Source organism: Nocardia sp. NRRL WC-3656 (assembly GCF_000720265.1).
In the GTDB taxonomy this organism is placed as follows: Bacteria; Actinomycetota; Actinomycetes; order Mycobacteriales; family Mycobacteriaceae; genus Nocardia; species Nocardia nova.
In genome coordinates this window covers 114,471-229,813 of record NZ_JOJF01000005.1, presented here as the reverse complement: position 1 = coordinate 229,813, position 115,343 = coordinate 114,471, and the positions used below count along the sequence as shown (strand labels likewise).

Genomic DNA, 115,343 nt, shown 5'->3' with positions numbered 1-115,343 from the left:
CCGTCCATGATGCCCCCGTCGCGTACTGTGCTCGAAGGCCCCGTCGGAGTCGTCGCCTCCGGTGTGCCGGCCAGGTGTGTGTTGATCTCGTGAATGTGTTGGACGTCCGTCGCTGGAGTCGGCGGCTCGACAAGACCGGATGGAAGATGACCGTCTCGTATGCCTCGGTTTTCACCCCTATGGCCGCGGAGCTACCGCCGGATACCGACGTCGACGCCATCGTGCTGGATCTGGCCGACAATCACGTAGCCGCGCCGCCCTCCAAGGATCAGGACAAGCTCGCCGAGATCGCGGATCAGGCCCGCGCGCACGGCATCGAGCTGAACATCGTGGTCGTGAAGGGAAATCCGGGCCGCGATTCGGATCTGCGCGACCTGGCGACCACCCTCGGCAAGAGTGAGCACGGCACGGTCGTGGTGTTCAGCGACGACTGGATCGGCACCTACAGCGATTCCATCAACCGCGCGCGGCTGGAGTGGGCCGAGGACAAGGCCAAATATCAGGGCGGGCACACCGCGACCGCCGCGCAGATCTTCGTCGACCGGCTGGAGACGCCGGAAAAGGTGTCGTGGACGGCGATCACGGGCGTTCTGCTGGCGGGCACCGTGCTGACCATCGGCGGCCTGCACTACCTGAAGTCCCGCCGCGCGGCGCGCGAGCGGGCCGCGGTGGCGGCCGACGCCGCGCCGAATCCGCCACTGTCGTCCCGGTAGGCGTTCCGGCGGCCATCGGCGTGTCGCGAACCGATGCCGGATGATCGCCGGAAACTAGCCACCACCTCGGCGTCATGCCCGATTCGAGGGATACGTCTCGATCCGCGGGACGAAACTGAACGACCGGTTTGATTCGTCCCCGGAACCCCTATTCACGGTTAGCAAATTTTTAGCAAACCGGAAATTACTCCCCTGTGATTTGTCGTCCGATGTTTCCTCTGTGAAAGAAGTGTCGTACGGTTTCGAGGTGACACTCTTGGGGAAGAAGTGTCACATGGGCCTCCAGCGTCCCTCGAGGGCAGATGGACCGTTGGTGCTCGTGCGGCGACGCCTCGATCGGTCGCCCAGCGCAGTCCTGGCGAATCTGGTGCTCGCCGGGAGCCGCAGCGGGATCAGGGAGGTGTTATGCGAATATCGGCGAGGCGGTCCGGGGGTGCCGCAAAGGTCGCTGTGGGGTTGCTCTTATGTGGGATCGCTCTGACGGTGACCGCTCCGCTGGTGGCCGCGGTGCCCTCGCCACCTCCGAATCCGAGTGACGGCGATATCGCCGCGGCGGGCGCGCAGGTCGATGCGGGAGTGAATCAGGTCAGCGGCCTGATCAATCAGGTCGCCACCGCCGACCAGCAGCTCGCCCAGCTCGACACCGAGGTCGCCGGCAAGCGGGAAGCGGTGAACAAGGCGCTGGTCGATCTCCAGAACGCCCGCGACGCCGCCGACGCGGCCGCGGCCACGGTCGCCGCCACCCAGCGCGACCTGCAGTCCGCCGGAGCTCAGCTCGATCAGGCCCAGGGCAAGTTCGACGAATTCGCCGTCGACGCCTACACCCACCCGGGTTCGACGTCGATGGTGAACTATCTCGCCGGCTCCGATCCGGCCTCCGCGCTCGACCGCGCCGATCTGCTCGGCATGGCGTCGAAGAATCAGCAGGCCGCCATCGACGGCCTGCGCCGGGCGCAGGTCGAACAGGCCAACAAGGATTCCGCGGCCCGTCAGGCCAAGAAGGCCGCCGACACGGCCGCGGCGGCGGCCGATCACAAGCGCGAGCAGGCCCAAGCCGCGGTCGCCGCCGCCAAGGCCGCTCTCGACGAGCAGGCGCAGAAGCGCGATGCCCTGATGGCCCAGCGCGATTCGGCCCAGCAGCAGCTCGACCAGGCCCGGGCCACCGTGACCGGACTGCAGGGCCAGCGCGACGCCTACCTGGCCTGGGATCGTCAGCGCCGGGCCGAGGTCGCCGCCGCCCAGGCCGCGGCGACCGCTGCCGCCGCACGCGCCGCCGCCGATCGGGCCGCCCGGGACCGCGCGGCCGAACTCGGCGCGGGCAAGCGGCCGCACACCCAGCTGGACAACGCACCGCCGCCGCGCCGATCGATGTCGACCCCCAGCCGGCCCAGCGGCAGCCGCTCCGAACTGATCGAGACGGTCGTCGACCGTGCGATGTCGCAGCTCGGCGTGACCTATGCCTGGGGCGGCGGCGACGAGGACGGCCCCACCAAGGGCATCCACGACGGCGGTGTGGCCGATTCCTACGGCGACTACAACAAGGTGGGCTTCGACTGCTCCGGCCTGATGATCTACGCCTTCGCCGGTGTCGGCATCTCCCTGCCGCACTACAGCGGCTACCAGTACACGATGGGCACCCGGGTCAAGGTCGCCCAGCGCGAGCGCGGGGACATGCTGTTCTGGGGCGCCAACGGCAGTGAGCACGTCGCGCTGTACCTGGGCGACGGCAAAATGATCGAGGCGCCCGAATCCGGTGACGTCGTGAAGATTTCGCCGGTCCGCGAGGGCGGCATCATGCCGTACGCCGTTCGCCTGATCACCTGACGCACCTCCGAATGATCTTGGCTACCATGCGAATCGGCACACATCGTGCCGGTCCGTTCGGCACGAGCCGAGAGTTCGGCAGTAGTTGGGGTATTGATGAGGCAGATCCTGTTCTCGGCGGCGATCGCACTCGCGGTCTCGATCACCGTGACGCCGTTGCTGATCAGGTTGTTCGCACGCCGGAATCTCGGCCAGCAGATCCGCGTCGAGGGACCGCAGAGTCATCAGGCCAAACGTGGCACTCCCACCATGGGTGGCATCGCCATCGTGGCCGGGCTGTGGGCCGGATATCTGGGCTCGCACCTGATCGGCCTGCGCTACGACGCCGACGGGCCCTCGGCCTCCGGGCTGCTGGTGCTCGGCCTGGCCAGCGCGCTGGGGTTCGTCGGGTTCCTCGACGATTTCATCAAGATCCGCAAGCACCGCAATCTGGGCCTGACCGCGACGGGCAAGTACATCGGCCAGATCGGCGCTGCCGTGGTGTTCGGGTTCCTCGCACTGCGCTTTCCCGGCAGCACCGGGCTCACCCCGGCCGGCCGGCAGGTGTCCTACGTGCGGGACTGGCCCACGGTGGCCTTTCCGCTGGTGGTCTTCCTGCTGGCGGTGTGCTTCGTGGTCGTCGCCTGGTCCAACGCGGTGAACATCACCGACGGGCTGGACGGGCTGGCCGCGGGATCGATGGGTTTCGCGCTCGGGGCCTACGTCATCGTGACGTTCTGGCAGTACACCAATTCCTGTGCCGCCCACGCGCTTCCGGGCTGCTACAGCGTGCGTGACCCGCTGGATCTGGCTGTGGTCTGCGCGGCCGGTGGCGCGGCCTGCATCGGATTCCTGTGGTGGAATGCCAATCCGGCCAAGATCTTCATGGGCGATACCGGGTCGCTGGCCCTGGGCGGGCTGCTGGCCGGAATCTCGATCACCACCCGCACCGAATTGCTGATGGTGGTCGTGGGCGCGTTGTTCTTCGCCGAAATTCTGTCCGTGGCGTTGCAGATCGCGGTTTTCCGCACCACTCGCAACCGGTTGTTCAAGATGGCGCCGTTCCACCACCATTTCGAACTCGGCGGCTGGCCCGAAACCACGGTGATCATCAGATTCTGGCTGCTCGCGGGCATCGCGGCGGCGGTCGGGCTGGCCCTGTTCTACGCCGAATATCTGGCCGCGGTGGGCTGATACCGCCGCGGCGACCGGCTGCGACACGGCAATTCGGAATCGGCGCATTCCGGACACCGTCGAGTGCCTTCCGATCCGCCCGGGAGGCCTGGCCCGCGACATTGTGCGAGCCCAGTTGCGGCAATCTTGCTCGATACCTGGAATAGTTGGGGCGGCACGCATGGAGACCGAAGCGAAAGCGGGGAGTTTGGTGACTTCGACGGACGATGTGAGCGCTGGGAGTGCGGTGAAGCAGGCGGAGGCCGCCTCGGGCACTTTGGAGCGTGACGTCGCGACCCTGGAGAAGGCGATCTACGAAGTCAAACGGGTCATCGTCGGTCAGGACCGGTTGGTCGAGCGGCTGCTCGTCGGCGTTCTGGCTCGCGGGCACGTGCTGCTCGAGGGTGTGCCCGGTATCGCCAAGACGCTGGCGGTGGAGACCTTCGCGAAGGTGGTCGGCGGCAGCTTCTCGCGCGTGCAGTTCACCCCCGACCTGGTGCCCACCGATCTCATCGGTACCCGCATCTACCGGCAGGGACGCGAGGAGTTCGACACCGAACTGGGTCCGGTCGTCGCCAACTTCGTCCTCGCCGACGAGATCAACCGCGCGCCCGCGAAGGTGCAGTCGGCACTGCTCGAGGTCATGGCCGAACGGCACGTGTCGATCGGCGGCAAGACCTACCCGATGCCCGATCCGTTCCTGGTCATGGCGACCCAGAACCCGATCGAGAGCGAGGGTGTGTACCCGCTGCCCGAGGCGCAGCGCGACCGCTTCCTGTTCAAGGTCGTCGTCGACTATCCGACGGTCGAGGAGGAGCGCGAGATCATCTACCGGATGGGTGTGACCCCGCCGGAGCCCAAGCAGATCCTGGAGCCGGCCGAACTGATCCGGCTGCAGAAGCTGGCCGCGAACACCTTCGTCCACCACGCCCTGGTCGACTACGTCGTGCGCGTCATCGCCGCGACCCGCAAACCGGCCGAATTCGGGCTCGAGGACGTCGCGGGCTGGATCGCCTACGGTGCCTCGCCGCGTGCCAGCCTCGGCATCATCGCCGCCGCCCGCGCGGTCGCGCTGATCCGCGGCCGCGATTACGTGGTGCCGCAGGATGTGGTCGAGGTCGTTCCGGATGTGCTGCGCCACCGCCTCGTGCTGTCCTACGACGCGCTCGCCGACGAGGTCAGCCCCGACGACGTGATCCGCCGGGTGCTGCAGACCGTCGGCCTGCCGCAGGTCGCCACCCAGGCCAACGCACCCGCCCCCGGCGGCCCGGCGCCGATGCCGGCCCCGGGCCCGCAGGCTGCCGCGCCGCAGCCCATGGCCCCGCATCCGGCCGGTCAGCCGCAGAACGGTCAGGGCGCCGGGCAGCCGCAGCGCCAGTGAGCGGGGCATCGGATTCGGTTGCGCCAGTGACGAACTCAGCTCACGTCCCCGCTCACCACGACAGCGCGCCGCCGTCGTTCCGGTCCGGAGATCTGCGTGATCCGCGATTGTCGGCGGCGTTGAAAACCCTCGAGTTGACGGTGCGCCGCCGCCTCGACGGCGTCCTGCACGGCGATCATCTCGGCCTGATCCCCGGCCCCGGGTCCGAACCCGGGGACGCGCGGATGTATCAGCCGGGTGACGATGTGCGCCAGATGGATTGGTCGGTCACCGCGCGCACCACCCATCCGCACGTGCGGCAGATGATCGCCGACCGGGAGCTCGAGACCTGGCTGGTGGTCGACCTGTCGGCCAGTCTGGACTTCGGCACCGCGCTGTGCCAGAAGCGCGATCTGGTGGTCGCGGCGGCCGCCGCGGTGACGCATCTGACCAGTGGCGGCGGTAACCGGATCGGCGCGGTCGTCGCCAACGGCGAACGGCTGTACCGGATTCCGGCCCGCACCGGCCGGGTGCACGCCCAGTCGCTGCTGCGCAGCATCGCCACCACCCCCCATGCGAGCGACGGCGTGCGCGGCGATCTGCGCGGCGCCATCGAGTCGCTGCGCCGGCCGCAGCGCAAACGCGGTCTGGCCGTTGTCATTTCGGACTTCCTCGGCGAGATCGACTGGCAGCGTTCGCTGCGCGCGATCTCCGGCCGTCACGATCTGCTCGGTGTGGAGATCCTGGATCCGCTGGATCTGGATCTGCCCGACGTCGGTGACGTGGTGCTCCACGATCCCGAAACCGGCCGCACCCGCGAATTCACCGTCACTCCCACCCTGCGCGCCGATTTCGGACGTGCTGCCCAGCAGCATCGCGAAGAGGTCGAGGCGGCGCTGCGCAGCTGCGGCGCGCCGGTGATGACGCTGCGCACCGATCGTGACTGGATCGCCGACGTGGTCCGTTTCGTGTCCACTCGGCGCCACACCTTCGGCGCCCCGACCGGGCGGGTGCCCCGACAGTGAGTATTTCGCATTTCACGTCCGCTATCTGGCTGGCGTTCCTCATCGTCGTCGTCGCTATCGCGCTGCTCTACGTGCTCGTCCAGCGGCGTCGCAAACGGCACATGCTGCGGTTCTCCAATATGGAGACCCTCGAACGCGTGGCGCCCAAGCGTCCCAGCAACTGGCGGCACGCGCCGGTGGCGCTGATGCTGGTGGGCCTGGCCCTGCTGACGGTCGCCGCGGCGGGTCCGCAGGCGGCCAAGAAGGTGCCGCGCAACCGGGCCACGGTCATGCTGGTGATCGACGTGTCGCTGTCGATGGAGGCCACCGATGTGCCGCCGTCGCGGATCCAGGTCGCGAAGAAGGCCGCGACCGATTTCGTGGACGGTCTCACGCCGGGCATCAACCTGGGTTTGGTGACCTTCGCCGGTACCGCGTCGGTTCAGGTCTCCCCGACGACCAACCGGGAGGCGATGAAGGCGGCGATCAACAATATGAAGCTCGCCGAACGGACCGCCACCGGTGAGGGCATCTTCAGCGCCCTGCAGGCCATCGATACGCTCGCCTCGGTCCTGGGCGGGGCGCAGACGCCGCCCCCGGCGCGGATCGTGCTGATGTCCGACGGCAAGCAGACCGTGCCCGACGACAAGGACGTCGACAACCCTCGCCACGGCTTCGTCGCGGCGCGGGTCGCCAAGCAGAAGGGCGTCCCGGTCTCGACCATCTCCTTCGGCACCACGTGGGGTTCGGTCGAGATCCCGGATCAGGACGGCAAGGGCTCCCAGCGCGTCCGGGTGCCGGTCGACGACGACTCCTTGCGCGAGATCGCCAAGATCTCCGGTGGAGACTTCTACACCGCCTCCACGCTGGAAGAACTCAGCGCCGTCTACGACACCCTGGACAAGCAGATCGGCTACGAGATGCAGATGGGTGATGCCAGCCGGCCATGGTTGCTGCTGGGTCTGCTGCTGACCGCTGCGGGTGTGGTGAGCGGTTTGGTCTATCGTCAACGCCTGCCATAAACGGGTACCGCGCAACCCGGCCACGACAGTCGAACTCGAACAGATAGGTTGACATTCATGTCGAACTTCACTTCCCGATCGGTCCTGGTGACCGGTGGCAACCGCGGTATCGGTCTCGCGGTGGCCCAGCGGCTGGCCGCCGACGGGCACAAGGTTGCCGTCACCCATCGTGGATCGGGCGCGCCGGAAGGTCTTCTGGGCGTGAAATGCGATGTGACGGACTCGGATTCGATCGATTCGGCCTTCAGTGAGATCGAGGCCAAGCAGGGCCCGGTCGAGGTGCTGGTGGCCAACGCCGGCATCGTGGACAACACCCTGCTCATGCGGATGAGCGAGGAGCAGTTCACCCGGGTCATCGACGCCAACCTGACCGGCGCGTGGCGCTGCGCCAAGCGCGCCAACCGGGCGATGCTGCGGGCCCGCTTCGGCCGCATCATCTTCCTGGGTTCGGTCGTGGGCCAGATGGGCGGTCCCGGCCAGGTGAACTACGCGGCGGCCAAGGCCGGTCTGGTCGGCATGGCGCGCGCGATCACCCGCGAGATCGGCTCACGCAACATCACCGCCAATGTGGTGGCGCCCGGTTTCATCGACACCGATATGACTCGGGAAGAGATGACCGAGGACATGCGCGAGATGGCGTTGAAGGTCATTCCCGCGGGCCGCATCGGCCAGCCCGAGGAAGTCGCGGCGGCGATCAGCTTCCTGGCCTCCGACGACGCGTCCTACATCAGCGGTGCGATCCTGCCGGTCGACGGCGGCATGGGCATGGGCCACTGAGCCAGCGGCCCCGAGCCTGTCGACTTCCCATCCGAGTTTCCCCGAGGAGAATTCACCACCCATGAGCGGAATCCTGGACGGTAAAACCGTCCTGATCACCGGCATCATCACCGATTCGTCGATCGCCTTCCACGCCGCCAAGGTGGCCCAGGAGCAGGGCGCGAAGGTGATCATCACCGGTATCCCCGAGCGGCTGCGCCTGATCGACCGCATCGCCAAGCGCCTGCCCCAGGAAATCGCGCCCGCGATCGGCCTCGACGTCACCAACGAGGAGGACCTGGCCGGTCTCGCCGACAAGGTGCGCGAACTGGCGCCCGAAGGCATCGACGGCGTGCTGCACTCCATCGCGTTCGCCCCGCGCACCCTGATGGGTCCCGACGCGCTGCCGTTCCTCGACGGCCCGGGCGCCGACGCCGCCAAGGCGTTCGAGATCTCCGCGTGGAGCTACGCCTCGCTGGCGCGCGCGGTGCTGCCCGCGATGAACGAGGGCGGCTCGATCGTGGGCATGGACTTCGACCCGCGCACCGCGATGCCGTTCTACAACTGGATGGGTGTGGCGAAGGCCGCGCTGGAGTCGGTGAACCGCTACGTGGCGCGAGAGGTGGGCGAGGCCAAGCGAGTTCGCTCCAACCTGGTCGCAGCGGGCCCGATCAAAACCCTCGCCGCCAAGGCGATCGCCGGCACCGCCACCGACGATGCCAAGCAGCTGAACATGCTCAACACCTACTGGGACGGCGCCTCGCCGATCGGCTGGGACGTCGACGACCCGACCGTGGTCGCCAAGTCGATCGTCACCCTGCTCTCGGACTGGCTGCCCGGCACCACCGGTTCGATCATCTACGTCGACGGCGGCGCCAGCCACAACACCTGGTTCCCGGAGAACTGGTCGGCCAACTGAGAGCCTGGAGGTAATCAGCCGTGACCGGGACCGTCGACGCACTGCTCCTGCTGTCCTTCGGCGGTCCCGAACGCCCCGAAGACGTGATGCCGTTCCTGGAGAACGTCACCCGGGGCAGGGGCGTACCGCGCGAACGCCTCGAAGAGGTCGCCCAGCACTATCTGCACTTCGGCGGCGTCTCGCCGATCAATGCGCTCAACCGCGAGCTGATCACCGCGATCGAGGCCGAATTCGCCGCGCGGGCAGTGGATCTGCCGGTGTACTTCGGAAACCGCAACTGGTATCCGATGGTCGAGGAGACCGTCGCGACCATGCGCGCCGACGGCATCGGCCACGCCCTGGTGTTCCCGACCTCGGCGTGGGGCGGCTACTCCGGTTGCCGCCAGTACGACGAGGACATCGAGCGCGCCCGCGCGGCCGTCGACGGGGCGCCGGAACTGACCAAGCTGCGGCAGTACTTCGATCATCCGCTGCTGATCGACTCCTTCGCCGACGCCGTGCGCGCGGCGGTAACGGACCTGCCGGCCGAAGTGCGCGATCGGGCCCGGCTGGTGTTCACCGCCCATTCGATCCCGGTCGCCGCCGATGTCGCGGCCGGACCGCCCGCCGACGGTGGTCACCTCTACAGCCGCCAGGTCGCCGAGGCGGCCCGATTGTGCGCCGCGGCAACGGGTTACGACGACTTCGACGTGGTGTGGCAGTCACGGTCCGGACCGCCGCAGGTGCCGTGGCTGGAGCCCGATATCGTCGACCATCTGGAAGCGCTGTCCGGCAAGGGTGTCGAGGCCGTCGTGGTGTGCCCGGTCGGATTCGTCTCCGATCACCTCGAGGTCGTCTGGGACCTGGACAACGAGGCCGCCGAGAAGGCCGCCGAACTCGGTATGGCTTTCGCCCGCGCCGCCACCCCCGGCCCGGATCCGCGCTTCGCCCGGATGGTCGCCGAACTGGTCGGCGAACATCTCGACGGGAACGAACCACGGCGCCTGGGGGCGGTGCCCGGGTACGGTTGCACCCGTAACGGGGCGATCTGCGCACCCGGATGCTGTGAACCCGTGCGTCGCCGAAAGTAACCGCCGCCGAGCGGGTATGCCCTCGGTATGAACGTGCGAAAGGTGGCGGTGGGGCGATGACGCGATTCTTCCTCTTCGGTCTGCTCACGGTGGCGGTGGTCGTCCTGGGCGTGATCGCGGCGATCGGTTCGTGGGCCTGGTGGATACTCGCCGTCGCAGCGGGATCGCTCGTTCTGGTCGGCGCCTACGATCTGGCGCAGCGCCGGCATTCGATCCTGCGCAACTATCCCTTGCTGGGGCATATGCGCTACCTGCTCGAAAGTATCCGGCCCGAACTGCAGCAGTACTTCATCGAGCGGAATTTCGACGGCCGCCCCTTCGACCGTGACGTGCGGACGATGATCTACGAGCGCGCCAAGGGCATTCACGGCGAACTGTCCTACGGCACCGAGCGCGATATCGAAGCGGTCGGATACGAATTCCTCGTCCATTCGGTGGCCGCGCTTCCCGAGCCGGAGCAGCCGCCGCGCGTGGTGATCGGCGGCCCGGACTGCCGGCAACCCTATGCCATGTCGCTGCTGAACGTCTCGGCGATGAGCTTCGGCGCGCTGTCGGGAAATGCGCTGCGCGCGTTGAACATCGGCGCCGCCCGCGGCGGTTTCGCCCACGATACCGGCGAGGGCGGGCTGACTCCGTTCCATCTGGAGGGCGGTGCGGATCTGGTGTGGGAGATCGGATCGGCGTACTTCGGCACCCGCACCCGCGACGGTCGCTTCGATCCGGACCAGTTCGCCGAGAAGGCCGGCTACGAACAGGTGAAGGCGATCTCGGTGAAATTGAGTCAGGGCGCGAAACCCGGACTCGGCGGGGTCCTGCCGGCCGCGAAGGTGAGTGAGGAGATCGCCCGCTATCGCGGGGTGCCGGCACACGAGAAATGCGTCAGCCCGCCGTCGCATTCGGAATTCCATACCCCGCGCGAATTGATTCGCTTCCTCGTCCGCCTGCGTGAACTGTCCGGCGGCAAGCCCATCGGGTTCAAGCTGTGCGTCGGTTCGCGCACGGATGTCCTCGCGATCTGCAAGGCGATGATCGCCGAGGGCACCGCACCCGATTTCATTGTCGTCGACGGCGCCGAAGGCGGTACGGCGGCCGCGCCGCTGGAATACGAGGACCATGTCGGCCTGCCGCTGACCGACGGTCTGATGACCGTGCACAACGCACTCGTCGGAACCGGCCTGCGGGACCGGATCCGGCTGGGCGCCAGCGGAAAGGTGGCCACCGGCACCGATATCGTCAAGCGATTGGTGCAGGGCGCGGACTTCACCAATGCCGCGCGGGCGATGATGATGGCGGTGGGATGCATCCAGTCCCAGCGCTGCCACACCAATCAGTGCCCGGTCGGCGTCGCCACCCAGGATCCGCGGCGAGCGCGTGCCCTCGACGTCGCCGACAAGGCCGAGCGGGTGCAGCGGTATCAGGAGGCCACGGTGCGCCAGGCGATGCAGATGATGGCCTCGATGGGTGTGTACGACCCCGCCGAACTGGATACCCATATGCTGCGGAAGAAGGTGGCGCCCAACGAGATCCGGTCGTACGCCGAACTCTACGAATGGCTGGCGCCCGGGGAGCTGCTCGTCCATCCGCCGGCGAGCTGGCGCGCCGATTGGGAGGCCGCCGACCCGGATTCGTTCCGTCCGGTCGCGCCGGCCCAGCCGGTCCGGACGCGGTGATCAGAAGTCGAGGGCGGGCACCCGCGCGTACACACCGGGAAATCCGGGTTCTGCCGAACCCTTACCCCACGAGGTGACGCCGGCGACCTTGCCGTCGATCAATAGTGGTCCGCCGCTGTCGAATTCAGCGGTGTCGGCGGCGGGGGAGCCCGCGCACAGCGCCTCGCCCGGATCGAATTCGGCGCCGTAGGCGACCGCGCAGGCCGCATCGGACACCAGCGGCACCGTCGCCGCTCGCAGCACGCTGTTGGACTGGTCGTCCTCGGAGGTGGCGCCCCAGCCGACCACCGTCGCCGTAGCTCCCTGTGGCGCCGCCACGGCCACGGTCGGCAGGGTGACCGGTGCGCTGAGTACCAGGACGGCGACATTGTGGTGATAGCTCAGATCCGTACCGAACAGCGAGACCCGGAAAGCGGGGTCGATTCGGACATCGGCGATTCCGACGGTGACCCCGCCGTGCCCGGCGGCATCGGTGCGGCCGAAGGTCACCGTCGCCCCCGGCAGCATGTGGGCCAGGGCGCCGCAGTGCGCGGCGGTGAGTACCCGGTCCGGGGCGATCAGGGCGCCGGCGCAGAACTGACCGCCCGGCCTCGTCGCATAGGCGGGCGTGCCGATGGCCGCGAGCCACGGATAGTCGGCGGCGCTGACCGGGACACCGCCGACCACGGCCTGCGCCGCCGTCGTCGGCACCAGAGCGCAGGCGAGCGCGGCGGCGACGGCGCCCGCCGCCCGGCGCGGGGAAATCTTCATGACCACCTCGATGCTGTATGACCTGCCCGCCGAAAGTTCTACCGTACGACTATGACTAGGTGGAGCGAATTCGCCGGTGCCGCCCCGCGCATCGCGGGAATCTTCCCGCGCCGCCATGCGGCGGCCGGCAATCTGTGCCTGCGGCCGAGAGGGGAGACGGTGGTGCGCAAGCACTGAGCTCGTCTGGCCGGTCGCCGACGTTTTGCGCGGTAACTGGCCTGCGATCAGCTAATTCACCGCTATTGTGCGGAGGTGGACATCGCGCTGGAGTGGGACCAGCATCCGGGAACGGGTTTGCGGCTGGCCGCCGAACTGGCGGGCCGCACCGGGTTGCCCCTGCTCGAAGATATGTCCGTCGCCGACGGCACCGCCGATCTGCTGGGCGTGATCGCGGCCCGCGGTGGCGGTGAACTGCTGGGCTGGGCGGAATTGCGCGATGCCGGGCTGGGCGAGGCGTGGGTGCAGGCGGTGTCCGCGCAGCGCCTCGTGCATTCGCTGCATCTGGGCCGCGCCGACGAGTCCGAACCGCAGGCGGCGGAAACCGAGATGGTCTGCCGCTTGACCGCCGAGGCCGTGCGGCGGGCCACCGCCGCCGGATACCGGGTGTTGCGCTGGCAGGGCACCGATATCGGGCCCTCGGGCCGGGCGGCCGTCGAACTGGGGGCGCGGCGGGTCGACGAGTACGCGCGGCTGTGGGAGCTGGATCTCACCCGGCCGCCGCCCGCACCGGGCACCACCGCGCCCCTGCGGCGGCTGGTGCACACCCTCGCCGAATCGGCCGACCCGCCGGGCCGGGTGCTGCTCACGACCGTGCTCTCGGCCCGCTCGGCGACGGAACCGATCACCACGATCACGACCTTCGCCGGTGGCGCCGAGGCCTACATCAGCGCCGAGGAGGGGTTTGCCCACCGCGAGGCCGACGCCGATCTGCTGACCGCGGCGTTCGGTGCGGTCGTGGCCGAATTGCGCGCCGTCATGTCCGATATCACCGTGCTGCGGGTGTTCGAATTCGACGACGAGGCGCTGCGCGCGGCCCTGGCCCGGATCGGCATGCGAGTCTGCGGGCGCTACAACGACTACGAACTGAACCTGCCCGGGCCGCGCACCGGCGAGGCCGCGACCTAACGCGGGCCGGCCGCCGCGTTCACGGCGGCCAGACGGGCCGCGCGCAGGGCGTTCCACAGCGGTCGCAGCAGTGTCTCCTGGGCCTGTACAGCGCTCGCCGAACTGGGGGAGGACGGGGCCGTCTGCTGGGCCACGGTGAGGATCGCGGCCACATGGTCGGCAGAATCGAGGATGCGGCGGGCCCGCAGCGGCGCCGAGTCGGGGTAGATGTGGCGCGAGCAGGCGGCCAATTCGGCCTCGATCAATTCGCGCGGATCGTCGTCACCGCCGATCGCGGTGGTGTGCAACCGCATCAGGGCTTCCGCGGCCTCGCGCACCGCCTCGCGCATCGCGTATTCGGCCTCGCCGAGCGCCATATCCGGTGCCGGGACCGGAACCGGGGTGTGGAAGACGGTCCACTGCAACGATTCCTCGTCGGTCCACTGCGGCACCAGCGCCACACCCTCGCCGCCGGGTACGCCGGCGATCACGCCCTCCTCTGCATCCATTGCCGCCGTGGCGAATTCGGTGCCCGCCGGCAATCCGCGCGCATCGCCCGGCACGGGCAGCACCAGCCGCATCTGGGCCCCCGGCTCGGCCATTGCCTCGCGAATGACCTTGAGCAGAACCATGATTCCGGTGCCGACCTCCAACGGCTCGGCCGACGGCCACGGCAGTCCCGTCCGTCCGCCGGTCAGCGGGTCACCGGCGGCGACACCGTGCTGCGGAGACCAGGCGCGCAACGCGTCCAGCACGTCGTCGGGCGCGCTGCGGCCCGCCAGCCACGAGCCCGCCCACACCGTCAGCGTGGCACTGGGAGAACACATGGTTCGAGGATAGTGGTGCCGCGGCAATCCCGTGGGCACTGGTGCAGCTATCGTGCGCGTCGGGGTTGCCGCGGCGGGCAGCCTCAATCCCGCGAAAAGGCAGCGGCGGCAGCCATTTCGAGGTCGAGATACGGCTTACCACTCACATCCTCGACGACCTGGTGCATGATTCCGCCGGTGAACGGGAAGGGCGCGTGGTAGCGCGGCGATACCGACTGGCCGCCGTCGCGACCGACCCGGACGCCCTCGCCGACGCCGGAGAACACGGTCGGCTGGGTCCGCATATCGTCGAGCGAACCCACCGGGTTCTCGTCGATGTAGAGGACCGCCTCCCCGGTCGGGGTGAAATTGTCCGGCCGCGTGCCCTTCCGTTCGTAGCGCATGCCCAGGACGTGGTCACCGAGCGGCACCGGGCGGTCGGAGACCATCACCTGTTCCTCCTCGCCGAGGAAGTTGTAGACGTAGTACAGATGTCCGTCCTGCAGGAACAGCGTGTGACCGCCGAGGCGCCCACCGTGGGCGAACAGCACGCCCTCGGCGCCGGGACTGGTGATGGTCGTCTCGGCGAGCAAGGCGAAGGACCGGCCGCGAATCTCCAGCGCGGCCCCCGGCCCCACCTCGGCGATGCCGGGATAGTAGACGGCGGTGTCCCGGGTCTTGGCGTACGTCGGCCGGTCGCGCAGCATCACCGACACGATGTCGAGATCGTAGAGCGGCAGACCGTTGTACTTCTCGGCGTCGGCGAACCACAGCGCCTTCAATTCCTCCAGCTTCTCGGGATGTGTGCCGGCCAGGTCGTGCATCTGGCTGCGGTCCTCTTCGATATGGAACAGCTCCCACCGGTCGCTGTCGAAATGCCCCCAGCCCGACGGGCACGCCGCGTGCACCGCGTCGGCGAACCATCCCCGGTGCCAGATGCCGCGGGTGCCGAGCATCGAATAGAACTGGGTGTGCTTGCCGGAGTCGGCGTTCGGATCGTCGAGCAGGGCCCGGAAGCTGACCCCTTCCAGCGGGCGCTGCGCCACGTTCTTCACCGTGTCCGGGGGCGTGATGCCGAGCAGGTCGTAGACCGTCGGGGTGATATCGCAGACGTTGAGGTAGTGGTGGCGCAGTTCGCCGCGGGCGGCGATTCCGGCCGGCCAGGAGAGCAGACAGGCGTCGGCGATGCCGCCCTCGTGAGATGCGTACCGTTTGTACAGCTTGTACGGGGTGTTGAAGGCCATCGCCCACCCGATGCTGTAGTGGTTGTAGGTGGTCGGCGACCCCAACTCGTCGAGTTTGGCCAGGCTGTCCTCGATCGTGTCGATATAGCCGTTGAAGAACTTCATCTCGTTGGCCGACCCGTTCGGACCGCCCTCACCGCTGGCACCGTTGTCGGAAAAGGCGACGATGATCGTATTGTCCAGCTGCCCGCTCTCCTCCAGATAGTCGAGAACCCGCCCGATCTGGGCATCGGTGTAGGACAGGAAGCCGGCGAACACCTCCGCCTGGCGACGGAACAGTCGTTTCTCGTCCTCCGACAGCGAATCCCATGCGCGCACCGTGTCCTGCAGCGGCCAGGGCTCGCCGTTGCTCCCGGTGGCGTCCGCGTACGGGTTCATCGGAGACAGTTCGGTGTCCTCCGGGATCAATCCCATGCGCTTCTGGTTGTCCAGCACGATCTCGCGGTACTTCTCGTATCCCATGTCGAATCTGCCGCGGTACTTGTCCGCCCATTCCCGCGGCACATGATGGGGCGCGTGACCGCACCCGGGACACAGGTACATGAACCACGGTTTGTCCGGTGCGATGACCTTGGCGTCACGAATGAACTCGATCGACTTGTCGGCCAAATCTTTCGACAGGTGATATCCGTCCTCCGGCGAGTACGGCGGCGTGACCGGGTGATTGTCGTAGACCAGATTGGGATACCACTGGTCGGCCTCGCCGCCGAGGAATCCGTAGAACCGCTCGAATCCGCGCCCCAGCGGCCAGTGACGTTTCGACGCCGCCAGGTTGTTTTCCTCGAGCGGAGTCATATGCCATTTGCCGACGGCGTAGGTATTCCATCCGCGCTCGGTGAGGACCTCCGAACACAGGGCGGTGTCGTCGGGAATCCGGCCGCTCATACTCGGAAAGCCGTCGGTGAACTCCTCGATGGTCGCCATTCCGACGGATGTCGGATTCCTCCCGGTGAGCAGCGAAGCGCGCGTCGGGGAACACAGCGCGGTCGTGTGGAACTGGGTGAATTGGATTCCGTGGTCGGCGATTCGCTGCATATTCGGCATCTCGACCAGCCCGCCGTAGCAGTCCCAGGTGGCGATTCCGATGTCGTCCCACACCAGATACAGCACATTGGGCGCGCCGCGGGGTGCGGTCGGTTCCGCGAACGGCTTCCAGTCGGCGACGGAATCACGAATGTCGAGCGCGATATGTCCTTCGAATTTCTCGGCCACCATCCACCTCCGGACGGAGAGTCATCGGATCACTGTCGATCCGGTCCGGGGCCGCCCCCGCACGTGTCCATCCGTGGGTCGTCGGGGCGCGGCCTCGATGCCTGCTGGATACTCTCGAACTCGTACGAAACGCCCGAGAGTCGATAGGGACTGCCGTGCGACGGCCACTCGTCCGGTTCGCGAAAGGCGTCCGGATATGGCTGGTCACACCCTGTGCGCTCATAAATGGTACCGGGCGGAGGGGTGCCGGAGGTGGGTAAAGGAGAAAGACGCGGCACGGACACCGGCCGCCTCGATCAGGCTTGGTGGACGGTCCGGCCGCGCCCGAACATCCTGCCCAGACCCCGCTTGGGTGCGGCGGGCTGCGTACCACCGACCGGCTGGGAGGCGGTGTGCGGTGCGTCCGCGGTGGGGGCGGGGCCGTAGTAGATGGGAGCGTCGCGGCGGGTGCCGTCGAGTTCCCGGCGGGCGGCGCTCGCACGGCGCGCGTTGCGGCGGGTGCCGGCCAGCAGCAGGCTCAGCCCCGCCATCCCGACCGCGCCGACGATGATGCCGTAGAGGAACAGCGTCCCGGTGGAGCCGGTGAAGTGATAGCCGAAGGCCGTGAAATTGCCGTTCACCGCATGGCTTGCGCCGGTGTTGACGACCACGCCGACGACGCCGGCCACCACTGCGGCGATGAGAATGACGAGCCCGAGAATGACGATCATGGCGATTCCTTTCCTGCGATCGGAATGCCGCGCGGGATTCGCCCCAAACCTCCGCGAGATTCCGGATAACACCGGTGGCCGGATCGTCGGCGGTGCGGCGGACGCGGCTATTGCCGGTAGGTGGAGAGGAACCGGCCGATCCGCTCGATGATGGCCTCCAGTTCGTCGGCGTGCGGCAGGGTGGTGATCCGGAAATGGTCGGGAGTGGGCCAGTTGAAGCCGGTGCCCTGCACGATGTGCAGCTTTTCCTGCAGCAGGAGATCGAGCACGAATTGTTCGTCGTCGTGAATGGCGTAGACGCGCGGATCGATGCGCGGGAACGCGTACAGGGCGCCCTTGGGTTTCACGCAGGTGATGCCCGGGATGGCGGTGAGCGCCTCCCAGGCGCGGTCCCGCTGTTCGCGCAGGCGGCCGCCGGGCAGCGTCAGGTCGTGGATGCTCTGGTGCCCGCCGAGTGCGGCCTGAATCGCTTGTTGCGCAGGGACATTCGCGCACAGCCGCAGCCCCGCGAGCATGGTGAGGCCCTCGAGGTAGTTCTCCGCGTGGCCGGTGGGCCCGGAGACGACGAGCCAGCCGCCGCGCAGGCCCGCGCAGCGATAGGCCTTGGACAGGCCCGAGAAGGTCAGGCACAGCAGGTCGGGCGCCAGCGCGGCGATCGAGGTGTGGGTGAGTCCGTCGTAGTAGATCTTGTCGTAGATCTCGTCGGCGAAGACCACCAGGTTGTGGCGGCGGGCGATGTCGAGGATCTCCCGCAGCACCTCGGGCGGGTAGACGGCGCCGGTGGGATTGTTCGGGTTGATGAGCACGAGGGCGCGGGTGCGGTCGGTGATCTTGGCCGAGATGTCGGACGCATCCGGGTACCAGTCGGCGCCCTCGTCGCAGATGTAGTGCACCGGCCGGCCGCCGTTGAGTGTCGTCGCCGCCGTCCACAGCGGGAAATCCGGTGCGGGAACGAGCACTTCGTCCCCGTTTTCCAGAAGCGCCGTGAGCGCCATCATGATCAGCTCGGAGACACCGTTGCCGAGAAAGACGTCCTCGACGTCGAGGTCGGGGACGCCGAGGGTCTGGTAGTGCTGCACCACCGCGCGCCGCGCGGGCAACAGGCCTTTCGAGGACGAGTAGCCGGTCGAGGCGGGCAAGGTGCGGACGATGTCCTGCAGGATCTCCGCGGGCGCCTCGAAGCCGAACGGCAACGGGTTGCCGGTGTTGAGTTTGACGACGTGATGGCCCTCAGCTTCCAGTCGTGCGGCCTGCTCGGCGACCGGGCCGCGAATCTCGTACGAGACTCCCATCAGTTTGCTGGACTGGCTGACCTGCATGAACATCCCCTTCCGGCGTGTAGGCCGCCTACTGTACTTGGTTATTCCAAGTTTTCGCTTGGAATTTCCAAGTGCTGAGATAGGCTGGGGGTGTGCCACGCCGAACCTATGACCACTACTGCCCGGTCAGCCGCGCGCTCGAAGTCGTCGGGGACCGCTGGAACCTGCTGGTGGTTCGCGAATTGTGCTCGGGACCACGGCGATACAGCGATCTGTTCGCCGACCTTCCGGGCATCAGCACCGATATCCTGGCGGCCCGGCTGAAGGATCTGGAACGCGACGGCATACTCACCCATCGCAAGGTGGGGTCGCGATCGGCGGCCGCCGTCTACGAGCTCACACCCGCCGGCGCGGCGCTGCGGCCTGTGCTGCAGGCGCTGTCGGAATGGGGGGCGCCGCTGCTGGGGGAGCGGCGTGCCACCGACGCGGTGCGCGCACACTGGTTCGCGCTGCCGCTGGGACGCGCGGTCGCCGAGGTCGTGCCCGCCGGCACGGTCACGGTTCATATCGGCGACACGGCTCTGCACTACGTCATCGGCGCCGCCGGCATCAGCCATCACGAGGGCCCCGCACCCGCCGCCGACCACGAATTCCGGCTGGATATGGCGGAGGCGACCGAGATCGCCACCGGCGCACGATGTTTCGCCGACGTCGTGAGTGAGCCGGGGCGCGGGGCGCGCTCGTAAGGCCGGGTCTCTGCCTACCGCTCGAGTTCGGCGGTGACGAGGGCTTGCACGGCCTTCTTGTCGACCTTGCCCAGCCCCGTCAACGGCAGCGCTTCGACCACGATGACGTGTTTCGGAGCTTGTACGGAACCCTTGCGGCGCTTGACATCCTGCTGGATGTCGTCGATCGCCGCGGCCACCGCCTCGGAATCGGCGGCGGTGGCCGGGTCGAAGACGACCGCGGCCGTCACGGCCTCGCCCCAGCGGGGATCGGCGACGCCGACGACGGCTACGCCCTGAACGCGGGCATCGGCGGCGATGACGTCCTCCACCTCTCGGGGAAAGACGTTGAAGCCGCCGGTGACGATCATGTCCTTGCTGCGGCCGACGATATGCCAGAAGCCGTCGGGATCCTCGCGAGCCAGATCCCCGGTGTGCAGCCAGCCGTCGCGGAAGGTTTCCGCGGTGACGTCCGGGAGATTCAGGTATCCGCCGGCCAACAGTGGCCCGGAGACACAGATCTCGCCGACCTCGCCCGGGGCCACACGCTGTCCGTCCGTGCCGATCAGCCCGGTGCGCAGCGCCGCCGACGGGCGCCCGCAGGAGGTGAGCCGAGCCTCGTCGTGCTCGTCCTTGCCCAGATAGCTGATCACCATCGGCGCTTCGGACTGGCCGTAGTACTGGGCGAAGATGGGGCCGAACCGCGCGATGGCCTGCGTCAGGCGTTTCGGATCGATCGAGGAGGCGCCGTAGTAGATCGTTTCCAGCGAGGACAGATCGCGCGAGTCGATATCGGGATGATCGAGCAGTGCGTACAGCATCGACGGCACCAGCATGGTCGCCGAGATGCGGTGTTCCTCGATGGCGCGCAGCACCTCACCGGCGTCGAATCGCGGAAGAACCACGCATTGCCCGCCCTGGAGCACCACCGGCAGGAAGAACGCGGCGCCCGCGTGCGACAGCGGCGTGCAGATCAGGAATCGCGGGCGCTGCGGCCATTCCCATTCCGACAGCTGGATCTGGGTCATGGTCGCCATGGTCCCGGCGGTGCCGATGACGCCCTTGGGCTTGCCGGTGGTGCCGCCGGTGTAGCTGATCGAGACGACGAAATCCGGTGGGATGTCGACCGCTTCGATCGGTTCCGAAGTGTATTGCGCTGCGGCGGAGATCAAGTCGACGCCGACGTCGGCCAGTTCCTCCGGTACCGGGCCGAGGACGAGGATGCGCTTCAGTTCGGGCACTCGGTCGGCCAGTTCGCGGGCGCGCCGGACGAACGCCGGCTGCGGATCGATGACGAGATTCGTGATCCCGGCGTCGGTCAGCACATGCACGTGGTCGTCGAGCCCGCCCATCGGATGCAGTGCGGTGCGCCGATGTCCGGCGATCTGGCCGGCGCCCAGAATGAACAGCACCTCGGGACGGTTGAGGGCGAGCAGCGCGCTCGGGGTGCCGAGCCCGACCTCGTGGGCGGCGAACGCGGCGATGTACCGGCTGATGGCGTCGATGACGTCGGCACCGGTGAGGACGGTGTCGCCGAGTGTCATGACCGGGTCGCGCCGATGACGCCGCAGTCCGGCGAGCAGGGCGTGCCCGTTGTGGGTCGGCAGCCGCAGCAGGGTCGCGGGATCGATTGTGCTGGTGTGTGTTTCGGGCATCTGTGCTCCTGGTGGTGATGTCGTCCGGGGTCAGGAGGTCTTGTGCGGTACCGCGGTCACCAGACCGCCGTCCACGACGAACTCCGAGCCCGTCGCATACGAGGATTCGTCACTCGCGAGGAACAGCACGAAGGTCGCCACCTCCTCGGGCTGTGCCGGGCGGCCCAGCGGAATCGTCACCAGATCGTCGGGGATGGCGGCGGTCATGGGGGTGCGGATCAGCCCGGGGTGCAGCGAATTCACGCGAATGTTGTGCGGCGCCAACTCCAGTGCGGCCGACTTGGCCAGGCCGCGCACACCCCACTTGGAGGCGACATAGCCGTGTGCCCACGGCGCGCCGCGCAGTCCTTCGATCGAGGAGACGTTGACGATGGATCCGCCGCCGGCGGCGATCATCGGATCGACCACGGCCTGCATGCCGAGAAACGTTCCGGTGAGGTTCACATCGAGGATGCGGCGCCACTGTTCCAGTTCGAATTTGCGCAGCGAATTGCCGTTGACGATGCCCGCGTTGTTGACCAGCACGTCGAGCTTGCCGAATTCGCCGACCGCTGTGGACACCGCCGCCGCCCAGTCGTCGGGTTCGGTCACGTCGAGGTGCACGAAACGTGCGGCATCGCCGAGTTCGCCGGCCAGAGCGGCGCCTTCGTCGTCGAGAATGTCCCCGATCACGACCTTCGCGCCTTCGGCGACGAGCAGTCGCGCATGGGCCGCACCCATACCTCGCGAGCCCCCGCTGATGAGTGCAATTTTGCCGTCTACACGTCCCATGCCGGTGACGCTACCATGCAAACTGGAACATGTTCTAGACACTGTTCCAGGGCTCTGACCGTGGTGTGCGCCGGGAATCCGGTGTCCGTCGCCGAAGGATCGTAGTACTGTCCAGACAGATGTCCGACGGTGGCTCGCGTGATCACCCGACGGTGTTGCGGCGACGCCGACCGCGACCGCGCGGCGCTGGGCCGCAGCGACCCGAGGAGAAACGAATGCCCATCCGCGTCGTGCACATCGGCACCGGCAACGTCGGCCGGCTCGCACTGGCCGGCCTGATCGACGACCCGCGCTTCGAACTGGTCGGCGTGTGCGTCTCGACGAAGGAGAAGGTCGGCAAGGATGCCGGCGAACTGGCCGGGCTGGACGTCACCACCGGTGTCCGCGCCACCGGCGACCTGGCGGAGTTGCTCGCCCTGCGGCCGGACTGCGCGGTCTACTGCGCGATGGGCGATACCCGGCTGCTGGAAGCCCTCGAGGACTGCCGCCGCATCCTCGCCGCCGGCGTCGATATCGTCGGATCGGCCCCCGGACTGCTGCAATATCCGTGGAAGGTGTTGCCGGACAAGTTCTTCGCCCCGCTCGAGGAGGCCGCGCGCGAGGGGGATGTGAGCACCTTCATCACCGGTATCGATCCCGGTTTCGCCAACGATCTGGTCCCGCTCGCCTTCGCCGGCACCTGCCGCGACATCGAACAGGTGCGGTGTTCGGAGATCGCGGATTACGCCACCTATGACGGCGCGACGGTCATGTTCGACGTCATGGGATTCGGTAAACCCCTCGACGAGGTGCCGATGCTGCTGCAGCCCGGCGTGCTGGGCATGGCCTGGGGCACGACGATCCGGCAACTCGAGGCGGGGCTGGGCATCACCGTCGACGAGATCACCGAATCCTACGAACGGGAACCGGCGCCGGAGAGCTTCGACATCGCGGCCGGGCACGTGCCCGAAGGGTCGGTCGCGGCAATACATTTCGAGATCCGCGGACTGGTGAAGGGCCGCCCGGTCATCGTCATCGAGCACACCACCAGGCTGCGGGGCGATCTGCGTCCCGATTGGCCGCAGCCGGCGCAGCCGGGCGGGTCCTATCGGGTCGAGATCGTGGGCGAGCCCTCCTATACCGTCGACATCTGTCCCACCAGCCGCCACGGCGACCACAATCACGCGGCGATCGTCGCCGCCGCGTGCCGGATCGTCAATGCCATCCCCGCTGTGGTCGCTGCCCCCGCCGGAATCCGCACCGCGTTGGACCTGCCGCTGATCGCCGGAAGCGTGGTGTCGGAGTGACTTCGGGGCCGATTCTCGTCACCGGCGCTTTCGGACTCGTCGGCACCGCGCTGGTGCGCGCCCTCGCGGCGGAGGGGGCGCGGGTGGTCGCGACCGACCTCGACATCCCGGCCAACCGCCGCGCCGCGCGCAAGTCCGCCGGTGCCGGGGTCGAGGTGCGGTGGGCCGATCTGACTGTGCCACAGCAGGTTCGCGACCTGCTGCGATCGGTGCGCCCCCGCGCGATCGTCCACCTCGCCGCGATCATCCCGCCGGTCTGTTACCAGCGTCGTGGCCTCGCCCGGGCGGTCAACGTCGATGCCACGGCGACGCTGCTCGATGCCGCGGCCGAGCTCACCGCGCCGCCGCGGTTCGTCCTCGCGTCGAGTATCGCGGTCTACGGTTCGCGCAACCCGCATCGGTCCGGCGAATTGCTCACGTCCGACACCCCGGTGCGGCCGGCCGACCTGTACGGCGCGCACAAGGTGGAAGCCGAGCAGCTGGTGCGGTCGTCGCGGCTGGAGTGGGTGATCCTGCGGCTCGGCGGCGTGCTCACCGTCGAACCGATGCTCGGCCTGCACGCCGACATGCTCGCCTTCGAGGCGGCGCTGCCAGCCGACGGACGGATCAACACGGTCGACGTGCGCGATGTGGCCGCCGCGTTCACGGCCGCGACCGTCACGCCGTCCGTGCGCGAGGTCTTCCTCATCGGCGGCGACACCTCACATCGGTTGCGCCAGAGCGATATCGGCGCATCGATCGCCGCCGCCTCCGGATTACCGGGGGCCATTCCGCACGGGCTGGATGGGAACCCGGACAGCGATGCGGACTGGTTCGCCACGGACTGGATGGATACCGGCCGCTCGCAGGAAGTGTTGCGCTTCCAGCATCACTCGTTTCCGGACATGCTCGCCGAAATCCGCAGCAGGACAGGCCGAATGCGGCTTCTCACCCGTCCGTTCGCCCCGGTGATGCGGTGGTACCTCGGCCGCCTGTCGCCGTACCGCGACGGCGCGCACGCATTCGCCGACCCATGGGGCGCGATCCGCGCCCGGCTGGGCGACCCGCAGCCGGATCGCCCCTGACTCACCGATGTCCGGGCGCGATGCGGATCCGCGCGGTTGTCGGCGGCGGGTCCACGGTAGCTCGAACATCTCAACCGGTGGGCGTGATCCGCAGCAGCGCCACGCCGTGTGCGGGGATGTCCGGTGCGACGATACGGCCGTCGGTCGCGGTGGTCGTCGTGGTCCAGATGTCGTGCACCGTGTACGAATGTGCCTGGGCGAGACCGGTTTCGGCGGCGGTGGTCGCGAGCGTGAGTGGCTGGTCGCCGGGGTTGAGCAGCGCCACGGCGACCGAACCGTCGGCCAGTGGTTTGGTGAGGATTCGGTGATCACGGCGCAGCGGTGCCGCGGGCGCCACCCGAGGGTCCTGGTCGATGGCGATCACACCGGCATCGGTGAGCAGCTCGCGCGTGGGCTCGCTCATCGTGCGGACATCGTTTCCCGCGATGAGCGGGGCGGACAGCATCGCCCACAACGACAGATGCGCCTGCTCCTCGGCGGGTGACAGGGTGTGTGGATCGCGCAGCATCGCCAGCGTGTCCGGTGATATCCCCAACCGCCGGGCCAGATAGGCGGTCTCGGCTGCGGTGAGTGCCGAGCGGCGCACGGCGGTTCCGGGCAGACCGTCCAGATGGGCTCCGAGGAATTGCGACATCGACAGTCCGACGACGAGCATATCGGGGTCGGGCCAATATCCCGGACGGCTGGGCCGGGCCTGCAGGGCGGCCTGCGCCTCGTCGGCGACACCGCGGACCGACGTGGTGTCGAATCCGCCGATATCGGGCTCGGGAAAGGTGTTGCGCCACATCGGGATCAGATCGTCGGTGCTGCGGGCCGAATTCGCCACGCCCGACCAGTCGTAGTCGACGCCCGCGCGGGCGTCGGCCGAGCTGTTCGGATTGATCATGTAGACGATGCCGCGTCCGGTCGATCGCAGCGCGTCGCGCATCCAGGCGAAATCGCGAACCTGCTCGTCGTGATTCGCATCGGTCCGGCACCAGTCGTATTTGAGCAGGTCGACACCCCACTGTGCGAATTGCCGCGCATCCTGCAGTTCGTGGCCGCGACTCGCGGTGGCGGGGGACTGCCCGCAGATCTCGTCGAACGGACTGGCATACAGACCCAGATACATACCGTGTTCGTGGGCGTAGCCGGCCACCGCCGCGATGCCGTGCGGGAACCGGATCGGGTCCGCCGTCAGATCGCCCGACGAATCTCGTTGCGGCGCAGCCCAGCCCGCGTCCAGATCGACGTAGCGATAGCCGGCGTCACGCATACCGTTCGACACCATCGCGTCGATCGTCTCCCGCACCGACTGCTCGGTCAGCGCCATTCCGGAATCCCAGGAATTCCACCCCATCGGGGGAGTCGCCCGCACGGCGGCCGGCTCGAACAACGGCGGACGCACCGCGCTCCCGGACACCGCCGCACCCGCCGCGACGAGACCCGCCGCGAGGACCGCGAGCCTGATCGCACCGGCGCGCCTCAACCGAGATACTGCGCGTACCAGTCGGTCACGCGCTGCCAGGCGGCGGCGGCCGCGGTGGGCTGGTAGTTCGCGCCGGTGTCGTTGAAGAACGCGTGATTGGCGTTGTCGGCGACGAAGATCTCGTGCGGCACGCCGGCACGGTTCAACGCCGCCTCGGCCGCTGGCCGTGTGGCGGCGACACGCTTGTCGAGTGCGCCGTACACGGCGAGAACCGCCGTCGCCGTGGTGATGTCGTCGTCACCGGGGTACGGACCGTAGAACGGCGTGGCCGCGGCCAGCTCCCGGGTGCCGTGGGTGAGCAGCAGCCAGGTGAGGCCACCGCCGAAGCAGAAGCCCGTGGCGCCCAGCTTCTTTCCCGGCACCCGGCGGCCCAGCTCCGCCACACCGGCTTGCAGATCGGCGATGAAACGGTCCTGCGGTGCTTTGCCCAGCGCCGCGGTGGCGGCGGCCGGGTCGGTGAAGGTAGCGGTACCGCCCTCTTCGGAGAGCAGATCCACCGCGAGCGCGGAATAGCCGATTCCGGCGAAACGCCCTGCGACGGAACGGATGTGGTCGGTGAGGCCCTTGTTCTCGTGGATCACCAGGACGCCGCCGCGAGGTTGCGCCGCGGCGGCCCAGGCGGCCTGCAGGGTGCGGCCGTCGGGGCCGGGAAAGGTGATCGCGGTGGGCTGAACCGCGGTCGCGGTTCCGGGTGGTGGGGCCGAGCTGGCCGGTGCGGTGGGCTTCGTCGTCCCCGCCGGGGTGCCGGAGCGCTGCGCGCACGCGGCCAGCAGCGCCACCGCGGCCGGGGTGCCGAGCCCGAGCAGGCTCAGCCGCCGCAGCGCCTCCCGGCGGCTGAGCAGGCCCTCGGCGTGGTCGGTACCGATCTCCTCTGCGATGTAGCGCTGCAGCGGCGTCATACCGGCCAGCGTAACCACGCAACCTGTGGATCGGCATGCGTACGGCGAACCGACGTCCTCACTCCGGTTCGGTGACGAAGTCGATGAGCTGTTCCACCGCGCCCAGCAGCGGCGCCTCCAGATCGCGGAAGCTGTCGACGGCGTTGTAGACCCGCCGCCAGCCCTCCGACGGGGTACCCCAGCCGAGGCGGCGGCAGACACCGGTCTTCCAGTCCTCACCGCGCGGCACCTGCGGCCAGGCCTCGATACCGACGGCCTGTGGCCGCACCGCCTGCCAGATATCGATGTAGGGATGACCCGTCACCAGGACGTGGGGGCCGAGGCCGGTGGTCAGATTCGTCTCCTTGGACCCCGTGACCAGGTGATCGACCAGTACCCCGACCCGGCGGCCGGGCTCCGGGCGGAAGTCGGTCAGACGCTCGGCGAGATGATCGAGGCCTTCCAGATGCTCCACGACCACGCCCTCCACGCGCAGATCGTGCCCCCACACGCGTTCCACCAGCGCCGCGTCGTGCACGCCCTCGACCCAGATCCGGCTGGCGCGCGCGACGCGGGCACGCAGCCCCTCCACCCGCGTCGAGCCCGAGGCGGAGCGGGTGGGCGCGGCCGGCGCGGACGCCTTCGGACGAACCAGCGTCACCGGCCGGCCGTCGATGAGGAACGCCGCCTCCCGCAAGGCGAACAGCCGGACCCTTCCACCACGGTCCTCGAGTTTGACGAAGTCGCCGTCGTAGGTGCGCTCGAAACCGACCACGGCGCCGCAGAATCCGCTGGCCGCGTCCTCGGCGACGAGATCGCGTTCGGCGACGACCTGCGGTACCGCGCGCTTGCGGGTTCGAGCATGTCCGGAATAGATGTCACCGTAGTCGCGCGCACTCACCCGGCCGAAACTACCTGTTTCCCTTGCCGTTCGGCGGGAGGCGAGCCCACGAGCGGCGGTGCGATCCGGCCGGACGACGGCTCGCGCCACCGGATCCGGACCGATGACCGGGGTGTTTCCGCTCGACTCGTCCGCTTAAAGGCGCGGAAAAACGGACAGGCACGGTACGGTTGACTCGTGGCCGCAATCGTATGGCTGGTCGCGGGAATTCTGCTCGCCGCAGCCGAGATGCTCACCGGTGACTTCACGCTGCTCATGTTGGGCGGGGCGGCGTTGATCACCGCGGGGGTTGCCGGGATCGCGCAGACGTCGGTGGTGATCGACGCCGTGGTGTTCGCCATCTCCGCCATCGGGCTGCTGTTCGTCGTCCGCCCGATGTTGTTGCGCCGCTTCGCGACTCCACCGCCCACGCCGACGAATGTCGATGCGTTGCCGGGAAAGACGGCGAAGGTGCTGGAGCCGGTGAACGAGAACAGCGGTCAGGTGAAGATCGGTGGCGAGGTGTGGAGTGCACGCCCGTTCGACCCGGCCGATGAATATGCCGAGGGTGAGACCGTCTACGTCATGAAGATCGACGGCGCGCACGCCGTCGTCTGGAAGGGGCCGTAATGGCTGTACTGATCGTCGCGATCGTCATCGTGGTGCTGGTCGCGGTGGTGGTCTTCAAGTCGATCGCGCTGGTACCGCAGGCCGAGGCCGCGGTGATCGAGCGGCTGGGCAGATATTCACGGACCGTATCGGGCCAGCTGACATTCCTGGTCCCGTTCGCCGACCGGATCCGCGCCAAGGTCGACCTGCGCGAACGGGTCGTCTCGTTCCCGCCGCAGCCGGTGATCACCCAGGACAACCTCACCGTGCAGATCGACTCGGTGGTGTATTTCCAGGTCACCAGCCCGCAGGCCGCGGTCTACGAGATCAGCAACTACATCGCCGCGGTGGAGCAGCTGACCATCACCACCCTGCGCAACGTGGTCGGCGGTATGACCCTCGAGGAGACGCTGACCTCGCGTGACCAGATCAACTCGCAGCTGCGCGGCGTCCTCGACGAGGCGACCGGCCGCTGGGGCCTGCGGGTGGCGCGAGTGGAATTGAAGGCCATCGATCCGCCGCCGTCGATCCAGGAATCGATGGAGAAGCAGATGAAGGCCGACCGTGAGAAGCGCGCGATAATCCTCACCGCGGAAGGTAATCGCGAGGCCCAGATCAAAACGGCCGAGGGCGCCAAGCAGTCGCAGATCCTCGCGGCCGAAGGTTCCAAGCAGTCGGCCATCCTGTCCGCCGAAGGTGAGCGGCAGAGCCGGATCCTGCGCGCCCAGGGTGAACGTGCGGCCGCCTACCTGCAGGCGCAGGGCCAGGCGAAGGCGATCGAAAAGGTCTTCGCCGCCATCAAATCCGGCAAACCGACCCCGGAACTGCTCGCCTACCAGTACATGCAGACACTGCCGCTGGTGGCGAAGGGCGATGCCAACAAGGTCTGGATGGTGCCCAGCGACTTCGGCAAGGCACTGGAAGGGTTCGCCCGCAACTTCGGCACCCAGGGCGAGGACGGCATCTTCCGCTACGAGCCCAGTGACGACGGCGCCGCGAACGCACCCGACGACGACGCCGACGAAGTCGCCGACTGGTTCGACATCAAAACCGACCCGGCCGCCGAGCGAGCGGTGCGTGCCGCCGAGGCCGCGGCGGCCACACCGGTCGATTCGCCGCTGGTCGCGCCCAATCAGCCCCGGCATCTGCCGCCGCAGAGCGCGCCCATTCCGCCGTCGCCGCCGGCGCAGCAGCAGCAACCGGCGCCGCGCCCCGGCGATGCCGGCGGGCGCCCGTGGCAGCCGCCGGAATATCCGGGACGTTGACGGGGTAACCGTATTTCAGCGATGATCCGAATGCCGGTCCGCATATCATGCGGACCGGCATTCGAATTTCGGTGCACGGCACGCGGACTCGGGGGTGGGGATGGCGACACGGCGGGCGGTGCTGCGTGCCGCGGCGTTGGCGCCGATGCTGACCGCGTGCGCGCCCGGAGTGCTGTTCGGCCACCCCGCCTCGGTGCGTATCGCGGTGCCCTGGAGCGGATCCGAGCTGGCCGCGTTCCGCCGGGTACTGGAGGACGCGGGGCTGGGTGCCACGGTCGCGGTGCTGCCGCTCGGCGACGACATCGATACGGCCCTGCAGGCGCGCGGCCGCTCCGCACCCGATCTGGTGATGTTGCCCGAGGTCGGCCGGATCGGAGAGCTGGCGGGCGGGGTGCTGCGGGCGCTGCCGCCCACGTTGTGGCACGACGCGGCGGGCCCGCGCTATCCGGAACAGTGGCGCTCGCTGCTGTGGAAAGACGGTGCGCTCTACGGCATTCCGTTCAAGGCTGCCGACAAATCGCTGGTGTGGTACGACCGCTACGCCTTCGGCGGCGACCGCCCGCGCGACGACCCGCGTGATTGGACCGTCTCCCAGTGGCCGCAACGCATCGCCGCGGCGACCACCCGCCGTCCTCTGGCACTGGGCGGTGCCGACGGCTGGGTGCTGGCCGACCTGTTCGGCAACATCCTCTACGGCGAATCCGCCTGGGACTACCAGGATTTGGCCTCCGCCGGCGAACCGGACCGTCCGCGGGAATGGGATCGCGACGCGGTGCGGGCGACCCTGTACCGACTGGGCACGCTGTGGGCGCCGCGCGACACCTTCCCGGGCGGTATCGCCGCGACCCTGACCCGGCAATTTCCGGAATCGGTGCGTGAGGTGTTCGAACGGCGGACCGCGGCGATGGTGGTGGCGCCCGATTTCGCGGAACCCATCGTGCGCAGCTGCCTGCGCCGGGCGAACCGGCCCGCCGATGCCGTGGGCGTGATGCCCTTTCCGGCGGTGGCGCCCGGCGGTCCGCGCCCGGCCATCGGCGGCGGCGACGTGATCGTCGCGACCGCGGCCGGCGCCCACGATGCGGTACCGGTACTCGGCGCCCTGACCGCACCGGCCGCCGTCTCGGCCTGGATCGGCGACTACGGCGGCTTCCTGGCGCCCAGCCCGCGCACGGTCCCGGACCACCCGCCGATGCTGGAACCGGTTGCGGGCGAGCTGCATTCGTGGACCGCCTTCGATTTCGCCGACCTCATCGGCGCCGCCGGACGCCGCGACGGCCTGTGGCGGATACTGACCGATTTGCTCATCACCGTCGGCGACGGCCACGCCGAACGACTGGACGCGGCGGTCGACCACGCCGTGCGCGCACTCGACGAGTCCGAACGGAGAGCGCGATGACGGCCGGGCACATCCACGCTCACGGGCTGGATCTGGAGCCGGCGCTCACGCGGATCGCCGGTCCGGTGATCCCGGGCCGCCACCCCCGGCGGTGGTCGATGTGGCCGGCGCAGCTGCCCGCACTGCTGCTGATCCTGCTGCTGCTGGTGGGACCGGCCGCCACCACGGTCTGGACCGCGGTCCGCGCCCAGTGGGAGATGGTCGGCTGGTGTGCGCTGCTGGTGGTCCTGGTCGCGGTGAGCACGATGCTGTGGCGCGGGGACGACGCGGTGCGCGCGGTGGTGGCGGCGGCCGTGCGGGGCCGCTGGAGTTTGCTGCGAAACCGATTGTGGCCGATGGTTTTCCGCCGCCAAGCACCCGACGGCGCGAGTGTCGTCGCGCGGGTACGCCGGCGGTCTCTGTGGTGGCCCGTCCTGGTGATCGCGCTCGCGGTCACGATCCGCGGAATCGGCGTCGAGCTCGGGCCCGGTGGGCGCGGCGCCTACGCCCGGACCCTGGTCTGGGTCCTGTGCGCGGTGGCAGTTCTGGTCCTCGCCCTGGAACTGGCCTGGCATGGCCGGCGCGGCTGGTGGCCCTGGCAGCCGCTGATCCTGCCCTTCGGCGTGTCCGCGTTCGTCGCCGGACTGGCCCTGCGCCTGCTGGCCGAGAACCCCGACTACCGGATGCCGGTCCCGGGTGTGACCGGGCAGCGCATCTGGTTGATGACCACGCTGATCGTGGCCTTCGTCTGGTGCTGGCTGGGGGCGCTGTTCGCGCTGTTCCGCGCCGCGATCGCCGCCATCGAAGCCGATCCCGTGCGGCGTGGCTATCTCGAGGATGCGCGCGGCGTCGCGCGAACCCGGGCCCGGCTGTTCGAACTGATGCGGCCGGTGCTGCTGATTCTGGGCCTCGTCGTCGCCGTCGCGGCGGCCCGGATTTTCGACATCATCCTGGTCGCGGTGCCGGGATCGCTGCAGTATTCGCTGGACTCGGCGACCGTGCACTGGTGGCGGCTGGTCTCGGACCCCGATGCCGATCCCGGTGTGGCCGCGGCCTATTCGCTGCCGCTGGCGGTGCTGATCGGTTCGGCGGCGTGGATTCTGCAGACCGACGTGCGACGCCACCGCGTCGGCTGGATGCGCCGCCCGGCCGTCGATCCGGTCCGTACCAGGCGCACTGCGCGCGGCGTCCTGCGAGTCGTGGCGGTCTCGCTCCTCTCGCTGGGTCCGCTGCTGGCGTTGGCGGTGTTCGGCTGGGTGGGTGCCGACGGGCCCGCCTTCGCCGGAGCCGGTTCGGTCTGGCAGCACCGAGAGTTGTTGCACGCCATGGCCAATACCGGCTGGGTCGCGGTGTGGGCGACGGTCCTGGTCATCGGTGCGGCCTTCCCGGTCGCCCATCAGCTCGCCGCGCTGCCCGCCGATGCGCTGCGTTCGCGGATCGCGGTGGTGGTACTGGTGGTGTTCACCGTCCTGCCCGCGCAGCTCTACGTCGGGCCGATCCGGCGTGTCATCGAGCGGATGGGGTTGACCGGGACGTCGTTCTCCTCGCTGATCGTGGTGCATGCCGCGATCGGCCTGCCCATCGCGATCCTGATTCTGCGCGGCGCGCTGCTCGCGCCCTCGGACGGCCCGGCCGCCGACGCCCTGCACGGTCTGGCGAAACCGTGGGCGGTCCTGGGCCGCGTGGTGTCCACCGCCTGGCCCGCCGTCGGCGCGGTCGCGGTGCTCGAACTGATTCAGGTGTGGAACGACTTCTTCATCGGACTCATGGTCAGCGGCGCCGACGTCAGTCCGTGGTCGCTGCTGCTGTGGGGCGACGCCCGGCAGTTCCAGGAGAACGCCGCCCATCTCGCGGCCGGTGCTCTGCTGTCGACCATCCCGCCGGTGCTGCTGTTGCTGATGACCTGGCGTCGCTTCCTGGTTCCGGGATTGACGGGCGGGATCGTGCGATGAGTGGCGGCCACTCGCACCGACCCGAGCACGACATCGCGTCGCAGCTCATCGCCACCCCGAAATCCTCGATCTGGCAAGGCTTCCTGGGTGCGGCCTGGGTGATGTCGTCGTCGCTGCTGCTCGAGGTGGTGGCGAAACTGCTGGAGGGTTCGGTCGGGCAGAGCCGGGTGCTGAACTCGCTGGCGGGGGTGTTGCGGTGGGTGGCGGTCGCGGTGGTGGCGGCCGCCGCGCTGTATGTGCTGTGGCGCAAGACGATGGATATGCGCGAGGGTGCGCGCATCCGCCGGGAACTGGATCTCACCGCGGACCTGGTCCAGCCGCCACCGGTGGTCGAGCGGACCGTCGCGGCGCTGCCGGCCTCCGCACCGGCCGGGGCGCGGCCGCTGGATGAGGCCGATACGGCCGTCGCCGACGTCCTGCGGGCATTGCCCTTCACCGACTACGAGGCCGCTGCGCTCTACGACACGGTCACCGCGATGCTCGACAGTGCGACGGTCCTGCCGGGGGAGCACGCGGTCCTGCGGCGTTCCACGGGCGAGGTTCTGATCCGGCTCGCCGCCCACGGCGTGATCGTCCACTACGGACACGACCGATTCGCCGTGGACAAGTCCACGAACTCGCCGGACCTCGCCGTGATCCGCCGCACACCGCAGTGGCGCGCCGCGTGGCCGGCGCTGATCCGGCACTACTCCGATCGGGCGACGCGCTGGGCGGTGGCCCTGGATTCGGACCGGCTCGGTGCCGGCGCCCATCGGTGGTTCACGGGATCGGCGGACCGACTGGCCGAGCTGGTGCGCGAATGCGACAAATGCGACCACGGCATCGAGCTCGACATCCCCGCCCTGGCCCGCATCGCCGACGCACTCGACCTCTGGTACGCCCGGATCGGGAAGCCTTCCGACGGTCCCGCGGCGCGGGCGATGGTGGCGCTGAGCGAAGCGGCGCATCCGCAGATTCACGAACTGGCCTCGATCCGCTGCGGGCTGCAGCCCGACACCGCGACACGCCGACGATGGCCGCGTCCTCTCCGGCGGCGCAGCCGCCCGCGCCGGAGCACGGGCCTGCACGCTCGCCGCGCGCACGCCGAGGCGATGCGGGACTTCGATCGCTTACCGGGCGGGGAGTACCCGCTGCCCGAGATCGTGGCCGGATTCGAGCGCGCCTGGTGGCTGCTGCCACGGCGCGATATCGCCGCGGAGGTCTGTGCCCTGAACGACCTCGCCATCGCACATCTGTACGAAGGACGCCTGGACGCCGCGCGTGACCGGCTCGAGCTGGCCGAAACCCTGACCCGCGGCGGTCGCCATCCGTCCGGGCGGGCACACACCTTCGAAACGTTGGGCCTGCTGTGGTGGATGCGCGGCGAGCCCCGGCGCGCGATGCGCTGGTGGCTGCTGGCGCTGACCCGCTATCGCGATCTCGGTCACGAACTGGGAATCTGCCGGTGTCTGCAGCATCTGGGCAGCGCCGTCGCGGTGACACCCGAATACGGTGGTCTGCTGCTCGCGGGGCCGCTGAGCACCGGAGAGGTCCTGCGTCAGGCCTCCGGCTGGCTGGCCTATGCCGCGCGATGCCGTCCGGGCGGCACCGGCCGCGCGCCCACCCTCGCCGCCCGCTACCGTCGGCGTGTCGCGCACGCGCTGGAGAACGCGCAGGTCGCGCCGCTGGAGACGGTGGACCGGTGGCCCGTCACCGTGTCCGAGCGTTAGCGCTCCGACCGGCCCGGATAGGCGTCCGCCCGCGATTCGAGGCCGCGAAACCGCCGATTTCGGGCATCGTCATGCGACTGGGGTCACTATATCTCAGTGATCTCGACCACATAACGTTTATATAACTACAGTAATGTAATGCGCGTTTATCGCACTATGCGCTGCGTAAACGTGAATATCCTCCATGTCGGGTTGAGACAGTTCGGTTGTTATCGCAACGTGATGTTTCGAGATTTCTCCGTTACCGTCGTTTGCAGCTCGGAATTCCGGGCTGACGCTCGAATCGCTGAACACCGGCAACCCTGTCCCGCGGTTCGAGTTCGACCCCGACATACCTGGGGGCAGGGACCCGTAATCGTCACCATCGGGCCGGCTGGGCGCAGGCAGGGGAAACCACATGTCTCGTAACCGTAAGTTCAGCACTCGCGCACTCGGCTTCGCCGCCGTCGCCGGCGCCATCGTCGCCGTCCCCTTCGGCCTGACCGCTACCGCGTCTGCCGACGGCGGCCACGACTGGGATGCGGTGGCGCAGTGCGAGGCCAGCGGCAACTGGGGCGCCGACACCGGAAACGGTTTCTACGGCGGCCTGCAGTTCACCCAGAGCACCTGGAACGCCAACGGCGGCAGTGGCAACCCGGCCAACGCCAGCCGCGCCGAGCAGATCCGCGTCGCGGAGAATGTGCTCGCCAGCCAGGGCCCCGGCGCCTGGCCGGTGTGCGGCGCCAACCTGTAAGGTTCGCCGCCTGCGGTTCGTCCGCATACACAAGCGTGCAGACAGGCCCCTCCCGGATCTACCCGGAAGGGGCCTGTCGCGTTGTATCCGCCAGTCAGGCGCTGATCGCGGCTCCCGTCGCGAAACGGCTCTCCACCGGCGCGAGGCCGTAGTGCCCGCGCAAGGTATCGGCGGTGTACTCGGTGCGGAACAGGCCGCGTTCCTGCAGGATGGGCACTACCCGGTCGACGAAATCGGTGAGTCCGCCCGGCAGATACGGCGGCATGATGTTGAATCCGTCCGCCGCGCCGGCCTCGAACCAGGTCTGCAGTTCGTCGGCGATCTGCTCCGGCGTCCCGGCGAAGCTGCGATGTCCGCGCCCGCCGCCGAGTTTGCCGATCAGCTGCCGCACGGTCAGCCTCTCCTGCGTGGCCAACTCCTTCACCAGCGTGAACCGGGACTTGTTCCCTTCGATCTCGCTCTCCACCGGCAGCGGCGGCAGCGGTGCGTCGAGGGGATGGCCGGTCAGATCGATGCCCAGCTGCGTGGACAGCTGCCGCAACGCGTAGTCGGGGGAGATCAGATCGGTGAACTCCTGCTCCAGCGCGAGCGCCTCGGCGGGCGTATCGGCGATGTAGGGCACGAGACCGGGGAGCACTTTCAGCTCGTCGGCGCCACGGCCGTACTTCGGCAGCCGTGATTTCAGATCGCGGTAGAAATGTTGCCCGTCCTCGAGACTGCGCTGCGCGGTGAACACCGCCTCGGCGTAGCGGGCGGCGAATTCCTTTCCGCTCTCGGAAGATCCGGCCTGCACGAGCAGTGGCCGGCCCTGCGGACCGCGCGGGGAGTTCAACGGACCGCGCACCCGGAACCGGTCGCTGTCGTAGTCGATGGTGTGGACCTTGTCCGGGTCGGCGAACACTCCGGCCTCGGGGTCGAGCACGATGGCCGAGGATTCCCAGCTGTCCCACAACCGCAATGCGACATCGACGAATTCGGTGGCGCGCTCATATCGGCGGGCATGGTCGGGAATGGCGTCGTAGCCGAAATTATAGGCCTCGTCGACGGTGCCGGAAGTGACGATGTTCCATCCGGCCCGCCCGCCGCTGATGTGGTCGAGCGAGGCGAATTTACGGGCCAGATTGAACGGTTCGTGATAGGTCGTCGAGGCCGTCGCGATCAGACCGATATGTTCGGTGGCGGCGGCGATGGCCGACAGCAGTGTCACCGGTTCGAACACCGCGAGCGTATTGCGCTGAATGCGCGGGCCCACCGCCAAGCCGTCGGCGAAGAAGACGGAATCCAGTTTACCGCGCTCGGCGATGCGGCCCAATTCCTGGAAATGCTTCACGTCCAGCACGCGCCGTTCCTCGGTGCGCGGATGGCGCCAGGCGGCTTCGTGATGACCGACGCCCATCAGAAAGGCGTTGAGATGAAAGGTTTTCGGTGATGGCGACATCGAGCGTCGTCGTCCCTTCGGTATAGTGCTTCAACGATCGGATTGCGGGCGCCAGCGCGTGAGGCGGCGTTCGATCGCGACGAGTACGGCGTTGTAGACCAGGCCGACGATCGCGATGGCGACGATCCCGACATACATGTCGGGAATCTGGAAATTCTGCTGGGCGGCGGTGATGAGATAGCCGAGTCCCGCTCGCGCACCGGACATCTCGGTGGCGATGAGGACCAGGATGGAGGCCGAGGCCGCCATCCGGATGCCGGTGAAAACGGTCGGCACGGCGGCGGGAAGGATCACCTTTTGGAACAGGCGCAGCGGTGAGAAGCCCAGTGACACAGCCGATTTGATCAGCAACGGATCCACCGACCGGACACCGCTGATGGTGTTCAGCAAGATCGGGAAGAAGCCCGCGTAGACGACGATCGCGACCTTGGAGGTCTCGCCGATCCCGAGGATCAGGATGAATACCGGCAGCAGCGCCAGCGCGGCGGTATTGCGGAACAGTTCGAGCAGCGGGTTCACGAAGTCGGCCACCGGCTTGTACCACGCGATCGCGACGCCGGCGGGAACCGCGCATGCCACCGCGATCGCGAACCCGACCAGGGACCGGCCCAGGCTGGCGGAGGTGTTGTCCCAGAGCTGGCCGTTGCGGATCAGCTCGTCTCCGCGCTGTACCACGGTGGAGAAGGGCGGCAGGAAGATCTGATCGACCAGGCCGACGCGGGGCGCGAGCTCCCAGAAGGCCAGGAACAGGGCGATGACCAGGACGGGCTTGAACAGACGCCAGCTCCAGCGACCGGCCAGGGCGGCCAGCTGCCGCCCCGTGCCGGAGGCGGAGCGGACCGGAGCCTCGGCCGCACTCGAGGCCGGGGAGTAGGACTTCTTCGACACCAGCACGGGTTCGGCGGTGGCGGGCAGTGTGGTGGACATGGTGTTACCTCCTGTCGGTGGCCGCGAGGTCGGCCTGGTCGAGACCCTGTGCGCGGGCCACCTCGTCGTGCAGCAGCGACCAGATCCGGTGCCGGACTTCGCTGAAGTGTTCGCTGGAGCGGATGTCGGCCTCCGGGGCGGTTTCGCGGTCGAGATCGATATCGACCACCGCCTTGACCCGTCCCGGCCGTGAGGTGAGCACGGCCACCCGCTGACCCAGATACACGGCTTCGTTGATGTCGTGGGTGATGAACAGGATGGTCTTGCCGGTGGTGCGCCAGATGCGCAGCAGTTCGTCCTGCAGCGATTCACGGGTCTGGGCGTCGAGCGCGGCGAACGGCTCGTCCATCAGCAGCACCTCGGGATCGAAGGCGAGGCTGCGCGCGATGGCCACGCGCTGTTTCATGCCGCCGGACAACTCGTGCGGGTACCGGTCGCCGAAGCCGGTGAGGCCGACCAGCTCCAGATATTCGTCGGCGATCCGGCGTCGCTCACGCCGGCGGATGCGTTTGGCCTCCAGCCCGAATTCGATATTGCCGCGCGCGGTGCGCCACGGCAGCAGCGCGTACTGCTGGAAGACGATGCCCCGATCGAGACCGGGGCCGGTGACCGGCCGCCCGTCGAGCAGGATCTGTCCGTGGGTCGGCCGGGTCAGCCCGCCCAGCAGATCCAGCAGCGTCGACTTACCCGAACCGCTGGGGCCGACCAGGACGAGGAATTCACCATCGCGCACGTCCACGGTGATGTTCTCCAGCGCGGTGAAGGGTGTTCCGGCGCCTCGCGCGGGAAATTCCTTGCACACCCCGTCGAGCGCGAGTTTGATTGCCGTGTCGCTCATTTGGCGGCCACCACCTCTCCGGCCGGCCCGCTGTCGGCCGGGTACTTGCCGTTGGCGTAGGGGTTGAACTTGTTCGTGTACAGATCCTTGGCCGCGAATTTCCCGGCGGGCAGTTCACCGTTGCGGACCAGCCAGTCGATCCAGATCTGCAGCTCTCGCTCCTGAATCACGGCGCCGGGCACCGGGATGCCGGACGATTTGTAGGAGTCGAGCAGTGTGGTGTTCTCGTTGCGGCCGCGCTTATGGATGATGTCGGCCAGTCGCGCCACCGCCTGATCACGCGGCGTGATCTGCAGCCAGCGCGTCGCGCGGGCGGTGCCCTGGACGAAGTCGGCCACCGCGTCCCGATGGCCGGCGATGTAGTCGTTGCGGAAGACGTATGTGCCGTAGTCGAATTCGCCGAACAGGCCCTTGTCGGTGTAGAGCGCGTGGATGCCGCCGTGAGCCAGCGCGATGTCCTGCAGCGGGCCGCCCAGTGCCGCCGCGTCGATCTGGCCCTTGCGCAGCGCGTCCTCGGTATTGACCGGCGGCAGCACCACGAGTTGCACCTGTCTGATCTCGTCGTCGGTGAGCCCTTGGTCGTGCAGCCATTGCCGGGTGATGAATTCGTGGTGGGCGCCGAGGGTGTTGACGCCGGCCTTCTTCCCGATCAGGTCCTTGGCGGTCTTGATGCCCGAATCGTCACGGACGTAGTAGCCGGTGAAACTCTGCCGGTCGGCGCCGTAGGAGCTGAGCACCGAGGTCACCGGTGCGCCGCCGGCGATGAGCTTGACGACCGCGCCGTTGAACGCGCTGCCGAATTCGATCTGCTTGGTGGTGGCGGCTTGGATATTGGCCGGACCGCTGGTGGTGTCGCCCTCCCACTTCAGCTCGATGGTGGAGAAGTAGCCGAGGTCGGCGGCCAGTTCGTAGGGCGTGACCGTGCCGGCCTGACCCTGGTAGCGAAGGATGGTCCTACCGTCGGCGGTGGTTCCGGCGCCGGAACTCGAGCAGCCGGCGGCGAGCGCGGCCAGCACGGGCAGGGCGAGGGCGGCGGCGAACGCGCGCACGACCCGGGGTCGTCTGAACGACAACATGATCGGTTCTTTCACTGAATGCGTCTGCGGTCACGCGCACATCCGGGTGCGGTGACCGGTAGATCGGCGAAACGAATTGCCTGGCAACGGCTTTCGGCGACGACGATGGCGCCCGGGTTCAGGCGCGACAGATCCCGTGCGGGACGCGCATGAGATCGACCGTGCGCCGTCGCGTCAGCACGCCGCGTACCCGTCGGCCGGGTCCCGCGGTCGGCGCCGCGCTCTCCCGATCGACAACGCCTGCGCCCGAACGCGATTCATCGGTGGCGGCCATCCATCCTCCTGCCGGGACCGAAAGTGATATAGGCACTGTGGTCCGGCAAGGGACGTGGGGCAATGATTGTGCGCAGCGCGAGCCGATCATCCCGTTTCGCCCGCCCGCCGCGAATTCCGGCGGGCGTGACGATCAGTCGTCCAGTTCGCGGGACAAACCCGCGGTGATCGCGGCGAGAACCCGCCCCGCGATCGCGAGGTCGGCCGCCGGAACCGCACCGTAGACGCGGCCGAGGACGGCGCTCGTGCGGGAGCGGAGGTCCGCGACGAGGCGGTCGCCCGCCTCGGTGACCACGAGTTCACCGCCCGGCGCCGCGAGCATCAGACCGCGGTCGGTGAGCCGCGTCGCGGCGGTCGCGACGACGGTGGGTGCCCAGGTCGTCTTCGCGGCGAGAGTGGCGATATGCCGCTCCCGATCGACGGTGCCGCCGGCGGCCGCGGCCTGGCTGAGCGTGATCCACTGCGCCTCGTCGATGCCGGTACCGGCGAGGACGCGGTGCAGAAGCGCGTTGTGGTGCTTTTCGGCCTGGCCGATGATCGACGGATCGAGCGTGATGGCGGGGGACATGACGAACTCCTGACTGCCGGACTGTGGCCCCAATTCTGACACTCAGTTCCATACGGGCGCAAGTGTCGTTCGCGTTCCAGTTTCTTACGTGCCTCGGGCTCGGTTCGGATAGCATCTCGGCATGCCCGATCCCGCATCCGACCGCACACTCCCGCTGCGAGAGCGCAAACGACTGCGTACTCGTCGCGTACTGGCCGACACCGCGCTGCGGCTGTTCACCGAGCGCGGATTCGACGCGACGACACTCGACGAACTCGTCGACGAGGCCGAGGTATCTCGCAGCACCTTCTTTCGCACCTATCCGGCCAAAGAAGCGGTCGCGATCGAGGCGGAGGCGCAATTGTGGTCCGCGTATCTCGCGGCGCTGGCGGATCGACCGCTGACCGGAGTCGTGCTGGACGCGATACGGGAGACGCTGACCGCGGCCGTCGCCGATCTGGAGCCGGAGTGGGATCACCGGTATGTCGCCACTCGCCGGCTCATCCGCACCACCCCGGCACTGCTCGCCTACGTCGAGTACCACCGCCATGGGGTGGAGGCGGACGCGGTCACGATCCTCGCCGATCGCCTGGGACTGCCCGCGGACGATTTGCGACTGCAGGTCCTGGCCGAACTGGTGACCTCGGCGTGGAGTGTGGCCGGACGGGAATGGGTCCGGGCCGACGGCCGGGGCGGCCGCGCTGCGCTGACGGAGAGAGTGCGGGAGGCCTTCGCGGCGGTGCCGGCGAGTTTGGAGCTGCGGACCCGCTGAGGCCGCGCGGCCTCAGCGCGGTGCCGGTTCCTCGGCGGCCTCGGTGGCCAGTGCCGCGAATTGCTCTGCGCCCCACCGCGCGTCGACTACCAGGCCGATCACGCCGATGGTGATGCAGACGCCCGACAGCACCAGCAGACCCGGGTTCGTCCGGCCGGTCAACGCGTCTCCGAGGACGACGACGCCGATGGTGCCGGGGATGATGCCCACGAACGTGGCCAGCAGGTACGGCATCATCCGCACCGAGGACAATCCGGCGCAGTAGTTGATCACCGAGAACGGCACCGGTGCGATCAGCCGCAGGGAGCCGACGGCGAGCCAGCCGCGCCGGGCCAGTCGCCGATCCACCGCCTGTACCGCGGGATGGGTCAACCGCGCGGCGACCTGCTCCCGATCCAGGGCTCGCACGAGCAGCAGCGCCAGCACCGCGCTGACCGTCGTCGCGGCGACCGCCAGGGTGATGCCGAGAATCGGCCCGAACAACAGGCCGGCGCTGAGCGTGAAGACGGTGCGTGGAAACGGCGCCACCGTCACGAGCGCGTGGACGAGGAAGAAGAGCAGCGGAAACATCGGGCCGACCGAATCGGCCCACTCCCGGATCTGCTGTGGGGCCGGATGCGGTGCCAGTACGGCGACCGTGACCAGCGCGGCCGCGAGGATCGCCAGCATCACGACCCGTCGATTGCGCAGTAGTCGCAAGGCCACATTCGTCGTCCTCGGCACCGCGACAGGTTACCGGTCGGTATGGCCAGGCTGTGCGAAGAGTATGCGAACACCGGGCTAGCATCGAATGAAGGTTGATGAATGATCGTTAACCGAATTGGTCGTCGACCTGCCGATATCGCACGCCCGTCGCACTGTGAATAGGTCACACAGGCGGTTGCGAAGGCGCTGCGAAGAGTTGGGTCCCAGCGTAGGTATCCGGTACGAGTGAAGTATCGGAGTCGAGTGGAAGAGGTACAGCAGCGATGCCGATTGGTTCAGATCCGGGTGCGGACACCGTGCCCGGATACGCCGCATGGCGCAAGGGTGTGGCCGGAGTGCTGGCCAAGTCCCGCAAGGTCGAGGCATCCGAACTCGGTGACGAGCCGGAGCGCCTGCTCGAGGTCACCAATTACGACGGAGTGACCGTCGCGCCGCTGTACACCCGTCGCGACGAACTGCCCGAACAGCCTCTGCCCGGACGATTCCCGTTCGTGCGCGGCAACGAGGCCACCCGCGACGTGCATCGGGGCTGGCATGTCAGCGCCCGCTTCGCCGGAACGGATCCTGCCGCCGTCAACGAGGAGATCCTCGCCGCTCTGGAGAACGGCGTCAGCTCCGTGTGGCTCGGGGTCGGTGAGAACGGCGTCCCGGTGGCCGGGCTGGCGGACACGCTGCGCGGACTGCTGTTCGAACTGGCTCCCCTGAGCCTGCGGGCGGGCGCGGACACCCCCGCCGCCGTCGCGCAGGTGCTGACCCTGCTGGACGGCTACGAGGTGGACGACCGCTCCGATATCCACGTCTTCCTCGGCGCGGCGCCGCTGACCAGCCGCTTCGCCGGGGTGGCCGACACCGACCTCGACGCCGCGGTCGAGCTGGCGCGCACCGCCGCCGGCCGCACCGAGACCGTCCGTGCGATCACGGTGTCAGGCGCCGTCTTCCACAACGCCGGCGCGTCCGACGCCCAGGAGATCGGCGCGGCCGTCGCCGCGGGCCTCGACTACCTGCGCGCGCTGACCGACGCCGGCCTCGATGTCGCCGATGCGCTGGACCAGGTGAGTTTCCAGCTGGCGGCGACCGACGATCAGTTCGAGACGATCGCGAAATTCCGCGCCGCCCGCCGGCTGTGGGCCCGGGTGGCGCACGAGTGCGGCGCGCCGGACTTCGGCAACGCGCCGCAGCACGCCGTCACCTCGGAAGCGATGCTGAGCCAGCGTGATCCGTGGGTCAACATGCTGCGCACCACCCTGGCCGCTTTCGGCGCCGGCGTGGGCGGCGCGGATCTGGTCACCGTGCTGCCCTTCGACGCGGCCCTGCCGGCCGGGGAACTCGGTGTGTCGCAAGCATTCTCGGAACGCATGGCACGCAACACGCAGCTGCTGCTGCTCGAGGAGTCGCATCTCGGACATGTGCAGGACCCCGGCGCGGGTTCCTGGCACGTGGAAAGCCTCACCGCGGAGGTGGCCGGTGCGGCGTGGACGTTCATGCAGGATCTCGAGCGCGCCGGCGGATACCGCGCCGCGCTGGAGTCCGGCCTGCTGGCCGAGCGCATCGCCGACACCCGGACCCGCCGCGAATCCGATATCGCCCACCGCCGCACCGCCGTCACCGGCGTCAACGAATTCCCGAACCTCGCCGAGGAACCGCTGTCGGAGGCTGCGCGCGACACGAACGGGGTGGCCCGCTACGGCGCGGCGTTCGAGGCGCTGCGCAACCGTTCGGACGCCTACCTGGCCGCCCACGGCCGCCGGCCCCGGGCGCTGCTGGTCCCGCTGGGCCCGGTCGCCGAGCACAACGTGCGCGTGACCTTCACCGCGAACGTACTGGCCTCCGGGGGCATCGAAACGGTGAACCCGGGAGCGCTGGAGACGTCCGGGATCGGCTCTGCCGCAACCGAATCCGGAGCGACGATGGCGGTGCTGTGCGGCAGTGACGCCCGCTACGGCACCGAGGCCGCGCCCGCCGTGCAGCAGCTGCGCGACGCCGGCGTGACGACGGTCCTGCTGGCCGGGCCCGAGAAAGCGGTGGCCGAGGTGAGCGGCACGCAGCGGCCGGACGGATTCCTCACGGCCCGCATGGACGCGGTGGCGACCCTGTCCGGCCTGCTGGAGAAGCTGGGAGCGTAATGACTACTCGAGATGTGAACCACGTGATCGGCAGCTTCGCCGAGGTACCGCTGGGCGAACCGGCGGTCGGGCGGACCGGTGGCGGCGACGTCGAGGCGTTCGTCGCCGAATCGGCGGCCGCCAACTGCTACGCGCCCGAACAACTGGTCTGGGCCACCCCCGAAGGTATCGACGTCGCGCCGGTGTACACCAAGGCCGACCGCGATGCCGTTGTGGCCGAAGGCTATCCGCTCGACAGCGTGCCCGGTGTGGCGCCGTTCGTGCGCGGCCCGTACCCGACCATGTACGTGAATCAGCCGTGGACCATCCGCCAGTACGCGGGTTTCTCCACCGCCGCCGATTCCAACGCCTTCTACCGGCGCAACCTGGCCGCGGGCCAGAAGGGTCTGTCGGTCGCCTTCGACCTGGCCACCCACCGCGGCTACGACTCCGATCACCCGCGCGTCACCGGTGACGTCGGTATGGCCGGCGTCGCCATCGACTCGATCCTGGATATGCGGGAACTGTTCGACCAGATTCCGCTGGATCAGGTGTCGGTGTCGATGACCATGAACGGCGCGGTGCTGCCGATCCTGGCGCTCTACGTCGTCGCCGCCGAGGAACAGGGCGTCAAGCCCGAACAGCTGGCCGGAACCATTCAGAACGACATTCTGAAGGAGTTCATGGTCCGCAACACCTACATCTATCCGCCCAAGCCCTCGATGCGGATCATCTCCGACATCTTCGCCTACACCTCCGCGAAGATGCCGAAGTTCAACTCGATCTCCATCTCCGGCTACCACATCCAGGAAGCCGGAGCCACCGCCGACCTGGAGCTGGCCTACACCCTGGCCGACGGTGTCGAATACATTCGCGCCGGCCTGGACGCGGGCATGGAGATCGATCAGTTCGCGCCGCGGCTCTCGTTCTTCTGGGCCATCGGTATGAATTTCTTCATGGAGGTCGCCAAGCTGCGCGCGGGCCGCCTGCTGTGGAGCGAGCTGGTGTCGAAGTTCGAGCCCAAGAGCCAGAAGTCGCTCTCGCTGCGCACCCACTCGCAGACCTCGGGCTGGTCGCTGACCGCGCAGGACGTGTTCAACAACGTCGCGCGCACGTGTGTCGAGGCGATGGCCGCGACACAGGGCCACACGCAGTCGCTGCACACCAACGCCCTCGACGAGGCGCTGGCGCTGCCCACCGACTTCTCCGCGCGCATCGCCCGCAACACCCAGCTGCTGCTGCAGCAGGAGTCGGGGACCACGCGGCCGATCGACCCGTGGGGCGGCTCCTACTACGTCGAGTGGCTGACCCACCAGCTCGCCGAGCGGGCCCGGGCCCACATCGCCGAGGTCGAGGCCCACGGCGGTATGGCGCAGGCGATTTCGGAGGGCATCCCGAAGCTGCGCATCGAGGAGGCCGCGGCCCGCACCCAGGCCCGCATCGACACCGGCGCGCAGCCGGTGATCGGCGTCAACAAGTACCAGGTGACCGAGGACCAGGAGATCGAGGTCCTCAAGGTCGAGAACTCGCGCGTGCGGGCGGAGCAGAACGAGAAGCTGCGCCGCCTGCGCGCCGAACGCGACAGCGCCGAGGTCGAGCGGGCGCTGGCCGAATTGACCAGGGCCGCAGCGTCTTCCGAGGGCGGGATGGCCAACAACCTGCTCGCGCTGGCCATCGACGCGGCCCGCGCCAAGGCCACGGTCGGCGAGATCTCCGACGCGCTGGAGAAGGTGTACGGTCGCCATCAGGCCGAGATCCGCACACTGTCGGGCGTCTACCGAGAGGAGGCCGGCAAGGTGACCAACATCAGCAGGGCCATCGAGCTGGTCGAGGAATTCGCCGAGGCCGAGGGCCGCCGCCCCCGCATCCTCGTCGCCAAGATGGGCCAGGACGGCCACGACCGCGGCCAGAAGGTGATCGCGACCGCCTTCGCCGACCTCGGCATGGACGTCGATGTGGGCCCGCTGTTCCAGACCCCGGAAGAGGTGGCCCAGCAGGCGGCCGACAACGACGTGCACATCGTCGGTGTCTCCTCGCTGGCGGCCGGTCACCTCACGCTGGTGCCCGCCCTGCGGCAGGCACTGGCCGATGTCGGGCGCCCCGACATCATGGTCATCGTCGGCGGCGTGATTCCGCCCGGTGACTTCGACGAGCTGTATGCCGCCGGCGCCGCGGCGATCTTCCCGCCGGGCACCGTGATCGCCGATGCCGCGATCGGTCTGCTGCAGAAGCTGGCGGCCGAACTCGGCCACGAGATCGGCGGACAAGCCGAGGCGGAATGAGCGACGCCGACCGGACCCCGGCGGGCGATGCGCCCGCCGGGGCAGAGGTGCCCACCAAGGCGGAGTTGCCCGGAAGCCAGGCCCTGTCCACCGCCCGCGGCCTGCCTCCGGCGCTGCGCGTGGACGGACCGCAGTCGCCGGGCGGCGGACAACGCCGGACCATCGATGTGGCGGAGCTGGCGGGTGCGATCCGCGACAATCAGCGCGCCGCGCTCGCCCGCGCGATCACGCTGGTCGAATCCACCCGTGCCGATCACCGCGAGGCGGCACAGCGGCTGCTGCTCGAGCTGACGGCCGAAGCCGGCGCCGCCGCGTCCAATCGCGTCGGTATCACCGGCGTTCCGGGCGTGGGCAAGTCGACGTTCATCGACGCGCTCGGGATGTATCTGATCGGCCAGGGGCATCGGGTCGCGGTGCTGGCGGTGGATCCGTCCTCGACTCGCACCGGCGGATCTATTCTCGGCGACAAGACCCGCATGGCGCGTTTGTCGGTGGAACGCGACGCGTTCATCCGCCCGTCGCCGACCGCGGGCACGCTGGGCGGTGTCGCCAAGGCGACCCGCGAGACCATCGTGCTGCTCGAGGCCGCCGGTTACGACGTGATCCTGGTGGAGACGGTGGGCGTCGGCCAGTCCGAGGTGACCGTCGCGAATATGGTCGACGTGTTCTGCTTCCTCACCCTGGCCCGCACCGGAGATCAGTTGCAGGGCATCAAGAAGGGTGTGCTGGAGCTGGCCGATCTGGTCGCGGTCAACAAGGCCGACGGCCGCCACGAGGTGGAGGCGCGGGCCGCCGCACGCGAACTGCAGGGTGCGATGCGACTCATCCATCCGCGCGAATCCCTCTGGCGCCCACCGGTTCTCACCATGAGCGGGCTGAACGGTACCGGTCTGGACACCTTCTGGGACACGGTCCTCGAACACCGGCGCGTTCTCACCGAGGCGGGCGAGTTCGCCGAGAAGCGCCGCCGCCAGCAGGTCGACTGGACGTGGACGATGGTGCACGACCAGCTGCTGCGCCGGCTGGCCGACAGTCCCGGCGTGAAAGCGATTCGCGCGCAGGTGGAAAAGCAGATCCGCGACGGATCGCTGACCCCGGCCCTCGCAGCCGAGGAACTGCTGCGCGCCTTCGACGAGAAGTAGCAGGGCTGTCCGGGCGACGAGAATTCGCGCCCGGACACCTCATCGCATCCGGAACAGCCGCGCCGCATTGTCGTAGCAGACCGCGCGCACCCAGTCCGTGCCCAAGTCGAGTCGTTCGAGCGCTTCCAGCGCATGGGCGTAGGAGTACGGGATGTTCGGGAAGTCACTGCCGAACAGGATGCGCTCGCCCAGCTCGGACAGGCGCGAGTATTCGTTGCGCGGGAACGGGTTTCGCTCCTCGATGAAATCGGTGAACGACATCGTGGTGTCGAGGTGCACGTTGTCGTAGCGCTCGGCGAGGTCGAGGAACTGCGAGTATTCCGGCACGCCCATATGAGCGATGATCAGCGTCAGCCGCGGAAACCGCTGCAGCAGTGCCGCTATCGGTTCCGGACCGGTGAATTCACCCGGCGCCGGCCCCGAGCCACAGTGGATCAGCACCGGAATCCCGGCCTCGGACAGCAGCCCCCACACTTCGGTCAGCAACGGGTCGCCCGGATGATAGTCACCGACCTGGATATGCGATTTGAAGATGCGCGCTCCGGATTCGACCGCGGCGCTCACATAACTTCCGGCGCCGTGCTCGGGATAGAAGGTCGCGGTGTGCAAGCAGTCCGGGGTACGCGCGGCGAAGTCGGCCGCCCATTCGTTCAGCCACGCCGCCATATCGGGTTTGTGCGGATACACCAGGGAGGTGAACGCCCGCACTCCGAAGCCGCGCAGCGTATCGAGGCGCTGCTGCTCGTCGTCGCGATAGGTGATCGGCCACGGCCGTCCGATCAGCGGGCCCGCGGAATCGAAATACTCCCACACCTTGTGCAGCACCCGATCGGGCATGAAGTGGGTGTGCACATCGATGATTCCGGGCAACTTTATCCGGCTCCGGAATTGCGCGACCGCCGCCTGGTCACTCTCGTCTACCGTCACCGAACCTCCTGCGCCACCGGCGGATACAGCGCCGCCGCGAAATCACCGATCCGCTCGATCATGCGGTCGAAGAAGGCCGCCGGGTCGGTGCCGACCGCGATGTCGGCGTTGGGTGCGCGACCCCACATGCCCGCCCAATCGGCGACCGTGGTGCCGCGGGTGATCGTCCCGGCGAGCTCGACGTCCACCGTTGCCGGGCGCAACACCGCCAGGGTCGGTTCGAGCGCGACCGCCGCGGCGAACGGATCGTGCATATGTGCCAGGTACCCCTGGTCGTAATGCTGGTGGAACTCGAAGTAGAACCGCACCGCGTCGATCAGGAACCGCACGATCGGATTGGCCGCCTCGGACCGGAGGCCGGGCGGATCCCCGGGAGCCGGCATCGCGGCGCCGCCGCAGTGCGCTCGCTCCGCGATCCGCCGCAGATGGTCCGGGAACATCTCGATCGATTCGGTGATGTCGAGCGCGCAGACGATCGGCCGATGATCCTGCGGGGCGGCGGAGAACGCGTCGAAGACCACTTTGGCGGCCTCCGGGTCGACATGCACGTTCCACTCGTTGGTCGGGGTGGTGTTACCCGGATGCCGGAACGCGCCGCCCATGATCACCAGCCGCCGAAGCAGTTGCGGCAGCCGGGGTTCCAGGTCCAGCGCCAGGGCCAGGTTGGTCAAGGGCCCGGTGCACAGGCCCAGTACCGCACCCGGACGTGCCCGCACCGTGTCGACCCACAACTGCGCCGCCGAACGATCCGAGAGCGGGCGCGGCGAGGGCGGCAGTTCGGCATAGCCGATCCCGTGCGGACCGTGGGTGTCCTCGGTGGTCCGCAGCGGGATCGCCAGCGGCTGCGCCGCACCCAGTGCCACCTCGATGGCCGGCGCCCGGCACAGATCCAGCAGGGCCAGATTGTTCGCCGCGACCTGCGCGGTGGGGACATTGCCTCCGGTCGAGGCGATTCCGGCGATCTCCAGCTGCGGATCCGCCAGCAGATACAGCAGTGCCAGCGCATCGTCGATTCCGGTGTCTACGTCCACCATGATCGTCTGCCGCACGGTGCGAGACTAGCGGCCCGCCGCCGGCCCGCCCCGTCCGGCCTGTCGGCGGGCGAAACGATGCGGGCGAGGGTAGTTTCGACATGTCAATTCTCGTGTTGTGGACCGTGCGCGTTCCTCGCAGCGGCCTGGGGGTGTTTCGCCGGTGAGATTCGCGGACCGTTTCAACGAGGTCGTCTCGCAGTGGGAGCAGGCGCACGGTACCCGGATGACCAATCGCGCCTTGGCTTTCCGCGTGACCCAGGCCGGGCACCCGGTCTCGGCGACCTATCTGTCCCAGCTGCGGTCGGGTAACCGCGACAATCCGTCCCGAGCTCTGGTCGAAACCGTGGCCAGGGTGCTGGCGGTGGAATTGACGCGATTCAACGACGGCGGATCCGGTGATCCGGTGCCCGGTGACGACGTGGTGTCGGCGGCGGTGGACGATCCGGCGCTGCGGCGTCTGCTCACCACCGCGGCCGGGCTGTCCGCCTCTTCGATCGAATTGCTGTCGGATCTGGCCGCCAAGCTGCGGCTCGCGGAGGGGTTGGCGCCGGGCACGACGGCCCAGCTGTGACCCGTGCCTACCGTCCGGTCGTGGCGGCGGAAGTTTCGTACGTGGGCAGTTCATAGTCGTCGGTCTTGCCGAAGAACAGCTTCATCATGACCGGCCGCATCGGCTTCGACATCATGATCCGGTTGGCGGTTCGCCGCATGGATGTGCCGAATGCGCTGGGGGACAGCATCATATCGATCCCGCCGCCCGGGAGTTCCTTGGCCTTGTCGAGGAACGGGGTGACCTTCTCCTCGTAGCGGCGCAGCGCCGCGGAGACATCGGCCGGATCGGCCGCCAGCTCACCCGCGAGGATGTATGCGCCGACGAGCGCCATCGCCGTGCCCATCCCGGTCATCGGTGAGCCGCAGTAGCCGGCGTCGCCGACCAACGTCACGCGCCCGGCCGCCAGGGTGGGCATATCGATGCGCGCGAGTTCGTCGAAGTAGAAGTCGTCGGCCTCGGTCATCGCCGCCAGAATGGTCGGCGCGTGCCAATGCGGCTGCGAACCGACCTTCTCGCAGATCAGCCGCTGCTGTGCGGCGGTATCGCGGCGCAGCGCCGGATCGGGGTCGCCGAGCAGAGTGAGAATCGCCTTGGCGGTCGCGGGATCGCGGTCGGGCCGCAAGCCGACAGCGGCGGAAGGAACCAGCTGCATGGCGAACCAGCCGGGCGTGATCCCCGCCGGGGTCGGCATCGTGAAGAACGAGGCGTAGCCGCCGAGGAAGGTGCTGAACTGCTCCTCCGGGCCGAAGGCCAGCCGGCGGGTCGCCGAATGCACGCCGTCGGCGCCGACGACGAGGTCGAAGTGGCCGCTGCGTCCCGAGGCGAACGTCACCGTCACGTCGGTGTCGTCCTGGGTCAGCGATTCGATCCCCTCGCCGTAGCGGTAGTCCAGCTCACCGCCGGCCGCGGCGACGGCGTCGAGCAATACCTGGTTGAGGTCACCGCGGGTGATCTCGATGTCGGCCACCGGGCCCTTGCCCTCGAAATGTTCCATCGCCATGTTCGCGTAGGTGCGGCCCTTGTGGTCGATGTAGGAAATGCCGAGTTCTTCGAGCTGGTACTCGGCGATGCCGGGCATCAGGCCCATGCGCTCGGCCACCTCGCGGCTGGGTCCGCGCAGATCGACCGCCTGGCCGCCGGGGCGGGGAGCGGTGGCGCGCTCCACGACGGTGACCGCGACGCCCGCTCGAAGCAGTTGCAGCGCAACGGCATTGCCGGCGATGCCGCCGCCGGAGACCAGGATGTGCAGGGGGCGGGAGACGGTGTTCATGGGGCGATTCCTATCGTTTGGTCCGAACGTCTTAGACAAATGTGCCATACAGTTGGCACATCTGTCTAGTACAAATGTGTAAGACGTTGTAACCTGGGCTTATGGGTAATCGAGAGGATCTGTTGGCGGGGGCGAGGAAGGCGATTCTGGAGCGAGGTCTCGCCAAGGTGACCGCGCGCGATATCGCCGGCGCGGCCGGGGTCAGCCTGGCGGCCATCGGCTACCACTTCGGTACCAAGGATCGGTTGGTCGCCGAGGCCATCGCCGAGGCGACCGGTGACGAGATCGGCCGCGGTATGGAGGCGGCCATCCGGGACGCAGGGGAGGGGCGGACCCTGGCGCAGTCGCTGGAGGCCACGTGGAACGGCATGCTGGACGTCATCCAGAACCATCCGGACGAGCTGATTCTCAGCTTCGAGAACGGGGTGCGAGTGGCCCGGTCGCCGGAATCCCAGGAGTACTTCTCGGGTGCGACCGAGGAGGTGTATGCCGCACTCGTCGAGCCCCTGCGCGAAGTCCATCCGGAGCTGTCGGCCGGCGATGCCCGCGCCGTCGCCAAGCTCTATTTCGCGCTGTTCCAAGGTATGGCGCTGCAGTGGCTGATCGCGCCCGCGGGTGATCAGCTGACCGGCGACGACGTCGTCCGTGCGGTGCGAGCGATGAGCCGGGAATAGCTCGCGCGGGTGCGCTATTCGGCGACTGCGTGGTGAGAGCGGTACCGCCGCCGCCTACCGAGCCGGACGAAGCCGATCCACGACACCGCCACCAGCGCGACGACCAGTATGCGTACGAGATCCAGAGCGCTGCGGGGGTAGAGCACCCCGGTGATGTAGTAGTCGATGAAGCCGGTCGATGGTAGGCCGGCTTCGCCGCCGCGTTCCCGGGCCCACGTCTCCAGGTAGGTCAGGGGGCAGTCGACCCCGATGAGTACCGTGCTGAAACCCCAGGCCACCGCGGCGATATGGGTCCAGATCGTCCATCGCCACCGCCACGCGACGAATCCGCCGACGACGAGGTAGGCGATGAACAGAAAATGCACACCTGCGGTGGCATCTGCCAGCAGCCGGTACATCACGTAATCCAGATTAGGGCGCTTGTCGCCGGCGTGAGCGGGATTCGGGCATCGGCGCCTGCCGGGTGAACGACTGTGTCTCCCACGGCCTTCCGGTCGCGGCCGGCGATTCGGAGCCGGAAAGATACCGGTACGCACATATGCGCATTAAACGATTAATCACCTGACGTGGCTCTCGGCCAACACATGGGGGAGCGGCCCATATCGGACGAGGCCAACGACATGGGGAAAGGCGCCGTGGCCTTCCGCGGGGGGAGTACGGGCCGGCCGGCTGGGAGAGGGAAGCGCCTGCAGTGCCTTCGCCGCGAGGTGATTCGAGTCGTGTTGGAGCTGCAGGGATGTCCTCAGGCGCCTGGAAACCGCATTCAATATCGATACGTCGATATGCGCATCTAAACATGTATCGCTGCATACCACTCGGATACACCACAAACTCACGCCCACAGAACAGCCACGACAGGGCCGGGGGTCACCAGTTGGACGGTTCGTAGTCCTTGAGGAAGCAGCCGAAAAGGTCGTCGCCGTCTTCCCCGCGCACGATCGGGTCGTAGACGCGGGCGGCGCCGTCGACGAGGTCGAGGGGAGCGTGGAAGCCCTCCTCGGCGAGGCGGACCTTGGTGTAGTGCGGGCGCTCGTCGGTGATCCAGCCGGTGTCGACGGCGGTCATGAGGATGCGGTCGGTTTCGAACATCTCGCGGGCGCTGGTGCGGGTGAGCATGTTGAGCGCGGCCTTGGCCATATTGGTGTGCGGGTGGCCGGGGCCCTTGTAGCTGCGGCTGAACACACCTTCCATGGCCGAGACGTTGACGACGTACTTGCGGCGGGCCGGTGATGCGGCGAGGGCGGGCCGCAGCCGGGAGATCAGGAGGAACGGTGCGGTCGAGTTGCACAGCTGCACTTCGAGCAGTTCGGTGGCGTCGACCTCGGCGACGGTCTGCACCCAGCTGTTGGTGTGGGCCAGATCGGGTACCAGGCCACCGGCGTCGATCGCCAGTCCGCGCGAAATCCGTTCGGGGGTGGCCGATCCCGCGACCAGTGCGAGATCGGTGACCTCGGCGGCGGACAGGGTGGTCGGTGCCGGCACGGAGTTCAGAGACGTGGTGAGTGCGTTCGGATGGGCCTGGGTGGTGTGGCCGAAGGTGATGGTGTCGGGCAGTTCGCCGGCGGGGAGCGGGGCGGATTCGGCCTCGACGAGTGCGGCGTAGGCGCCGGCCGAGCGCCGGACGGTCTGGGCGGCGTTGTTGATGATGATGTCCAGCGGCCCCTGCGCGGCGACATCGTCGGCCAAGGCGACGACCTGGGCCGGATCGCGCAGGTCGATGCCGACGATCCGCAGCCGGTGCAGCCATTCGGCGCTGTCGGGCTGGGCGGTGAAGCGACGGATCGCGTCGTTGGGGAAGCGGGTGGTGACCGTGGTGTGGGCGCCGTCGCGCAGCAGTCGCAGGGCGATGTACATGCCGATCTTGGCGCGGCCGCCGGTGAGCAGCGCGCGGCGGCCGGACAGGTCGGTGCGGGCATCGCGTTTGGCATGGTTGCGGGCGGCGCAGTCCGGGCAGAGCTGGTGGTAGAACCGGTCGACGCGGGTGTAGCGCTGTTTGCAGATGTAGCAGGGCCGCGCGCGCAGCAGGGTGCCGGCGGCGTCGCCGTCGACGGACGTGGAGAGCGGGATGCCGGCGGTCTCGTCGTCGATGCGGTTCGGGGAGCCGGTGGCGGTGGCGGCGACCACCGCCCGGTCGGCGGCGGCGACGGCGTCGCGGGCCTGAGTGCGGCGGCGCCGCTTCAGTCTCTTGAACATGTGCCCGACCGCACGCTGCACCGCGATGGAATCGGGGTTGTCGTCGTCGAGCAGTGCGGCCTGGTCGAGGACGCGCAGGCAGATCGCGAGCTCCTCGGGATCGATGGTGTCCGGCAGGGGAGTGGTGGGCGCGTTCGTCGTGGTGTGCTCAGCCATCGTGCTGCCGGATGATCCTTCGTGTGCGGGGGATGTGCGACGCCTATTGTCGCATCGCGGCTCTCGGAGGCTGCCGGGGCTCCTCAGCGCGGGGTGTAGTGGATGGGCCGGTGGTCGGTGTGCTGATCGTCGATGAAGTTGGCGATGGCTTCGACGACCAGCAGGGGTTCGGTCAGCGGCAGCCAGGGATCGGCGGGCAGTTCGCGCAGCCAGAGGCGGTCGACGTCGCGGCGGATGTGGGCACGCAGGCTGGGCAGGGCGGCGGTGTCGGCCCGGTCGAGGATGAGTTGCACCGGCACGGCGGTGTGTTGCGGGCGCGGATGGCGCAGGTGGTGGGCGAGGTTGGCTGCGACGATGCGGGCGCCGGCCAGCAGGTCGGCGGGCCAGGTGGTGGCCTGCGGGAGGACCCGGGCGCGCAGGCGGGGCCAGTGCAGGAGGCGGCGGCCGAGGACCAGCCAGCTCAGGCGCGGGAGCCGCCACCAGGGGCTGCGGGGGCAGCGGAGATCGCGCAGTGCGAGGGCGAGATGGTCGAGGTGGGGCGCCGACAGCGCGGTCGCGGAGGCGATGCGGGTGTTGGCGCGCGGGTCGCCGAGGGCGTACCAGAGTTGGATCGCACCCCAGCCGTGGCCGGCGAGGTGGACCGGTGTGCGGGGGCTGACGGCGTCGAGGAGGGCGAAGAGGTCGTCGGCGAGGTGGGGCAGCCGGTAGCGGTAGGTGCGGGTGGGTGTGCTGGAGCGGCCGTGGCCGCGGACGTCGTAGGTGACCACGTGGAAGCTGTCGGCGAGTCCGGTGGCGACGCGGTTCCAGATGCGATGGGTGTCGGTGATGCCGGGGATGAGCACGATGGTGTCGGCCTGGGGGTGGCCGTATTCGTAGACGGCGAGGTCGCCGCCGGGGGCGGTGACGGTGCGGTGGCGGGAGGGGGTGCGGGCTGGGTTCATCGGTCTACCTCGTGAGCGCGGGGTCGGAGCCGCTCGTACTGCCGGTACGGTCAACGGTAGCGACAGTACGCGATCGGCTGTCGGTCGGCGGACCTCGGTGGGGTATCTACTTATTCAAGCCCTGTTTCGGCTGGTGTACGGGGCGGTCATCGATTTCGTACCGGCGGTACGTGTAACGTGGGTGCGACTGTTCGCTCGGCTGGGGAGGTGCCCATGGTGTCTCGGGTCGGCCGGCGAGCTGCCGCGCCTCGGGTCACGCGGGAGGAGATCGTCGATGCGGCGATCCGGGTGATCGACCGGGACGGCCCGCAGCCGAGTATGGACGACATCGCGCGTGCGGCGGGGATGACGAAGCCGCGGTTGTATCGGCAGTTCGCGGACAAGGCGGATCTGTACACCGAGATCGCCGATCGGATGTCGCGCGACGCGTTCGCGGCCGCCGGGCAGGATATGACGTTGCTGCTGCAGCCGCCGCGGCCCGCGCTGCGGCGGGTGTTCACCGCGTATGCGGCCGGAATTCTTCAGCACCCCAACGTCTTTCGGTTTCTGATGCAGGCGCCGGTGGTGCAGACGGCACAGGCGAGCAGGTCGGGGGGAGAGGCGGTGGGGGCGGTGCTGCAGTTCGATCTGGGGCGCGATGCGGCGCGGCGGTTCGCGAAGCTCGCGCAATCGATCGCGGAGGCGGTGCCGATCGAGACGGCGGGCCTGGACTATCTGGCACGGGCGGTCGTCGGCGTGGTGGTGGCGACGACGGATCTGTGGCTCGAGGGGGCGGAGGCGCCGCGGCGGAGCAGTGCGGATTTCGTCGCGGAGCTCACCGAGTTGGTGTGGTCGCTGATCGACGGGTTTCTGCGGCGGCAGCGGATCGTGGCGGATCCGGAGGTTCCGATTTTCAGCACGCTGGCGGAGGTGAATATCGCGCGGGAGGCGCACTGAACCCGCGTTGTTGACATGCCGCCAATAGTGCGCCAGGCTGGTGCGCGGGGCCGGTGCGGTCCGGTTCCGGGTACGAGACGAAGGAAGTAACGATGGCGCGCGCCGCGTGGAGCGACGATGAGGTCGAGGCCGTCCGGGATCTGGCGAAGACCTTTTTCGAGAAGGAAGTCCTGCCGAACGAGGAGAAGTTCGTCGCGCAGGGTCATCCGGACCGCGAGCTGTACAACCGGGCGGGTGAGCTGGGCCTGCTGTGTGCCGCGATTCCGTCCGAATACGGCGGTGGCGGTGGCACTTTCGCGCACGAGGCGGCGTTGATCGACGCGCAGTCCTATGCCGGGGACGGTTCACTGGGTATGCCGGTGCATTCGTCGATCATCGCGCCCTACATCCATCATTTCGGGACCGAGGACCTCAAGCGGCGGGTGCTGCCGAAGGCGGCCAGCGGTGAGATGGTGCTGTCGATCGGTATGACCGAGCCGGGGACGGGTTCGGATCTGCAGAACATCAAGACCCGCGCGGTGCGCGAGGGTGACGAGTACGTGATCACCGGGTCGAAGATCTTCATCTCCAACGGCTGGCTGTGCGACGGCATCATCATCGCGGCCAAGACAGATCCGACGAAGGGTGCGGCGGGTGTGTCGCTGATCTTCGCCGAGGTGAGCGATGAGACGCCCGGTTTCCGGCGCGGCCGGATCCTGAACAAGATCGGCGGCAAGGCGCAGGACACCGCGGAGCTGTTCTTCGACGGCCTGCGGGTGCCGGCGTCGAATCTGCTGGGTGAGGCCGAGGGGCAGGGCTTCTATCAGATGATGCAGCTGCTGGCGCAGGAGCGGCTGGTGACCGCGATCATGGCGGTGTCGATGATGGAGCGGGCGGTGGAGTTGACCGTCGAATACACCAAGGGCCGTGAGGCTTTCGGCAAGCCGCTGTTCGCGATGCAGAACACGAAGTTCGAGCTGGCCGAGTGCGCGACGATCGCGCGGGTGAGCCGTACGTTCCTGGATGATGCGATCGGGAAGCATCTGCGGGGTGAGCTGGATATTCCCACCGCTGCGATGTCGAAGTACTGGCTTACCGACCAGTTGGGTATTGTGGTGGACCGCTGTCTGCAACTGTTCGGTGGCTATGGATACATGACGGAGTACCCGATTTCCCAGCTGTACACCGGTGCGCGCGTGCTGCGCATCCTCGCCGGTTCCAACGAGGTGATGAAGGATCTCATTGCCCGCTCACTCTGAGACCACGACCCAGCCGGTGCCGGCCGATGCCGATTCGGCCCGGCGGCGCCGGCTGGAGCCGGACGAACGGCGCGCGCAGATTCTGGCCTGCGCCATCGAGATGTTCGGCGAACGTCCGTATGCGGCGGTGTCGACCGCTGAACTCGCGCAGCGCGCCGGGGTGGCGCGCGGGCTGATCAATCACTATTTCGGCAACAAGCGCGATCTGTATCTGGCGGTCGTGCGACGGATGGTGACGTTGCCGCGCGCCGATTACATGGTGATGCCGACCGGTACGCCGCGGGAGCGGGTGGATGCGAGTGTGTCGTGGCTGCTGGACACGATCAGCGGGTTGGGCAGTACCTGGGTGAAGGTGACCGGGCACGAGGGTATCGGGGACGATCCGGAGGTGCAGCGCATCCTGGACGAGGCCGACGACGCCGCGGCCGACCGGCTGCTGGAGATGGTGGGCCTGTCCGGGTCGGCGCGTGACGACGAGTTGCGAGCCCTGGTCCGCGCCTACAGCGGTATGGTGAAAACCGCTGGGCGCGAATGGATTACGCGCCGCAGCTTGAATCGTGAGCAGGTGCATCATCTGCTCGCGGATGTGTTGATGGCGTTGGTGCAGACCACGTTTCCGCGGATCGAACAGGCCCGCTGACGGCGCACCCGGCGCGGCGTGGTTCTCAGCCGGGGGTGCGGGCGCGGCTGGGTTGGACGCGCGGTGGTTCGTTGGGCATCTTCGGGTAGTTCGGTGGCCAGGGGGCGTCGAGCAGGCCGGAATCGAAGTCGCGGCGCGACATTTCGAGTAGTGGCTGGATCGATTGCGGCGTGCGGTCGGCCCAGGGGTCGCCGGATGCTGCCAGCCGCTCGGGGACCGTGGCGATGGTCAGTTCGTCGGGGACGATCGCATCGAGCGCGTCCCAGGCGATGGGGGTGGAGACCTGGGCGCCGACCTTGGGTCGCACGCACCAGGCGCCGAAGACGGTCTTGTGTGGCGCGTTCTGGTTGTAGTCGATGAAGACGCGTTGTCCGCGTTCCTCTTTCCACCAGTTGGCGGTGATCAGGTCGGGGTGGCGGCGTTCGAGTTCGCGGGCCATGGCGACCGCGGCGGCGCGGACCTGGTAGCCGTCCCAGACGGGTTCGAGGACGGCGTAGATGTGCAGGCCGCGGGATCCGGAGGTTTTGACGCGGGCGTCGATGCCGAGTTCGGCGAGCAGTTCGCGGGTGAGCACGGCGACGTGGCGCAACTCGTCGAAGCCGATGCCGGGGGAGGGATCGAGGTCGATGCGCAGTTCGTCGCTGATGTCGAGGTCGCCGATCTCGCCTTCGGTGCGGGCCGGAACGCCGCCTGCGGGAACGTGATTGGGCCAGACGTGGAAGCCGAGGCAGCCGAGGTTGACCGCCCAGAGGATGTGGGCGAGGTCGGCGGCGACCAGGGCGTCGCTGGCGGTGCCGTTGGGTGTGGAGACCTGCACGGTCTGCAACCAGTCGGGGACCGATTTCGGGACGCGTTTCTGGAACCAGGATTTGCCGCCGGCGCCGTCGGGATAGCGTTCGAGCAGCACGGGCCGGTTGCCGATGGTCCGCAGCAGTGGTTCGGCGACGGCCTGGTAGTAGCGCACGAGGTCGAATTTTGTTTCGCCGCGTTTGCTGAAATAGATCTTGTCCGGGTTGCTGATGCGGACGGTCACGCCGTCGGTGTCGATGTCGATGGCTTCGCTCACGGCTGGGCCTGCGCTTTCGCGGCGGTGAAGACGTCGGCGAGTTCGGCGGGCGCGACCTCTTCGAGTTGGGCGTAGGTGCACGATTGCGGGGTGCGGTCGTCGCGGAAGCGGACCAGGCGCCCGCCGTGGCGTAATCGCCCGGCCATGAGGTGTTCGTAGCGGACCTCGGCGACCAGTTCGGGTCGCAGTGGTTCCCAGGACAGGTCCTTGCCGCCGGTCCAGCGGCTGATGCCGCCGGGCATTTTGCCTTCGGCCTTGGCTTGTGCGGCGGCGTCGGCCCAGTTGCGCCAGGGATGGTTGTCGAGTGCGCCTTCGCGCAGCGGTGCGAGTTCGTCGACGAGTTGTTTGCGGCGTGCGGCGGTGAAGCTGCTGGCGACGCCGACGTGGTGCAGATGGCCGTCCTCGTCGTAGAGGCCCAGCAGCAGTGAGCCGACGCCCTGGCCGTCCTTGTGCCAGCGGAATCCGGCGACGACGCAGTCGGCGGTGCGTTCGTGTTTGACCTTGACCATGACGCGTTTGTCCTGCATATAGGGCAGGTCGCGGGATTTGACCATCACGCCGTCGAAGCCGGCGCCTTCGAATCGGGTGAACCAGTCCTGGGCGGTGTCGGGGTCGGAGGTGACGGGTGTGAGGTGGATGCCCTCGTGCGGGGTGTCGAGGATGGATTCCAGCAGCTGCCGGCGTTCGTGGAAGGGCCTGGTGGTCAGGTCCTCGTCGCCGAGGGCGAGCAGGTCGAAGGCGACGAAGCTCGCGGGTGTTTCGACGCTGAGTTTGTTCACTCGTGAGGCCGCGGGGTGCAGGCGGTTCTGCAGGACATCGAAATCGAGGCCGTGTTCGGTGACGACGACGATTTCGCCGTCGAGGACGCATCGCGGTGGTAGCGCCGCGTCCAGCAGCCGCACCACTTCCGGGAAATAGCGGGTGAGTGGCCGGTCGTTGCGGGAACCGAGTTCGATATCGGTGCCGTCACGAAAGACGATGCACCGGAAGCCGTCCCATTTGGGCTCGTAGAGGAGGGTGTCCTCGCGGGGCAGGGCGCCGGCGGATTTGGCCAGCATCGGTTTCACCGGCGGCATGACGGGCAGGTCCACGCGATCCTCCTCGGGTCGGTCTCACCCATGCCGACGGTGCGGGCGGGAGAAATTCATCGCCCGGCACCGTCGTCATGATCGTAGGCCGAGAGCCGCATCCGCGGTCGCGGGACATTCGCCCGGTCCGGTCAGTTCTCCAGCCAGCCGTGCTGGTCGGCGAATTCGGCGAGCCGGTCGCGGATGGTGATGATCTCGCCGGCGGTGAGGGCGGGACTGGCGTCGAGCAGCAATTCGGTGATCAGCCGTTTGTGTTCGGCGGCGGTGAGCTGGCCGGCGCCGCGGCCGCGATGCCGCGGTGGCGCCGGTGCGCCGCCGACCGCGGTCAGGTTGACCGCCTTGGGTCCTCGATCACCCTCGGTGACCTCGAATTCGAATACTCGCCCCTGCCGCAGTTCGTCCTCGTCCAATCCGATGTCGTTCACGTGAACGAATACGTCCGGCCCGCCGTCTTCGGGACGGATGAATCCGAACCCCCGAGAACTGTCGAAGGACACCAATTTCCCGATCGACACCTACACCTGCTCCTCATTGCCGTCCGTGTGCGGTCACTCTATCGGTGCCCCGGAGTGGTTGTCGGTGGAAAGAGCCTTTTGCAGTGAGTTGAATACCGTCAGTCCCTGCCCGACCATTCCGTTGACCAATTCGCCGACGCCGTCGGGGCCGTTGAGGACGGTCAGATTGGCGTTGGACAGGCCGAGCGCTGCCTGTTTGACGATTTCGGGCAGCTGCTCGATCAGCAACTGGTCCAACGCGATCCGGTTGTTGGAGGCCGCGGCCTCGGCCTGGATGCGGGTGCGGTCGGCCTCGGCCTGGGCGAGTACGCGCACGCGTTCGGCTTCGGCTTGGGCGGGTTTGACGACCTCGGCCTGCAGTTGCTGTTCGCGCAGCTGCGCTTCCTTGCGGGCGCGTTCGGCCTGGGCGGTGAGCACTTCCTGCAGGGCGATGGCTTCGGCGAGGGGGCCGGCCTGACCGGCCTCGGCTTTGGCCTTGTCGATATCGCGCTGGTATTCGGCCTGCAGAATCGCGGTCTGGCGTTGATATTCCGCCTGTTTGCGCAGCGATTCCTGTTCGGCTTGGGCGGCGAGCTGGGCGGCGGCGGCCTGAGCGATCTGGGCGTCGCGCTGGACGGCGGCGTTGTGCGGTGCGGCGAGGGCGGCGATGTAGCCGAGGCCGCCGTCGTCGATGGACTGGATCTGGAACGAGTCGACCCACAGTCCGATATTGCTCATCTCCACCTTGGAGGCGACCAGGACCTCGTCGGCGAGTTTCTGGCGTTCGCGGATGATCTCCTCGACGGTCATGGAACCGACGATGGAGCGCAGATGGCCGGAGAAGATGCGCCCGGTCAGCACCGACATCTCGCGTTCCTGTTCGGACAGGAATCGTTGTGCGGCGTTGACCACGGACTGGGTGTCGTTGGCGACCTTGAAGGCGATGACCGCGCGCACGTCGAGCTGGATGGCCTGACGGGTGACGCAGCGTTCCTGGATCTCGGATTCGAACATCGCCAGCGATAGGTAGCTGACCTTGCGGAAGAACGGCATCACCCAGGCGCCGTGGCCGGTGATGACGCGGAAGGGGGCGTTGTCCTTGGCGCGGCCGCCGCTGATCAGCATGGCCTCGTCGGGATCGGGCACGTGATAGCCCAGCACTGGTGTCTCCCTTGTTATTTCGTTGTATCCCCACCCGGTCCGACATCCAGCGGGATCCACTCGACGACATCGACGATCCGGCCGGGATGCACCTCGACCACGAGTACGGTGGTGCCGGCATCCAAGGGTTCGGTGGATCGCGCGATGTACAGCTCGGTGCCCCCTCTGATCGCGACCAGGACCTCCCCGAGCATGCCTGCGCCCCGGATCGGCGATGTGAGCCTACCGGTCGAACCGAGTACCGGGTCTTCTATCGCGGGGAACTCCTTGCCGGACAACGAATGAACGGTTGGAGACCAATGTAGTGCGCGCGCCGGGAGCGCGCCCGCGGGCGGAAAGATAACGGTGGGAACGGACGAATCGGGCGCGAAAAGTTGGAGGTTTCGATATGGCCTCCCCTGGGAACGGGGGCTGGTCAAGCGATCGGTCACCTGGCAGGCTGAAGCGGTGACCTCTCCTCCGGATATTCCTGCGGCGACGTCGGATCCCGCTTCCGACACACTCGATGCCGCGGTGTTCAAGGTAGCCGGTGTGGTCGTGCTCGGCGCGATCATGTCGATCCTGGACGTGACCGTCGTAACCGTCGCACTGCCGACGTTCCAGCACGAATTCGACACCAGCTACGCCATCGCGGCCTGGACGATGACCGGCTACACCCTGGCCCTCGCCAGCGTGATCCCGCTGACGGGCTGGGCTGCCGACCGATTCGGCACCAAACGTCTCTACATCCTGGCGCTGACGTTCTTCATTCTCGGCTCGGTGCTGTGTTCCACGGCCTGGAACATCGAGTCGCTCATCGCCTTCCGCGTGGTGCAGGGCCTCGGCGGCGGCATGCTGATGCCACTGGGTATGACGATCATGACCCACGCGGCCGGACCGCAGCGGATCGGCCGCGTGATGGCGGTCCTCGGTGTGCCGATGCTGCTGGGGCCGATTCTCGGGCCCATTCTCGGTGGCTGGCTGATCGGCAGTTTCAGCTGGCACTGGATCTTCCTGATCAACCTGCCCGTCGGTGTGGTGGCGGTGATCCTGGCGGTCGTGGTGCTGCCGTCGGACCGGCCCGAACCCTCGGAATCGTTCGACTTCCTCGGGATGCTGCTCGCGTCACCGGGGTTGGCGCTGTTCCTGTTCGGTGTGTCCTCGATTCCCGAACAGCACACGGTCGCCTCGGCGCGGGTGCTGGTACCGGCCGCGATCGGCCTGGTGCTGATGGTCGGTTTCGTCTTCCACGCGCTGCGCACCGAACATCCGCTGATCGATCTGCATCTGTTCCGCAATCGCCAGCTGACCTTCGCCGTACTGACCGCGGTGTTCTTCGCGGTGGCGTTCTTCGGCTCCGCCCTGCTGCTGCCCAGCTATCTGCAGCAGGTGCAGGGTAAGTCGACACTGGTGACCGGATTGCTCATCGCACCACAGGGTCTGGGCGCGATGGTGACGATGCCTATCGGCGGCAAGCTGGTCGACAAGATCGGTCCCGGCAAGGTGGTGATGAGCGGTCTGACCGTCATCGCGGTGAGCATGCTGTTCTTCACCCAGCTCTCGGCCGACACCTCGCTGCCGCTGATGTGTGTGGCGTTGTTCGTGATGGGGCTGGGCATGGGCTGCACGATGATGCCGACCATGACCGCCGCGATCCAGACGCTGACCCACGCGCAGGTGGCCCGGGGTTCGACGCTGATGAACATCGTCAACCAGGCGGCCGGTTCGATCGGCACGGCGACCATGTCGGTGCTGCTGACCAATATGCTGGAGAACAAACCGCTGGCGCAGGCGGCGATCGGATCGCAGTTCGATCCGACCATCGCGCAGAAGGTGCCGCCCGAGCAGCTCGACACCGGCTTCGACCAGGCGGCGACCGCCTACGCGCACACCTACATCGTCGCCCTGGTGCTGGTTCTGGTGACGTTGATCCCGGCGGCGTTCCTGCCGCGCTCCAAACCGAAACTGCCCCAGGAAGATGCCGACGCACCGGTGCTGATGGGGCACTGACCGGCGAGGGCCGCCGAGCCCTCGTTCGCCCACCGCGTTCGTGCACCGGATGCACGAACGCACCGCATGCCGTCCGGGCGTGACCTTCGGGTCCGCCCCGGCGGCATGCGTCGTTTCCGCGCTGTAGCCCGAGACGCCTCGACACTGGTCGCTGCTGAATTGCTGCCAACGTTCCGGTGACAGTTGGATCACTTTGGATGAACCCGTGGCGTTTCGAGTTGTACGTTTGAATTCCCAGTTCAAATGCACTGACGAGCGGGTGAACGAAAGGGGCGGTCATGCCGTTGCGCAAGAGTTTGCTGGGATCGCGAACCGAATCGGTGAGTACGAAAACCGCCACGCCCGTTCGCGCCTCACTGACCCCGGAAGCGTTGACCACGGGCGGCCTGCTGCTCACCGGCGCCGGACTCGCCCTGCTCGGTCCGTTGCTCGCGGCGATGCTGATCCGCACGAGCGGGGCGGGCCGCACCGACGCGGCGGCGACGACACCGTTGGTCCTGGCGATGCTCGCCGTGATCATCGCTGTGGCGGGCGGTTTCGCCCTGTTCGTCTCGGCGTGGCGGCGGGCCCACACTCCGGCGCCGGGGCGGGTGCGCAGCGTCGCCGCGGTGCGGGCGAAATCCCTGCGTTCCGAATTCGACAGTGGCGGTGGGCTATGAGTATCGCCGATATCGAACGGGCGCGGCCCGATCGGCTGCGGTGCCGGCAACTGCGGATGCGGGCCGTGGTCGTGAACGAGTCCGGTTGCCGGGATGCGACCGAGGTGCTGCTGGAACGGGCGTATCGCCGCTGGTCGGGTCGCTCGGACTGCGATCATTTCCCGCCTGTGCAGCGCTGGCGCGCCGTCGAGCCGGGGTATCTGGACGGCGCCGAGTTGCTGCCGGGCTCGCTGATCGGCGCCGCGGCGGCGGGGCATCGTCCGCGTATTCGTGATTTGTCGCTGGGAGTGCAGGCCGCGCTCGTACTGTATTCGGGATGTCCGGCGCTGGTCGAGGAGACGGCGCTGCCGGGTTCGGGCCGCGCGGTGCTCGCGCCGGGACCGCGGCGTGGTCTGCTCGTCTCGGTCTACGGTCTGCCCGAGGACGATATGACGCTGGCCGAAAGCGTGCTGGCCGGATACGTGGGGCTGGGTGCGCTGGAAGTGGTGGAACGGTTCTCCCGGTGGCTGCCCGACAATGCCTTGCGCCCAACGGTATCGGTCCCCGCGCGTGCTGCGGGGACCGATCCGCGTGCCGTGGCGTGACCGCGCTCAGCTCGCCTGCGCCGGTTCGGGTTGCGCAGCCGGTTGCGCCGCGCGGTGGCGCAGCAGGATCAGGCCCAGCAGGGCGGCCGCGAGACTGAAACCGGCGCTGATCCATGCCCCGTAGGACATGGCGGTGGTGAACGCCGACTTGGCCGGTTCGCCGAAGCCGAGGGCGAAGGCGTTGCCGATGTTCTCGCGCGCCGCGTCGGGAGCATCGGCGGGCATGTGCGAGGTGAACACGCCCGCCAGCACACTGCCGAGCACCGCGATGCTGACCGCCATTCCGACCTGCTGGATGGTGTCGTTCATCGCCGAGCCGACACCGGCGTGTTCGAGCGGGATCGCGCTCATGATCGCGGCATAGGCCGCGGGACCGGCCAGGCCGCCGCCGATACCCATCACCAGCATGGAGGCCAGCACCCACGCGTAGCTGTCGGCGTTGGCGAGGATGACGAACGCGCCGGCCATCACTGCCAAGCCCGCGACGATCAGGGTCTTGTTGCTCAGCGTCTTGCCGAGCGTGGCGCCCAGCCCGTTGCACACCGTCGCGGCCACCGCGTACGGCAGCAGTGCCAGCCCGGCTTTCATCGGGCCGTATCCGAGGACGAACTGCAGGTACTGGGTGAGCATCAGCATGACCGCGCCCATGCCGAACACCATCAGCAGCAGCGTCAGGCAGGTGCCGGTGAAGTCGCGATTGCGGAATACCGCCAGCGGCAGCATCGGATGCGGGGAGCGGTATTCCCAGTAGGTGAATCCGGCCGCGGCCACCACCGCGAATGCGATGACGGGGATGTTCCATTCGCGTTCGATGATCACGTAGACGGTCGCGGTGAGCGCCGCGATCGACAGCAGCACCCCGACCAGGTCGACGGGACGCTGCTGCCCGTAGGTTTCGGGCATCAGTATCACCGCGGCGATGATCGCGACGATCGCGACGGGGATGTTGAGCAGGAAGACCGACCCCCACCAGAAGTGCTGCAGCAGAAAGCCGCCCAGGGTGGGGCCGAGCACGATGCCGACCATGGACACCGTGGACCAGCCGGCCATCGCCTTGCGGCGTTCGTCCTCCTCGAAGGTCGTCATCAGGATCGACAGTGTCGAGGGCATGAGCAGCGATCCGCCGACGCCCATGGCGGCGCGGGCGGCGATCACCTGCCACGGTTCGCCGGCCAGGACCGCCAGCAGTGACGCCGCGCCGAATACCGCGAGTCCGGTGATGAGCATGCGGCGGCGGCCGAACCGGTCGGACAGGCTGCCGGCGGTGAGCAGGAGTCCGGCGAAGACGAGGACGTAGGCGTCGAGGATCCACTGGATGTCGGAGGGGCTCGCGCCCAGTTCCCGGATCAGTGACGGAATGGCCAGGTTGAGGACGGTGCCGTCGATCATCAGCACCAGCAGGGACAGGCAGAGCACACCCAGGATCCACCAGCGGCGGGGATCGCGCGGGGAGGTCTCCGCGGGTTCTCGTACAGTGTTCGATTCCACTCGAGCAGCGTACGATAAACTCGAACAGTGTGCGAGGCAATTACAGTGGTGCCGTGACCAAACCGTTCAGCTCGGTGTGGACGCGGCAGGCCCGCCCGCCCAGGAGGTCGGGGCTGACCCGCGAACAGATCGTCGCGGCCACTGTGGAACTGCTCGACGCCGACGGCCTCGAGGCGCTGAGCATGCGCAAACTCGGCGCCCGCCTCAATGCCGGCGCGACCAGTCTCTACTGGTATGTGGCCAACAAGGACGAACTGCTGGAATTGGCGCTCGACGAGGTTTGGGGCCTGGTCAAGATCCCCGATCCCGACCGCACGAGCTGGCGGGAGGTGTTCACCACCTTCGCCTACAGCCTGCGCGCCACGATCCGCTCCCATCCGTGGGCGGCGAGTCTGCTGGGGCAGCTGCCCAGCGTCGGCCCCAACGCCTTCGCGCTCACCGACCGGCTGCGCCGCACCTGCCTGCGGGCCGGATTCGACGGCACCGACGTCTATCTGGCCAGCGCCCTGGTGATGAGTTTCATTCTGGGACAGGTGATTCCGGAGCTGACATACCGCAAGGCCGTCGGCGGTGAGGTCGACCACCAATCGGTGCTCGCCTCGATGGACCAGCTGGCCGCGGACTACCCGCAGCTGCGCGCCGACTACCGCGACGCGCTACCGCAGGATCCGGAAGTGGCGCGAGCGCTCGCATTCGACTTCGGGCTGGTCTGTGTCTTGGACGGGATGGCCGCGCGCCTGGGTGAAGCGCCCACGGCCGATCTGGGCCGCCCCGGCCCGGCGCCGGATACCGAGCAGCCGCACCCCGGAACTCAGCGGCGCACCCGATAACGCAGGTGGGTGACTCGGCTGCCCGCCACCACGACCGGATCCTCCAGCAGCTGCGGTGCGGCGCCGAGATGATCGAACATCGGTGTGCCGCCGCCGAGCAGCACCGGCACCAGATCGATCCAGAGCTCGTCGAGCAGTCCGGCCTCGAGCGCCTGGCGCGCCATCGTGCCGCCGTTGACGCCCACCGCCCGGCCGCCGGCGAGGGCGGCGGCGCGCTCGACGGCGGCCGCGATACCGTCGGTGACGAAGGTGAACGGCGCCCCGGGATGGGAGTCGATCCACTCCTGCGGAATGTGGTGGGTGACAACGACTATCGGCCGGTCGAACGGATGCACGCCGCCCCAGCCGTCGGTGAGATCGAACAGCCGGCGCCCGACCACGAACACACCGACCGCGTCGAGATAGGCGCTGACATGGTCGTAGTCGACGTCGGTCAGCGAGAACCGCACCTCCGGATGGGTACTGGGGTAGGTCTGGTCACCGGCCTCGTACCACGCGAACAGATGCTCGAATCCGGACTCCTCCGGCCCGGCGATATATCCGTCGAGGGACATGCTCGCCCCGCACACCACTGTCGCCATCTGTTCGCTCCTTCGGCTCTCGCGCCGCACTCGGCTCTCACCGAGACAGACGGCAGCCGCGCCCGGAAATCATCGGCGCCGGGGCGGGAGTCAGTCGCGATACATCGACCGGTAGGCCCCGATCACCGCGACGAGATGGTTCACCACCTGCTCGCGGTCGGCGCGCAGGGAGCCGTTGAGCCAGGCCGCGAACAGTCCGGCATTGCCCGAGGCCATGGTGACCGCCGCCATCCGCCGCCGCATCGGATCGCCGATATCGGTGAACAGATGATCCTGGATGAGCCGGGTGAACGTCGGCATCACCGCGATGGTGGTCTGGCCCAATCCGGTGCTCGAATACGGTTCGACCAGAAACAGCCGCGATTTGCGGGGATCGGCCAGCACCTTGTCGACCAGCACCGTCGCCAGTTCGCGGTCGCGGTCGGGGTCGGCGGCCGCGGCGAAGGAGGTCATCGGTTCGCGGAAGTCGTCGGCGACCTGCCGGTAGAGCACGTCGAGCAGATCGTCGCGGCCGGTGAAGCTTTCGTAGAAGTAGCGGTCGGTGAGGCCCGCGCGCCGGCACACCGCGCGCATGGTGACCGCGCCCGCGCCGGCCTCACCGATCAGGTCCAACGCGGCCTCCAGCAACGCGGTCCGGCGCGCCTCGCGGCGTTCGGTGAGCGTGGTACCACCCCAGATGCGGGTGTCGTTGTCGGCGGAGTCCTGACCTGTTCGCACGTTCCCGAGCCTAACGGGTGGGTTCAGCCCAGGATTTCGTCGACATAACACCAGCGCCATTTCTCGCCGGGCTCCACGCTGCGCATCACCGGATGCGTCGTGGCGTGGAAGTGCCTGGTGGCGTGATTGCCGACCGAGGAATCGCAGCAGGCGATATGCCCGCAGGTCAGGCACATGCGCAGATGCACCCACGTCAACCCCTCGGCGACGCATTCGGAACAGTAGTCCGGGTGGTCGGGGGTGTGGGTGTGCGGGGCGGCGACGAGGTGTTCGCAGCCGCCGGAGACCGGGGCCGCGAGCGGACCGGCGGCCTCGTCGTCGTCGGCCTCGCTGATCCGGTCGATCGTGGACTCTTCCAGATCGATCGCGGTCATCACCTGTTCGAGGACTTCGTGGTCGATACCGCCGCCGTCGCGGGCGCGCAGCACCGCCTCGCGTTCGGCGTGCAGCATCACCAGGCGCAGCCGCCGGTATTCGCCGCTGGGAGTGACGCGCACCGATTCCGCGCGCCCGAGCTGTTCCCACGCCGCGTGGGTGCGCCGCGCGACCCGGTCGCGCAGGCTCGCCACCACTTCGGGTGGGGTTTCGGGGGCGACCGCCTCGTCGAGGGCCTCGAGTCCGGCGGCGGTGGCCTGCTGCAGCAGCGCGGCCTCCTGCAGGGCGTCCTCGGCGCGGCTGGGACCGCGCAGTTGCAGCAGCCGCACCAGCGCGGGCAGCGAAATACCTTGCAGCAGTAGCGTTCCGCCGACCACGACGAGGGCGAGCAGTTTCAGTGTCGCCAGCTGCGGGGTGTCGTCGGGCAGCAGGGTGGCCGCGGCGAGGGTGACCACGCCGCGCATCCCGGCCCACGCCACCACCGCGGGACCGGTCCACGTGGGTTTGGGTTTGCCGCGGGGGCGGCTTTCGACGAACCACGAGAAGTAGGTGGCGGGGAAAACCCAGATCGGGCGCACCACGATGACGGTGACCAGCACCGCGAGAGCGGTGAACACGATGGTGGCGTGGTCGAGTCCGCTGTTCCAGGCGTCGTCGACGATATGGCGCACCTGCAGGCCGATCAGCAGGAATACCGCGCTCTCCAACAGGAATTGGATGGTGCGCCAGTTGGTGCGCTCGGCGACGCGCGAGGCCGCCGACTGCCACACCGGGGCACCCTGGCCCAGGATCAGACCGCACACCACCACCGCGATCACTCCGGAGGCGTGCGCGGCCTCGGCGGGCAGATACGCCGCGAACGGCGCCAGCAGCGACACACCCGTGTCCAGCACCGGATCGGTGATGCGGCGTCGCACCAGCACCAGCACCGCGGCCGCGGCGATGCCGATCACCGCGCCGCCGGCGGCCGCGTAGACGAAGTCGCCGCCGGCCTGCCACACACTGAAACTGCCCGCCATCGCCGCGATCGCGGTGCGCAACGCCACCAGCGCGGTGGCGTCGTTGAACAGGGATTCGCCCTCGAGCAGGGTGACGATGCGCCGCGGCATCCCGACCCGGCGGGCCACCGCGATGGCGGCCACCGCGTCCGGCGGCGCGACGATCGCGCCGAGGGCGACCGCGGCCGCGAACGGCACCGGCAGCAGCCGCCACACCACCGCCGCGACCGCGAAGGTGGTGGCCACCACCAGCCCGACCGAGAGCAGGGTGATCGAGACCTTCTTCGGTTTGAATTCCAGTAGCGAGGTGCTGATCGAGGCCGTGTACAGCAGCGGTGGCAGCAGACCCAGCAGCACCCACTCCGGATCGATATCGATCTGCGGGACGAACGGCAGGTAGGAGGCGACGACCCCGGCGACGGTGAGCAGCAGCGGTTCGGCCATGCCGATCCGGCGGGCCAGCGCCGCCAGCGCGACCGCCACGGCGAGCACGGCCACAACCCCGAACGCGATATGCACCCGCCCATCGTGCCAGTTACGCCTGGTCGTACGCGCATCCGGGCACCGGGGACGATCCGGGCGGGTGCGGCCGGTCGGCGCGCGGCGGCGGGGATCCGCATACTGGACACGATGAATGCGCTGCGGACCGGGATGTCGTCGGGACCGATCGTGCGCGGTCGGCCGCGGCGTACGGAATTGACGTTGTGTGCCGCGGCGGTGGTCGTGGTGGGGATCGCGGCGTGGATCATGTCCGCGGCCGCGGGTGGTGACGACGGCCGATCGCTGCAGTGGTCGTTGCTGGTGTTCGCCGCGTTGACGCTGCTGGCGCACCTGGCGGTGCGGCAGTTCGCCGTGAATGCCGACCCGGTGATCCTGCCGTGCGTGGTGTTGCTCAACGGGCTCGGGCTGGTGTTGATCGACCGGCTCGACCGGGCCGAGGCCGCGAGCGCCGCCGCCAAGGGGACGGCCGCGCCCTCTTCGGACGCCGCGCACCAATTGATCTGGACCGCAGCCGGTATCGCGTTGTTCGCGCTCGTGCTGGTGGTGGTGCGCAATCACACGCAGCCGGCGCGCTACGCCTACACGTGCGGGCTGGCGGGTGTGGTGGCATTGCTGATCCCGGCGGTGCTGCCCGCTCGCTTCAGCGAGGTCAACGGCGGTAAGAGCTGGATCCTGTTCTCCGGGTTCTCGATTCAGCCCGGCGAATTCGCCAAGGTGCTGCTGCTGATCTTCGTGGCGGCGTTCCTGGTGGCCAACCGCGATCTGTTCGGTGCGGCCGGGCGGCGGGTGCTGGGTTTCACGGTGCCGCGGCTGCGTGATCTGGGGCCGCTGCTGGTGGTGACGTTCGTGTCGGTGCTGGTGCTGGTGTACGAGAAGAATCTGGGGTTCTCGCTGCTGGTGTTCGGCACGGTGCTGGCGATGGTGTATATCGCGACCGGGCGGGCGTCGTGGCTGCTGATCGGAGTGGCGATGTTCGCGGTCGGCGCGGTGGTCGCCTATCAGCTGTTCGCGCACGTGCGGGTGCGGGTGCGGGTCTGGGAGGATCCGATGGCCACCTATTACACCAACGGCTATCAGATCGCGCAGGGGTTGTTCGGGCTGGGAACCGGCGGGCTGTGGGGGACCGGGCTCGGGGCGGGCCGGCCGCAGGAGGTGCCGTTCGCCAAAACCGACTTCATCATCTCCACCATCGGCGAGGAGTTGGGGTTGTTCGGGCTGACGGCGGTGATTCTGCTGTTCGGGGTGATCACCGTGCGCGGCTTCGCGGCGGCTCTGGCCACGCGGGACGCGTTCGGGAAACTGCTCGGCGGCGGGCTCGCGTTTTCGGTGGGCTGGCAGTTGTTCGTCGTCGTGGGCGGTGTGACGAAGCTGATTCCGCTGACCGGACTGACCACGCCGTTCATGTCCTACGGCGGATCGTCGCTGCTGGCCAATTACGTGATCGTGGCACTGCTGATCCGCATCTCCCACGACGGGCGCACCCAGGCCGCACCGGCCGCGCCCCCACCGGCGCCGATCGCCGAGGCCATGACCGAACACATCCGCCGGCCGCGCTCACGCTGACAACCGTTGCGCGGCAACGACTCGCGGCGCACGCTCACCGTGCTCGGCGGACGAGGTTGTCCGGAAGCCGGCCGGTGAGGAACCGCTCGATCTGGGCGGCGGCCACCGCGTAGGCGCGGATCGTGCTGTGGCTGCCGGTGCCGGCGACATGCGGGGTGAGAAACAGCCCCGGCGCACCCCACAGCGGATGATCCGGCGGCAGCGGTTCGGGATCGGTAACATCGAGCGCGGCGCGCAACCGATGCGAATACAGTTCGGCGAAAAGGGCTTCGGTGTCGACCACCGGCCCGTGCGAGACGTTCACCAGAATCGCGCCGTCGGGCATGCGGGCCAGCATCGAGGCGTCGGCGAGTCTGCGGGTGCGGGCGGAATCCACCGCGAGTACCACGATGTCGTGGCGAGGCAGCAGTGCGGGTAGCTCGTCGACCGGATACCCGCCCGCCCGCGCGGTACTCGCCACCACCGTCACCGGAGTCCGGAAGGGCGCCAGCGCGCGGGCCAGGGCATCGGCGAGGTCGCCGGCGCCGACGATGAGCACCTTCTTCCCGTACAGGGTGTCGGTGGGGCGGGTGGCCCACCGGCGTTCCTGCCGGGCACGGGCGAAGACCGGGAAGTCGCGGCACAGCGTGATCAATGCTCCCAGAACCCATTCGGCCACCCCGGCGTCGTGCGCGCCGCGCGCATGCGACAGCAAAACCCCTTCGGGCAATGCGCCCGCCCAGCCGTCGGCGCCCGCGGTGAGCAGTTGCACCAGACCCAGTTCCGGAAGCCGGTGAGCCAGCGCGACGGTGTCGGCGCCGGCCGGGAAATCGGGAATCAGCACCCGCGCCGCCTCGGCGCCGGGCGGCAACACATCGTGGCGATAGTGCAGGGCGGTCACACCGTCGAGATGCGCCAGGGCCGACACCCCGATCTCGTGTGGCACCAGCACCGTCACCGCCATACCGAATCACGGTAGCCGCGCCCACCGCCGCCTTCACGCGCGTGCGGAAACGGTGGCGGTGGGATGGCGGCAGGTGGGCAGTGCCCGGACCGCGGCGCTCAGATCGCCGGTGGCGCTGCCCTTTCCACCTCGAACCCGGCATCGCGCCAGGCGACGATGCCGCCCGCGAGGCTTGCCGCATCGTAGCCCGCGCGGGCGGCCGTGGCGGCGAAGCGGCGCGACAGATCACCCACCGGGCAGACGAAAACCACCGGGCGCGAACGGGAGAACGGCACCCCGTGGGCGAACATGTCGTCGAGCTGGTCGTCGCGAATATTGATCGCGCCCGGGATGTGCCCGATCCGGTAGGCCATCGCGCCGCGGGTGTCGACGATCGTCGGGCGGCTGGTGGCGTCGAGTTCCCGCAACTGGTCCGCCGACAGTTCGCGGACGGTGTGCAGTTCCGCGTCGGTGGGTGCCGCCACAGCGGAACCCGTGCGGCCGAACAGGTCCGGGCGGCGTTTCTTGATGTAGGACAGATACGGTTCGATGCGGTCGCACACGATCAGCACCGCCACGATCGGCGTCGGGCGCGGCGGCAGCTCGCGTAACACCTCCAGCGCGGCGGCGTATCCGGCGCCGCTGGTGGGGCCGGCGAGAATTCCGTAGCCGGTGGCCAATTCGAGGGTGGCCTCGATCGCCCGGGCCGCATCGATGGTCACGATCCGGTCGTAGAACTCGGGCTGGAACAGCCCCACATCCCACATCTCGGTTTCCGACCGGATGCCGGGAATGAAGTCACCGCGCTGCGACACCACCGCGATCGTGCGCAGGTCCGGATGGTGTTTGCGCAGATAGGTGGCGGTGCCGCGGGTGGAACCGGTGGTGCCGAGTCCGCCGATGAGATAGTCGGCGCCCAGTCCTGCGGCGGCCAGGTCCTCGTGGATCTCGCGGCCGGTGCCGTGATAGTGGGCGTCGATGTTCTTCTCGTTGGTGTACTGCGACGGATGATGGTAGGCGCCGGGATTTTTCGCCATCGTCGTCTCGATCACCGAGTACACGTCGTTGGGTGTGGTCGGATCCGGGCATTCCGACAGTCCAGGCAGCTCCTCGATCCGCGTGCCGAACAGCTGCAGCAGATCGCGCACCTCGTCGACCTTGATCCGGTTGGTCACCGCGTGCAGGCCCACACCGTGGCGGGCACCCAGCAGCCGCAACGCCTTGGCGGTGTTGCCGCTGGAGGCCTCGATGAGTGTCTGCCCGCGCGCGGTGATCTCGTCGAGCTCGTCGCGGATCATGCCCCAGGCGACGCGGTCCTTCACCGAACCGAACGGGTTGCAGAACTCGAGTTTGGCATACAGTTGCACCCCGGGCAGCCGGTGCACGGCCGGGTCCAGGCGCAGCAGGGGCGTGTCACCGATCAGATCGGTGATGTCGTCGTAGCGCATCACGGCCTCCCGGGGCGGTATTCGGCGTCGGGCACCACGTGGAAGCCGTCGTCGCGGTAGTCGACGGCCAATTTAGGCGGCAGGGGATGCATCGATGCGCGCGCTGCCGACAAATCCATGTGATAGGCGCCGGTATTCGGGAAGACCAGCAGATCACCGGGCTGCGGCAGCCGCGGCAACCACACCTTGTGATTGCTGATCAGATCGCGTTCCAGGCACAGATGCCCGCCGATGTACACCCCGACCGGCCTGCCGGGGTCCTCGGCGGGGCGGTCGCCGGATTCGGGTCCGGGCAGCAGCAGCGGATCCACCATCACCTCCTGGTCGGCGGGCGTGATCGTGTCACGCCCGATATCGACGGTCACCACCGTGCTGCCGTCGGCCGTGCGCTTGACGAATTCGACTCCCGCCACCGTGATCCCGGCATGATCGGCCAGCGCCTTTCCCGGTTCGCACCACAGTTCCAGCAGGTTGTCGGCGAGTACCCGGGCCAGCGGTTGCCCGCCGTGGGCGGCCAGTGGCGCGCCGAGCAGGTCGTCGAGCATCCGCGGCCCCGGCATCGTGTTGGCGTATTTGTGGAAGATCGGGATGCCGTGCGCGCCGGTGTCGTCGATCGTGTATCCGAAGGTGTTGCCGGCCCAGCTCATCGGCTCCCCGCGCCCGACGAGCGATTCCCGCAGCGCCAGCGCGTAGCGGTCGAACCGGTCGGCGTCGGCGGTGAACACCTGCCGGAACCCGCCGCCGATATCGAGCACCGTGGGGGCCAGGCCGTGGGCGTAGGCGCGTTCGATCCAGTCCAGGCACGCTTCCACCGCCCGCACCCGTTCACCGATGTCTCCGGAATCGAGGTGAAAGGCGAAGCCGCGCAATATGACCCGGTCTCGGCTCGCGGCCAGTAACACCAGTTGTTCGGCCACCTCGTCGGGGCCGATGCCGAATCGGCTCACCGCCGGCTGCCCGCCGGGGCTTGGGAAGCCGCTCAGCCGCAACAGCACCGGGATCGGCGCGGACGTGGTGGCCAGGCCGGCCAGCTCGCGCAATTCCCACGGATTGTCCACGTTCACCGTCACACCGGAACCGGCGAGTGCGGTCAGCAATCGCCTGCCCTTCGGTCCGGTCACCTCGATATCACCGGGCGCGAAGCCCACCTCGCGGGCCGCGGCGAGTTCCTGCGCCGAGGCGACGTCGACGCCGATACCGGCCCGGTGCGCGGTCGCCAGTAACGCTCTCGAATGATTCACCTTGTGCGCGTAGCAGATCCGATGCCGCAGCCGATGGCGCACCGGTACGGCCCGCAGTCGTCGCAGATTGTCGAGATAGACCTGCGGGAAGAGCAGATGCGCGGGTGTGCCGAACCGGGCGACGGACGCGGTGAGGGCGTGCGGGCAGTCGAGGTAGGCGCGGACCAGGGGATGCAGCAGCGCCGGTAACGCGGGCGGTGCGCTCATCCCGCCGGGTCCGGGGCCGCGAGGGTCGGGTTGTAACCGCTGTCGCGCAACGCTTCGAAGGCTCGGTGCCGGTTGCGGGCGCTGCGGAATTCGGCGCGCACCCGCTTGCTGATCAGATCGATCTCGTGCACCGCGATCTGCATCGATTCCAGCACGCCGCCGATGGTGCGCACACAATGTTTGCAGTTCATATCCGGCACATAGAACAGATGGTCGGCCGTCCCCGCGAGATCGCCTGTGGCATCGGCTGTTTCGACGATGTCGAGTCCGGCCACGGTGTGGGTGAACAGGTCCACGAACCGATCGACCACCTCGGGCAGCAAACTGTAGTGTTCGCCGTCGACGCGATGCGGCATCGCCGCCAGGCACGACGGGCGCACGCCCGCCGGCAGCAGTGCGTATTGGCGTGAGATGAGGTCGAGTTCGTCGTGATACTTGCCGATGGCCGCCTCCACCGACAGGTCCTCCTCGGTCGTGGCGCGCCGCATCACGGTGTGCGCGTCGTGGATGGTGGCGTCCTTCATCGCGCGCAGGGTGGCGATGGTGTCGGCGGTGTAGCGGACGGTGCCGTCGGGCTGGGTGTCGAAGGCGGCCGCGATCATGCCGCGCCGATAGGTGGAGGCCTGCTGCTCCCAGTACCAGCGGGTGGCGACCGCGGCGAAAATGCCGGAATCGCGCAGCCCGCAGGCGAATTCGGTAGCGGTCCGGTACGGAGTCGCGGCGGCCAGCAGCGCGTGCTGTGCCAGCGCCCGGCCGGTGGCTTCGATACCGACGCGGAAGATGTCGATCGGATCCTGATCGGTGGTGGTCGCGCCCAGCACCGCGCGATCGTGCGGGGTGAGCGCCGCGATCCGTTCGGCCAGTGCGGTATCGGCCTCGAGGCTGTGCCACAGGGCCAGCACGGTTTCGCGGACCGCGACCGGCACGATCGGCCCGAGACCACCGGCGCGAACGTGGCCGGTATTGGGTATGCCGTCGCTGTCGGTCCACACCACCCGATGGGTGGCGCTGGTGACCTGATCGGCACGGCACGGGCGCATGAACGATTCCAGATACATCCGCTGCGACAGCGTCAGGTGGCTGCCCGGTTCGGGTCGCACCGGCGTGCGGGTCACCGCGATGGTGCGCGCCGCGGTGGGTGCGGCGGCGGTGAACAGGCCGGGACGGGCCAGTTCGGCGAGAATCCGGGACGCGCTGCGGCGGCCGTAATCCGATGCGCTGCTTTCGGGTGCGCTCCCGGCGGCGGACCCGGACTCGGGTCCGGGGTCGGCGGTGGAGACGGCTGCGGCGGTTTCGCGGCGTGTGGTCATCGGACCTCCGTGGCGATGGTGGTGAGGCAACCGAGGAAACGGTCGATCTCCTCGGCCGTGGTGTAGACGTGGGTACTCACGCGCACCGAATCGTCTTCGGCCGCAACCATTTCGGCGTCCTCGCTCGCGGTGTCGGTGGGGACGCAGTGCGCGCCGGTGCGCACCAGGAAACCCAGTTCCGCGAGCACGAAGCCGAGGTCGGTGGCGGTGATCCCGTCGAGGGTGAACGACACGATGCCGTAGCCGGTATCGCAGGGGGCGTGGCCGGGGCCGGGCAGCAGGCGCAGCCCGGGTAGTGCGCGCATGCCGTCGAGGAGGCGGCGGGTCAGCATCCGGTTGTGCCGTTCGACGGTGTCGATGCCGATCGAGTCGAGCACCCGCAGGGCGGCGCCGAGGGCCAGGATGCCCGGGATGTTGTGGGTTCCACCTTCGAGCCGATGCGGCATCCGAGCCGGCAGCAGCGCCGAATCGCGCACGCTGACGCCGGAGTTGCCGCCCGGCAGGAACGGGCTCAGCTGGTCGTGGATGCGGCGGTGGCAGAACAGCACCCCCGTGCCGGGCGCGGCGAACATCTTGTGCGCCGACAGCACCGCGAAATCCGCGCCCAGCTCACGCACATCGATCGGGATGTGCCCGGCGCTCTGGCTGCAGTCGAAACACACGGCCACCCGGGCGTCGATACGGCCGCGCAACTCCTCGAGAGTGGTGCGCGCGCCGTAGACGTGGTGCAGATGGCTGAGGGTCAGCAGCCGGGTGCGCGGCCCGAGTTTGGCGGCGATGTCGTCGATATCGGCCTCGCCCAGTGCGGTGGTCCGATAGGGGACCAGCCGCACCCGGCGGCCGAAGTGGGCGAGTGTGGCCCGCAGTTGCAGCCACGGATACACGTTGGAGGCGTGATCGCGTGGGCTGTAGAGGATTTCGTCGCCGTCGGCGAGGGTGGTCAGCCCCCAGGCGAGGGCGACCGCGTTGAGGCCGGCCGTGGCGCCCGCGGTGAACACCACCTCGTCCGGCTCGGCGTGCAGGAAGCGAGCGGTATCGGCGCGAACCTGTTCGATCGCGCGGGTCAGCGTCGTCGCCCACGGGTAGGTGCCACGGCCGGAATTGGCGGTGTGGCGGCGGTGATAGCCCTCGATCGCCTCGATCACCGGCAGCGGTTTCTGCGTGGTCGCGGCGCTGTCCAGATAGACCGGTCCGTCGCCGGTGAGCGCGGGGAAGAGATCGCGGACGGCTGCCGGGGCGGTGGCCTCGCCGGACGGGCGGGAACGCGCACCCGCAGGGGGCGAAGGGATCCGGGCGATGGTGTGCGCGGGAGTGGATGCGGAGGCCGGGGCGCTCGCCGGGTGGGCGTGCGCGGGCCGAGGGATCGGCGACCGCAACGTGACGCTCCCTTCGGCTCGTACGCTGGCGACCACATCCACGATACCTATCGTCGCGGTCTCCTTCGAAGCCGGTCGCGGACAACGCTTTTCACCGGTCGATCGTCCAGAGGCGCGAATCGTGGCCGGAGCAGGCCGGTTTCGCGATCAGTTGCCGGCCGGGTCGGGGCCGCCGGGATTGCACATCGCCTGGACGGTGGCCTGGTAGCCGACGGCCGGGCGCCACGGTTCCAGATTCCAGCTCGGCTTGTTCGGTGCGACCATTCGCGCCCACACCCAATGGCATTGGAACTGGTCGTACATGCCCGGCGAATCGGCGTCGGGGGAGTCGGCGAGCACCTCCGACCAGGCGCGGTCCAGGGCGGCGGGGAATTGGTCGGCGCGACCGGCGGCGGTCGGATAGACGTGCAGGCGGCGGCCGTCGGGGTCGTCGGTCCATTCGGTGTGATCGATCAGCGGGCTGCCGGCGAACGGATCGGTGGTGGGCTCGGCGGGCGGCGTGCTGGTCTGTGCCTCGGAGGTGGGCACGGCAATGGTCGTGGTTGCGGGCGCGGGGGATTCGGTGCTCGCCGAGTCGTCACCGCATCCGGCGACCGCGAGCACGGCCGACACCACCACCGCTGCCGCCGTGGCCCCTCGCGGCCCGCGACCGGGTGCTCGTCGTGCCCCCGACCTCATCCGCGTCCCTTTCGACGTCGCGATCCACCGTCGCCGCTCACGCTACCCGCCACGCCCGGGCGCACCGGAACCGGCGGGGCCGCCCGCCCGTGTTGCCCGAATACCGCCGGGAGTCGACGTAGAGTGGGAGGGTGGCCGCTCAGTTGACCAAGGGACAGGTGGATCGTCTGACCCACGACGAGGTCGTCGTATCCGTCCGGCACAGTGAACCCGTCGATGTCTCGGCGCTGCTGCTGAATTCGGCCGGCAGGGTCCGTGACGAAACCGATCTGATCTTCTACAACCAGCCCGCAGCGCACGGGGTGCGCCTGGCCTCCGGCCGCCCGGAGTTGTCGATCGGATTGCGTTCGCTCCCACCGGAAATCGAGCATGTGCGCATCGTGGCCTCGCTCGAGGATCAGCAGGATCGCTTCGGCGATTACGCGCCGCCGCAGCTGATCGTGGCCGATCCGAGCGGAAATGCGGTGTACGAGTACACCGTCGACGGCCTGGCTGAGGAACCGGCGGTGATCGTCGCCGATCTGGATCGTGTCGGCAGCACCTGGCAGGTGCGCCCGCTCGGGCACGGATTCCCGGCCGGGTTCGCGGCGCTGGTGACCGCGCACGGTGTCGCGGTGGGCGGCGGGGCCGACGAGTTGCCCTATCGCGGACCGGCGGTGCTGGCGCCCGGCCAGGAGGTGGCGCTCAACCAGATCCGCAAGGGTGAGCTGTCGATGGTGAAGATGGGTGTCGGATGGGATCCGATGAAGGTGCACGGCCCACGCGGGCTGCGCGCCCTCGAGATCGACCTGGACGCCTCGGCGCTGCTGTTCGTCGGGCAGACACTCGTGGATGTGGCGTTCTACCAGCAGCTTTCCTCCCGTGACGGTGCGGTGCGCCACTCCGGGGACAACCTGACCGGCGACGGTAAGGGCGACGACGAGGTCATCACCGTGGACCTGGCCCGGCTGCCGGCGCAGGTGACGTCGGTGGTCTTCGTGGTCACCTCCTATGCGGGACATACCTTCGAACGCATCCGAAACGGCTACTGGCGCATGATCGACGGTTCCTCGACCGCCGAGCTGGCGCGGGGCAATCTGCGCGGCGGTGGGCCGCACACCGGCATGGTGGTGGCGAAGGTGTATCGCGACGGCGGCGTGTGGCGGGTGGCCTCGATCGGCGCCCCCATCCAGGCCGGGCATCCGGTGGAGGCCGTCCCGCTGGTGACACCGACGCTGTGAGCCGTGCCGCGAGCCAGTGATTTGCCAGGGCTGGTGTGCGCGGCCCCGCATCCCTACTATGACCTCTCGCGGGACCGGCCCAGGAAAGCGGGGGCTTGTCCGGCACAATCGGTACCTGGATGGTGGCGGTACCCATCGGCTGTGCCCGCGGGTGTGGCCGATGTGGGTGTTGAGGAGAGTGGACCGTAGGGGCGAGATGACAGCACCGGCAGTGAAATGTCTTGTCTGGGAACTGGACAACACCATGTGGGACGGTGTGGTCTGCGATTCGACCAGTGGTGCACTGCGCCCGGACGCGGTGCGGGCGCTGCATACGCTGACCGGCCGGGGCGTGATGCACGCCGTGGCCAGCCGCGGCGAATGGTCCTGGACGACCGACAAATTGGAACGTCACGGCCTGCACGGGCTGTTCGCCGCCGTCGAGGTCGGGTGGGGTCGCAAATCGGCGGCGATCACGCGGATCGCGGCACAGTTGCGGATCGAACTCGACGCGATCGGCTACATCGACGCCGAGGCCATGGAACGCAGCGAGGTCGCCCACGCGCTACCGCAGGTGCGCTGCTATGCCGGGCGGCACGTCGATGTGCTCACCGCGCTGCAGGAATTCCGGGCGCCGCTGACCTCGGCGCCGCCGCCGACCTCGCCGATGGGCTTCGCCCACATCTCCGCGAACTGAACCGGCCGCCGCGGCGAGAGATCGCTACGGCGGCCGGATAGCGGTGCGGGTGAATCAGGCGCTGTCGCGCTTGATTTCGACGATCGGCAGCACCAGCGCCGCCGGCGCCGAGGCCGGAACCACCGGCTGCCGCGGCGCGACCGGGGAAATGCGCTGGTAGGGGCTGTCCTGCGGCGGGCGGGTGTCCTGTTCGCCCTTGTTCGGCCACAGTGCGGCCGCCCGTTCGGCCTGCGCTGTGATCGTCAGCGACGGGTTCACACCGAGATTCGCCGACACCGCCGCACCGTCGACCACACTGAGCGTCGGATAGCCGTAGACGCGGTGGTAGGGGTCGATGACACCGTGGTCGGCGTCGGCGCCGATCGCCGCCCCGCCCAGGAAGTGGGCGGTCAGCGGGATGTTGAACACCTCGCCCCAGGTGCCGCCCGCGGTGCCGCCGATCTTCTCCGCCACGCGGCGGGTCACATCGTTGCCGGCCGGGATCCAGGTCGGATTCGGTTCGCCGTGGCCCTGTTTGGAGGTCAGCTTGCGGCCGAACACACCGCGCTTGGTGTAGGTGGTGATGGAGTTGTCCAGATGCTGCATCACCAGTGAGATGACCGTGCGCTCGCTCCAGTTGCGCACGCTGAGCATCCGCAGCAGGGTCAGCGGATGGCGCAGCACTTCCAGCAGGAACCGCAGCCAGCGCGGGATCCGGCCGCCGCCGTCGACCATCAGCGTCTGCAGCAGGCCCATCGAATTGGATCCCTTGCCGTAGCGGACCGGTTCGATGTGGGTGTCGGGGGTGGGGTGGATGGAGGAGGTGATGGCCACACCACGGGTGAAATCGCGATCGGGGTCCACCGTCGGGGTCGCCGCGCCCAGAATGGATTCGGAGTTGGTGCGGGTCAGCTCGCCCAGCCGCGGCGACAGCTGCGGCAGAATTCCCTTGTCGCGCATGTCGAACAGCAGCTTCTGGGTGCCGCGGGTGCCGGCGGCGAGGACGACGTGTCCGGCGGTGTAGGAGGCCGGTGATCTGCGGATCTTCGCGCCGGTGCGGCGGGTGTCGACCTGCCAGCTGCCGTCGGGCAGCGGGCGTACCGCGGTGACCGTGGTCAGCGGCAGCACCTGGGCACCGGCCTGCTCGGCCAGATACAGGTAGTTCTTCACCAGCGTGTTCTTGGCGCCGTGGCGGCAACCGGTCATACACTCGCCGCATTCCAGGCAGCCGGTGCGCTGCGGGCCGACTCCGCCGAAATACGGGTCGTCCACGGTTTTTCCGGGCTCGCCGAAGAACACGCCCACCGGGGTCTGCACGAAGGTGTCACCGACACCCATGTCGTCGGCGACCTGCTTGAACACCTCGTCGGCGGGGGTGATGTGCGGATTGCGCACCACGCCCAGCATTTTGGTGGCCTGCTCGTAGTAGGGGGTCAGTTCGGCGCGCCAATCGGTGATGTCGCGCCACTGGTTGTCCTGGAAGAACGGTTCCGGCGGCACATAGAGGGTGTTGGCGTAGTTGAGCGAGCCGCCACCGACGCCCGCGCCGCCGAGGATCAGCACATCGCGCAGTAGGTGGATGCGCTGGATGCCGTAGCAGCCCAGGGCGGGCGCCCACAGGAATTTGCGGAGGTCCCAGCTGGTTTCGGGCAGTTCGTCGTCGGCGAAGCGGCGACCGGCCTCGAGAATGCCGACCCGGTAACCCTTCTCGACCAGCCGCAGCGCGGTGACGCTGCCGCCGAATCCGGAGCCGACGATCAGGACGTCGAAATCGGTGTCGCGCGCGGTCATGGCCGCTCCTGCCGGGTGCGGGCGACCCGCAACCGGTCGGCCCCGTGAACGGGCTGCGCATGGTGTCTCATCGGGCCTCCGTGAGTGTGTGTCGCCGGTGACGAATATCAACGCTACTACCGAGTATTTTAGGTGTGTCCCTCGGTACCTCTAAACAATGTCGCGCCTGCTCATGGCGCGGATCGAGGGAAAATCGGCGCGTGACCGGAGGCCTGGCGCGGCAGGCCCGGCCGAGTCGCGGTGCGGGTCGGCGGCGACGGCGGGGCGAGCGGCGATCTCGAATCGATCAGGTGTCGATCTCCTCGCTTCTGTTCGCCGGTTGGTGGCCGGGCACGCTCATTACCGGCGGGTAACAGTAATCTGCGTCACGATCTGTGACAAGTACGACTCGCATCGCCAGATCGCCGATCACTCTGGTAAGCACCGCTCTCTGTATGGCAGGGTGGGGGTATGAGCACTCCTCGATCCCGCGCCCGCGCCCGCACGATGGACGAGATCGTGCGCATCGGCCGGGACCATCTGGCGGTGCACGGCGCCGCGGCGCTGTCGCTGCGCGCTGTCGCCCGCGACCTCGGCGTGGTCTCCTCGGCGGTGTACCGCTACGTCCGCAGCCGCGACGAACTGCTGACCATGCTCGTCGTCGACGGCTATACCGAACTGGCCGACGCCGTCGACGCCGCCCTGGCCGGCGCACCCGCCGACCGTGCTGCGCGGCTGCGGGTGCTGGCCCACGCCGTGCGCGACTGGGCGCTGGCCGAACCGGCCCGCTACGGCCTGCTGTTCGGGACCCCCGTCCCCGGCTACGACGCACCCGCCCAGGAGACGACCGCCCCCGGCACCCGGGTGATCGGATCACTGCTCGCCATCGTCGAAAACGCCTGTCGCGCAGGAGAGCTCACGGCGCCGGACCCCGTCCCGGCGACCCCGGCCGAACTGGCCGCCGATATCGAGCGCATCCGGGCCGAATTCGGGCTGGAGCTGCCGGACTGGGCGATGGTGCGCACGCTGACGGTGTGGACCGGCCTGTTCGGCGCGGTGAGCTTCGACGTGTTCGACATGTACGGCGCGCAGACCTTCACCGACCGCACCCAGGTTTTCGACATCCACCTGGACAATCTGTGCGCGATCCTCGGATTCCGCGCTGCCCCAGCGGACTAGCCCGCGCGGCGGGTATGCATTCGAGACCACCATCGTGCAGGATGTCACAACCCGATAAAGCTCATTCTCAGCTTTCCCATATCCGGGAATGAAAGACTGAACGGCGAAATGAACGACGAAACCGAACCGATCCCGGTGGTGGATCCCCGCGGCGGCAGCGGCCGATCGCGGCACGCGCGACCCGACGACGAGTCGCCGCAAGATCGGTCCGGTCGACATAGCCCCCGCACGGTCCGGGCGGCCACCCCGCCCTGGAGTCGCGGCATGGCCGCACCCGCCGACCAGCGCGACAGCGAACGCACCCGCCGAGCAGCCCCGCCGCCGCATCGTCCGGGACGACGGGAACAATCCGACGCCGCCGCCGAACCGAGCCCCCGGCGTCGTCCCGCACCCGCGCAGGCCCCCGCACCCGAACGCGGCGACACCGAACCGCGGCGCCGAGCCACCCGCGTCGCACCGACCGCCGCCGGCGCCGCGACAGAGACCGTGGCCGCCGCCGAAGGCGCCGCGCCGCCGCCGAATCGGCGGGCCCGCCGCGCTCGCACCGCACCGCCGCCACGCCCGAATCGCGGGGGTAAGGCCGTGCGGGTCGGTGGTCGTGTGCTGGCCGCGGTCACGGCCGTGGTCGTGGTCAGCGGCACCGGCCTGGCCTACTACACCGAACGCAGCGTCGATCAGGGTTTCACCCGGTCCAACGCTATCAGCGATGCCGATGCCGCCGCCCTCGACGGCGATCTGAACATCCTGTTGATCGGCCTGGACACCCGCAAGGACCAGAACGGCAACGACCTGCCCAAGAACATCCTCGACCAATTGCACGCCGGTGACGGCAGCGAAGGCGGCTACAACGCGAATTCGCTGATCCTGGTGCACATTCCGAAGAATCTGAAGAAGGTCACCGCCTTCTCCATCCCGCGCGACGACTACGTCTCGGTCTCGGGCATCCCCGGCTACGACCACGCCAAGATCAAGGAGGCCTACGGGCTGAAAAAGGCCTCGGTGGAACAGAAGCTGGAGAATCAGGGCGTCAAGGACAAGGTCGAACTCGAACGCCAGGGCCGCGAGGCCGGGCGCGAATCGATCGTGCAGACGGTCAAACAGCTCACCGGAGTGCCGATCAACCGGTTCGCCGAGATCTCGCTGGTCGGCTTCTACGATCTGGCCAATATCCTCGGCGGCGTCGACGTATGTCTCAACCACGCCGTCGACGACGAGTACTACTCCGGCGCGGTGTTTCCCGCGGGCCGCCAGCATCTCGACGCCGCCAACGCGCTGTCGTTCGTGCGTCAGCGGCACGGCCTCGACAACGGCGACCTCGACCGCACCCACCGCCAGCAGGCATTCCTGACCTCGGTCGCCAAACAGCTCAAGGACTCGGGGACGCTCACCAATATCGGCAAACTGCAGGACCTGATCAGCGCGGCGCAGAACGACATCGTGCTGTCGCAGGGCTGGAACCTGCTCGACTTCGCCCAGACCCTCGGCCGCGCCGGATCCATCCCGATCGAATTCCAGACCCTACCGGTGAAGGCCTACGACACCGTCGACGGCCAGGACGTCAACATCGTCGACCCGGCCGCGATCAAGAAAACCGTGCGCACCGCCTTCGGCGTGGCAGAACCACAATCGAGCGCCCCGACCACCACCCCCACCAGCACCATCGACGTCGTCAACGCCGGCGGTGCGAGCGGCATGGCGGCCAAGGTGTCCACCGCGCTGGTGGACAAGGGCTTCCGCAAGGGCAACGTCGGCAACGCCACCTACAGCGACGGATCCAGTTCGGTCGTGTACTTCGGCTCCGGCGCCGACACCGACGCCACCCAGGCCGCCGACATGCTGGGCGGATTGCCCACGGCCGCATCGAAATCCCTCGATCCGGGGACGGTGAAGATCGTGATCGGCAGCGACTTCAGCATGCCCGACAGCCTCACCTCGTCCTCGGCGTCGTCAGTGACGACCACCGACCCCACCACCGGGCTCACCACGACCACCAGCGGCGGCAGTTCGGCGTCGACCACCGCCACCACCGACGATCGTCCCGACTCCGGTAAACCGGTCACCACCAGCATCGGATCCGACATACCCTGCGTGAACTGAGGCGCCGCCGCGGCGGCCGTCTACGATTCCCCGGTGACCGGATACGACGACGCATACGACCATCTCGACACCTCCCGGCTGCCCGAGCGGCAGCGGCGCATTCTCGGCGTGATCCGGGATGCGGTGCAGCGCAACGGGTATGCGCCGTCGTCGCGGGAGATCGCGGCCGCCGTCGGACTGAAATCGGGCTCGTCGGTGTCGAAACACCTGAAAGATCTCGAGGACAAGGGATTCCTGCGCCGCAGTGCCAGCGTCTCCCGGCCCATCGACGTACGCCTGTTCCTCGCCCCCGCCGAAAGCCGTGGCGGCGAACAGGATTCGGTGATCGTGCCGGTGGTCGGCGATATCGCCGCCGGCGCCCCGATCCTCGCCGAGGAACACGCCGACGACCAGCTCACCCTGTCGCGGCAACTGGTCGGGCGCGGAACCGTATTCGGGCTGCGGGTGCGCGGTGATTCGATGATCGACGCCGCGATCTGCGACGGCGACATCGTGGTCGTGCGCCGCCAGCACGAAGCGCATTCCGGGGACATCGTGGCCGCGATGATCGACGACGAGGCCACCGTGAAGGTCTATCGCCGGCGCAACGGCCATGTCTACCTCGAACCCCGCAACCCCGCAACCCCGCCTACGACGTCATCGACGGCGACCGTGCGGTCGTGCTCGGCAAAGTCGTGTCCGTGATGCGACGAATGTGACGAGCTGCTCGACGCGCCCGCCGAACCGATCGCCAAACGGTTGCCGCTGAATTAGTCTGCCCAAGCGGGGGAACGCGCGAGACCGAACGGGATTCGGAGGTGCACGTGGCGAGCAGTAATCGGGCAGGCAGATCGGCGGTGCGAGATCGGGTACGCGGGAGCACCCGGATCGCTACGGTCGCGGCCGCGGCGGTGCTGGCCGCGGTATCGGCGACCATGGCGGCGGGACCGGCCGCCGCCGGCGATCCGGTCGTCGATTCCGGTGCCCCGCTGGCACATCCGGTATCCGCCGACGGATCCAAGATCGTCGACTTCTCGGTCGTCGACGGCCGCAACGTCACCTTCAAGGTGTACTCCGCGGCCATGGACAAACCGATCACGATCAACGTGCAGCGGCCCGCCGACGCTTCCACACCGCGTCCGGTGCTGTACCTGCTCAACGGCGCCGGCGGTGGTGAGGACAGCGCCACCTGGGACAACAAGGCGCCCGACACGCTGAAGTTCCTCGCCGACAAGGACGTCAACGTCGTCCAGCCCGTCGGCGGCGCCTGGAGCTACTACACCGATTGGCGCGCACCGGATCCGAAGCTGGGCGTCAACAAGTGGCGGACGTTCTTCACCGAGGAACTGCCGCCCATCATCGACGGCGCCCTGGGCACCAACGGCCTCAACGCCATCGCCGGGCTGTCCACCTCCGGGACCTCGGTGCTGCAGTTGCCGATCGCCAAACCCGGCCTGTACAAATCCGTTGCCGCCTACAGCGGTTGCGCCCAGATCAGCGACCCCGTGGGCTACACCGCGGTCAATCTCGCGGTCAACGTATGGGGCGGCGGCAACACCGTGAATATGTACGGGCCGCAGAACGATCCGATGTGGGCCGCCAACGATCCCTACGTGCACGCCGACCAGCTGCGCGGGCTCAACCTGTTCATCTCCAGTGGATCCGGACTGCCGGGGCAGTGGGACACTCTCAACGGGCCCTACACGCTGCCCGGACCGGGCGGCCTGGCCAATCAAGTGATCATCGGCGGCGTGATCGAGGCCGCGGTCAACTACTGCAGCCACAACCTGCAGGCCAAGCTCAACGGTCTCGGCATTCCGGCGACCTACGACTTCACCCCGACCGGAACCCATTCCTGGGGTTACTGGCACGACGCGCTGATCCAGTCGTGGCCGGTCCTCGCGGCCGGGCTGCAACTTCCCGCCTGAGCGGCGAACGTCTGGTTCGGGCCGCCCGACAGCTCATCGATCCACTGCCGCGAGAAGTTCGGCGGTCGCGTTCCACAGCCGTCCGGCCAGCTCCTCGTCGAGACCGGCCTTGCCTTGCCGGCCGACCGCCGGATAGCCACGCAGGCCGCCCGGCCCGTCCGGTCCGACATAAGCATTGCCGGGAACGTCCTGAGTCGCGGCGTACAGCACCGACAGCGCACCGCGCTCAGGCGAATTGGTCAGGAATGTGAACCGGTTGACGAGGTTCGCCCGGGAGTGCGCGGCCAGACCGGTACGAGCGATACCCGGACTGGCGAGCACCGAGCGGACCCGGCTGCCGTCAGCGGTCAGCCGGCGTTGCAGTTCCAGCGAGAACAACACGACACCGAGCTTCGATGCACGGTAGGCCGCCATCGCGTCGTATTTGCGCGTGCGCCAGTCCACATCGGCCAGGTCGATCTTGCCCTGCCGGTGCAGCTGACTCGTCACATGCACCACACGATCGGTGATGTGGTCGAGCAACATGGTGGTCAGCAGGAAGGGACCGATGTAGTTGGTGGCCGTCTGCTGATCGAGGCCGTCCCGGGTACGTGTGGCGGGGATGTCCATCACACCCGCATTGTTGATCAGGATGTCGAGGTCGCCGGACCACGCCTCGGCGAAGGCGCGCACCGAGCCGAGCTCCGCGACATCGAGCGGTCGGACGTCGAAGATGCCGGGGAGGTCCGCGACGGCGCGGCGGGCCCGCTGCGGGTCACGGACACCCAGCACGACGTGTGCTCCGGCACCGGCGAGTTCTCGCGCGGTGATCAGGCCCAGCCCGCGGCCGGCGCCGGTGATCACCACCGTCCGTCCCGTCATGTCGGGAAGTTCGTTTCTGCTCCATGTGGCCATACGTCCGCACTCCGTTGTTCGCTGTTCGAATGCCGTGCTCGTCGGAAGCGACCGGTGATCGCTGTGATCAGTGAATGCGCCGCCGTCCGGCCGAGGAAGGACACACACAACCACTGAACGAGAGGTCGCGGCTGAGCGGCGACGGACGGATCAGAATGCACACCATGGATCGTGGGTTCGACCGTTCATCGCTCGGCGCGTTCTTGCGGGCTCGGCGAGCGTCTCTGCAACCGGAAGACGTCGGGCTGCGCCGGGGGCCGCGGCGGCGCGCACCCGGGCTGCGGCGCGAAGAGGTGGCCGAGCTGTGTGCCATGTCCGCGGACTACTTCGCACGGCTGGAACGCGGCGACGGGCCGCAACCATCACAGAGCATGCTCGCGGCCATCGCGCGCGGTCTGCGGCTCACCCCGGACGAACGCGATCACCTGTTCCTGCTCACGGGGTACCGCACAGTTCGCCGCGACCTGCAGGTTCAGCATGTGAGTCCCGGGTTGATGCGCGTGATGGACGGCCTCTGCGACATGCCGGCGCAGGTGATGGGCCCGTTGGGGGAAACGTTGCTGCAGACCCCGTCCGCGGTGGCCCTGCTGGGCACACAGACGGGTACACCGGCCGCGCGCGTAGCGCGGCGTTCCGCTGGTTCACCGATCCGGCCGCGCGAGCGCGCTACCACCCCGACGATCACGACACGACCAGCCGGGCCAATGTGGCGCAGCTCCGCGCGGCGCTCACCCGGGACGGGCCCGGCTCGCCGGCGGCAGATCTCGTCGAATTTCTGCGTGAGACCAACAACGAGTTCGCCCGGTTGTGGGAGCGTCACGAGGTGGGCCTGCGTTCCAGCGACACCAAGCGATTCGTCCACCCCGAGATCGGGCGGCTGGACCTTTACTGCCAGCTTCTACTCGAGCCGGATCAGGCACAGGCGCTTCTCATTTTCACCGCTACCCCGGGTACCGAGGACCAGCAGAAGCTCGCCTTGCTGAAGGTGCTGGGCGTCGAAAAATTCACGGCCTCCCTCGAGTGAGAGGGCAGGGGTCCGCAGACCGGTAACCCGCCCGCCCTGGCCGCGGTATCTCCGTATGCGGAATCGATCGCGTGGTGCGCGCGCCGAGGCGGGTGGTTACGGGCTCGCTGTGGCGGCCGGATCCGCGCCCGGCAGCATCACCGGCTCGTCGCAACTGGCCGGCGGATCGACCTGGGAACAGGAGACGGGGGCGCGGGTGGGCCGGTAATCGGCGGGCACCCCGCCCGCGCGCACGAGCGAGGCGAACACCTCCACCGCGTCGGTGGGCCGGCGCACCAGATCCGGATCGGAGGTGACATCGACGGTGAAGAGACCGAAACGGGGTGTGTAGCTGCCCCATTCGTAGTTGTCGGTGAGGCTCCAATAGTTGTAGCCGCGCACATCGATACCGTCGGCCTTGGCGCGCTGGATCCAGTACACGGTGTCGCGCAACTGGTCGGCGCGAGTGTAGCCGTCCGGGCGGGGTTTACCGTTCTCGGTCGGCATCCCGTTCTCCACCACGTACAGCGGTTTGCCGGGGAACTGGCGGGCATAGCGGCGCAGCGCGTAGTAGACGCCCTCGGTCTGCAGCGGCAACTCCCACATCGCGGGCGCACCGGCCGAGGTCGCCGACGAGCCGTCCGCGGCCGGGGTGGGGCCGAAGTAGTAGTCGACGCCGACGAAGTCGAGTTTGTCGCGCACCTTGTCGATATACGGCTGATTCACCTCGGTGTCGGCGCCGGGCACATAGCCGATGTTGCTGGTGACCATCGCCTTCGGATAGGCGGCGTGAATGTCGTCGTAGATCTGGTTGTGGGCCTGCGCCAGCCGGTCCATCGCCGCCGGCCACTCCTCGTGCGAGAGGGCGCCGATGCGGATCTCGGTGCCGAGATAGGCGGCCGGTTCGTTGATCGTGACCCAGATCGGATCGCGAGAACCGTAGCGCTGCAACACTCTCCGCGCATTGGCCAGCCAGTCGTCGACCATGCCCTGGTTGCGCCATCCGCCGCGGTCGGCGGCCCAGCCCGGATACACCCAGTGATCCAGGGTCAGCATCGGGGTCATGCCCGCGGCGTAGACGGCGTCGACGATCCGGTCGTAGCCGGCGAATGCCTGCTCGTCCCATTCGTCGGGATGGGGCTGCACCCGGGCCCATTCGATACTCATGCGGAAGCTCGTGGCGCCCAGCTGCGCGGCGCGCTCGATATCGTCGGCGTAGGTGTCGAGGAAGCGCACCGAATCCCGATACGGTTCGGCCGCCCCGGTCGCGATGTAGCGGGTCCAGTTGCTGTCGGGGGCGTGGCCTTCGGTCTGGAATCCGGATGTGGCCACCCCCCACACGAATTCGGGGCCCAGGGGAGCGAGAGCCGACGCCGCCCGGCGGACGGGGTCGGCGCCCGCGCGGACCGGCAGCAGCAGCGCGGCGGCTGCGGCCAGTCCGGTGGCCAGCACCTGGCGGCGGTTCGGCTCTCGCATCCAGCAATCGTAGCTGCGAGATTGCTGAATTCCGGTGTGCGCAAGGGCGTGTCGAGCGGGCGATCGGCCGCTCGATGCCGGGGTCAGTGCGGCGGTGCGGTGAGGTCGAAGACCTCGAGACCGCCGAGGTGTTGCGGCGTGTAGTGCGCCGACACCCAGGCGTAGATGTCGGTGTTGCCGACCGGATGCCACATCTCCGGTTCCGCGTCGGTGGCCGGCGGGTTCGGTGCGGTCGCCGGAGCGTGCGCGCCGCCGGGGGATCGGTGCTGGTCGTGGGTTCGCCACGAGTCCGGCAGCTTCATCTCGGGCGCCAGATAGTAGGTGATCCAGTGGTCGCGGACCAGGTCCTGGAATCCCGCCACGGTGGGGACCGGATCTTCGGAAGTGAATCCGCCGATGGCGATCACCGGTGTCCGGCTGGCCAGTTCGAGTCCGGCCGCCGGTCCCGAGCGGTCGATGGCCGCCGACCACGTCGTCTGGGTCGCCCGCAACATCTCCACCAGCTTCGGATCGGTGTCGGTGCCGCCCATCAGCATGCCGATCTGGCGGCGGAACGGATTCAACGCCTGCGGCAGGTCCGGATGCGCCGGCCCGACGACCGGGCTGCCGCCGGTATGCGACTGCGGCAGCGTCGCCACCGCGTACGCGCTCGACCCGGCCGTCGCGGCCAGCACACCGGCGCCCACGGCGACCGCGACCGCGCGGGCGGGCACCCGTCGCGACAGCACCGGCAGCGCCGTCAGCACGAGAGCGGCGGCGGCCACGACGGTCACCGCGAGGATCGTCCACCGCAGCCACGGCTGCCAGTCCGCATTGCGATCGAGCAGGACGAAGCCCCACACGCCGCCGGCCACAACGAGTCCCGCCGCCCCGGCCCGGCCCCACATCCGATCCCGGCAACGCCACACCTCGGCCAGGCCGAGGACGAAACTGCCGGCCACCGCGGGCGCGATGGCCAGGGTGTAGTAGGCGTGCATGCCGCCCTTCATCGCCGAGAACGCCACCCCGTCGATCAGCAGCCACAGCCCGAAAACCAATGCCGCCCCGCGCACGAGGTCGGTGCGCGGATACTTCCGGCGCGTGATCAGCACGACGACGAAACCCACCACGGCCGCCGGCAGCAGCCACGAGATCTCGAATCCGATCTCGCCGGTGAACAACCGCTGCGGGCCGGACCCGAAACCGTTGAAGCCGCCGCCACCCATATGCGGCAACTCGTATCCCGGCGGCAGTTCGAAGGGTTTGCGCCCGGCGTGGTTGTGTCCGAGGTAGCGGGCGAAACCGTTGTAACCCAGCACCAGATCCATGAACGTGTTGTCCTTGGAACCGGCCAGATAGGGGCGCGAATCGGCGGGCCAGAGAATCGTCAGCAGCACATACCACCCCGACGAGACCACCAGCGCCACCGCCGCGGCCAGCAGATGCGCGATCCGTTTAGCGAAACCCGCCGGCGCCGCCACCAGATACGCCACACCCAGTGCGGGCAGCACCATCAGGCCCTCGAGCATCTTCGCCAGGAACGCGAAACCCAATGCGACACCGGCCAATACGAGCCAGCGCGGGCTCGCGTGGCGCAACGCGCGCACGGTGCAGTAGGCGGCGGCGGTCATCAGCAGCACCATCACCGCATCCGGATTGTTGAACCGGAACATCAATGCCACCACCGGTGTCAGCGCCAGCAGCACACCGGCCAGCAGACCCGCGCCGCGGCTGCCGGTGGCGCGGGTGATCGCGCCGTACATCAGCGCGACCGCCGCCACCGCCATCAACGCCTGCGGAATCAGCATGGAGGCACTGGAGAAACCGAACAGCTGCCCGGACAACCCCATCACCCACTGCGAGACCGGCGGTTTGTCGACGGTGATGAAGTTGGCCGGATCCAGCGACCCGAACAGCAGCGCCTTCCAGTCTCGCGACCCCGACCACGCCGCCGCCGCGTAGAACCCGTTGCCCATCCCGTTGACGGTGATGTTCCACAGATACGCGGCCGCGGTGGCGGCCAGCAGTGCTACCAGCGCGAGCCGGTCCCGGCGCCGCGGCGGTGGCAGATACGGATCCGGCGGACGCGCCGATTCGGGCGATACGGGCACGGCGGTGTCGGCAGTCGTCACTGTCACCGCGGGAGCGTCTCAGCCCATCCGGTGACCACCCTGTCCGAACCCTTGGAGATTGCTGTGAGTCCGACGCGACCGGGCAAATCGGGCGCCGAAACCCGTGGTTGCCCGAAGGCGATTCTCAGTCCGGGAGCATGACGTCGTTCGGACGCTCGATATCGGGCATCTCGGACTTGACGAACTGCTCGGTGGTCACCCACTGGGTGAAGCCCCACGGGTTGTAGATCTGCAGTTCGCCCGGCCGGGTGGCGACCACGACCACCTGGTGATAGTCACCGTCGTCCTTCGGAGCGAGCCCGATCGGGACGGGTTTGCCCGCAGTCACCGCGGCCTCGATCCGCGGCAGGGCAGCTTGTCGCGCCTCCTCGGTGGACAACGCGGCCATGTGATAGGTGCTGCCGGTGACGGGATTGAGCAGGTTGTTCACCATCTTCTGGTCGCCTCGTGGATAGGGAGTGAGGTCGGAATCGAAGTTGTCGTCGAAAACCCGAACGAGCCGGTCCCGGAATGCCTTCGGGCTGTCGTTGCCTGCGGCCGGGCCGCTCACCGCCGCGGGGCCGGTGCCTGTGGTGACCCCCAGCATCAGCACCGGATCGGCATCCAGCCGGGCGATCACCGTGGACGCCGAGGTGCAGTTCCCCCTGTCCTGGGCGTAGGTGGCGGCCTTGGCCACGTCGTCGGGGGCGTAACTGAGCTCTTGCCGTCCGTCGCGCACGGTTCGGCTGTTCGCGACGTCGTTGACGTGCAGATGTTTCCAGAGCCAATAGCGGTCGTTCCCGTGCTCGTGGATCTGTTCATCGAACGCGGTGATATCGGGCAGCGAGTATCCCGCCGCCAATGCCTCCCACAGGTAAGCCGCCTCCTGCGGAGACTTGGCGTTGCTCACCAGCTTCTCGAACGAGGACCGATCATCGGATGACAGCGCCGAGAGCCGCTGCGAGGCACGTGCCAATGCCGTCGGAGTGAGGATGTCGTCGGCGGTGCTGGGCGCTCCGCCGGCTTGACCGGTGTAGGCGAGGGTTTCGGCATCGACCGGGTCCATACCGGGCGCTTTGACGGTCCTGGCCCGTGCCGTCCGGGCTGCTGCGCCGACCGACGACGCACACGTTGTTGCCGCGGTTTCGTATGCCTTCGTCGCGGTGATCCGGGCTCGGCAGCTGTCGATGGCGTGCCTGCGGACCTCTTCGTCAGGTTTGTTGTTCAGCTGGGTGTGTGCCTTCGTGAGTCCGTCGACTCCCGTGGTGTCTTGCCGTTGTGTCTCGACCAGTGCGTCCGACCAGATGCGAAGCGCGTCGTTGGCCCAGGTGAACGCCTCGTGTGCATGCCACGCGGCACCGGCGAAGGTCGACACTGCGTCCGCGGCCGTCTCGCCGGCACGACCACGCCACGAGTCCGGCAGCTTGTCTTTTGCGACGCTCTCGAGATCGCTGTGCATGAGCTTGTACACCGAAGCGGCGTCGGCGAAAGCACGGGCCTGGGCATCGACGGCTGTCGTGGTTCCGGGCAACGCCGGCACCTTGAGCGCGATGTCGATCGGGGCCCGCAGATGACTTCTGTTGAGGCCCAGCTGCATCGACTCCAACGCCAACTCCAGCGCCTTCAGCCGTTCGCTTTTCGCGGGCAGCGTGAGGTCCGATGGGATCTCGGAGATTTTGTCATATGAATAGGCATATGCCGTACTGAGCCCACCGACCGCCCCGACCTGGGCCAGCTTGCTCGCCACCGAGCCGATACTCCCGGGCAGTCGGGCAGCGAGTGGCGAAACAAGTTTGCCGACGCCGGGCAATTTGCCCAGCACACCGGGTAGCGCCCGGCCGCCCACCTTGCCGACTTGCCCCACCAGAGCACCCACGCCGGCATCGACCAAGAGGTCGGTACCAGACTGGCCGTCGATCATCCCGGTGAGAACGCCGCCGACCGCTCCGCCGATGAGTGCTGCGCCCGGAATGGGGGCCAGCGAGATAGCGCCGCCGAGCAACCCGGCGCCGACGCGTTGCCAGGTCTTGCTGATCATAAGGGGCTCCACGGCGTGGGGGCGCCGCGGCCGAGGGTGCGCCGCGATCGCAGCACGGCGGCCACCATCTCCAACCACCGTGCGAACGCCTCGTCGCGAGCGACATCGGGTTCGGCGTCAGGGCATGCCGCCGTCATCCAGGAACGAACCATCGCCGTCGGTTCGGTGCCGACCAGTGGTTCGGGCAGCCGCCGGGCATCGGACAGCCCCACGGCACGCACGCAGCCGGCGAGGAAGGCCACCGGATTAGGCCCCACCCCGACATCCCCCAGTTGCACCGCGGCGGCCACCGCCGCGTCGGCGAGCGCAATGCCTCGATCGTCACTGGTGTTCGACATCGCTCCGGCCACCGCCGACGCGACATCCAGGGTGCGCAGTTCGGTATCGAAGCGCCGGTCGCCGGTCATCCGCTCGGTGGACGGCCCGAAGGTTCGGTGACCGAAGGTACCAGCGACGGCGTCAGATCGGTGCCGCCGACGCTCATGCCGGCATCCTGGTCGGCGTCCTGGTACTTGCGTTTGACCCGAGGTAGCAAGTCCACGATGATGCCGACAGCTTTGGCGGTAATTTCGGTTTCGGTCACCCATGCACTCCGGAAGTCCGCGCACGCCGCCGCCACCGCGCTGTCACCCAGACCGGAGCCGTCGATGACGGTGTTCTCCAAGTTGTTCAGCAGTCTCGTCAGGCTGTCGTAGGTCAAGACCACCCCGAGGACAGCCGAATCGAAAGAGTCGGGGGCGAGATAGAGCGGCAGGCTTCTGCCATTACCCAAATCCAAGTCGCCCACGGGCCGATAGTAGGTGTTTCGGCGCATCTTCCCTGTTGTGGGAATCTCTCCGGGGGACCATCTCAGCCGATCCGGTGACCTCCTGTCCGAACCTCGGGCGTTGCTGTGGATCCCGGTGCGATCGGGCGAACCGGGCAGTCGCTCCCGGATCTGCGCGGTCAGTAGCGGCCGAACAGTACCGCCGCGTTGTGGCCGCCGAATCCGAAGGAGTTGTTCATCGCGAACTCGACGTCGGTGTGCCGCGGTTTGTCATGGACGATGTCGAGGTCGACCTCGGGGTCCTGATTGTCGAGGTTGAGCGTGGGCGGGATGACCTGATCACGCAGTGTCAGCACCGAGATCGCGGCCTCGAGCGCGCCCACCGCCCCCACCGAATGCCCGAGCGCCGACTTCGGCGCGTAGACCGCCGGATGGGTGCCGATGGCGGCGGCGATGCCCTTGGCCTCGGCCAGATCGCCGATCGAGGTGCCGGTGGCGTGGGCGTTGACGTGATCGACATCGGCGGCGCTCACCCCCGCGGTCTCGATGGCCCGGCGCATCGCCCGGGCACAGCCGAGGCCCTCCGGATCGGGGGCGACCATGTGGTACCCGTCCGCGGTCAATCCGGCGCCGAGCAGCCGGGCCAGCGGTGTCGCCCCGCGCGCCAGCGCATGCTCCTCCGATTCGAGCAGCAGCAGCGCGGCGGCCTCACCGAAGACGAAACCGTCCCGGTCGCGATCGAAGGGCCGCGACGCTCGTTCGGGTTCGTCGACGCGGGAGCTGAGCGCGCGGGCCATGGTGAATCCGGCGATCGCCATCGGGTTGATGTAGCCCTCCACCCCGCCCGCGACGACCATGTCGGCATCGCCCAGCACGATCGAGCGCCACGCGTGCACCAGCGCCTCGTTGCCCGAGGCACACGCCGACACCGGCGTCACCAGGCTTGCGCGCGCCCCGATGTCCAGGCCGACCACGCCCGAGACGCCGTTGGGCATGCTCATCGGCACCGCGAATGGGGACACCTTGCGGTAGCCGTGTTCGCGCATGGTGTCGTGGGCGTCGACGATGACGTCGGCACCGCCCAGGCCGGTGCCGATGCAGACGCCGAGGCGGTCCTTGTCGACCTCGGGTGTTCCCGCGGTCTCCCACAGCCGCTGACCCATCGTGTACGACATCTGCTGGACGTAGCACATGCGGCGCTTGCGCACCCGGTCCAGATCGGTGGTGGGGTCGTGGATCAGTTTGCCGCCGATCGCATTGGGCAGATCCTGGCGGATGATGTCCTCGTCGGTGAGGACCTTGATCCCGCTGGCGCCGGAAAGTAGCGCCTGCCAAGTACTTTCGGTATCGGCACCGATGGAGGTGGTGATTTCCATCGCGGTGACGACTACCTCGCGGAAGCCGCCGTTGCGGGTGTTGAAATTGGTATCGAGCGTACGCACGGTCGTCGATTCCTCACTGTCGGTCCCTCATTTCCCCGGACACGAAACTCGGCGGCACCGGCGACCGCGACGACCTCGCCGTCATCAGCCGGCCGACCCCGCCGCGGGGGCGGTGGTGCGCCTCGGTCAGCGTAGCCTCCGACCGCTCGCGAGGGACCCGAAACGGGGATGCCAGAAATTTGCCGCAGGGGTACCGTTGAGGGTCACGGATGGGTGCGTCCGCAGCGGTGCGCCCGACCGGACGGGCGAGGGGAAGGGCGTGCCCGCGATGACTGTCAACGCTGTTCACGACATTTTCACGGCTCAGTTGGACAACGTGGGGCCGCAGGCGCCACCGGGCGCGGGGGTGACGACGGTACTGCTTCGAAATCTCATCTGGTTGCATTTGCTGGCAACGGCGATCGCGGTCGGTTGCTGGGTCCACCTGGCGAGTCGGCGCGGGGTCGCGCGAGCCACGGTGTCGCGGGTGGCCGTCGGCGTCGTCGCGATCGGGCTGACCACCGCGGGAGCGGGCGAGATCCTCGGCGCGGCGATGCACTGACCGCGCCTCCGCCCCTGCCGCGACTAGACGTAACCAGAAATCACACGTAACCTTCGGGTATCCGGACGGCGAGGTCCGGGCTGACATTCGGACGAAACGGATACCTCAATGACGCGGCATGTCGACGTGTTGATCATCGGTGCGGGCCTGTCCGGGATCGGGATGGCCTGCCATCTCAGCCGGGAGAACACCGGACGCAGCTACGCGATCCTCGAACGGCGCAGCGCGATCGGCGGCACCTGGGACCTGTTCCGCTACCCGGGAATCCGCTCGGACTCCGACATGCTCACTTTCGGCTACGGCTTCCGCCCCTGGATCGGCACCAAGGTGCTCGCCGACGGACCGCACATCCGCCAGTACATCGCCGACACCGCCGAGGAATACGGCGTAACCCGCCACATCCGCTTCGGCCGCAAGGTCGTGAAGTCGAGCTGGTCCAGCACCGAACAGCTGTGGACCACCGAGGCTCTCGACGAACAGACCGGCGACACCGAGACCTACACCAGCAACTTCCTGGTCGGCTGCACCGGCTACTACGACTACGACCAGGGCTTCCGCCCGCAGTTCCCCGGTGAGGAGAACTTCGGCGGGCAGATCGTGCACCCCCAGCACTGGCCCGAGGACCTGGACTACCGCGGCAAGCGGGTCGTCGTCATCGGCTCCGGCGCCACCGCGATCACGCTGGTTCCCGCCATGAGCGAGGACGCCGCGCACGTGACCATGCTGCAGCGTTCGCCCACCTACATCGCGCCGCTGCCGGCCGAGGACCCCGTCGCGGTCGGCATGAAGAAGGCCAAACTGCCCGCCGCGCTGGCCTACAAGACCGGCCGCGCCCGCAATATCGCCCTGCAGCGCGCCAGCTTCGCCCTCTCCCGCAGCAACCCCGCCCTGTCGCGGAAACTGCTCCTGCAGGCCGTGCGGGTCGCCGTCGGGCCGAACGTGGACATGCGCCACTTCAGCCCCAGCTACAACCCGTGGGATCAGCGGCTGTGCATCGTCCCCAACGGGGATCTGTTCAAGGTGCTGCGCAACGGACGGGCCTCCATCGTCACCGACCGCATCGCGACCTTCACCGAAACCGGCATCCGCCTGGAATCCGGCGAGGAACTGCCGGCCGACATCGTGATCAGCGCGACCGGCCTCAATATCCAGATGCTCGGCGGCGCGGCGATCGATGTGGACGGCACCCCGATCGCCACCCGCGATCTGGTCGCCTACAAGGGTGCGCTGATGAGCGGGCTGCCCAACGCCATGATGATCATCGGCTACACCAACGCCTCCTGGACGTTGAAGGCCGATCTCGCCGCCGAATACTTCTGCCGCCTGCTCAATCACATGAAGGCCGAGGGGTATTCGACGTTCGTCGCCGAAGCCGAGGAAGCCGACCGGGCGCCGGAATCGATGATGGGCGGCGCGCTGACCTCCGGCTACATCGCCCGCGGCGACGCGGTCATGCCGCGCCAGGGCCGCCGCGGCCCGTGGAAGGTGATCAACAACTACTACCGCGACCGCGCGCTGCTGCGCAAAGCCGACATCGAAGACGGCATCCTGCGCTTCGGCACCCGTTCGGCGGCCGCTCGCCCGGTCGTCGAATCCCGTTCCGCCTGAACATCTTCGCGCGGAACACCGTCCGGTCGCGGCAGCGCACGGCCACGACCGGACGGCCCGGGACCTCAGCCCAGCAGATGCGCGGGCGTCGCCAGCGGTTTGGTGTTGGCGACGAATTCGCGCCGCAACCGGTGATAGGACTCGCCGTCGCCGAAGAAGTTGCGATGCATATGCGCCAGCTCCTCGGCCCGGTACCGCGCCAGGGGCCGCACCGCCTCGTCGGCCGCGCGGCGCTGCTTCTTCGCCAGCAGTAGATTCTGCAGTTCCGGTGCGGCCGCGAGGTTTTCGGCCTCGCGCCGAACCTGGGCCCGGAACTGCTCGGTGGAGCCTTCGAACACCCTGTCCACCAAGCCCACTCGCGCCGCGGCCCGCGCGCCGACCGGCAGGGTCCGGCTGGTCAGCTGCTCCGCCATCTCCGTGCCCACCCGTTGCGGCAAGGTGTAGGTCCAATACTCCGAACCGTGCAGGCCCATCAGCCGGTAGTGCGGATTGAGCACCACCGATTCCCGGCACCACACGTGGTCGGCGGCCAGGGCCAGCATCACCCCACCGGCGGCGGCATTGCCCGACAGCGCCGCGATCACCAGTTTGTCGGTGGTGGTGAGAATCGCCTCCACCACATCGTCGATCGCGTTGATATTGCGCCACGACTCCTCGGCCGGATCGGCGGCCGCCTCGATCACGTTGAGATGGATGCCGTTGGAGAAGAAGTCGCGCCGCGGCCCCAGCACCAGCACATCCACCGGTCGATCGCAGGCCTCGCGATACGCGGTCAGCAGCCGCCGACACTGCCGGGTGTCCATCGCCCCACCGGAATAGGCGAATTCGAGATATCCCACGCCGGCATCCTCGTGGTAGCGCAGCTCCGACCAGGTGTCGCGCACCGCCGCCTCGGCGGGGGAGACCGGCACCTCGGGAACTCCGGCGGGGAGATCGCTGCCCAGCGCGTCGGTGGCCGGCATCTTGAACGTCACCGGTCCGCCCGGCACGCGGCGCGGGCGCAGCTGCGGCAACCACACCGCACCGTCGACGGTGGCCCGGCAGATCGCACCGTCGCGGGTGGCGATCACCGCGCCCGGTTCGCCACGCAGCCGGTCCTCGTAATGGCCACCGTGGACGAAGTATTCGCGGCCGAACAGTTCATCCAGCACACCCGGCTGGGAATCGGCCGCGCGCAGGGTGCGGATCACCGTGGCGGTATCGGCGCTGGCCCAATCGATGCGGCGCACCTGCTGGGTGAGGAACGGCCGCAGCCGGCCGGTGACGTCGGGGCGGTCGTAATCCAGCGGTTCGGGCACGTAGTCGCCGGATGCGAAGCGGCGCACCGCGGTCAGCACCGCCTCGACCGCCGCGTCGGACACCTCGTTGCGGTACAGCTCGCTCTTACCGCACGGCGCCACATCGAAGCCCACCGACGCCCAGATCGGACCGGCGTCCATCTCCGCCACCGCCTGCAGCACCGTCACACCCCAGCGGGTCGCACCCTCGGTGATGGCCCAGTCCAGCGACGACGGCCCCCGATCACCCATCGGTCCCGGATGCACGATGAACACCGGATGTTCGGTCCACACATCCTCGGGAATCGCCGTGGTGAGCATCGGCGCCAGAATCAGATCCGGCCGGAAGCGGGCGACCCGGGCACGGAGTAGATCGTCGCCGAGCGCCAACTCGACGCCGACCTCGTGATCGCGTTCCCGCAATTCGGCATGCACTCGCTGGGTGAGACTGTTGAATGCGCTGGCGACCAACAGGATGCGCACGAGCTGTCCTCCATCAGGGTTTTTCGTCGGTCCGTGACCGGACCGCAACATTTGCCCCTCTGAAACTAGCCCCAGTGCCGCGCGCCCGCATACCGGGTGGGTGCGATCAGCGCGGCACGGTCACCGGATCGGCGCAGCTGCCCGGAATGTCGACCAGCGAACAGGCCACCGGCCCGCGCGTGGGACGGTAGTCCGCGGAAACACCCCCGGCCCGAGTGATCGCGCGGTAGGCGTCCACGGCGTCGGTGGGGCGGCGGGTCAGAGCGGGGTCGGTCAGCACGTCGACGGTGTACAAGCCGAAGCGCGGTGTGTAGCTGCCCCACTCGTAGTTGTCGGTGATCGACCAGTAGTTGTAGCCCATCACGTCGATGCCGTCGGCCTTGGCGCGCTGGAGCCAGTACACGGTGTCACGCAGATCGTCGCCGCGGGCGTAACCGTCGGGGCGGGGCGCGCCGTTCTCGGTGGGCATTCCGTTCTCCACCACGTACAGCGGCTTACCGGGGAATCGACGCGAATAGTATTCCAGCGCATAGTAGATTCCCTCGGGTTGCAGCGGCATCTTCCACAGCTGCTCGAGGTCGCCCGGCGACAGCCGGGCCAGGTCCTGCGGGGTGTGTCCGTAGTAGTAATCGATGCCGACATAGTCGAGTTTCGCGGCGATGGCATCGATCATCGGGCCGTTGACCACCGGTTCCGCGGTGCCGACGACGTAGGCGAGGTTGCTGGTCACCATGGCGCCCGGCTGCATCCGGTGGATGTCGTCGTAGATGGTGTTGTGCGCCTGGATCAGTCGCTGCTGCATCGTAGGGACGTCCGCCGGCGACAATCCGCCGTTGCGGGTTTCGTTGACGATGTACATTGCCGGCTCGTTGAACGTAACCCACAGCGGATTGCGAGAGGCATAGCGCTGCACCACCGTTCGCGCGTTGGCCAGCCAGTCGTCGAGCATCGCCGGATGCGCCCAGCCGCCGCGGTCGGCGGCCCAGCCGGGATACACCCAGTGGTCCAGGGTCAGCATCGGGCGGATGCCGTGCGCGGCCATCGTGTCGAGAACGCTGTCGTAGAAGGCGAATCCGGCCGCGTCCCATTCGCCGGGCCGCGGCTGCACCCGTGCCCATTCGACGCTGATGCGGTAGACCCCGACGCCGAGGCCGGCGGCCAGTCCGATATCGGAGCGATAGCCGGTGAAGAAATCGACCGCATCGTGGTAGCGGTCGAAGTCGGGATGCGAGGCCACGTACCGGAGCCAGTTGCTGTCGGGCGCATGGCCTTCGCACTGGAATCCGGCGCTGGCCACACCCCACAGGAAATCACCACCCAGATTCGGCACGGTGGCCGGCGCGGCGGGACGGGCCCGGGCGAAGGCGGCGGGACCGGCCACGGCGGCGGCGGTCCCCGCGGCGAGCAGACCGAAAGCCTGGCGGCGACTGACGTTGCGCATCGAACTCCTCGGTATCCGGTGGGGCACGCTCCGGCAACGGTAACCCGGTCACCACTCGCATACGGCCGGTTGCGCGCAGTCATTCTCACCCGCAATTGGGCAAGTGTCCAGATGTTGCGAAATTCGGTCGAACACTGTCGGTGCGCGCGGCTAGGGTGGCGGCCATGGCCACGCACATGACGCATTGGGGAGCGTTCGACGCCGTCAGCGACGGCGAACGGCTGACCGACGTACGGCCCTGGCCCGGCGACCCCGAGCCCACCCCGCTGATCGGCAATGTGGCTTCGGCGCAGCATCACCCAACCCGCATCGACCGGCCCTACGTCCGGAAATCATGGCTCGAACACGGACCGGGCGCCTCCGGCCGCGGCGGCGATTCCTATGCCCCGGTGAGCTGGGACCGAGCGCTGGATCTGCTCAGCGGCGAATTGCGCCGGGTCTACAGCGAATTCGGCCCCGAAGCCGTCTACGGCGGTTCCTACGGCTGGGCCAGCGCGGGACGATTCCACCACGCCCAGAGCCAGTTGCACCGGTTCCTGAACTGCCTGGGTGGCTACGTCCGTCATGTCAACAGCTACAGCCTGGGCACCTCCACGGTATTGCTGCCCTATGTGCTGGGACCGCTGTTCGCGCTGCTGGGACGCTTCACCGCCAAATCGGTGATCGCTGAACACACCGAACTGGTGGTCGCGTTCGGTGGTATCTCACCGAAGAACGCCGCGGTCAATCCGGGCGGCGTCTCCCGCCACCACACCCGCGACTGGATCGAGCGAGCCCGGCGGCGCGGCTGCCGGTTCGTCACCGTCGCCCCGCTGCGCGACGACACCGCCGAGGTCGCGGAGGCGGAGTGGATCACCCCGCGCCCGGGCACCGACGCCGCGCTGATGCTCGCGCTGGCCCAGGTTCTCGACGCCGACGGCCTGGCAGACACCGCATTCCTGAACTCCCACACCGTCGGCTACGAACAGTTCGCGCACTATCTACGCGGCACGGCCGACGGGGCGGTGAAGGATCCCGCGTGGGCGGCCGCGATCACCGGGGTGCCGGCCGAACGCATCCGGGCGCTGGCACACGAGATGGCCGCGGCGCGCACGCTCGTCACGGTGAGCTGGTCGCTGCAGCGGGCGCAGTACGGGGAGCAACCGACGTGGCTGGGCGTGGTGCTGGCCGCGATGCTGGGCCAGATCGGATTGCCCGGCGGCGGTTTCGGACACGGCTACGGATCCTCGGCGAGCGTCGGCGAACCCACCCGCACCCTGCCGCTGCCGCGACTTCCCCAGGGCGCCAACCCGATCGACCGATTCATCCCCGTCGCGCGCATCGCCGATATGCTGCTCGCACCCGGCACCCCGTTCCGATACGACGGACGTGAGCTGCGCTATCCCGATATCCGCCTGGTCTATTGGGCCGGTGGCAACCCCTTCCATCACCATCAGGACCTGGCGCGCCTGCGCCGCGCGTTCGACCGGCCCGACACCATCGTCGTCCACGACTCGTTCTGGACCGCCACCGCCCGCCACGCCGATATCGTGCTGCCGGCCACCATGACCATCGAACGCGACGACTACGGCACCGGCGACAACGACGGCGTCCTGTTCCCGATGCCGGCCCTCACCCGCCCGTACGGACAGGCCCGCGACGACTACGACATCCTCGCCGAATTGTCCGAAAGACTGGGCACCGGCAAGGAATTCACCGAGGGACGCACAACAGGCGAATGGCTGCGGCACCTGTACGAGCAATGGTTGTCCGACCTCGGCGAACGAGGACGCGGCTTCCCGGACTTCGACCGGTTCTGGGCCGGTTCCGGTCTCGACCTGCCCCTCGCCGACCCACCGCAGGTGGTGTTCGCGGATTTCCGCGCCGACCCCGGCACGCATCCGCTACCGACACCCTCCGGTCGCATCGAGATCTTCTCCGAAACCATCGCCGGGTACGGCTACCCCGACTGCCCCGGCCACCCGGTATGGCTCGAACCCGATGAATGGCTGGGCAGCGCTGCGGCACAACGCTTTCCGCTTCAACTGGTCGCCAACCAGCCGCGCACCAAACTGCACAGCCAGCTCGACGTCGGCGCCCACAGCCGATCGGTGAAGATCCGCGACCGCGAACCGGTGCGCTTGCATCCATCGGAGGCCCACTCCCGCGGACTGGCCGACGGCGATATCGTGCGCCTGTACAACGACCGCGGCTCCTGCCTGGCCGGACTCGTCGTCGACGACGCGGTCGCGCCGGGTATCGCGCAATTGTCCACCGGCGCCTGGTACGACCCGGATCCCGCGGATCCGTCGTTCTGCCGGCACGGCAACCCGAACGTGCTCACCGCCGACCGCCCCTCTTCCACGCTGAGCCAGGGCAGTACGGGACAACTGGCGCTCGTGCAGATCGAGGCCTATCACGGCGCGGTCCCGGAGCTGACGGTACTCACCCCACCGCGGATCGTTTCGGACTCATCGGACGTTCGCTCGTAATCGTCTGCCGGACAACGACGTCCGGCGAGTGCGGTGCACGCCCATGTGCCGGGCTCCTGCCTCAGTCTTTTCGGCCGGTCAGCGCCAAGCTGGTACCGAGTCCGATCATCATGAGTCCACCGGCACCTCCGACGGCGGCCAGTCGTCGGGGCGAGCGTGCGAACCAGGCGCGCGCTGTCCCGGCGGTCAGTGCCCACGCGGAGTCGAAGATCAACCCGAACATCGGGATACACATGCCGAGTATCAGCATCTGCACCGGAACCCAGCCGTTTTCCGGGGTGACGAATTGCGGCAGCAGCGCGGCGAGGAAGACCAGAGACTTCGGGTTGGCGAATCCGACGATCAGCCCGTCGCGCAGCATGGTGAGCGGGCCACGCCGGAGTGCGGTCACCTCAGCGGTGAAGGTGTCGGCCGGCCGGGCTCGATGGCGAATCGCCTGGAGCCCCAGATAGATCAGGTAGGTCGCGCCCAGGACTTTGACGGCGGTGAACACGGTGGCCGACGCCGCGACCACCGTCCCGAGCCCGAACGCGACCGCGGCGACCTGCAGGTACACACCGACCGCGTTGCCGGCCACGGTGAACAGTGCTTCCCGCCGCCCGACCGTGATCGCACGGGTGATCGCGAACAGGACGCTCGGCCCGGGAATGACGACGAGCAGTGCGGCCAATCCGGCGAATTCGAGCAGATGATCACGCGCCACCACAGGACGACCCTAACGATCGGCCAACCGGCCCGGCCACCGGATTTCCGACTCCTTCTCCGCTCCCGTTCTCCGTTCCCGCGATGACTCGGCGCACCCACTCCAACGGCACCGGCGCCAGCTCATGGGCGTCGAGACCGACGTGAATCATGCGGCCGCGGATCCGCACCGAACTGTGCGTGTGGCCGTGTAGCAGCCAGCGACCGGCATTGTCACCGGTCGCGGGCAGCCGCCACTCCTCGAACCGGTTCTCGGCGGTATGGTCCCCGTCCGCGGCGCCGTGAAAGGGAAAGTGCGACAACAGCACCCGGTGACCGTCGATCTTGCGCACCGCGGACTGCTGCACCGAGGCGAACACCTCCAGATAGATCCGCTGCCAGTGATGCGCCCGGCTGCGCATCGGATGGCAGCCGTCGTGGTTGCCGGCCACCAGATGCTTCACCCCCGGCCGCCGCGACATCCACTCGAGTGCGTTCATCTGTGCCCTCGTGCCACCGACCGAGATGTCGCCGAGCACCCAGACCTCATCCTCGACGCCGACCCTGCCGTCCCACCGCTCGGCGAGCTCGGCATCGTGCCCCTCGGGTGTGTCGAACCCGCGGAGGCCCGACACCAGCCGATGCCCCACGTGCGGGTCGGCGAGGCACCACACCTCGCTCATGATGTCTCCTCGTTCAGATAGGCACGCCGGATCCGTTGCAGCAGCGACTCGATCGGCGCTTCGTCGGGCTCCTCCCGCAGGGCCGAGGTCGCCTCGGCGAATGCCGCCTCGTACTCGGCGAGCACCGCCCGCACCGGAGTCGCCCCCTCGGCCGCGGCCCGCTGCCCGAACTCGAGGTAGCGCTCCGGATCCGGCACCCGGATCGGCAGGAAGCCGTGCGACCCGACGACGCCCTCCAACAGCAGATTCTCCACCTGCCCACCCCCGTCCGTACGCTCTCTCGCCCGCTGCGGCCGCGCCCCGAAGCGCACCGGCACCATCACCGGAGAGGCAACGATAGTGCGGGCGAACGGCCACGCGCACATCAATTTCCGCCCGCGCAGCCACTAACACCTGTGCACGGCACAGTCGCGACCGGTGGCGTAGCGGTATCGAAATCGTGCGGATTCCGGCCCCACTCGATGGAAGAGGCCACCCCGGTGTCGTAACCGGAGTGGCCTCGGGAACTACGAGTGCGCAGCGCCGGCCGGGGCGCCGGCGCCGACGCACTGGTCCGACTCAGCGCCCGCACTACGGTGCCCGGAAGCCGCCGATCTTCTGCTCGAGCAGTTCGGCCAGCCGCAGCGGGGTGCGGTCCTCGAACATCGGGCCGATGAGCTGCACTCCCACCGGCAGGCCCTCGGGGGAGCGGCCCGCCGGTATGGCGGTGGCGGGCAGGCCGGGCATGGTGGCCATGCCGGCCCACACCAGCTGGTCGAAGTACGGGTACTCGACGCCGTCGATGTCGATGTGCCGGTCCTCCAGATCTCCGTTGTGGTCGTGCGGGTAGGCGGGAGTGGGCGTAATGGGGCACACCACCGCATCGAATTCGGAGAACAATCGCCGCCAACCATGGCGGTGGAGTTCGCGACCGTTGTTCGCCGCTACCCAGTCGCGGTGACTGAGCACCATGCCGCGCAATCGCGCCGCGTCGAGACCCCGATCGTCCTCGCTGAGGGCGGCGGCTCGGGTCTGCAGCTGCCGGTACACGTCGAGAGGAAGACCTGCGGCGGCGTTCGACAGCATCAGCTGCATATACAGTGTCGCCGCTTCGGTCGGGTCGGGCAGCAGCGGGCTGTGCCGTTCCACGCGGGCACCCCCGTCCACGAGCGCCTCGGCGACCCGGTTCACGCCCGCCCGCACCGCCGCCCCGGTCGGAATGAGCGGATGGTCCTCGACGACCAGCACACGGAAGTCGGCCAGCCGTTCGTGGCGCGCGGGCGGCAATACGACGTCGTAGGCGACGCCGTGGGTCAGCGGGTCCGGTCCGGCCATCACGTCGAGCAGAAGTGTGAGGTCGCGGGCGGTGCGCGCCATCGGACCGACAACGGCGAGGTCGAGGTCCACCGGCAGTGCCGGCGCGGGCGGCGCGACCATCCCGCGGGTCGGTGCCAGCCCGAGTGTCGGCTTGTGCGCGTAGATGCCGCAGAAATGCGCGGGGGTGCGCAACGAACCGGCAAGGTCGGAGCCGATGGACAGCGCGCCGAATCCGCATGCCAGGGCCGCCGCCGAACCGCCGGACGACCCACCCGACGTGCGGCCGTGATCCCACGGATTGTTGGTGGTGCCGTATATCTCGTTGAAGCTCTGGATATCTCGCAGCATCAGCGGCACATTCGTTTTGCCGAGGATCACCGCGCCGGCGGCCTTCAACCGCGATACCTGTACCGCGTCCTCGGTCGGTACATAATTGGCGTGCTGCGGTATGCCCCAGGTCGTGGGCAGCCCGGCCATATCGTAGGACTCCTTGACCGTCACCGGAATACCGAGCAGGGGGCGGTCCTCGCCGCGGGCGCGCGCCCGGTCGGCAGCGCGCGCGGCGGCCCGCGCATTGTCGAAGTCCGGCACACAGATCGCGTTGATCGCCTTGTCGTCGCGTTCGATACGGGCGATCGCCGCGTCGGTCAGCTCGACCGATGTCACGACGCCGGCACGCAAGGCAGCCGCAATTTCTTCTGCCGACTGAAAGTTCCACTCCATGAATCGGAAGGTATTGGCCCGCGGCAGGGGGCATAAAATACTTCTTCGCGCAAAGCGGAAATTCGAACGAGGCCACTTGCAGGGCAAATCAACGCATTCGTTCTGTCATATCCCCAGGTCATGACGCCGACAGCGCCCCGACCTTACCGGCGCAAGCCATGAAATGCCGTTTCAGACAACGGGATAGATGTCACAATGGCTGCCGTATTCCACTTCTGCTGCAGACCGTTCGACCGGTCGCTAGGCGAGATCGGTGCCGACCCAAATTCCGGCGGACGAGGCAGGTCGACCTCGTGGAGAGCCGGAAAAGCAGTGCAGTTTGCCGGCCTCACAACCCGAGTTTCGTTACCGCGTTGTCCTCCAACGGGTTCGCGGTGCGGATGTAGCCGTGCACGGTGCGCGGATTGGACCAGCGTCCCTGGCGCATGATTTCGCGGTCGCTCGCGCCGCCCAATGCGGCCTGGGTGGCGAATCCGGCGCGCAGCGAATGTCCGGAGAACAGGGCCGGATCGAGTCCCGCCCGTGCGGCATAGCGTTTCACCAGTTCCGCCACCGCCCGCCCGGAAATCGGCTGCGCGCCGATGCCGCCGTGCCGCGACACCGGCGGGAACAGCGGGGCCTGCGGATCGACCCGGGTGGCGCCGGTGAAGCCGTGGCAGCGGTGGATGTCGGTGGCGGCGGTAGTGCGCTCTGTCCAGGACCGCAGATCGTCGGCGCCGCCCTCGGAGTGGATGTCGCGCAGGTCGATCCACTCCGCGAAGGCGCACACCGGACACGTCGAGGGTCGTGCCCCACGCGGCAGGGCCACCGATTGGGCGCCCGCGCCGGTCGGATCGGTTTTGGTCGCCGGCAGCCGCACCACCAGCACGGGCTCGCCGGTGCGGTGATCGAGGGTGACGGCCACATCGCCGACGCGTAGTCCGGCGAGTTCGCTCCGGCGCAGCGCCCCGGCGAAGCCGACGAGCAGCATCAGCCGGTCTCGGCGGCGGGCCGGCTCGGTGGGCCAGCCCGGGGCCGGCAATCCGTCCAGCAGTTGTTCCAGCGTGTGCAGCAGCACGGGACGCTTACGGTTGGGCACGCTGCGACGGGTCCGGCGAATGCCACGCAGGGTCAGCCGCACCACATCCGATCGGGTCGGGGAGGGCAGCCCGTTGGCGGCATGGACCGCGGCGATGGCTGCGCTCTTGCGTTCCAGCGTGGCCGGCCCGAATGCCCACTCGCCGGACGGTTTCCGCGCATCGGCGGCCGCGGCCAGATATACCGCGACGTCCAGGGCGTCCGCGGGAAGTGCGCAGCGCGCCTCGGCCGCACACCACGCCGACCACCCGATCCAGTCGGATCGGTAGGCGCGCACCGTGTTCGGCGACTGTGAAGCCTCCAGATAACGGCCCAGTGCCCCGGCTTGCTCGGTGTCGAAGCGCTCCCGCACCATCCGCAGGGCGACCGTGTCGACGAGCACACTGCGCACACCCCGCCGTAATTCGGTGCGAACCGCCTCCGGCACGGCGATATCGACGACCACGGGATCCGGTGAGACGCTCATCGCGAGACAGGCTACCGGGCAACGACGTTCGCCGCGCCCGCCCGCGCCGGGAAGAATGATCGACCGTGCCGTCCGTGACAGTCGCCGCCGACGATCCTGCCCGAGCCGACGTGCGAGCTCTGGCCGCCCGCCATCTCGCCTTCGCGCGGGCCCATACCCCTGCCGAGGGCGTCTTCGCGCTCGACCAGGGCGGATGGGCCGATCCATTACTCACGCTGGTCACCGCTCGGCGCGACGGTCTGCTGCTGGGTATGGGCGCGGTGCGTGATCTCGGTGCCGGGCACGGGGAACTGAAATCGATGCACACCGTCGACGCGGCGCGCGGGCACGGCGTCGGCACCGCGATCGTCACGCATCTACTCGAGCTGGCACGCGCCCGCGGCTGGGTGCGCGTGAGTCTGGAAACCGGTGCGGGCGAGGCGTTTCGGCCTGCGCGCACGCTGTACGAACGGTGCGGGTTCGTGCGGTGCGGCGCGTTCGGCGACTACCTCGACAACGGGACGAGTGTCTTCATGACGTGCGCGGTGGGAGTTGCGGACGATGCGGAAGCGCGGGAACAGAAGTAGCCCGGAATCGGATTGCGCGGAGTTCCCCGAACTCCCTTCCACTATCAATATATATCGCACAGGGGGTCTTGCGGCAAGGCCGGGGGTGTGCTGCAGAATCGTCGAGCCAACGCCATGACCTGCGGAAATCGGCTGTTCCGCGGGCTCGGCCACCACCGTGTCGAATGGGGTTTCATGATTGACGTAATCGTTGCCGGTGCCGGACCTACCGGTCTGATGCTGGCGTGCGAGTTGCGGTTGCACGGCCTGAACCCGGTCGTGCTGGAGAAGGAGACCGAGCCGACGAAGGTTGTCCGCGCGCTGGGCCTGCACGCGCGCAGTATCGAGGTGATGGATCAGCGGGGGCTGCTGGAGCGTTTCCTCGAGCTGGGCACGAAGTATCCGGTCGGCGGGTTCTTCGCAGGTATCACGGCACCGCAGCCGGAGCTGGACTCGGCGCACGCATATGTGCTCGGCATTCCGCAAACCGTCACCGATCGGCTGCTCGCCGACCATGCGGCCGAGATGGGCGTCGACATCCGGCGCGGCTGCGAAGTGGTCGGCGCCACCCAGGACGCGGAGGGTGTGACCGTCGACCTGGCCGACGGCAGCCGGCTGCGCGCACGGTATCTCGTCGGCTGCGACGGCGGACGCAGCGCCGTGCGCAAACTCGCGGGGATCGATTTCCCCGGTGAGCCGACGCGGGTGGAGACGCTGCTGGGGGAGGTCGAACTGGACGCGCCGCTGGAGACCGTGACCGCGGTGGTGAGTGAGGTCCGCAAGACTCAGCGGCGTTTCGGGGTCGGGCCGTCGGGCAACGGGACGTTCCGCTTCGTGGTGCCGGCCGAGGGATTGTCCGAGGACCGTACGGTGCCACCGACGATGGAGGAGGTGAAGCGGCAGTTGGTGGCCACCGCCGGCACCGACTTCGGCGTGCATTCACCGCGCTGGCTCTCGCGTTTCGGAGACGCGACCCGGCTGGCCGCGCGGTATCGGGCCGGGCGGGTGCTGCTGGCCGGGGATGCCGCGCACGTCCATCCGCCGGTCGGCGGCCAGGGTCTCAACCTCGGCATCCAGGACGCGTTCAATCTGGGGTGGAAGCTGGCCGCCGAAGTCGCCGGCTGGGCGCCCGCCGGGCTGCTGGACAGCTACGAGTCCGAGCGGCACCCGGTCGCCGCCGACGTGCTGGACAACACGCGCGCGCAGATGGAGCTGATATCGCTCGAGCCGGGTCCCCGTGCGGTGCGGCGGCTGCTCACGGAGCTCATCGATATCGAGGAGGTCAATCGGCGGCTGACCGAGAAGATCACCGGCACCGCGATCCGCTACGACTTCGGTGACGGGCACGAACTGCTCGGCCGGCGCCTGCGGGACGTGCGGTTGAAGGACGGGCGCCTCTACGAGTTGATGCACGCGGGCCGCGGACTGCTGCTGGATCAGACCGGCCGGCTGTCGGTGGCGGGGTGGGCCGACCGGGTGGATCACGTCGTCGATGTCAGCGACGAATTGGATGTTCCCGCAGTTCTTTTACGGCCGGACGGGCATGTGGCGTGGGTCGGCGACGACCAGGACGATCTGCTCGCCCATCTCCCGACCTGGTTCGGCGCGGCCTGATCGGCCGCCGGATCTACGGTCGCGCCACGACACCGAAGGTGCGGGCGGTGGCGATGGTGGCCAGGCGGTCGTCGGCGCCGGTGTCGCGCAGATCGACCCGTCCGACACCGCCCCGCAGCGTCGCGGTGGCCGTCACCGGGCCCACCTTGGCCGGTTGCAGATAACGCAGGCCGAGAAAGCTGAGGCTGTCACCGGGAGCCAGGGACAGCACGGCTTCCTCGGCCGCGACGGCGATGAGGCCGCCGTTGACGCTGCCGGCGGCGTTGAGCACCTCGTCGGTGCGCGGGAGAACGGCCACGCCGGGGCGCACCCGTTCGCAGCGCAGGCGTTCGGCCAGGGGAGTGGTGAGCCGATCGCGGCCGGCCGGCATGTCGATGCTGAGCGCGCGGGGAAGTTGCAGGTCCGGGTCGGGGGCGACCATGAAGGAGGCACCGGCCAAGGCCAGCGGTTCGCCGTCGACGGCGAAGTCGATCTCGGCCACGAAGACCGACCGGCCCACCTTCACGGTGCGGCCGATCGCCTCGAGCTGCCCGGCCGCAGGCGCGGGCCGGTAGAGGTTGACGTCGAGTTCCAGGGTCACCGGGACCCGCGGATGCATCACCAGCGATGCCAGCAACCCGGCAACGGTATCGGCCCAGGTGGCGAGGATGGAGGTGCGCAGATGCGCGGTTCCCGGCGCGTGCAGCTCCGGCGCGATGGTCGCGGAACCGTGCACCTCGTCACCGGCGCGCCGGGTGGCGAAGCCGAGTTCGAGCAGCACGTGGCGGCGCGGGGACAGTCTGCTTTCGACACTCACGGCATCTCCTCCGGTCCGGTGCGTCCCGGCCGGGCCACACACGAGCGATTTGATTCTACTTCAAGGAGAATCACATTCTCGTCGGCTATCGCGGGGCGCTGATGCGCGCCTTCATCGCGGCGAGCCGGGCGGCGAATTCCTCGGAATCCAGCGATGCCACCTGCGGCACGATCTCCGCGTCGACGGCCTCCGCATGCGCGTCCAGGGTGCGTGTGTGGCGCATGGTGCGTTTGGTGGTGATCAGTAGATCGCGCGGCGCCTCGGCCGCACCCGCCGCCAATTCGACTGCGGCGGAGAGCAAGTCGTCGTGGTCGCCGAGTACGACACGATGCACCAGGCCCGCACTGTGTGCCGCGTCGGCATCGAGGATCTCGCCCAGCAGCGTCATGGCCGCGGCCTGCTGCGACCCGACGGCGCGCTGCAACATCCAAGTCATGCCGCCGCCGGGATGGATACCCAGCCGCAGGAATCGCGCATCGAACCGAGCGCGCGGTCCGGCGAGGCGCACATCGGCGGCTAGCGCCAGATTCAGCCCCGCGCCGACCGCGGCCCCACCGACCGCCGCGACCGTGGGCAGCGAGCATTCGGCCACGGCGAGGAATCCCGCGTAGATGGCCCGCAAGCCTTCCTCCGCCGCCTCGCCGAGTGCACTGAGATCGGCGCCCGCGCAGAATGCCGGCGGAGCCCCGGTGATCACCACCGCGTGCACCCCGGCATCGGCTTCCGCCTCCGCGATCGCCGCCGCCAGCTGCTCGGACAGCCCGAGTGTCAACGCATTTCGGCGCTGCGGGTCCGATACCGTCACCACCGCGACCGCATCGCGCCGCTCCACCGTGATCTCCGCCATGGCGTCATCGTAAGGGAGGGCGCGGTCGATACGATCCGGGAATCCGAGTCGAACCGGACGAGCAAGGGAGCCCGCATGAAGGCCGTCATCGTATGTGTCTCGGTATCGCACGGCAATACCCGGCAGATCGCCGAGGCCATGGGCGAAGTGCTCGGCGCCCGGGTCGTCGGGCCCGAGGAACTCGACACCGCCGAACTCGCCTCCTGCGACCTCGTGGGATTCGGGTCCGGCATCTTCACCATGAACTTCCATCCCCGCTTGCGCGAGCTGATCCGCGCGCTGCCGGCACAGTCCGGTACCAAGGCGTTCGTCTACGCCACCAGCGGTATGCCGGAAACGCCCCTGCGCCGCTATACCCGTTCGCTCGCAACGCTTCTCACCCAGCGCGGCTTCACCGTGCTCGACACCTTCACCTGCCGCGGCCTCGATACCTGGCTGCCGATGCGAATCGTCGGCGGAATCAGCAAGGGACATCCCGACGCCGCCGACCTCCACGCGGCACGCACCTTCGCCGAAGGGCTGCGCGACCGCGTCACCGCCGGGCGCTGAAAGCGCCACCTTCGCCCGGGCCCACGCGGCCGGTATGCACCCGCCGCGTGGGCCCGGTGATGGGCCGGGCGTCAGCCCGCGGTCCGGCCGTCCAGTGACTCGCGGATGATGTCGGCGTGCCCGGCGTGCTGCGCGGTCTCCTGGATCAGATGCATCAGCACCCGGCGCACGCTGCGTACCGCACCCGTCTCGTGCCACGGCGCGTCGGGGAGCGGATGCGTGGCCGCGAGATCGGGGACGGCGGCGATGATCTCCTCCGTGCGCGCGGCGATCTGCTCGTAGCGGGTCAGGATGCCGGCGAGGGTTTCACCGGGCAGCATCACGAAGGTGTTGCGGTGGTCGATGGCCCACTGCGGATACTCCCGCGCGGTGCCGGCGGCGAAGTCCGCCCAGGTGACCCCCTCGGGCAGCTCGTAGGTCATGGCCGAGGGGCCCTCCACGACGAACCGCAGCCAGTTGTCCTCCATCGCCGCAACATGTTTGACCAGCCCGCCCAGCGACAGGGCGCTGACGGTGGGATGCGCGCCGGCCTGCTCGTCGGTCAGCCCGTCGACGGTGCCGCGCAGGGCGCTGCGTGCGGCGGCGAGCTGGGCGAGCAGATCGGCACGTTCGCCGTCGAGTGCGGACGCCGGGGTGTTCTCGGTGGTCATCGTTGTCCTTTCGGGTCGTTGTCGATTCCGATGCCAACGATCGCAGCGAACTAGGTCGGATTGTGTCCGCTTGTCGCGGGCGGAAGAGATTCATGGCGTGGCCGACCTCGCGGCCGCCGCAGAGCAGTTATTCCGGATGTGCGCTATACCCCGCCGGCACGGAGCCGGCATCG

General features: G+C 68.5%; 103 protein-coding genes and 2 pseudogenes (1 of these 105 only partly in view). 48 read left to right on the top strand and 57 right to left on the bottom strand.

What is annotated here, in order from left to right; all coding sequences use genetic code 11:
• Positions 1-89 precede the first annotated feature (89 nt).
• From IG65_RS0109745 to IG65_RS0109700, 10 genes are all read left to right on the top strand, one after another.
• Entirely contained in the window at positions 90-713 is a 624-nt protein-coding gene (locus tag IG65_RS0109745) for a DUF6676 family protein (RefSeq protein ID WP_231509116.1), read from the top strand.
• Positions 714-1,118: 405 nt separating this feature from the next.
• A complete protein-coding gene (locus IG65_RS0109740) occupies positions 1,119-2,537 on the top strand; it encodes an NlpC/P60 family protein (protein WP_030514534.1) in 1,419 nt (472 codons plus the stop codon).
• 96 nt (positions 2,538-2,633) lie between these two features.
• A complete protein-coding gene (gene mraY, locus IG65_RS0109735) occupies positions 2,634-3,710 on the top strand; it encodes a phospho-N-acetylmuramoyl-pentapeptide-transferase (RefSeq protein WP_030514533.1) in 1,077 nt (358 codons plus the stop codon).
• 190 nt (positions 3,711-3,900) lie between these two features.
• Positions 3,901-5,070, top strand: a complete 1,170-nt coding sequence (locus tag IG65_RS0109730) for an AAA family ATPase (protein ID WP_369801501.1) — start codon at positions 3,901-3,903, stop codon at positions 5,068-5,070.
• A gap of 26 nt (positions 5,071-5,096) precedes the next feature.
• Positions 5,097-6,074, top strand: a complete 978-nt coding sequence (locus tag IG65_RS0109725; RefSeq protein ID WP_030514531.1) for a DUF58 domain-containing protein — start codon at positions 5,097-5,099, stop codon at positions 6,072-6,074.
• Positions 6,071-7,075: a VWA domain-containing protein gene (locus tag IG65_RS0109720; RefSeq protein ID WP_030514530.1), complete on the top strand. Its 1,005-nt coding sequence runs from the start codon at positions 6,071-6,073 to the stop codon at positions 7,073-7,075. Before IG65_RS0109725 ends, IG65_RS0109720 begins: the two co-directional genes overlap by 4 nt.
• 57 nt (positions 7,076-7,132) lie before the next feature.
• Positions 7,133-7,852: a 3-oxoacyl-ACP reductase FabG1 gene (gene fabG1 / locus IG65_RS0109715; protein WP_030514529.1), complete on the top strand. Its 720-nt coding sequence runs from the start codon at positions 7,133-7,135 to the stop codon at positions 7,850-7,852.
• Positions 7,853-7,913: 61 nt separating this feature from the next.
• Entirely contained in the window at positions 7,914-8,750 is an 837-nt protein-coding gene (gene inhA, locus IG65_RS0109710; RefSeq protein ID WP_030514528.1) for an NADH-dependent enoyl-ACP reductase InhA, read from the top strand.
• A gap of 20 nt (positions 8,751-8,770) precedes the next feature.
• Positions 8,771-9,820: a ferrochelatase gene (locus tag IG65_RS0109705; RefSeq protein WP_030514527.1), complete on the top strand. Its 1,050-nt coding sequence runs from the start codon at positions 8,771-8,773 to the stop codon at positions 9,818-9,820.
• A gap of 56 nt (positions 9,821-9,876) precedes the next feature.
• The gene (locus IG65_RS0109700; RefSeq protein ID WP_030514526.1) at positions 9,877-11,490 is read left to right on the top strand and encodes an FMN-binding glutamate synthase family protein; all 1,614 of its coding nucleotides are present in this window, start codon (positions 9,877-9,879) and stop codon (positions 11,488-11,490) included.
• On the opposite strand, the gene IG65_RS0109695 is transcribed toward IG65_RS0109700, so the two are convergent.
• Complete coding sequence (locus tag IG65_RS0109695; protein ID WP_030514525.1) at positions 11,491-12,240, bottom strand: trypsin-like serine protease; 750 nt, start codon at positions 12,238-12,240, stop codon at positions 11,491-11,493. It lies immediately after the preceding gene.
• A gap of 51 nt (positions 12,241-12,291) precedes the next feature.
• Between IG65_RS0109695 and IG65_RS39560 the strand changes: the two genes are divergently transcribed.
• Together IG65_RS39560 and IG65_RS0109690 are read left to right on the top strand one after the other, a co-directional pair.
• Positions 12,292-12,417, top strand: a complete 126-nt coding sequence (locus IG65_RS39560; protein ID WP_255359452.1) for a hypothetical protein — start codon at positions 12,292-12,294, stop codon at positions 12,415-12,417.
• 75 nt (positions 12,418-12,492) lie between these two features.
• Entirely contained in the window at positions 12,493-13,365 is an 873-nt protein-coding gene (locus IG65_RS0109690) for a hypothetical protein (protein WP_030514524.1), read from the top strand.
• On the opposite strand, the gene IG65_RS0109685 is transcribed toward IG65_RS0109690, so the two are convergent.
• The 4 genes from IG65_RS0109685 to IG65_RS0109670 form a co-directional block, all read right to left on the bottom strand.
• A complete protein-coding gene (locus IG65_RS0109685; protein WP_030514523.1) occupies positions 13,362-14,171 on the bottom strand; it encodes a hypothetical protein in 810 nt (269 codons plus the stop codon). The genes IG65_RS0109690 and IG65_RS0109685 overlap by 4 nt on opposite strands.
• Positions 14,172-14,254: 83 nt before the next feature.
• Complete coding sequence (locus IG65_RS0109680; protein WP_030514522.1) at positions 14,255-16,609, bottom strand: arylsulfatase; 2,355 nt, start codon at positions 16,607-16,609, stop codon at positions 14,255-14,257.
• Between the two features lie 293 nt (positions 16,610-16,902).
• Entirely contained in the window at positions 16,903-17,316 is a 414-nt protein-coding gene (locus IG65_RS0109675) for a hypothetical protein (RefSeq protein WP_051755651.1), read from the bottom strand.
• Between the two features lie 107 nt (positions 17,317-17,423).
• On the bottom strand, positions 17,424-18,635 hold the full coding sequence (locus IG65_RS0109670; RefSeq protein ID WP_030514520.1) for a pyridoxal phosphate-dependent aminotransferase: 1,212 nt from the start codon (positions 18,633-18,635) through the stop codon (positions 17,424-17,426).
• A 92-nt stretch (positions 18,636-18,727) separates the two neighbouring features.
• Here IG65_RS0109670 and IG65_RS0109665 point away from each other — a divergent pair, with 92 nt between their 5' ends.
• Positions 18,728-19,321 (top strand): helix-turn-helix domain-containing protein, encoded by a 594-nt coding sequence (locus IG65_RS0109665; protein ID WP_030514519.1) that lies wholly within the window; start codon positions 18,728-18,730, stop codon positions 19,319-19,321.
• 14 nt (positions 19,322-19,335) lie between these two features.
• Here the strand turns inward: IG65_RS0109665 and fadD8 are convergent, their stop codons facing one another.
• Together fadD8 and IG65_RS0109655 are read right to left on the bottom strand one after the other, a co-directional pair.
• A complete protein-coding gene (fadD8, locus tag IG65_RS0109660; RefSeq protein WP_051755649.1) occupies positions 19,336-20,955 on the bottom strand; it encodes a fatty-acid--CoA ligase FadD8 in 1,620 nt (539 codons plus the stop codon).
• Between the two features lie 30 nt (positions 20,956-20,985).
• On the bottom strand, positions 20,986-21,726 hold the full coding sequence (locus tag IG65_RS0109655) for a glucose 1-dehydrogenase (RefSeq protein WP_030514517.1): 741 nt from the start codon (positions 21,724-21,726) through the stop codon (positions 20,986-20,988).
• 215 nt (positions 21,727-21,941) lie between these two features.
• Here IG65_RS0109655 and IG65_RS0109650 point away from each other — a divergent pair, with 215 nt between their 5' ends.
• Both IG65_RS0109650 and IG65_RS0109645 read left to right on the top strand, forming a co-directional pair.
• Entirely contained in the window at positions 21,942-23,012 is a 1,071-nt protein-coding gene (locus IG65_RS0109650) for a diacylglycerol kinase (RefSeq protein ID WP_030514516.1), read from the top strand.
• Complete coding sequence (locus IG65_RS0109645; protein WP_030514515.1) at positions 23,009-24,076, top strand: NAD(P)-dependent oxidoreductase; 1,068 nt, start codon at positions 23,009-23,011, stop codon at positions 24,074-24,076. Before IG65_RS0109650 ends, IG65_RS0109645 begins: the two co-directional genes overlap by 4 nt.
• 70 nt (positions 24,077-24,146) lie before the next feature.
• Here IG65_RS0109645 and IG65_RS0109640 read toward each other — a convergent pair whose 3' ends face one another.
• The 3 genes from IG65_RS0109640 to IG65_RS0109630 are packed head-to-tail and all read right to left on the bottom strand — an operon-like array spanning position 24,147 to position 27,323.
• Positions 24,147-25,544, bottom strand: a complete 1,398-nt coding sequence (locus IG65_RS0109640; RefSeq protein ID WP_030514514.1) for a glycoside hydrolase family 27 protein — start codon at positions 25,542-25,544, stop codon at positions 24,147-24,149.
• Complete coding sequence (locus IG65_RS0109635; RefSeq protein WP_030514513.1) at positions 25,541-26,443, bottom strand: dienelactone hydrolase family protein; 903 nt, start codon at positions 26,441-26,443, stop codon at positions 25,541-25,543. Before IG65_RS0109635 ends, IG65_RS0109640 begins: the two co-directional genes overlap by 4 nt.
• Before the next feature lie 58 nt (positions 26,444-26,501).
• The gene (locus IG65_RS0109630) at positions 26,502-27,323 is read right to left on the bottom strand and encodes a DUF3097 domain-containing protein (protein WP_030514512.1); all 822 of its coding nucleotides are present in this window, start codon (positions 27,321-27,323) and stop codon (positions 26,502-26,504) included.
• A gap of 177 nt (positions 27,324-27,500) precedes the next feature.
• Between IG65_RS0109630 and IG65_RS0109625 the strand changes: the two genes are divergently transcribed.
• From IG65_RS0109625 to IG65_RS0109600, 6 genes are all read left to right on the top strand, one after another.
• Positions 27,501-27,932 carry an NfeD family protein gene (locus IG65_RS0109625; protein WP_030514511.1) on the top strand — a complete coding sequence of 144 codons (432 nt, stop codon included), beginning with the start codon at positions 27,501-27,503 and terminating at the stop codon, positions 27,930-27,932.
• Positions 27,932-29,176 (top strand): SPFH domain-containing protein, encoded by a 1,245-nt coding sequence (locus IG65_RS0109620; RefSeq protein WP_030514510.1) that lies wholly within the window; start codon positions 27,932-27,934, stop codon positions 29,174-29,176. Before IG65_RS0109625 ends, IG65_RS0109620 begins: the two co-directional genes overlap by 1 nt.
• 100 nt (positions 29,177-29,276) lie before the next feature.
• Positions 29,277-30,572 carry an ABC transporter substrate-binding protein gene (locus IG65_RS0109615; protein ID WP_030514509.1) on the top strand — a complete coding sequence of 432 codons (1,296 nt, stop codon included), beginning with the start codon at positions 29,277-29,279 and terminating at the stop codon, positions 30,570-30,572.
• Positions 30,569-32,503 (top strand): hypothetical protein, encoded by a 1,935-nt coding sequence (locus IG65_RS0109610; protein ID WP_030514508.1) that lies wholly within the window; start codon positions 30,569-30,571, stop codon positions 32,501-32,503. The genes IG65_RS0109615 and IG65_RS0109610 overlap by 4 nt, the downstream gene beginning before the upstream one ends.
• Positions 32,500-34,212 carry a hypothetical protein gene (locus tag IG65_RS0109605; RefSeq protein WP_030514507.1) on the top strand — a complete coding sequence of 571 codons (1,713 nt, stop codon included), beginning with the start codon at positions 32,500-32,502 and terminating at the stop codon, positions 34,210-34,212. Before IG65_RS0109610 ends, IG65_RS0109605 begins: the two co-directional genes overlap by 4 nt.
• A gap of 397 nt (positions 34,213-34,609) precedes the next feature.
• Positions 34,610-34,945, top strand: coding sequence for a transglycosylase family protein (locus IG65_RS0109600; RefSeq protein ID WP_030514506.1), 336 nt, complete (start codon positions 34,610-34,612; stop codon positions 34,943-34,945).
• Positions 34,946-35,039: 94 nt separating this feature from the next.
• On the opposite strand, the gene IG65_RS0109595 is transcribed toward IG65_RS0109600, so the two are convergent.
• The 6 genes from IG65_RS0109595 to IG65_RS34545 all read right to left on the bottom strand — a co-directional run bounded on the left by IG65_RS0109595 (position 35,040) and on the right by IG65_RS34545 (position 40,065).
• Entirely contained in the window at positions 35,040-36,383 is a 1,344-nt protein-coding gene (locus tag IG65_RS0109595) for an LLM class flavin-dependent oxidoreductase (RefSeq protein WP_030514505.1), read from the bottom strand.
• 30 nt (positions 36,384-36,413) lie between these two features.
• Positions 36,414-37,310: an ABC transporter permease gene (locus IG65_RS0109590; RefSeq protein WP_030514504.1), complete on the bottom strand. Its 897-nt coding sequence runs from the start codon at positions 37,308-37,310 to the stop codon at positions 36,414-36,416.
• A 4-nt stretch (positions 37,311-37,314) separates the two neighbouring features.
• The gene (locus tag IG65_RS0109585; RefSeq protein WP_030514503.1) at positions 37,315-38,148 is read right to left on the bottom strand and encodes an ABC transporter ATP-binding protein; all 834 of its coding nucleotides are present in this window, start codon (positions 38,146-38,148) and stop codon (positions 37,315-37,317) included.
• Positions 38,145-39,224, bottom strand: coding sequence for an ABC transporter substrate-binding protein (locus IG65_RS0109580; protein ID WP_030514502.1), 1,080 nt, complete (start codon positions 39,222-39,224; stop codon positions 38,145-38,147). Before IG65_RS0109580 ends, IG65_RS0109585 begins: the two co-directional genes overlap by 4 nt.
• Positions 39,225-39,342: 118 nt before the next feature.
• On the bottom strand, positions 39,343-39,498 hold the full coding sequence (locus tag IG65_RS37675; protein ID WP_156055546.1) for a hypothetical protein: 156 nt from the start codon (positions 39,496-39,498) through the stop codon (positions 39,343-39,345).
• Between the two features lie 132 nt (positions 39,499-39,630).
• Entirely contained in the window at positions 39,631-40,065 is a 435-nt protein-coding gene (locus tag IG65_RS34545) for a hypothetical protein (RefSeq protein ID WP_051755646.1), read from the bottom strand.
• Between the two features lie 121 nt (positions 40,066-40,186).
• Between IG65_RS34545 and IG65_RS0109565 the strand changes: the two genes are divergently transcribed.
• Positions 40,187-40,816, top strand: a complete 630-nt coding sequence (locus IG65_RS0109565; RefSeq protein ID WP_030514500.1) for a TetR family transcriptional regulator — start codon at positions 40,187-40,189, stop codon at positions 40,814-40,816.
• Positions 40,817-40,828: 12 nt separating this feature from the next.
• Here IG65_RS0109565 and IG65_RS0109560 read toward each other — a convergent pair whose 3' ends face one another.
• Positions 40,829-41,485 (bottom strand): TVP38/TMEM64 family protein, encoded by a 657-nt coding sequence (locus tag IG65_RS0109560; RefSeq protein ID WP_036523829.1) that lies wholly within the window; start codon positions 41,483-41,485, stop codon positions 40,829-40,831.
• Positions 41,486-41,784: 299 nt separating this feature from the next.
• Between IG65_RS0109560 and IG65_RS0109555 the strand changes: the two genes are divergently transcribed.
• From IG65_RS0109555 to meaB, 3 genes are read left to right on the top strand one after another with little or no spacing between them, the layout of a single operon-like run.
• The gene (locus IG65_RS0109555) at positions 41,785-43,644 is read left to right on the top strand and encodes a methylmalonyl-CoA mutase family protein (protein ID WP_030514498.1); all 1,860 of its coding nucleotides are present in this window, start codon (positions 41,785-41,787) and stop codon (positions 43,642-43,644) included.
• Positions 43,644-45,905: a methylmalonyl-CoA mutase gene (gene scpA, locus IG65_RS0109550; RefSeq protein WP_030514497.1), complete on the top strand. Its 2,262-nt coding sequence runs from the start codon at positions 43,644-43,646 to the stop codon at positions 45,903-45,905. Before IG65_RS0109555 ends, scpA begins: the two co-directional genes overlap by 1 nt.
• On the top strand, positions 45,902-47,047 hold the full coding sequence (meaB, locus tag IG65_RS0109545; RefSeq protein ID WP_081879361.1) for a methylmalonyl Co-A mutase-associated GTPase MeaB: 1,146 nt from the start codon (positions 45,902-45,904) through the stop codon (positions 47,045-47,047). Before scpA ends, meaB begins: the two co-directional genes overlap by 4 nt.
• Before the next feature lie 39 nt (positions 47,048-47,086).
• Here the strand turns inward: meaB and IG65_RS0109540 are convergent, their stop codons facing one another.
• Complete coding sequence (locus tag IG65_RS0109540; RefSeq protein ID WP_030514495.1) at positions 47,087-47,974, bottom strand: amidohydrolase family protein; 888 nt, start codon at positions 47,972-47,974, stop codon at positions 47,087-47,089.
• Positions 47,971-49,008: a nucleoside hydrolase gene (locus IG65_RS0109535; RefSeq protein ID WP_030514494.1), complete on the bottom strand. Its 1,038-nt coding sequence runs from the start codon at positions 49,006-49,008 to the stop codon at positions 47,971-47,973. The genes IG65_RS0109540 and IG65_RS0109535 overlap by 4 nt, the downstream gene beginning before the upstream one ends.
• Before the next feature lie 160 nt (positions 49,009-49,168).
• Here IG65_RS0109535 and IG65_RS0109530 point away from each other — a divergent pair, with 160 nt between their 5' ends.
• Entirely contained in the window at positions 49,169-49,579 is a 411-nt protein-coding gene (locus tag IG65_RS0109530) for a hypothetical protein (protein ID WP_051755644.1), read from the top strand.
• 7 nt (positions 49,580-49,586) lie between these two features.
• Here the strand turns inward: IG65_RS0109530 and IG65_RS0109525 are convergent, their stop codons facing one another.
• Positions 49,587-50,831, bottom strand: a complete 1,245-nt coding sequence (locus tag IG65_RS0109525) for an FAD-dependent monooxygenase (protein ID WP_030514492.1) — start codon at positions 50,829-50,831, stop codon at positions 49,587-49,589.
• 101 nt (positions 50,832-50,932) lie between these two features.
• Here IG65_RS0109525 and IG65_RS0109520 point away from each other — a divergent pair, with 101 nt between their 5' ends.
• On the top strand, positions 50,933-51,505 hold the full coding sequence (locus tag IG65_RS0109520) for a TetR/AcrR family transcriptional regulator (protein ID WP_030514491.1): 573 nt from the start codon (positions 50,933-50,935) through the stop codon (positions 51,503-51,505).
• A gap of 14 nt (positions 51,506-51,519) precedes the next feature.
• Here the strand turns inward: IG65_RS0109520 and IG65_RS0109515 are convergent, their stop codons facing one another.
• The 3 genes from IG65_RS0109515 to IG65_RS34540 all read right to left on the bottom strand — a co-directional run bounded on the left by IG65_RS0109515 (position 51,520) and on the right by IG65_RS34540 (position 54,795).
• A complete protein-coding gene (locus tag IG65_RS0109515) occupies positions 51,520-51,903 on the bottom strand; it encodes a DUF2784 domain-containing protein (protein ID WP_228796943.1) in 384 nt (127 codons plus the stop codon).
• A 469-nt stretch (positions 51,904-52,372) separates the two neighbouring features.
• Entirely contained in the window at positions 52,373-53,854 is a 1,482-nt protein-coding gene (locus tag IG65_RS0109510; RefSeq protein WP_051755642.1) for an SDR family NAD(P)-dependent oxidoreductase, read from the bottom strand.
• Between the two features lie 83 nt (positions 53,855-53,937).
• On the bottom strand, positions 53,938-54,795 hold the full coding sequence (locus tag IG65_RS34540; RefSeq protein ID WP_051755640.1) for an alpha/beta fold hydrolase: 858 nt from the start codon (positions 54,793-54,795) through the stop codon (positions 53,938-53,940).
• A 213-nt stretch (positions 54,796-55,008) separates the two neighbouring features.
• On the opposite strand from IG65_RS34540, the gene IG65_RS0109500 reads away from it, so the two are divergent.
• From IG65_RS0109500 to IG65_RS0109490, 3 genes are all read left to right on the top strand, one after another.
• Positions 55,009-55,731, top strand: a complete 723-nt coding sequence (locus IG65_RS0109500) for a TetR/AcrR family transcriptional regulator (RefSeq protein WP_036523827.1) — start codon at positions 55,009-55,011, stop codon at positions 55,729-55,731.
• Between the two features lie 92 nt (positions 55,732-55,823).
• The gene (locus IG65_RS0109495; RefSeq protein ID WP_030514486.1) at positions 55,824-56,969 is read left to right on the top strand and encodes an acyl-CoA dehydrogenase family protein; all 1,146 of its coding nucleotides are present in this window, start codon (positions 55,824-55,826) and stop codon (positions 56,967-56,969) included.
• A complete protein-coding gene (locus IG65_RS0109490; RefSeq protein ID WP_051755639.1) occupies positions 56,953-57,609 on the top strand; it encodes a TetR/AcrR family transcriptional regulator in 657 nt (218 codons plus the stop codon). Before IG65_RS0109495 ends, IG65_RS0109490 begins: the two co-directional genes overlap by 17 nt.
• Before the next feature lie 25 nt (positions 57,610-57,634).
• Here the strand turns inward: IG65_RS0109490 and IG65_RS0109485 are convergent, their stop codons facing one another.
• The 5 genes from IG65_RS0109485 to IG65_RS0109465 all read right to left on the bottom strand — a co-directional run bounded on the left by IG65_RS0109485 (position 57,635) and on the right by IG65_RS0109465 (position 61,612).
• Complete coding sequence (locus IG65_RS0109485; RefSeq protein WP_030514484.1) at positions 57,635-58,675, bottom strand: DNA polymerase domain-containing protein; 1,041 nt, start codon at positions 58,673-58,675, stop codon at positions 57,635-57,637.
• Entirely contained in the window at positions 58,672-59,766 is a 1,095-nt protein-coding gene (locus IG65_RS0109480) for an ATP-dependent DNA ligase (RefSeq protein WP_030514483.1), read from the bottom strand. Before IG65_RS0109480 ends, IG65_RS0109485 begins: the two co-directional genes overlap by 4 nt.
• A gap of 128 nt (positions 59,767-59,894) precedes the next feature.
• Entirely contained in the window at positions 59,895-60,278 is a 384-nt protein-coding gene (locus tag IG65_RS0109475; protein ID WP_030514482.1) for a cold-shock protein, read from the bottom strand.
• A 33-nt stretch (positions 60,279-60,311) separates the two neighbouring features.
• Complete coding sequence (locus IG65_RS0109470) at positions 60,312-61,418, bottom strand: flotillin family protein (RefSeq protein WP_030514481.1); 1,107 nt, start codon at positions 61,416-61,418, stop codon at positions 60,312-60,314.
• A gap of 14 nt (positions 61,419-61,432) precedes the next feature.
• Positions 61,433-61,612 carry a hypothetical protein gene (locus IG65_RS0109465; RefSeq protein ID WP_104362599.1) on the bottom strand — a complete coding sequence of 60 codons (180 nt, stop codon included), beginning with the start codon at positions 61,610-61,612 and terminating at the stop codon, positions 61,433-61,435.
• A gap of 253 nt (positions 61,613-61,865) precedes the next feature.
• Here IG65_RS0109465 and IG65_RS0109460 point away from each other — a divergent pair, with 253 nt between their 5' ends.
• The 3 genes from IG65_RS0109460 (at position 61,866) to IG65_RS0109450 (ending at position 64,650) form a co-directional block, all read left to right on the top strand.
• On the top strand, positions 61,866-63,407 hold the full coding sequence (locus IG65_RS0109460) for a DHA2 family efflux MFS transporter permease subunit (protein ID WP_030514479.1): 1,542 nt from the start codon (positions 61,866-61,868) through the stop codon (positions 63,405-63,407).
• 278 nt (positions 63,408-63,685) lie between these two features.
• On the top strand, positions 63,686-64,066 hold the full coding sequence (locus IG65_RS0109455; RefSeq protein WP_030514478.1) for a hypothetical protein: 381 nt from the start codon (positions 63,686-63,688) through the stop codon (positions 64,064-64,066).
• A complete protein-coding gene (locus IG65_RS0109450; RefSeq protein WP_030514477.1) occupies positions 64,063-64,650 on the top strand; it encodes a hypothetical protein in 588 nt (195 codons plus the stop codon). Before IG65_RS0109455 ends, IG65_RS0109450 begins: the two co-directional genes overlap by 4 nt.
• 6 nt (positions 64,651-64,656) lie before the next feature.
• On the opposite strand, the gene IG65_RS0109445 is transcribed toward IG65_RS0109450, so the two are convergent.
• The gene (locus tag IG65_RS0109445) at positions 64,657-66,138 is read right to left on the bottom strand and encodes an MFS transporter (protein ID WP_030514476.1); all 1,482 of its coding nucleotides are present in this window, start codon (positions 66,136-66,138) and stop codon (positions 64,657-64,659) included.
• A 53-nt stretch (positions 66,139-66,191) separates the two neighbouring features.
• Between IG65_RS0109445 and IG65_RS0109440 the strand changes: the two genes are divergently transcribed.
• The gene (locus tag IG65_RS0109440; protein ID WP_051755675.1) at positions 66,192-66,968 is read left to right on the top strand and encodes a TetR/AcrR family transcriptional regulator; all 777 of its coding nucleotides are present in this window, start codon (positions 66,192-66,194) and stop codon (positions 66,966-66,968) included.
• Here the strand turns inward: IG65_RS0109440 and IG65_RS0109435 are convergent.
• From IG65_RS0109435 to IG65_RS0109425, 3 genes are all read right to left on the bottom strand, one after another.
• Positions 66,950-67,549: a dihydrofolate reductase family protein gene (locus tag IG65_RS0109435; protein ID WP_030514474.1), complete on the bottom strand. Its 600-nt coding sequence runs from the start codon at positions 67,547-67,549 to the stop codon at positions 66,950-66,952. The genes IG65_RS0109440 and IG65_RS0109435 overlap by 19 nt on opposite strands.
• A gap of 90 nt (positions 67,550-67,639) precedes the next feature.
• Positions 67,640-68,266, bottom strand: a complete 627-nt coding sequence (locus IG65_RS0109430) for a TetR/AcrR family transcriptional regulator (protein ID WP_030514473.1) — start codon at positions 68,264-68,266, stop codon at positions 67,640-67,642.
• A 23-nt stretch (positions 68,267-68,289) separates the two neighbouring features.
• A complete protein-coding gene (locus tag IG65_RS0109425; protein WP_030514472.1) occupies positions 68,290-70,158 on the bottom strand; it encodes a Na+/H+ antiporter in 1,869 nt (622 codons plus the stop codon).
• A 111-nt stretch (positions 70,159-70,269) separates the two neighbouring features.
• Here IG65_RS0109425 and IG65_RS0109420 point away from each other — a divergent pair, with 111 nt between their 5' ends.
• Positions 70,270-71,703, top strand: a complete 1,434-nt coding sequence (locus IG65_RS0109420) for an FtsW/RodA/SpoVE family cell cycle protein (protein WP_030514471.1) — start codon at positions 70,270-70,272, stop codon at positions 71,701-71,703.
• 34 nt (positions 71,704-71,737) lie between these two features.
• On the opposite strand, the gene IG65_RS0109415 is transcribed toward IG65_RS0109420, so the two are convergent.
• The 6 genes from IG65_RS0109415 to IG65_RS0109390 all read right to left on the bottom strand — a co-directional run bounded on the left by IG65_RS0109415 (position 71,738) and on the right by IG65_RS0109390 (position 78,825).
• Positions 71,738-72,646 carry an NAD(P)-dependent oxidoreductase gene (locus IG65_RS0109415; protein ID WP_030514470.1) on the bottom strand — a complete coding sequence of 303 codons (909 nt, stop codon included), beginning with the start codon at positions 72,644-72,646 and terminating at the stop codon, positions 71,738-71,740.
• A 98-nt stretch (positions 72,647-72,744) separates the two neighbouring features.
• Positions 72,745-74,073 (bottom strand): pyridoxal-phosphate dependent enzyme, encoded by a 1,329-nt coding sequence (locus IG65_RS0109410; RefSeq protein WP_030514469.1) that lies wholly within the window; start codon positions 74,071-74,073, stop codon positions 72,745-72,747.
• Positions 74,073-75,521: a decarboxylase gene (locus IG65_RS0109405; protein WP_036523820.1), complete on the bottom strand. Its 1,449-nt coding sequence runs from the start codon at positions 75,519-75,521 to the stop codon at positions 74,073-74,075. Before IG65_RS0109405 ends, IG65_RS0109410 begins: the two co-directional genes overlap by 1 nt.
• Positions 75,518-76,831 carry a heavy-metal-associated domain-containing protein gene (locus IG65_RS0109400; RefSeq protein WP_231509115.1) on the bottom strand — a complete coding sequence of 438 codons (1,314 nt, stop codon included), beginning with the start codon at positions 76,829-76,831 and terminating at the stop codon, positions 75,518-75,520. Before IG65_RS0109400 ends, IG65_RS0109405 begins: the two co-directional genes overlap by 4 nt.
• A complete protein-coding gene (locus IG65_RS0109395; protein ID WP_231509114.1) occupies positions 76,828-78,249 on the bottom strand; it encodes an aminotransferase class V-fold PLP-dependent enzyme in 1,422 nt (473 codons plus the stop codon). The genes IG65_RS0109400 and IG65_RS0109395 overlap by 4 nt, the downstream gene beginning before the upstream one ends.
• 105 nt (positions 78,250-78,354) lie before the next feature.
• Complete coding sequence (locus IG65_RS0109390; RefSeq protein WP_036523817.1) at positions 78,355-78,825, bottom strand: DUF2599 domain-containing protein; 471 nt, start codon at positions 78,823-78,825, stop codon at positions 78,355-78,357.
• 191 nt (positions 78,826-79,016) lie between these two features.
• On the opposite strand from IG65_RS0109390, the gene IG65_RS0109385 reads away from it, so the two are divergent.
• On the top strand, positions 79,017-80,105 hold the full coding sequence (locus IG65_RS0109385) for a TerD family protein (protein WP_030514464.1): 1,089 nt from the start codon (positions 79,017-79,019) through the stop codon (positions 80,103-80,105).
• A 196-nt stretch (positions 80,106-80,301) separates the two neighbouring features.
• Complete coding sequence (locus IG65_RS0109380) at positions 80,302-80,781, top strand: HAD-IIIC family phosphatase (protein ID WP_030514463.1); 480 nt, start codon at positions 80,302-80,304, stop codon at positions 80,779-80,781.
• 54 nt (positions 80,782-80,835) lie between these two features.
• Here the strand turns inward: IG65_RS0109380 and IG65_RS0109375 are convergent, their stop codons facing one another.
• The gene (locus IG65_RS0109375) at positions 80,836-82,551 is read right to left on the bottom strand and encodes a GMC oxidoreductase (protein WP_030514462.1); all 1,716 of its coding nucleotides are present in this window, start codon (positions 82,549-82,551) and stop codon (positions 80,836-80,838) included.
• Between the two features lie 450 nt (positions 82,552-83,001).
• Between IG65_RS0109375 and IG65_RS0109370 the strand changes: the two genes are divergently transcribed.
• The 4 genes and pseudogenes from IG65_RS0109370 (at position 83,002) to IG65_RS0109355 (ending at position 87,713) form a co-directional block, all read left to right on the top strand.
• Positions 83,002-83,709, top strand: a complete 708-nt coding sequence (locus tag IG65_RS0109370) for a TetR/AcrR family transcriptional regulator (RefSeq protein ID WP_030514461.1) — start codon at positions 83,002-83,004, stop codon at positions 83,707-83,709.
• A gap of 264 nt (positions 83,710-83,973) precedes the next feature.
• A complete protein-coding gene (locus IG65_RS0109365) occupies positions 83,974-85,806 on the top strand; it encodes an LCP family protein (protein WP_081879366.1) in 1,833 nt (610 codons plus the stop codon).
• Between the two features lie 33 nt (positions 85,807-85,839).
• Positions 85,840-86,504 (top strand): annotated as a pseudogene (gene lexA, locus IG65_RS34535) (transcriptional repressor LexA).
• A gap of 216 nt (positions 86,505-86,720) precedes the next feature.
• Entirely contained in the window at positions 86,721-87,713 is a 993-nt protein-coding gene (locus tag IG65_RS0109355) for an alpha/beta hydrolase family protein (RefSeq protein WP_051755672.1), read from the top strand.
• Between the two features lie 33 nt (positions 87,714-87,746).
• On the opposite strand, the gene IG65_RS0109350 is transcribed toward IG65_RS0109355, so the two are convergent.
• Positions 87,747-88,574 carry an SDR family NAD(P)-dependent oxidoreductase gene (locus tag IG65_RS0109350; RefSeq protein WP_231509113.1) on the bottom strand — a complete coding sequence of 276 codons (828 nt, stop codon included), beginning with the start codon at positions 88,572-88,574 and terminating at the stop codon, positions 87,747-87,749.
• Between the two features lie 197 nt (positions 88,575-88,771).
• On the opposite strand from IG65_RS0109350, the pseudogene IG65_RS34530 reads away from it, so the two are divergent.
• A pseudogene (locus tag IG65_RS34530) lies at positions 88,772-89,631 on the top strand (helix-turn-helix transcriptional regulator).
• Positions 89,632-89,727: 96 nt separating this feature from the next.
• Here the strand turns inward: IG65_RS34530 and IG65_RS0109340 are convergent.
• From IG65_RS0109340 to IG65_RS0109315, 6 genes are all read right to left on the bottom strand, one after another.
• Positions 89,728-91,086, bottom strand: coding sequence for a family 1 glycosylhydrolase (locus tag IG65_RS0109340; protein WP_030514457.1), 1,359 nt, complete (start codon positions 91,084-91,086; stop codon positions 89,728-89,730).
• An 83-nt stretch (positions 91,087-91,169) separates the two neighbouring features.
• Positions 91,170-93,203, bottom strand: coding sequence for a glycosyltransferase family 39 protein (locus IG65_RS0109335; RefSeq protein WP_030514456.1), 2,034 nt, complete (start codon positions 93,201-93,203; stop codon positions 91,170-91,172).
• 118 nt (positions 93,204-93,321) lie between these two features.
• Complete coding sequence (locus tag IG65_RS0109330) at positions 93,322-95,214, bottom strand: hypothetical protein (RefSeq protein WP_030514455.1); 1,893 nt, start codon at positions 95,212-95,214, stop codon at positions 93,322-93,324.
• Positions 95,211-95,621, bottom strand: a complete 411-nt coding sequence (locus IG65_RS34525; protein ID WP_051755635.1) for a hypothetical protein — start codon at positions 95,619-95,621, stop codon at positions 95,211-95,213. The genes IG65_RS0109330 and IG65_RS34525 overlap by 4 nt, the downstream gene beginning before the upstream one ends.
• Positions 95,618-96,001 carry a hypothetical protein gene (locus IG65_RS0109320; RefSeq protein ID WP_156055545.1) on the bottom strand — a complete coding sequence of 128 codons (384 nt, stop codon included), beginning with the start codon at positions 95,999-96,001 and terminating at the stop codon, positions 95,618-95,620. The genes IG65_RS34525 and IG65_RS0109320 overlap by 4 nt, the downstream gene beginning before the upstream one ends.
• A gap of 158 nt (positions 96,002-96,159) precedes the next feature.
• Entirely contained in the window at positions 96,160-97,422 is a 1,263-nt protein-coding gene (locus tag IG65_RS0109315; protein WP_030514452.1) for a KasA/KasB family beta-ketoacyl-ACP synthase, read from the bottom strand.
• 268 nt (positions 97,423-97,690) lie between these two features.
• Here IG65_RS0109315 and IG65_RS0109310 point away from each other — a divergent pair, with 268 nt between their 5' ends.
• Together IG65_RS0109310 and IG65_RS0109305 are read left to right on the top strand one after the other, a co-directional pair.
• On the top strand, positions 97,691-97,963 hold the full coding sequence (locus tag IG65_RS0109310; protein WP_030514451.1) for a hypothetical protein: 273 nt from the start codon (positions 97,691-97,693) through the stop codon (positions 97,961-97,963).
• 108 nt (positions 97,964-98,071) lie between these two features.
• Positions 98,072-99,571, top strand: a complete 1,500-nt coding sequence (locus tag IG65_RS0109305; protein WP_030514450.1) for an NAD(P)/FAD-dependent oxidoreductase — start codon at positions 98,072-98,074, stop codon at positions 99,569-99,571.
• A 65-nt stretch (positions 99,572-99,636) separates the two neighbouring features.
• Here IG65_RS0109305 and IG65_RS0109300 read toward each other — a convergent pair whose 3' ends face one another.
• Together IG65_RS0109300 and IG65_RS0109295 are read right to left on the bottom strand one after the other, a co-directional pair.
• Positions 99,637-101,331, bottom strand: a complete 1,695-nt coding sequence (locus IG65_RS0109300; RefSeq protein WP_030514449.1) for a hydrogenase maturation protein — start codon at positions 101,329-101,331, stop codon at positions 99,637-99,639.
• Positions 101,332-101,437: 106 nt separating this feature from the next.
• Entirely contained in the window at positions 101,438-102,772 is a 1,335-nt protein-coding gene (locus tag IG65_RS0109295) for a family 1 glycosylhydrolase (protein WP_030514448.1), read from the bottom strand.
• A gap of 164 nt (positions 102,773-102,936) precedes the next feature.
• On the opposite strand from IG65_RS0109295, the gene IG65_RS0109290 reads away from it, so the two are divergent.
• Positions 102,937-105,243: a molybdopterin-dependent oxidoreductase gene (locus tag IG65_RS0109290; protein ID WP_030514447.1), complete on the top strand. Its 2,307-nt coding sequence runs from the start codon at positions 102,937-102,939 to the stop codon at positions 105,241-105,243.
• A gap of 61 nt (positions 105,244-105,304) precedes the next feature.
• Here IG65_RS0109290 and IG65_RS0109285 read toward each other — a convergent pair whose 3' ends face one another.
• The 5 genes from IG65_RS0109285 to IG65_RS0109265 all read right to left on the bottom strand — a co-directional run bounded on the left by IG65_RS0109285 (position 105,305) and on the right by IG65_RS0109265 (position 110,169).
• Positions 105,305-105,949, bottom strand: a complete 645-nt coding sequence (locus IG65_RS0109285) for a LysE family translocator (RefSeq protein WP_030514446.1) — start codon at positions 105,947-105,949, stop codon at positions 105,305-105,307.
• Positions 105,936-106,607, bottom strand: a complete 672-nt coding sequence (locus IG65_RS0109280; RefSeq protein ID WP_063833559.1) for a metallophosphoesterase family protein — start codon at positions 106,605-106,607, stop codon at positions 105,936-105,938. Before IG65_RS0109280 ends, IG65_RS0109285 begins: the two co-directional genes overlap by 14 nt.
• Positions 106,604-106,861, bottom strand: a complete 258-nt coding sequence (locus tag IG65_RS0109275; protein WP_156055544.1) for a hypothetical protein — start codon at positions 106,859-106,861, stop codon at positions 106,604-106,606. The genes IG65_RS0109280 and IG65_RS0109275 overlap by 4 nt, the downstream gene beginning before the upstream one ends.
• A 316-nt stretch (positions 106,862-107,177) precedes the next feature.
• Positions 107,178-108,626 carry an amidase gene (locus IG65_RS0109270; RefSeq protein ID WP_030514443.1) on the bottom strand — a complete coding sequence of 483 codons (1,449 nt, stop codon included), beginning with the start codon at positions 108,624-108,626 and terminating at the stop codon, positions 107,178-107,180.
• A gap of 328 nt (positions 108,627-108,954) precedes the next feature.
• Positions 108,955-110,169, bottom strand: a complete 1,215-nt coding sequence (locus IG65_RS0109265) for a site-specific integrase (protein ID WP_030514442.1) — start codon at positions 110,167-110,169, stop codon at positions 108,955-108,957.
• Between the two features lie 65 nt (positions 110,170-110,234).
• Between IG65_RS0109265 and IG65_RS0109260 the strand changes: the two genes are divergently transcribed.
• Both IG65_RS0109260 and rox read left to right on the top strand, forming a co-directional pair.
• Positions 110,235-110,735, top strand: coding sequence for a GNAT family N-acetyltransferase (locus IG65_RS0109260; protein WP_197039810.1), 501 nt, complete (start codon positions 110,235-110,237; stop codon positions 110,733-110,735).
• Positions 110,736-110,909: 174 nt separating this feature from the next.
• Positions 110,910-112,328: a rifampin monooxygenase gene (gene rox / locus IG65_RS0109255; protein ID WP_030514440.1), complete on the top strand. Its 1,419-nt coding sequence runs from the start codon at positions 110,910-110,912 to the stop codon at positions 112,326-112,328.
• A 13-nt stretch (positions 112,329-112,341) separates the two neighbouring features.
• Here the strand turns inward: rox and IG65_RS0109250 are convergent, their stop codons facing one another.
• Both IG65_RS0109250 and IG65_RS0109245 read right to left on the bottom strand, forming a co-directional pair.
• A complete protein-coding gene (locus IG65_RS0109250) occupies positions 112,342-113,124 on the bottom strand; it encodes a PaaI family thioesterase (protein WP_030514439.1) in 783 nt (260 codons plus the stop codon).
• Positions 113,125-113,209: 85 nt separating this feature from the next.
• Positions 113,210-113,971, bottom strand: a complete 762-nt coding sequence (locus tag IG65_RS0109245) for an enoyl-CoA hydratase (RefSeq protein ID WP_030514438.1) — start codon at positions 113,969-113,971, stop codon at positions 113,210-113,212.
• A 75-nt stretch (positions 113,972-114,046) separates the two neighbouring features.
• Between IG65_RS0109245 and IG65_RS0109240 the strand changes: the two genes are divergently transcribed.
• Positions 114,047-114,520: a flavodoxin family protein gene (locus tag IG65_RS0109240; RefSeq protein ID WP_030514437.1), complete on the top strand. Its 474-nt coding sequence runs from the start codon at positions 114,047-114,049 to the stop codon at positions 114,518-114,520.
• A gap of 71 nt (positions 114,521-114,591) precedes the next feature.
• Here IG65_RS0109240 and IG65_RS0109235 read toward each other — a convergent pair whose 3' ends face one another.
• Together IG65_RS0109235 and IG65_RS0109230 are read right to left on the bottom strand one after the other, a co-directional pair.
• Positions 114,592-115,170: a DinB family protein gene (locus tag IG65_RS0109235; RefSeq protein ID WP_030514436.1), complete on the bottom strand. Its 579-nt coding sequence runs from the start codon at positions 115,168-115,170 to the stop codon at positions 114,592-114,594.
• A gap of 90 nt (positions 115,171-115,260) precedes the next feature.
• Positions 115,261-115,343 carry the final stretch of a DUF2071 domain-containing protein gene (locus tag IG65_RS0109230; protein WP_231509112.1) on the bottom strand. It continues 703 nt past the right edge of the window, so only the last 83 of its 786 coding nucleotides appear in the window; its start codon lies beyond the right edge, outside the window; its stop codon occupies positions 115,261-115,263.

Coding starts and splice junctions, on each gene's coding strand:
- IG65_RS0109740 (WP_030514534.1), top strand. CDS start 1,119: ATGCGAATATCGGCGAGGCGGTCCGGGGGTGCCGCAAAGGTCGCTGTG.
- mraY (WP_030514533.1), top strand. CDS start 2,634: ATGAGGCAGATCCTGTTCTCGGCGGCGATCGCACTCGCGGTCTCGATC.
- fabG1 (WP_030514529.1), top strand. CDS start 7,133: ATGTCGAACTTCACTTCCCGATCGGTCCTGGTGACCGGTGGCAACCGC.
- inhA (WP_030514528.1), top strand. CDS start 7,914: ATGAGCGGAATCCTGGACGGTAAAACCGTCCTGATCACCGGCATCATC.
- IG65_RS0109700 (WP_030514526.1), top strand. CDS start 9,877: ATGACGCGATTCTTCCTCTTCGGTCTGCTCACGGTGGCGGTGGTCGTC.
- IG65_RS0109695 (WP_030514525.1), bottom strand. CDS start 12,240: ATGAAGATTTCCCCGCGCCGGGCGGCGGGCGCCGTCGCCGCCGCGCTC.
- IG65_RS39560 (WP_255359452.1), top strand. CDS start 12,292: ATGACTAGGTGGAGCGAATTCGCCGGTGCCGCCCCGCGCATCGCGGGA.
- IG65_RS0109685 (WP_030514523.1), bottom strand. CDS start 14,171: ATGTGTTCTCCCAGTGCCACGCTGACGGTGTGGGCGGGCTCGTGGCTG.
- IG65_RS0109680 (WP_030514522.1), bottom strand. CDS start 16,609: ATGGTGGCCGAGAAATTCGAAGGACATATCGCGCTCGACATTCGTGAT.
- IG65_RS0109675 (WP_051755651.1), bottom strand. CDS start 17,316: ATGATCGTCATTCTCGGGCTCGTCATTCTCATCGCCGCAGTGGTGGCC.
- IG65_RS0109670 (WP_030514520.1), bottom strand. CDS start 18,635: ATGCAGGTCAGCCAGTCCAGCAAACTGATGGGAGTCTCGTACGAGATT.
- fadD8 (WP_051755649.1), bottom strand. CDS start 20,955: ATGCCCGAAACACACACCAGCACAATCGATCCCGCGACCCTGCTGCGG.
- IG65_RS0109655 (WP_030514517.1), bottom strand. CDS start 21,726: ATGGGACGTGTAGACGGCAAAATTGCACTCATCAGCGGGGGCTCGCGA.
- IG65_RS0109650 (WP_030514516.1), top strand. CDS start 21,942: ATGCCCATCCGCGTCGTGCACATCGGCACCGGCAACGTCGGCCGGCTC.
- IG65_RS0109635 (WP_030514513.1), bottom strand. CDS start 26,443: ATGACGCCGCTGCAGCGCTACATCGCAGAGGAGATCGGTACCGACCAC.
- IG65_RS0109620 (WP_030514510.1), top strand. CDS start 27,932: ATGGCTGTACTGATCGTCGCGATCGTCATCGTGGTGCTGGTCGCGGTG.
- IG65_RS0109615 (WP_030514509.1), top strand. CDS start 29,277: ATGGCGACACGGCGGGCGGTGCTGCGTGCCGCGGCGTTGGCGCCGATG.
- IG65_RS0109610 (WP_030514508.1), top strand. CDS start 30,569: ATGACGGCCGGGCACATCCACGCTCACGGGCTGGATCTGGAGCCGGCG.
- IG65_RS0109605 (WP_030514507.1), top strand. CDS start 32,500: ATGAGTGGCGGCCACTCGCACCGACCCGAGCACGACATCGCGTCGCAG.
- IG65_RS0109600 (WP_030514506.1), top strand. CDS start 34,610: ATGTCTCGTAACCGTAAGTTCAGCACTCGCGCACTCGGCTTCGCCGCC.
- IG65_RS0109595 (WP_030514505.1), bottom strand. CDS start 36,383: ATGTCGCCATCACCGAAAACCTTTCATCTCAACGCCTTTCTGATGGGC.
- IG65_RS0109590 (WP_030514504.1), bottom strand. CDS start 37,310: ATGTCCACCACACTGCCCGCCACCGCCGAACCCGTGCTGGTGTCGAAG.
- IG65_RS0109585 (WP_030514503.1), bottom strand. CDS start 38,148: ATGAGCGACACGGCAATCAAACTCGCGCTCGACGGGGTGTGCAAGGAA.
- IG65_RS0109580 (WP_030514502.1), bottom strand. CDS start 39,224: ATGTTGTCGTTCAGACGACCCCGGGTCGTGCGCGCGTTCGCCGCCGCC.
- IG65_RS37675 (WP_156055546.1), bottom strand. CDS start 39,498: ATGGCCGCCACCGATGAATCGCGTTCGGGCGCAGGCGTTGTCGATCGG.
- IG65_RS34545 (WP_051755646.1), bottom strand. CDS start 40,065: ATGTCCCCCGCCATCACGCTCGATCCGTCGATCATCGGCCAGGCCGAA.
- IG65_RS0109565 (WP_030514500.1), top strand. CDS start 40,187: ATGCCCGATCCCGCATCCGACCGCACACTCCCGCTGCGAGAGCGCAAA.
- IG65_RS0109560 (WP_036523829.1), bottom strand. CDS start 41,485: ATGCTGGCGATCCTCGCGGCCGCGCTGGTCACGGTCGCCGTACTGGCA.
- IG65_RS0109555 (WP_030514498.1), top strand. CDS start 41,785: ATGCCGATTGGTTCAGATCCGGGTGCGGACACCGTGCCCGGATACGCC.
- scpA (WP_030514497.1), top strand. CDS start 43,644: ATGACTACTCGAGATGTGAACCACGTGATCGGCAGCTTCGCCGAGGTA.
- meaB (WP_081879361.1), top strand. CDS start 45,902: ATGAGCGACGCCGACCGGACCCCGGCGGGCGATGCGCCCGCCGGGGCA.
- IG65_RS0109535 (WP_030514494.1), bottom strand. CDS start 49,008: ATGGTGGACGTAGACACCGGAATCGACGATGCGCTGGCACTGCTGTAT.
- IG65_RS0109525 (WP_030514492.1), bottom strand. CDS start 50,831: ATGAACACCGTCTCCCGCCCCCTGCACATCCTGGTCTCCGGCGGCGGC.
- IG65_RS0109520 (WP_030514491.1), top strand. CDS start 50,933: ATGGGTAATCGAGAGGATCTGTTGGCGGGGGCGAGGAAGGCGATTCTG.
- IG65_RS0109515 (WP_228796943.1), bottom strand. CDS start 51,903: ATGTACCGGCTGCTGGCAGATGCCACCGCAGGTGTGCATTTTCTGTTC.
- IG65_RS0109510 (WP_051755642.1), bottom strand. CDS start 53,854: ATGGCTGAGCACACCACGACGAACGCGCCCACCACTCCCCTGCCGGAC.
- IG65_RS34540 (WP_051755640.1), bottom strand. CDS start 54,795: ATGAACCCAGCCCGCACCCCCTCCCGCCACCGCACCGTCACCGCCCCC.
- IG65_RS0109500 (WP_036523827.1), top strand. CDS start 55,009: ATGGTGTCTCGGGTCGGCCGGCGAGCTGCCGCGCCTCGGGTCACGCGG.
- IG65_RS0109495 (WP_030514486.1), top strand. CDS start 55,824: ATGGCGCGCGCCGCGTGGAGCGACGATGAGGTCGAGGCCGTCCGGGAT.
- IG65_RS0109465 (WP_104362599.1), bottom strand. CDS start 61,612: ATGCTCGGGGAGGTCCTGGTCGCGATCAGAGGGGGCACCGAGCTGTAC.
- IG65_RS0109455 (WP_030514478.1), top strand. CDS start 63,686: ATGCCGTTGCGCAAGAGTTTGCTGGGATCGCGAACCGAATCGGTGAGT.
- IG65_RS0109450 (WP_030514477.1), top strand. CDS start 64,063: ATGAGTATCGCCGATATCGAACGGGCGCGGCCCGATCGGCTGCGGTGC.
- IG65_RS0109435 (WP_030514474.1), bottom strand. CDS start 67,549: ATGGCGACAGTGGTGTGCGGGGCGAGCATGTCCCTCGACGGATATATC.
- IG65_RS0109420 (WP_030514471.1), top strand. CDS start 70,270: ATGAATGCGCTGCGGACCGGGATGTCGTCGGGACCGATCGTGCGCGGT.
- IG65_RS0109415 (WP_030514470.1), bottom strand. CDS start 72,646: ATGGCGGTGACGGTGCTGGTGCCACACGAGATCGGGGTGTCGGCCCTG.
- IG65_RS0109410 (WP_030514469.1), bottom strand. CDS start 74,073: ATGCGCTACGACGACATCACCGATCTGATCGGTGACACGCCCCTGCTG.
- IG65_RS0109405 (WP_036523820.1), bottom strand. CDS start 75,521: ATGAGCGCACCGCCCGCGTTACCGGCGCTGCTGCATCCCCTGGTCCGC.
- IG65_RS0109400 (WP_231509115.1), bottom strand. CDS start 76,831: ATGACCACACGCCGCGAAACCGCCGCAGCCGTCTCCACCGCCGACCCC.
- IG65_RS0109380 (WP_030514463.1), top strand. CDS start 80,302: ATGACAGCACCGGCAGTGAAATGTCTTGTCTGGGAACTGGACAACACC.
- IG65_RS0109375 (WP_030514462.1), bottom strand. CDS start 82,551: ATGACCGCGCGCGACACCGATTTCGACGTCCTGATCGTCGGCTCCGGA.
- IG65_RS0109370 (WP_030514461.1), top strand. CDS start 83,002: ATGAGCACTCCTCGATCCCGCGCCCGCGCCCGCACGATGGACGAGATC.
- IG65_RS0109365 (WP_081879366.1), top strand. CDS start 83,974: ATGGCCGCACCCGCCGACCAGCGCGACAGCGAACGCACCCGCCGAGCA.
- IG65_RS0109355 (WP_051755672.1), top strand. CDS start 86,721: ATGGCGGCGGGACCGGCCGCCGCCGGCGATCCGGTCGTCGATTCCGGT.
- IG65_RS0109350 (WP_231509113.1), bottom strand. CDS start 88,574: ATGACGGGACGGACGGTGGTGATCACCGGCGCCGGCCGCGGGCTGGGC.
- IG65_RS0109340 (WP_030514457.1), bottom strand. CDS start 91,086: ATGCGAGAGCCGAACCGCCGCCAGGTGCTGGCCACCGGACTGGCCGCA.
- IG65_RS0109330 (WP_030514455.1), bottom strand. CDS start 95,214: ATGATCAGCAAGACCTGGCAACGCGTCGGCGCCGGGTTGCTCGGCGGC.
- IG65_RS34525 (WP_051755635.1), bottom strand. CDS start 95,621: ATGACCGGCGACCGGCGCTTCGATACCGAACTGCGCACCCTGGATGTC.
- IG65_RS0109310 (WP_030514451.1), top strand. CDS start 97,691: ATGACTGTCAACGCTGTTCACGACATTTTCACGGCTCAGTTGGACAAC.
- IG65_RS0109305 (WP_030514450.1), top strand. CDS start 98,072: ATGACGCGGCATGTCGACGTGTTGATCATCGGTGCGGGCCTGTCCGGG.
- IG65_RS0109295 (WP_030514448.1), bottom strand. CDS start 102,772: ATGCGCAACGTCAGTCGCCGCCAGGCTTTCGGTCTGCTCGCCGCGGGG.
- IG65_RS0109290 (WP_030514447.1), top strand. CDS start 102,937: ATGGCCACGCACATGACGCATTGGGGAGCGTTCGACGCCGTCAGCGAC.
- IG65_RS0109280 (WP_063833559.1), bottom strand. CDS start 106,607: ATGAGCGAGGTGTGGTGCCTCGCCGACCCGCACGTGGGGCATCGGCTG.
- IG65_RS0109270 (WP_030514443.1), bottom strand. CDS start 108,626: ATGGAGTGGAACTTTCAGTCGGCAGAAGAAATTGCGGCTGCCTTGCGT.
- IG65_RS0109265 (WP_030514442.1), bottom strand. CDS start 110,169: ATGAGCGTCTCACCGGATCCCGTGGTCGTCGATATCGCCGTGCCGGAG.
- rox (WP_030514440.1), top strand. CDS start 110,910: ATGATTGACGTAATCGTTGCCGGTGCCGGACCTACCGGTCTGATGCTG.
- IG65_RS0109245 (WP_030514438.1), bottom strand. CDS start 113,971: ATGGCGGAGATCACGGTGGAGCGGCGCGATGCGGTCGCGGTGGTGACG.
- IG65_RS0109240 (WP_030514437.1), top strand. CDS start 114,047: ATGAAGGCCGTCATCGTATGTGTCTCGGTATCGCACGGCAATACCCGG.
- IG65_RS0109235 (WP_030514436.1), bottom strand. CDS start 115,170: ATGACCACCGAGAACACCCCGGCGTCCGCACTCGACGGCGAACGTGCC.